This window comes from Listeria aquatica FSL S10-1188, from assembly GCF_000525795.1.
In the GTDB taxonomy this organism is placed as follows: domain Bacteria; phylum Bacillota; class Bacilli; order Lactobacillales; family Listeriaceae; genus Listeria; species Listeria aquatica.
The window spans coordinates 115,344-230,686 of sequence record NZ_AOCG01000012.1 but is presented as its reverse complement, the minus strand read 5'-3'; the positions used below and the strand labels follow the sequence as shown (position 1 = coordinate 230,686).

The window sequence follows — 115,343 nt, the reverse complement described above, 5'->3', positions numbered from 1 at the left end:
TTCTTTACATTCATGATTAATTTCCTCCAGTCGAAGAGGACGTATCCGTTTCACCAGTATCATTCGAAGTGGATGAAGTTTCAGCCGTACGTTGTAAAATGATAATATGATTCATATCGTACATATCAGCGCCAGTTTTGATGTAAGCAGTTTGTGAAAGCCCCATTTTGTCTGTTTCAACTTTTTCGATAGTACCGACAAATATACCTGCAGGGAATTTCCCACCTAAACCAGAAGTAACAATTTTTTGTCCTTTTGAAAATTTCATATCATAAGGAAGTTGTTTTAATTCCAGCAAATTGGTATCACCGTCGTAACCATTAATAATTCCATAAGCATTTTTGCTTCCTTGAACCATAGCAGAAACTCGGTTTCTTGTATCATTGGAAGTTAAGAGCTCAACAGTTGATGACTTGGCTCCAGTACTTGTAATGCGGCCAATTAAACCTCCAGCCGTAATCACTGCCATATCAGGTTTTACACCATCACGTGATCCTTTATCGATTTCAACTTGTTCATTCCAATTAGATGGATTCCTAGAAATGACCATGGCATTGATTGGATCATAATCACGAATGCTGTCTTTGATATTTAGTGAATCTTTTAGATCTTTATTCTCTTTTTTTAGGTCAGCAACTTCACTTTCAAGTTGCGCTACCCCGTCTAAGCGTTTTTTTTAATTTTGCATTTTCCGTATACGTATTTTTGAGGTCTTTAGCTCCATCTACCAGACTAGACACGTAGGTTACTGGTTTTGAAACAATATTTTCACCAAACCCTACAACGTCTTTTACAAATTGCTCTGGCCACGATGCATTTTCTCTGTCACGAAGTGAAAATCCGACTAGCGCAACAAGAACAATGATTGAAATGAGCAAGACAATCAAACGTTTATTTAGGAAAAACTGTGGCATGCGAACACCTCATCTCGTTCATCCTCTTTTTTCGATTAGCAGCTAACGATCTCCAGTTTGTCTCAACTAAACGAGTGCCCATTTTAGTTCATTTTTTTTCTTTTTATAAAGATCCATGTTTTCAAGCGACTTACCAGTACCAATAGCCACACAATCAAGCGGTTCATCAGCAATGATTACAGGCATCTTTGTTTCTTCAGAAATGACAGAGTCCAAATTTCTAAGAAGTGCTCCGCCGCCAGTAAGTACAATTCCTTTGTCCATGATATCAGCAGATAATTCAGGAGGTGTATTTTCTAATGTGCTCTTTACAGCATCTATAATAGCAGCAATAGTATCTGAAAGTGCAGCACTAACCTCTTGAGGTGTAACTTCGATCGTTTTTGGTAGTCCCGTTACAAGGTCACGTCCGCGAATCCCAAATGGTGTAAGATCAAGATTAGCTGGATCAGCTGATCCAATTTCCATTTTGATCATTTCAGCAGTACGATCTCCAACAAGAAGATTATATTTTTTGCGGATATAGTTAATGATTGCATCATCCATATCATCACCAGCTGTACGAACCGAACGGCTAGTTACGATGCCTCCTAAAGAAATAACCGCAACTTCTGTTGTTCCGCCACCGATATCAACAACCATACTTCCAGTTGGATCCCATACTGGAAGACCAGCACCAATTGCCGCCGCAAATGGCTCTTCAATCGTGTAAGCTTCTTTTGCTCCTGCTTGGCGAGTTGCATCTGTGACAGCACGTTTTTCTACTCCCGTAATTCCAGAGGGAACACAGATCATAACACGAGGTTTACTCGCTCCAAGCCCTTTGCTCGCTTTTTGAATATAGTATTTCATCATTGCAGCTGTTGTATCATAGTCAGCAATTACCCCATCTTTCATGGGACGAATGGCAATGATATTTCCAGGGGTACGACCAATCATGTTTTTTGCTTCGCTACCGACCGCAACGATTTCTTGGGTATCTTTTTTCATAGCAACGACAGAAGGTTCGCGCAATACAATGCTCTTCCCTTTCATGTATACAAGCGTATTTGCCGTTCCAAGATCAATGCCAATATCTTTGTTACCAAATCCAAACATCTGTATTCTCCTTTTCATTAAATTAACATTATATGAGTAAATTTGAGCTGACACGATTCTTTGCTCTCGTAAATTGCAAGCTAATCAAGGTTTGTGTCGCATTTTCTCTATACACATATACAACCATTACATTATAACATAACTGTTTAAATTAAGGCATTATTTTTAATGAAAAGAAACAAATTTAATGATTTCTTTAGAAATAGCGCTGTTCCTTTAAACTCAGATACTTATCTTTAGCAATAATAATATGATCAAGCAGTTCAATACCAACAATTTCACCTGACTCTTGTATTCTTTTAGTCGCTGAAATATCTTCTTTTGACGGTGTCGGGTCACCAGATGGATGATTGTGAAAACAAAGAACAGATGCGGCAGAAACTTTTAGTGCTGTTCGAAAAATTTCACGAGGATGGACAACACTCATGTTTAAACTCCCAATAAAAAGTGTTTCCCGATGGAGTAAATGATTTTTGGTGTTTAAAAACAAACAATGAAAATGTTCTTGATGTAAAAAACGTAATTCTGGCATCACAAGAAGTGCTGCTTGTTCAGGAGTTCGAATTGTGAGACGTTCTTTTCCTTGCTGCTCTTTATGAACTCGTCTCCCAAGTTCAATAGCTGCAGCAAGCTTGCAAGCTTTTGCTGGTCCAATTCCTTTTATTTTTTGAAACTCGGTTACACTAGCTTGCTGAATTTCTGAAGTCCCACGAAAACGCATTATAAAACGTTTAGCTAATAACTGTACCGATTCTGTTTTTGTCCCTGTTTCCAGTAAAACTGCGACAAGTTCATCAAGTGACAAGCAATTTACTCCCTCTAGGGCAAGTTTTTCACGTGGTTGATTTAATTTTGAATTCAACGGCAACTTTAAACGCCTCCTAGTGTGAAATTAGATAGAATAAAAATCCAGTAAAAAGAAATGGAACGAACGGAATCTTTGTCTTCCAAGGAATTTTCCTAAAAAGAACTGTCAGTCCAAAAAAAAGATTTGCACAAGCCAGCGCAAGAAAGAAAATCCAGTAGCTTTCTTTAAAACCAAGAGCCGTTCCTAAAGTGATTAGTAATTTGGTATCTCCCATTCCAAACCCCTTTCGGAAAATAAAATAGAGAATGCCATAAAAACAGAAACTTATTAAGAATTGCCATAAAATATCACTAAACGGAACACTTTCCTTAAATTGGATTAGTAGAATAATCCCTAAGAAAACGAGCACTGCGGAGTCAGGAATATGTAAATAAGCGAGATCGGTTAATAAAAAGAAGAAAAGAAAAACAAAACAAGTGAGTGGAAGTATTGGATGGGAAGCGCTTTTTTTCAGATAAACAAGGAATGTAAAAAGAATGGGGAAAGTGAGTTCAGTAATAAAATAGGAATAAGAAAGTCTTTTGCTACAACACCAAGTTTTACCACGCAAAGCTATAAATGAAAGTAGCGGAATCATTTCAAAAAATGAAAGACGCCGTTTGCAAAAGTCACACTGGGAGAAGCGAAACATAAAAGGTTGCTTAAGAGGCAAATGAGTAGCTGCAACTTGAATGAATGAAGCCAAAATCGCAGAAAAAATAAAGATGTTTAAATAAAACATAGGTGGAACCGCTCCTCTTTAGATGAATATGGCTTATTATAGCAAGGCATTTTTTTATTGTCATTTTCTAAAAAAAGCATTTTAAGGATGTTATTTTCACTGAAAATAGAGCTTTCTCCTTAAAAAAATCAATGTTTATAAAGGTAATATGGCTCGAAAATGCGATTATAAAAAACAAGCACCTTAAACGGTACTTGTTTTTTCAAGAAGATATTTTCTTACTTCTGATATAAAATATAACGATCCCGTAATAAATAATGGAGTTTCTTGTAACTCAGGTGAAATCTGTTCAAGGAACACTTTCCAATCCAAGACGGGGGCTAGATTGTGCTTTTCAGCCACTTTAAGAACATCTTTTTTTGCCATGGCACGAGGAAAATCAAATGTTGTAAGGTAAAACTCAACATTATCCACATTTGTTTGTATTTCTTGAATCATCTCATCGTAATTTTTATCAAGTAAAGCACTAAAAAGCAGAACAATTTTTTTCTGAGTTCGTTTGTTGAAGCGTTTGAATCAGTGCACGAATTCCTTCAGGATTATGTGCACCATCAAGAATAATCGCTGGGTTTTGGGCTATTTTTTCGAGTCTGCCAGGCCAAAAAGCATCAGCTAGTCCCCCTCGTAATCCTTCTTCTGATAAATGAATCCACTTTTCCGCTTCAAGCAAACGGAGTGAACAAATTGCGACAGAAGCATTTTGGATTTGATGATCACCAGCAAGGCCTATCTGTAAGGCTTTAAGTTCACCAAAATCATCTCGATAGTTCAAAAGCTTGTCCTCTACCTTATCTGCTACAAAATCTTTTTTGTACAAATAAAAAGGTGCGTTTCGAGAAATAGCTAGTTCTTCTAATGTTTCGATGACAGAATCTTGTAGTACACCTGCAACGACTGGAATAGAAGGCTTAATGATGCCACCTTTTTCAAAGGCAATCTCTTCGATCGTGTCGCCGAGGAATTCCATATGATCGAGTCCGATTGTTGTGATGATGGAAAGAATCGGTGTTAAAACATTTGTCGAATCGAGTCGGCCACCAAGCCCCACTTCGATAATCCCAAAATCAATTTTTTCAAACTCTGCAAAATACAAAAACATCATGGCTGTAATAATTTCAAACTCAGAGGGTGGTCCGTATTCCCCAACTGCGATTTCTTCTGTAATAGGAGCAATTCGATTTGCAAGATGAATAAGATCGGCATCACTAATAGGAAGTGAATTGATGGCTATTCGTTCATTAAATGTCTCAATATAGGGAGATGTAAAAGTCCCCACACGATATCCTTCTTTTTGTAGGACCGAAGAAATAAAAGTTAAGGTAGACCCTTTTCCATTCGTTCCAGCAATATGGATAAACCGGTTCTTTTTCTCTGGATGATCTAACTTTTCAAGTAGTAGTTCCATTCGTGTGAGCCCCGGTTTGATACCTAAGCGTAGCGTTCCGTGAATCCAGTTTAAGGCTTCTTCGTAAGTGTTAAAATGCAAAACTTTGGCTCTCCCTTCTATGAAAGCGCGAAATAGTCCGGGCAAAATTGAGGAGCTATTTCGCGCTTAAAGTTAAGCGTTTTTGAGTGCTCTGATTCTTTCTTCGACAGACGCTTTTTTCTCAAGATAATCTTTTTCCTTTGCTCGTTCTTCTTGAACAACTTTTTCAGGGGCTTTAGAGACAAAACGTTCATTAGATAGTTTTCCCTGAACTCGTGCCACCTCTTTATTCCACTTATCAAGTTCTTTTGTTAAGCGCTCAATTTCCTCAGAGATATCAATTAGACCTTCAAGTGGTAAGAAAATTTCAGCCCCAGTAATAACAGCTGTCATTGTCGTATTTGAAGGTTCAATGTCAAACGAAATTTCGAGGGATTCTGGATTGCAGAAACGTTCAATATATGAAAGATTTTCTTCGATAATTCGTTTGTAGGCCTCATCTTTTGGTTTGATTTGAATGGCAACAGGCTTACTGAGCGGTGTATTCACCTCGGAACGAATATTTCGAACGGCCCGAATAATTTCGACAAGCGTCTTCATCGCAAGTGCAGCTTCACCTTGCATTTGTTCTTCTCGAACAACTGGCCACTTCGCAACGGTAATGGATTTGCCTTCATGCGGCAAATTTTGCCAGATTTCTTCTGTTACAAACGGCATGAAAGGGTGCAGTAAGCGCATGGTTTGATCAAGAACATAAGCAAGAACTGACCGTGTGGTTTGTTTGCTTTGTTCATCTTCCCCATATAGTGAGATTTTGGCAATTTCAATATACCAGTCACAAAATTCGTCCCAAATGAAATTATAAAGTGTTCTTCCTACTTCGCCAAATTCATATTTCTCAGAGAGCGCCGTTACTGTTTGAATGGTTTCATTCAGACGAGTCAAAATCCATTTATCACTAACTTCTGTTACGTGCGATAAATCAATTTCTTCATATTTCAGACCGTCCATATTAATCAAAGCAAACCGCGAAGCATTCCAAATCTTATTAATAAAATTCCAAGTTGCCTCTACCTTTTCAAAACTGAATTTCAAATCTTGCCCAGGTGCTGTACCCGTAGAAAGCGTGTAACGGAGCGAATCCGCGCCATATTTATCAATCACTTCAATCGGATCTACACCATTTCCAAGTGATTTCGACATTTTCCGTCCCTCAGCATCACGCACAAGTCCGTGAATCAAAGTATCTTTAAATGGACGTTCTCCCGTGAATTCAACGGATTGAAAAATCATTCGAGAAACCCAGAAATAAATAATGTCATAACCTGTTACAAGAGCACTGTTTGGGAAATAACGTTTAAAATCTGGGGCATCTTCATCTGGCCAGCCCATTGTTGAAAACGGCCAAAGTGCCGAACTGAACCAAGTATCAAGGACATCTTCATCTTGTGTCCACTCAGCTTCGTTTTCAGGTGGTGTTTCAGAAACATAAACTTCACCAGTTTCATTGTGATACCAAGCAGGGATTCTGTGTCCCCACCACAACTGCCGAGATACACACCAATCATGAATATTTTCCATCCACGTCGCGTAGGTTTTTTCAAAACGACTAGGCACAAAATTTACTTTTGTCTCCTCTGATGTTTGAATATCAAGAGCAGCTTTTGCCAAAGGTTGCATTTTGACGAACCATTGTAAAGATAAATAAGGCTCTACGACTGCATCTGTTCTCTCTGAATGTCCCACTGAATGAAGATGAGGTTCTTGTTTTATAAAGAGCCCTAACTCCTTAAAGTCTTCTATGATAGCTTTTCTTGCTTCAAATCGGTCCATCCCTTGATATTTCCCAGCATTTTCGTTCATAGTTGCATCTTCATTCATGACGATAATGCGTGGTAAATCATGTCTGTTACCAACTTCAAAATCATTTGGATCGTGTGCTGGTGTAATCTTAACCGCCCCAGAACCAAATTCGCGATCAACATAATCATCTGCCACAATTGGAATTTCTCGGTCCATGATTGGAAGAAGAATCGTTTTTCCAATCAAATGTTGATACCTTTCATCTTTTGGATGCACGGCAACTGCTGTATCACCAGGGATTGTTTCAGGGCGAGTTGTCGCAATTTCAAGGAAACCACTCCCATCGGCAAGTGGATACTTCAGATGGTAAAAATGCCCTTCAATTTCCTTATGGATGACTTCAATATCCGAAAGTGCTGTTTTGGCAACTGGATCCCAGTTGATGATGTATTCGCCGCGGTATATCAAGCCTTTTTCATAAAGTGAAACAAACACTTTTTTTACAGCATCCGATAAACCTTCATCTAATGTAAAGCGTTCACGTGAGTAATCAAGTCCAAGCCCAAGCTTTTCCCACTGTTCTCGGATGAATCCTGCATACTCTTCTTTCCATTCCCAAGCCTTTTCAAGGAATTTAGCACGCCCTAATTCATGACGTGAAACGCCTTGTTCTTTTAGTTTAGCTTCTACTTTCGCTTGGGTTGCAATCCCAGCATGATCCATTCCAGGCAAATAAAGTGTATCGAAGCCTTGCATTCGTTTGATTCTTGTTATAATGTCTTGAAGTGTTGTATCCCAAGCATGTCCAAGGTGGAGCTTTCCGGTTACGTTTGGAGGGGGAATGACAACGCTGTAAGCTTGTTTCGAATCATCACGAGAAGCTTTGAAGAAATCATTTTCTACCCACCAGCGATATCTCCCACTTTCAACATTACTCGGTTCATATTTTGTTGGCATTTCTGTGTTATCAAATTCCTTCATTCTATTTCCTCCCATCAAATTTTGCCTTTAAAAGTAAACAAAAAAACTCTTTCCATCCGAAAAGGACGAAAAGAGTTTAGATTCGCGGTACCACCTTTTTACCGAAAAAATTCGGCACTCATTCTAGTAACGATGCGATTTAGCACCGGTTTTTCCTACTTTAAGGTTCAGAAAAACAGCTCCAAGGCTACCTTCTATGAATTTTCTTTGAAAGTTTGCAGCAACCACTTTCTCTCTAGGAAAGAAAAATTCATATACTCTTCCTCTTCTTCGCTTTTTAGTATTATTATGCTCTTAGTCTATCAAAATTAAGCTCACTCGTCAATTAAGGAATCAGCTTTTCAAGCGTTTAAAAGTAGTTTCAAATGCCTCAAGCGTACGGTCAATTTCTTTTTCTCCGTGCATGGTTGAAATAAAGATTCCTTCGAACTGTGAAGGTGGAAGAAAAATTCCTTGGTCAAGCATTTCCTTGTAATAGCGGCTAAAGAAATCAAGGTCACTACTTTTGGCTGTTTCAAAATTAATCACTTTTTGATCCGTGAAGAAAAATCCAAACATGGAGCCAGCTTGATTAATTGCTATTGGCACTTCATATCTTGCCGCAATTTCTTTGAGGTTTTCTTCCATTCGTTTAATAAGCGCACGGAATTTACCGTAATCATGTGGTGTCAATTGTTTGATTGTTTCATAACCAGCTGTCATTGCAAGAGGGTTTCCAGAAAGCGTACCAGCTTGATATACGGTTCCAGCTGGTGCGACGTGTTCCATAATTTCTTTTTTACCACCATAAGCTCCAACTGGGAGTCCACCACCAATAACTTTTCCTAGACAAGTTAAATCAGGAGTTACGACATAATATCCTTGGGCGGAGTAGAAGTCGACACGAAACCCGGTCATCACTTCATCAAAAATGAGCAAGCTACCAAATTTAGTTGTGAGCTTTCTCAGCCCTTCTAAAAATCCAGCGATTGGCGGAACAACTCCCATGTTTCCTGCAACGGGCTCGACAATCACACAAGCAATTTCTTCTCCAAAATGTTCAAAAGCAAGCTTGGCACTTTCTAAGTCGTTATAAGGAACCGTGATTGTATCTTTCGCTAAATCCGGCGGCACACCTGGGGAATCCGGTAAGCCTAGTGTGGCAACTCCGGATCCTGCTTTAATCAAAAGAGAATCTCCGTGACCGTGATAGCTTCCTTCGAATTTCAAGATTTTATTGCGTTTCGTGTAACCGCGTGCAAGTCGAATGGCGCTCATAGTTGCTTCAGTTCCCGAGGAAACCATCCGTACAATTTCAATAGAAGGCACACGTTCAATAACAAGTTTAGCTAGCTCATTTTCAATTTCCGTTGGTGTTCCAAAACTCGTTCCTTTTCGAACCGCTTGAGTCAGTTTTTCAACTACTAGCGGGTTGGCATGTCCAAGAATAAGTGGTCCCCAAGATAAAACATAGTCGATATAACGGTTTCCATCAATATCTTTAATATAGGCTCCATTTCCTTCTTCCATAAAAACGGGATCAGCCGCAACGGATTTAAAAGCTCGAACCGGACTATTTACCCCACCTGGCATTAATTTTAAGGCCTCATCGAATGCCTTTTTAGATGCTGAATGTTTCATGGTTTTCCTCCTGATTTTTTATTTTTGCAGATACTTCGCGACGTCTTTTGCAAAGTAAGTAATAATCAGTGATGCTCCTGCTCGCTTCATACTAAGAAGCATTTCCATCACAATTTTTTCTTCATCAATCCAACCATTGTGCGCAGCCGCTTTTACCATAGCATATTCACCGCTCACATTGTATGCAACAACGGGTAAATGCGTGGTGTTCCGAATATCGCGAACGATGTCTAAGTAAGAAAGCGCAGGTTTTACAATGAGAAAATCTGCTCCTTCTGCTTCATCGCTACTTGCTTCACGAAAAGCATCTTCACGATTTGCTGGGTCCATTTGGTAAGTTTTCCGGTCGCCAAATTGAGGCGCCCCGTCTGCGGCATCTCGAAATGGACCATAAAAAGCGGAGGCATACTTAACTGCATAGGACATGATCGGAATATGAATATAACCTGCTTCATCTAAACCTTCACGAATAGCTGTTACGAAACCGTCCATCATATTGCTTGGTGCGATGATATCAGCCCCGGCCTCTACTTGGCTAACCGCCGTTTTTTTTGAGCACTTCAAGCGATTCATCATTCAAAATTTCTTCTCCTCGGACAAGACCGCAATGTCCATGGTCGGTAAATTCACATAAACAAGTGTCTGCTACGACAAGAATCTCAGGGAAAGCCTTCTTGATAATTCGCGTGGCATTTTGTACTACTCCATGATCGTGAAAGGCTCCCGTTCCAACACTATCTTTTTCTTTTGGGATACCAAACAAGATTACAGCTTGGATACCCGCTTCTTTTACTTCTTGCATTTCTTCTTCTAATAGAGCTAGCGGGAACTGGTAAACCCCTGGCATGGAAGGAACTTCCGTTTTCGTTTCACCAAATTCTTTCACAAAAATAGGATAAATAAAATCACGCATCGACAGTTCATTTTCTCTTACTAAATCACGCATTGCACGGGATGAGCGCAAACGGCGATGGCGATCAAAGTTTTTTGTCATCATTCTTCGACTCCTTTATTATTAAATCTATTAAATTTTCCATTTGATATTTTTCAGGCTGAAAAGTCACTTCATAGCCATCTTTTTCAATTGCTTGAGTCGTTACTTCGCCAATGGAACCAATGAAAAAAGGTTTATGAAATGCTAGATCATCTAAAATTTGTTTAAAGTTCCTCCAAGCAGAAGGACTAGCAAAGACAGCGATAAAATGAGGATAGCTTGCTAATGCACTTTTTAAGTTAGTCAAAGCTTCACTAGGTAAAACTGTATCATAAAGTGGAAGCCTGAAACAAGAGATCCCGAGATTAGTTAAAAATTGGAGTATTCTTGGCTTGGCAATTTTGCTTTGCGGGAGTAAAACAGCATTCGTCCCTGCTGCATTTTTTTGACTCCATTCCTTTAGAAATACTTCTGTTTCATAAAGACTTGGTTCAAAATCAACCGAAATGCCCCAATTTTCAAGGGCTTCAGAAGTTTTTTCTCCGATAGAAGCAACTTTTATATTTGTAGGTAGTTGTCGCACTTTTTGCAAAAAAAAATCGAACAGAATTTTGGCTTGTAAAAAAAATCCAATCCACCTGAAGCGCTTTTTCTGTCCACTCAAAAGTGAGTGGTTTTACTTCAATCATTGGAATCGAAATTGCTTTCATTCCTGCCGCTTGTAAGCGCAAAAGACTTGCTTGATTTTTACTTTTTTTCACGCGTCAAGAAAACAGCATCAGTCATGGCGTAGCTCCTGAATAATTTGCTTGGCCCCCTGATCCAGAAGTTCACGAGCAGCTTCTTGTCCAATTAATTCTGGCTCTGTTCCTGTTTTTTCGACAGAAAGTCGTTTACTTCCATCTGCATCTGCAACGAACCCTCTGAAAAAAAGCGAATCTGCAGCACCTTTTTCTGCAAAACCAGCAATCGGGATTTCACAGCCGCCATTTAAAGTTTCTAAAAATTTTCGTTCGCATTGGACAGTAAATGCAGTGTCAGCATCGTGAATAGAAGCAAGCATCTCTAAAAGCGCAGTATCAGTTTTGCGGCACTCAATCGCGAGAGCTCCTTGTCCGACAGCAGGAAGTGCGATTTCCGCAGAAAGGCGTTCGATTTTTTAAATGGGGTTCATCTAGCCAACCCATTCGACTTAATCCTGCTTCCGCCAAAATGATAGCGTCAAACTGCTCATCTTCTAACTTACGTAAGCGTGTATCGATATTTCCACGAATTGAACGAATTTCCAAATCAGGTCGAATTCGTTTTAATTCCACGCTACGTCGCAAACTACTTGTGCCAATGAGAGCGCCTTTAGGTAAATCTGCAAGTTGATTTACTTCACGAAAAACAAGGACATCAAACGGAGATTCACGTTTTGGAATCGCGCCGATTACAAGTCCCTCATATAACTTGCTCGGAACGTCTTTCATACTATGTACAGCAAAGTCGATCGTGGAGTCAACTAGCTGATCTTCCACTTCGGAAACAAATAACCCCTTTCCACCGACTTTACTTAAAGTCACATCTAAAATTTTATCCCCTTTTGTTACAATTTCTTGAATCTTAAAATCTACCTCAGGATAATGTTTTTTTAATTCACGAATAACCCACTTCGTTTGCGTAAGTGCGAGTTTGCTTCGTCTCGAACCGACGATAAATTCCCGTTTCATTTGCCCACCTCATTTTTTTTGACTTTGCAGTTGTTCAGTTTCAGCTTTTCCAGATAAACCAAAGATAGCTTTAAAAATCGCAATTTGAGAATCTGCATCTACTCTTTCAGGCATTTCCTTTATTTCAGCGATTGGTTGCTTAAGCATTTGATTAATAATGCTCTTCATATGTTTTCCAATCACCGTATATTCACGCTCTGTAAGTCCGGGTAGCTTGTGCTCTAAACTCTGCATAGTTTTTTCTTGAATCAAAAGCGCCTCCTCACGCAACTCGCGAATAAGTGGCACGACCCCCAAACGTTTTTCCCACTCAAAAAAACGCTCTGCCTCCATATCGATCTCAGCTTCAAGCCGAGCCACAATTTTTTGCCGCTCTTCCGTATTAGCAGAAATCACCCCTTCAAGATCATCTAAATCATACAAAAAGACTTTCGCGAAATCGGCCGCTTTGGGATCGACATTTCTAGGAAGTGAAATATCAATAACAAGAATCGGCGAGTCACGTGTCTCACTAATTTGTCGCATATCCGCTTCGCTCAGTAAATAATCCTCTGCCGAAGTCGAGACAAGGACAATATCTGCATTTTGAAGAGCCATTTCAAGCCCATCTAGGCTCACTGCTCGTGCATTTTCAAACTTTTGTGCAAGGTTCTTAGCATGTGATTCTGTCCGGTTAACAAGCACGATCTCAGAAACGCCACTGCCTGCTAAATTTTCTAAAGCTAGCTCGCTCATTTTTCCTGCTCCAATTAAAAGAACTGATTTCTCACTTAAATCTGGGTAAATTCTTTTGGCAATTTCGACGGCCGCATAGCTAACAGAAACCGCATTTTCATTAATCTTTGTTCGGTGATGCATTTCTTTTGCAAAATGTATCGCTTCACGAAACAATTGATTCAAAATCGTCCCAGTGGTTTCAGTTTTTTGTGCCTGTAAAAATGCTTGCTTAACTTGTCCGAGAATTTGTGTTTCCCCTAGCACTAAAGAATCCAGTCCTGCAGTTACTGCGTATAAGTGTTTGACAGCTTCTTTTTCTTCGTGGAAAAATAAATAAGAAGCGACCTCCTCAAGTTCCATCCCAAACCATTCCGCAAGAAAACGTTTCATATAATATTTTCCGGTATGTATTTGATCAACAACCGCCGTGATTTCTGTGCGATTACATGTTGAAAGGATCACATTTTCTAAGATACTTTTTTCATTTTGTAAAGCGGTAAGCGCTTTGTCAATTTCTGTTTCAGCAAAACTGAACTGTTCTCGTACCTCTATTGGTGCCGTTTTATGGTTCAGTCCAACAGAAAGGATATACATGTATACGTCCCCCTAATTTATATTAATTCCATTTTAGCATTTTTTATTCCGTTAATTCAATCACACAGTTTGTGAAATTTGTAAGGAATCCTACAGAAAAAGAGCTGACAAGTCAGCTCTTTTTTAGCATTTTGCTTCAATGAATGACCATGCTTCTTCTTTACCCATTCCAGTCTCTGCTGAAAACAAAACAAAGTCATCTTCTCCGTCAAAATCAAGGGTTTCTTTTACCACTTTTGCGTTTTTTTGCCATTTACTTCTTGGAATTTTATCTGCTTTTGTTGCCACAACAATAACTGGGATTTGATAATACTTCAAAAACTCGTACATCATCACATCATCATTCGTTGGCTTATGACGCAAATCGACAATTTGAATAACAGCTCGAAGTGGTTCACGCGAAGTAATATAGGTTTCGATCATTTCGCCCCATTTTTCACGCTCTTTTTTGGAGACTTTCGCAAATCCGTATCCAGGAACATCCACAAAAAACAAGGATTCTTCGATTTTATAAAAATTAAGCGTTTGCGTTTTACCTGGTTTTTGCGAAATTCGTGCCATACTTTTTCTACCAATCATTCGGTTGATAAATGAAGATTTTCCAACATTGGATCGCCCAGCGAGTGCAAATTCAGGAAGGTCACCTTCCGGATATTGCTCCTGCCAAACTGCACTGATCACGAGTTCGACGTTGTGTACTTGCATAACTTAGCCCATCCTTTTCCTAATCTCGTTTTAGTATAACGGAAAAACGCTTTTCCGACAACAATTTGCAGGAAAAGCGTTCACCATTAAAACTTATCGACTTCTTCTTTCACCATCTTAATAAATTGATCAAGTGGCATATTTTCCGAATCTTTCGAGCCGTAACGACGAATATTCACTTCGCCACTTCGAGCTTCTTCGTCCCCTAAAACAAGCGCATAAGGAATTTTTTGAGTTTGAGCTTCACGAATCTTATACCCCAACTTCTCATTTCGTTCATCCACTTCTACGCGGAATTTCGCCCGTTGCAATTTTTCTTGTACTTCTTTCGCATAGTCAAGATGAGCATCCGCATTTACAGGAATGATTTCCATTTGAACAGGTGCAAGCCAAGTTGGGAAAGCGCCTTTGTACTCTTCAATCAAATAAGCTACAAAGCGTTCCATTGTTGAAACGACCCCACGGTGGATCACAACAGGACGATGTTTTTCACCATCTTCGCCGATATAAGTGAGATCGAAACGTTCAGGAAGAAGGAAATCAAGTTGAACAGTCGAAAGTGTTTCTTCTTTTCCAATCGCAGTTTTAACCTGAACATCTAGTTTTGGACCATAAAAAGCAGCTTCTCCTTCCGCTTCAAAATAATCCATCCCCATTTCATCCATCGCATTTTTCAGCATTGATTGAGCTTTTTCCCACATAGCATCATCATCAAAATATTTTTCAGTATTTTCCGGATCACGATAGCTAAGACGGAAACTGTAATCTGTAATATTAAAGTCGTTATAAACTTCAAGAATGAGTTCGAGTACACGCTTGAATTCATCTTTAATTTGATCTGGACGAACGAATACGTGCGCATCGTTTAGTGTCATCCCACGTACCCGTTGCAAACCAGAAAGCGCTCCGCTCATTTCATAACGGTGCATCAAGCCAAGTTCTGCAATCCGAATAGGTAATTCTCGGTAACTATGGATGTCATTTTTATAAATCATCATGTGATGCGGACAGTTCATAGGACGAAGTACAAGTTCTTCGTTATCCATTTTCATAGTTGGGAACATATCATCTTGATAATGATCCCAGTGCCCACTTGTTTTATAAAGTTCTACGTTCGCCATAACAGGAGTATAGACATGGTTATAACCCAAGCTTTCTTCCTTATCCACGATGTAGCGCTCAATCACCCGCCGAATTGTTGCTCCTTTTGGCAACCAAAGTGGCAATCCTTGTCCAACTTCTGCCGAATTGGCAAAGAGATCTAACTCCTTACCAAGTTTTCTGTGGTCACGTTCACGCGCTTCTTCTTGCATTTTAAGGAATTCATCCAGATCCTCTTTAGAGAAAAAGGCTGTTCCGTAAATCCGTTGAAGCATCTTATTATTGCTATCGCCACGCCAGTAAGCTCCAGCGACACTTAACAATTTAAAGACTTTAATTTTCCCAGTAGATGGAACATGAATCCCACGACAAAGATCGAAAAACTCACCTTGTGAATAAATAGTAACCGTTTCGTCTTGTGGAATAGCTTCAATGAGTTCGAGCTTGTATGGGTCGCCGACTTCTTTAAATCGCTTAATCGCTTCTTCACGCGAAACCACTTCACGAGAAATAGGCAAGTTTTCCTTCACAATTTTTTGCATTTCCTTTTCAATTTGCGGAAAGGACTCTTCACTAATGGCGCTGTCTAAATCAATATCATAGTAAAAGCCAGTATCAATAGCTGGGCCAACACCAAAATTCGCATCCGGGTAAAGTCGTTTAACAGCTTGAGCAAGTAAATGCGCAGAGCTGTGACGCAAAATACCCAGTGCATCAGGATGATCAGGAGTCACAATTTCAATTGAACCATCTTCTTCAATCGGTGTGACTAGATCCACCAACTGTCCATTAATTTTTCCTGCTAAAGCTTTTTTCTTTAAACTTGGGCTGATAGATTCTGCAATATCAGCTGTTGATACACCATTTTCAAACTCTTTTACTGAACCGTCTGGAAATGAAATTTTCATCACGATCTGCTCCTTTACTTTTTTATTTTAGTTCTGATAAGAAAAACAACTTTTCCCCGAGAAAATAAAAAAAACTCGCCCCTTAAAACAAGGGACGAGTTATGCTCGTGGTTCCACCCAAGATTTCAAACAAACACAAAATTTGTTCTCTCTTGTCGCTGTTAACGAAAGCGAATCGTCTATCATTACTCACTAAAAGCTTTCCAGATAGAAGTTCAAAGGCGGTCCAATCTCAATTTTCGGTTTGGAGGTTCGCAGCTACCCCTCCTTCTCTGCAACGTTCCATTAAGATGGTTGTCCTTATCATCACTGTTAATTTATTAACTAGCTCTAGTATACGCACAAAAAGAAAATTTGACAAGCTTTTTTTTATTTACTTATTTACGTCGATTCTTTCCTTCAAGTTGTACTTCTTTAGAAAGAAAACGAATACGCTCCATAATCCGCCTAGCTTTTAACTGCTCTTCCATCCCATTTTGAGTGAATGTTAAGTGCGATTCCAGCTGTTTCATATTGTAGTTCGATGAGAAAAAGGTAGGCAATTCTTCTTGCATCCGAAACTGTAAAATAGCTCCCAAAACTTCATCTCGCGTCCAAGCAGTCATGGCCTCTGCACCAATATCGTCGAGCATCAAAACTTCAGTTTCTTTAGCAAACTCGATTTTTTCACTAACCGTATTATCCGAGATGGACTGTTTGATTTCACGCATGAATTCTGGCAAGTAAACGAGCGTAGTAGTTACACCACGCAGTGCCAGTTCACGAGCAAGTGCTCCAAGCAAATAAGATTTTCCAGTGCCAAAATTCCCGTGAATATATAAGCCTTTTACCCGTTCAGACGAATCTTTCGAATAATGTTCGAGAAAATCAAAAGCTTCAACAAGTGCGCGCTGTCGCTCTTCCTCATCCGTATAAAAATGATCAAGTGAAGCTTCCAATATTTGTTTAGGCATGTAGAGTGAGCGAATGCGGCGTTCCACACTTTTTCGCTTATCCGCTTCAATTTTTTCAGGGGTCGGATAGTACGTCACCGTGATAAACTCACCATTTATCACAAGCTTTGGCGCATAACCAGGCATGAGCGTTTCTTTCTTTGCGCGAAACTGTTCATCTTGTGTCATGAATTCATATAAGCTTGATAAGTTCTGATTGATCAACTGCTCAGTCACATCGTCTTTATGCTCATTTAAAAACGCCCGGATAGGTTCGTACTGAAGCACCTTTTCCTTTAGCGTATTATATTCTTTTTCAAAATCTCGACCGCTAAAAAGCTGTCCAAGCGTTCGTTCAATTTTATCCACCTTCGTTCACCTACCTTTTTAGTTGTTTTTTTTATTCGTTTCACTTGGTCCTCAAGCGCTTCTTTTTCTCGATTCGATAACTCACTTCTAGCTGGCTCAGTCTCTTCTTTATCAAACCAATCTGGCAATACTTCCGTTCGTTTTTTACTGGAAAACTGCGACGCCCGGTTGTACCTTCTTTTTTCTTCAGGTTCCTCTTGCAGTCGTTTGTATTTTTCATGTTCAGCTAGCGCCAGCTCCATCGCTTCTTTCGCCGTCTTTACATTTTTTCGTTTCCAGTGTGCCGCAATCGTCATCATATAATTTCGCGAAATTTTACCATCTAATCGTAGCAAAACGTATTCAATCAATACATTCATTACCGGTTTTGGTAAGTTTTGCTTCGTCATCACTTCTTCGATTACACGTAAGTCTGTTTCAGCAGGTTCAGCACCATCTGCAATATCGATCAAAAGTTGGAAAGGTGTGACACTTTCTAAATAAACTTGAAGCGCCTCTTCATCATTCACTTCTGATTTTGACTGTGCCTCTTTCGCCACCACTTCTTCTTTTGATCTAGTTACGAGTTTAGGTAAGTCATGATGTTTTAGTTGATAACTTTCCCGAATGATTTTTCGAAGTTGTTCAAGTTGAATAGTTCCACGTGCATCAAGCGCTCGATATAAGAAAGAAGGCATTTCTTTTTCGTCCACTTGATAAATCGCATGCATCTTCAAAATCGTATCCATAACAGATTCCGTAATTTGATCACGACTCAGCATATTTGGAGAAAGCAATTGATAAAAGTAACTCCAATCAAATTCTTTTGAGTCGAGTTTAATTTTGCTTGGTGTTTTCTCTTCCATAAATTCAGTTTCAGAAGGAATTTCAGGTGTTTCTTTACCGAAACGAAACGGTTCAAATACATCTTGAAAGTTTCTCGTTACTTCGCTGTACTCAGTCCGATCGAACTTCTGATCAATAAACAATTGTTGCAATTCTTGATAGCGCTTATGCCCCACTTGACTAAATAAATAGATATTTAATAGCCCATCTTCAAAAAATTGTCTCGGAGTGAGAGGCGCTAAAAGTTCATAAACAAAAGTTTGATCATCCAATTCTACTTTTTTGTAGGAACGAACAAGACCAAGTCCTTCAAGCTTAAGACGTGCTTCAAAAAAAAGCTTGAAGGGAAATCCCAAGCGTCGTAAGCAACTGAGAATGAGGCTTTGCTTTGCTCCAAAGCTTATTTTCTTCCACTTCTTCAAGAAGGGAAAAATAAAGGGACAAAGCATGAGCTCCCATGAGTGGTTGATACAGCTTAAGTAGTACTTTGCGGTTAAATTCTGTTATAATGCCATCTGCTTTCACCTTGTACCCATCGACAGGTCGTAATTCCATCCAAAATTCAGTCAAGTGCTTCTCACCCTTTATTATTTTTGTCCATTAACTCCTTCAGTTCATCGACAAAAAACATTAATATCTTTAAATTGACGATAAACGGAGGCAAAGCGCACATAAGCAACCTCATCTAACTTAGCAAGTTTATCCATCACTTTTTCACCAATTAAATCGGAATCAATTTCACTTTCACCTAACGCACGAAGTTCGCGCTCCACCTCAGAAACAATATCTTCCAATTGTTCAATACTTACAGGGCGCTTCTCACAAGCACGGATCAAGCCGCGACGAACTTTTTCTCGTGCAAATTCCTCGCGTGCGCCATCTTTTTTCACAACAATCAGCGGACTTTCTTCCACCTTTTCAAAAGTCGTAAACCGAAAGCCACATTTTTCGCACTCGCGTCGTCTTCTAATCGAGTTCCCATCATCTGCCGGGCGTGAATCCACAACTCGAGTTCCATTATATTTACAAGAAGGACATTTCAAATTTCATTCACTCCCATCATTTCGCTCTATTATACCATGCCTTTTAAGCTGGTGTAAAAGTTCATTCACCTGCTCGCTCGTTTCTTTTAATGTACCGCTGTTATCAATGACAAAGTCTGCAAGCTTAGCCTTATCGCTAATCGGCATTTGGGTGGCAATTCTTGCAAGTGCCTCTTCCCTTGAAAGCTCATTTCGCGCCATTAACCGCGTAAGCTCTACCTCTTCTGTTGTCATGACAACAAGCACTTGATCAACAAGATCCGTTAATTGACTTTCATAAAGTAGCGGAATATCTAAAACAACAAATGTTTCGCCACTTTTAAACAAGCGATCACGCTCTTGAAGCATCTCTTTTCGTACAAGTGGATGAACAATTTTGTTCAGTTGCTCCCGTTTTTTGCTATCATGAAAAATGATTTCACCTAGCTTCGCCCGATTTAACGCCCCCTTCGAAAGCACCTCATCTCCAAAAGTAGAAACAATTTTTTCAAGCCCAACCGTGCCTTTTTCCACCACTTTTCTCGCCACTAGATCAGCGTCAATGACGGGGATCTTTTCATCTTGCAACATCTTACTAACCGTTGATTTTCCAGTAGCAATACTCCCAGTAAGTCCCAGTGTGAATCCCATTTTCCCACCTCTATTTTTGACAATGCGGACAAAAATGTGTGCCCCGCCCGTTCAACTTAATTTTTTCGATCAAAGTTCCACAAGTAGGACACGGCTCACCTTCATGCCCGTACACTACTAATTTTTCTTGAAAACGCCCGAGCTCCCCTTGCGAGTTCACATAAGTTCGAATTGTGGAACCACCAAGTGTAACAGCTTCCTCCATAATCGCCATTGTCGCTTCATAAATCCGGCTTACTTCAAGCTTAGAAAGCGAATTCGCCGCTCGAGTGGGTAAAACCTTTGCCCGGTAGCAAATCTCGTCTGCGTAAATATTTCCGATGCCAGCAACTAACTTTTGGTCAAGTAAAATTGTTTTAATGGCGCGCGACGATTTCTTTAAGCGAGAACGAAAAGGGGCGAGCTCAAAACTTCCAGGAAAAGGTTCCGGTCCAAGTTTTAAAATAGATTTTGTATCGGCTTCCCCGTGCTTTTGAATCCATTCCATCGTCCCAAATTTACGAACATCTAAAAATCTCAGTTCAGTGTGATCCGTAAAATGAAAACGAATATGTGTATGCTTTGTCACCTCATCAGTATCCTCATTCAAACGGAATTTCCCTTCCATTCGCAAATGGGCAAGCAACGAGCAGTTCGTTAAATCAAAAATCAAAAACTTCCCGCGCCGTCGTACAGCTTCGAACTCCTCACCAACGAGAGCCAATTTAAATTCATCTGGATCTCCATTCACGATCATTTTAGGAACATGAACCGTCACACGATCAATTTTCTTTCCGATCACAAGTTCATTTAACGTTTTTCGTACATTTTCGACTTCTGGTAATTCTGGCATGTTTCATTAACTCCTTTTATTTCGCATCATACCACGTGTCACCAAATGCAGCGTCCGCTTTAAGCGGTACATCAAGTGTTACCGCATTTTCCATAACATCTGGCACAACTTTTTCTAGTATCTGAATCTCGTCTTCTGGAGCCTCAAAAATCAATTCATCGTGCACTTGAAGCAATAGACGAGCTTGCAATTTTTCTTTTTCCAACCGATCACTCATCAAAATCATCGCTTTTTTAATAATATCAGCCGCACTTCCTTGAATCGGTGTATTCATTGCAGTACGTTCCGCAAAACTACGAACATTGAAGTTACGACTTGTAATCTCTGGAATATAGCGTCTCCGGTGCAAGATCGTTTCCACATATCCAGTTTCTTTAGCTTGACGTACAATTTCATGCATGTACTCTTGCACGGCAGGATAGCTTTCAAAATAGCGATCGATAAATGCCTTTGCTTCTTTACGAGTAATCCCGAGGTTTTGTGACAATCCGTAATCACTGATTCCATAAACAATTCCAAAGTTAACCGCTTTAGCTTGACGTCGCATCAGAGAGTCCACTTGGTCCTCATCCACATGAAAAACATCCATAGCCGTTTTAGTATGAATATCATAATCATGCTTAAAAGCATAAATTAAATTTTCATCTTTTGAGATGTGCGCTAGAACTCGAAGCTCCACTTGCGAATAGTCTGCTGAGAAAATTTTCCATTCAGGTTCGCTAGGAACAAAAGCTTGTCGGATTTTCCGACCTTCTTCAAGTCGGATCGGAATGTTTTGCAAGTTCGGATCGACAGAACTTAAACGACCCGTTTGGGCAAGTGTCTGATTGAAGCGAGTGTGTACTTTATGTGTCTTTTTATCCGTAACTTTAAGCAATCCTTCAATATATGTGGATTGAAGCTTACCGAGCTGACGATAAATTAAAATTTCTTCAATAATCGGGTGTTGTCCAGACAAAGCCTCAAGAACATCCGCTGCTGTCGAGTAACCAGTTTTTGTTTTTTTTGATAACTGGAAGTCCTAATTTTTCAAACAAAACAACTCCAAGTTGTTTCGGCGAATTGATGTTAAATTCATATCCAGCCAAGCTATGAATGGACTTTTCAAGCGTATCAATTCGTTCAGCAAGTTCTGCTTTCATTTCTAACAAACGGTCCGTATCCACGCGCACACCAAAAATTTCCATTTTAGCAAGAACAAATGAAAGTGGCAATTCAAGACTTGTCATAAGTTCCATCTGTTCATTTTCTTCTAAATCTTGTGTGAGTGGCTTTTCGAGTTGAAAAATGGCAACAGCTTTATGTGCTAAATGATCTGCGACCGTTGTTTCCTCAGGAACCTTGTATTTAGCTCCTTTCCCGTAAACAGCTTCATCCGTTTGAACATTGCTAAAATCATGCTGCCTCGCCACACTCGCGAAGTCATCAATGGTTTCAGAAGGATTCAATAAATAAGAAGCCAACATAGCATCAAATGTAATCCCTTTTATTTCCAATTCCAGTCGGTGGAGTGCTACAGTTATTTTTTTTCGCATCGTAAACGAACTTCTTCTCGTCCTTAGAAAGAGCCCACTTTTTAAAAGCCGAACTTTTCTTGGCCGTTTCAGCAGTGAAGAAAAAAAGTTCCTGCTTTTGAGTGTAAACTAAACCCAACAAATGGTGCTGTGTGGTAATTTTCATTTTCAAGTTCCACGTAGAGCGCAGCAGGCGAAGCAAAATGTGCATCTGTTAGAGCCGTTACAACCTCAAAATCGACATCCTGAACACTAGCGGCTACTTCATCAGTCGCTTCACCCTCGATATTTTTTTAAAATTGATTTAAAATCCATTTCTTTTAAAAAGGGAACGACTTTTTCTGTTTGAAAACCAGAATAATTGGTATCCGAGAGCTTGACTTCGACAGGTGAATCCGTATTGATAGTTGCTAGCTCTTTACTCAAAAGTGCCAAATCTTTATTATCCATCACTTTTTCTTGCAATTTCTTACCAGATATTTCACCTGCATGTTCCAGTACGCTTTCGACAGTTCCGCCGTATTGGTGAAGCAATTTTAACGCGGTTTTTTCACCAACACCGGGAATTCCAGGAATATTATCCGAAGAATCTCCCATTAATCCTTTCATGTCGATAATTTGCTCTGGAGAGAGATCATACTTTTCACGTAAAGTCTCAGGTGTGTTTTTTTTCCATATCCGTGATCCCTTTTCTAGTAATATAAACGGTTGTTTGTTCACTAGCCAACTGCGTTAAATCCCGATCGCCAGTAATAATAATCGTTTCAAGCTTATCTTGTTCTGCTTTTTTAGCAAGTGTTCCAATAATATCATCCGCTTCGTAATCTTTGAGTTCATAATGAGGAATATCATAGGCATCAAGCAGTTCTCTAATAAAAGGAAACTGCTCGCTTAGTTCACTTGGTGTTTTTTGTCTGCCACCTTTATAACCTTTGAAAGTTTGGTGACGAAATGTTGTTTTTCCTGCATCAAAAGCCACAAGCACATGATCGGGCTTCTCATTTTCTAGTACATTATTTAACATCATTGCAAAACCATACACTGCATTCGTGTAAATCCCTTTTTCATTTGTTAAAAGTGGAAGTGCATAAAATGCGCGATTTGCAATACTGTTTCCATCGATTAAAATTAATTTACCCACAGGAAAAATCCTCCTCGTTTTCAAGTTTTCACTTGCATTTATTTTACCATAATTTGGCCTGCGATTAATAGTTTGAGCGTCTAAACCAAAAAAGAGCGCGACGGTTTGTCGTGCTCTTTTTTAAAAACGAACAAAAATACAAACTTTTTATATTACATCCCAGAAAAAACGAACTTTCTTATAAGTTGCTGATTAATTCATTCGCGAATTCCGAGCATTTGAGTTCTGTTGCATTATCCATTAAACGAGCGAAATCATAAGTGACGGTCTTGGCTTGAATTGTCTTTTCCATCGATTGTGTGATTAGATCCGCGGCTTCATTCCAACCTAAATGCTCTAAAAGTAACGTCCCGGAAAGAATAACGGAGGATGGATTAACCTTATCGAGCCCTGCATATTTCGGTGCAGTTCCATGTGTCGCTTCAAAAATTGCATGTCCAGTTTGGTAATTTATGTTGGCACCTGGCGCAATTCCAATTCCGCCAACTTGTGCCGCTAGGGCATCAGAAATATAATCCCCATTTAAGTTCATTGTCGCAACAACATCAAATTCAGCCGGTCGAGTTAAAATTTGTTGCAAAAAGATATCCGCAATAGAATCTTTGATAAGAATTTTCCCAGCATCTAAAGCTTCTTGTTGTTTTTAAATCTGCTACTTCTGTTCCTTCTGCTTCTTTAATCCGGTCATATTCGTTCCATGTAAACACCTGATCTTTGAATTCCCGTTCGCAAAGCTCATAGCCCCATTGTTTAAAGGCACCTTCCGTAAACTTCATGATGTTTCCTTTATGAACTAAGGTAACGGACTTGCGGTTTTCTTTCAGCGCATAAAGAACTGCCGAGCGAACAAGTCGCTCTGTTCCTTTTTTTGAGATAGGCTTAACACCAATTCCTGATGTTTCAGGAAAACGGATATTTTTAACATTAAATTCAGATTCAAGAAATTGAATTAGTTTTTGTACTTCCACGCTACCTTCTTTAAATTCAATCCCTGCATAAATATCTTCTGTATTTTCTCGAAAAATAACCATATCAGTATCTTCAGGTCGTTTAACAGGAGACGGGACACCTGTAAAATAGCGCACAGGACGCAAACAAACATACAGGTCTAGTTCTTGTCTAAGCGCGACATTGAGCGAACGAATCCCCCCGCCAATTGGTGTTGTAAGCGGCCCTTTAATAGCAATTAAATAGTCAGAAATCACATCAAGCGTTTCTTGCGGAAGCCATTCACCAGTTTGTTTAAAAGCTTTTTCGCCGGCTAAAACTTCTTTCCATTCGATTTTTCGTGATCCTCCGTATGCTTTGTCAACAGCAGAATCTAGCACTCGCTTAGCAGCTCGCCAAATATCAGGACCAGTTCCATCTCCTTCAATAAATGGAATGATGGGCTCATCGGGTGTATGAAGCACCCCGTTATTCACTTGAATTTTTTCAGCCATACGTTAGAAATTCCTCCTTATATCCGTTCTTCAATAGGTAAAAACTTACGATCTTCAGGACCTACATAAATCGCTCGAGGGCGAATTAAGCGGTTATCACGATACTGTTCAAAAATATGCGCGAGCCATCCAGAAACACGGCTTACAGAAAAAAACGAGTGTAAACAAATCAACATCAATGCCAAGCGCATGGTAAACGGATGCAGAATAAAAATCAACATTTGGTCGCAGATGTTTAAGCTCCCAAACAGACTCTTCTATTTGGCAAGAAAGCGTATACCACTTCGCTTCTTCTGTTTCCTTTGTCAAAAGGTGTGACATAGCTTTTAAATGTTTGGCACGTGGATCTCCATTTTGATAAACACGGTGGCCAAAGCCCATAATTTTTTGTTTTTGGTCAATTTTATATTGTATGTAGTCTTTTACGTTGCTTGAAGCACGATCTATTTCTTCGAGCATATCAAAAACACGTTCGTTAGCTCCGCCATGTAGCGGTCCCTTTAAGGCGCCAATTGCTGCGGTTACTCCTGAATACACATCGGAAAGAGTTGCCACGCAAACACGAGCTGTAAAGGTAGAAGCGTTAAATTCATGATCAGCATGCAAGACAAGTGCTTTGTTCATCGCCTCAACGGAAAGAGGATCAGCTTCTTCGCCAGTCAACATGTACAAAAAGTTAGCAGCCACGCCGAGATCATCACGGGGTGGAATAGGATCTAGTCCACGGCGAATTCTTGAAAAAGCAGCTACGATTGTCGGCATTTTAGCTTGTAGACGTAACCCTTTTTTGTAAATAGATTCTCCGTCATCTAGCTCGGATTCGGTATCAAATACACCAAGCATTGAAACAGTTGTCCGCAGTACACTCATCGGATGTAGTTTCTGATGATGTTGCATTCTAAGACTAGTGATGATTGTTTCCGATACAGCCATATGTTCTTTAATTTCAAGCTGAAAATTTGCTAATTCATCCTTGTTTGGCAGTCTAAGATGCCAAAGTAAATAAATAACTTCTTCAAAGCTGACATTATTTTTAACTAAATCATCAATACCATATCCGACATACTTTAAAGTATCGTCAACAATGGAGCTGATAGAAGTCTCTGCTACATATACATTTTCAAGTCCCTTAGAAAGTGTCATCTAAATCCTCCTTCATAAACGTTATTTCCCTTCTTACTTGGTGGTGAAAAACGTGATCGTTTGCATCGCAATATAAGCAATACCAGAAGCAATTACAGGACCTGCAGCAATTCCTCGGAAAAGTGCTACTGCAAGAATGGTCCCGAATACAAGTGAAACTGTGATTTGAGGGTCTTGCGACATATAGCCGACCCCTTTTCTTGATAATATCGAAACTAGAATCCCTGCACTTAAACCTACCCAACCTGAGAGGGATTTAAACGAATCAAATAAATCTTTAAAGCCGATTTGGCCCGTTGCAATTGGAATCAAAATAGCGATTGTAATGATTGTAACTCCCCAGTTAATGCCTTTTGATTGAATCACTTCTATAATTTTTGTGTTCCCAGCAAAAAGTTTGAGAACAATCACAACTGCAACAGCAATGATCAATGAATTATTCTTAGCCACGATTCCAAGCGCTAAAAAAAAGTAGTAAAAATAAACATGCTTTCTGTAAACATAATGAACACCTTTCGCTACCTTAAGGAATTTCCATAAGATAAAAAATATTATAGCATAAAATTTCTATTTAGCATAAAATAAACCTATTACGTTTCTGAAACTTTATAAGTAAAACGAATACTAAGATTGGAGAAACAAGCGAGCTAGCTAAGCCCGCTTGTCACATATCGAAATAATAGTGGTCTGACTGCTTATTTTGTTTGGCAAACCATTTTGTGAGTTTGGGTTTAATAAGTCGCCTAACAAACGGAATAAACAGAAGTAATCCGATTAAAGTGGTTAAAACTCCCGGTATTGTAAAGAATAGTGCGGAAAAGAAAAAACAAATGGTATCGAGCAAGTACGGCGCAACCGTTCGCCCGTCCAAAATATTTCTTAAAAGTGTTCCGCCCACTTTTTTTAAACATATAAACGCCCATTGCAGTAGAAAAAATTTGAATCAGAAGAAGTGGCCAAAATCCGATCCACTGGAATAACCACACATAAATGATTAATTCAACGAGCCCATAAATTGCCCAGTAAGCAAACATATTTTTCAAAATATCAACTCCTGTTTGTCTTCTATCCCTTTATTATAACGCATTTACAGAGAATAAAAAAACATAACGAAAAAAAAGACCCATTAAGTACGAATCCCGCACTTAATGGGTCTAGCCTTTAGTTTAATGAGTAGCCGTTTTTCCGTTATAAACAGCACCTTGACGAGAATCAACTGTGATGATTTCACCATGGTTGATAAGAGTTGTAGCGTCTTTTGCACCTACAACAACTGGAATACCTAAGTTAATTCCAACAACCGCTGCATGGCTTGTTAAGCCACCTTCTTCAACAACAACTGCGGCACTTTTTTTCGAATGCAGGCATGATTTCTTTATCCGTTGTTTTAACAACAAGAATGCCACCTTGTTCTGCTTTTTCAAGTGCTTCTTTATTTGTCTTTGCAACAATCGCTTTTCCACTTACAGATTCACGACCGACGCCTTGACCTTTGACTACTTTTTCACCAATTAGTTGGATTTTCATCAAATTCGTTGTTCCACTTTCGGTAACTGGAACTCCAGCAGTGATGATAATTAAATCTCCTTGTTGAGCAAGTCCAGAATCAAGTGATTCTTTTACTGCTAGATCAAACATATCATCTGTATTTTGAACAGGATCTGCTAAACGAGCATAAACACCCCAAGAAAGAGCAAGCGAACGACAAACATGTTCGTTGAAAGTAACCGCAAGGATATGCGATTTCGGACGATATTTAGAGATCATACGCGCAGTGTGACCACTTTGAGTAGCGGCAACGATTGTTTGAACGTCTAAATTACGAGCAGTATGACCAACCGCTTGGCCAATTGCTTCCGTCATATCAGTATTTTGATGCATTTTAAGCGCAAACTTATCTTGCGTAATCAAGGCTTCTTCTGTGCGAAGAGCAATTTTCGCCATCATTTGAACGGCTTCAACTGGATAATCCCCAGCTGCAGTTTCACCAGAAAGCATAATTGCATCTGTTCCATCGAAAATAGCATTCGCAACGTCAGATGCTTCAGCACGAGTTGGACGCGGATTGCGTTGCATCGAATCAAGCATTTGTGTTGCTGTTACAACTGGTTTTCCTAACTTGTTACATTTTCTGATAAGTTCTTTTTGAACAATCGGAACTTCCTCAGCTGGAATTTCCACACCAAGGTCACCACGAGCAACCATCAATCCTTGAGAAACCTGAAGAATTTCGTCAATATTATCGACACCTTCTTGGTTTTCAATTTTAGGAATGATTTGAACATGTGTAGCATCATGGTCTTCCAAGATTTTTGTGATTTCAAGAACATCAGACGCACGACGTACGAATGAAGCTGCAATGAAATCGATTCCTTGTTCTAAACCAAAACGAATATCGTTTGCATCTTTTTCAGTGATTCCAGGAAGATTAATAGAAACGTTTGGCACGTTTACGCCTTTTTTGTTTTTCAAAACACCAGGGTTAAGAACTTTTGTTACGAGTTCACGGTTGGCATTATCTTTTTCAGTAACTTCAAGTCCGATAAGACCATCGTCAAGCAAGATACTTGAACCAACTTCTACATCATCAAAAAGTTCTGCGTAAGTAACTGAGAACTTTTCTTTTGTTCCTTCAACAGGTGTCATTGCAATGCGAACGATATCACCTTCAGCAAACTCTACTTTTCCGCCTGCCATATCGTTTGTGCGAATTTCTGGACCTTTTGTATCGAGCAAAAGAGCTACTGGAGTCCCAGTAATTTTTGCTGCTTCGCGAATATTTTTGATTCGCGCACCATGTTCTTCATAATCACCATGGGAAAAATTAAGTCGAGCTACGTTCATACCCGATTCAATTAGTTTTACTAGCGTATCAACGGATTCACTAGCAGGTCCAATGGTACAAATAATTTTCGTTTTTTTTCATCTTCACTACTCCTCCTAGAACTACCTATTCATATACACATTATAAACACATCTATTACATTTTACCAGTAACAGCTTTATGAAACAAGTTGTTTGTGAAAAAACAATCAAACTTATTCTTTTCTAAATAAGAATGATTCTTGTTTTCAAAAATTATTTTCAAAATTACACTTGAAAAAGGTCACTAAACTGCTTTAGTGACCCTCCCTCTTAAATTGAAAGAATAGATGCTAGTTTAAACATCTCATCATTCAACTGATGTTTTTCTTTTAAAATTTCTGTAATATCGTTTTCAACGATTTTATTTTCACGAATTCCAACAGCTAAACCGCCACGGTTTTCAAGCAAAAGGTCCACCGCACGAGCACCAAGTCGGCTTGCAAGCACACGGTCAAATGCCGTTGGACTTCCGCCACGCTGAACATGCCCTAAAACAGTAACGCGCGCATGGTAATCCCCGTATTGTGCAAGACGTTCAGCAAACTCATTTCCAGACATAACTCCTTCAGCAACAACAATGATGCTGTGCTTTTTACCACGTTCACGTCCCTTATTAAGACGCCCTACGATATCATCCATGTTAAATTCAACTTCTGGAACGATAATAGCTTCAGCGCCGCCAGCAAGCCCCGACCAAAGTGCGATATCTCCCGCATCACGTCCCATTACTTCAATGATAAATGTACGTTCATGACTTGTTGCCGTGTCACGAATTTTATCAAGTGCGTCTAAAACTGTATTTAGCGCTGTATCGAAACCTATTGTGAAGTCTGTTCCTGAAATATCATTATCGATTGTTCCCGGAATTCCAATTGTTGGGAAACCACGTTTAGTAAGAGCCTCAGCACCGTGATAAGAACCGTCTCCACCAATAACCACAAGTCCATCAATTTGATGCTTCTTAAGTTGTTCAATCCCTTTTAGTTGTCCTTCTTCCGTTGCAAATTCAGGGTAACGTGCAGAATATAGGAATGTACCCCCGCGTTGAACCAAGTCCCCGACTGAACCAAGTTCGAGTTTGTGGATATCTCCGTTTACAAGTCCAAGAAAGCCGTAATTAATTCCATAAACTTCTAAACCTTCATAAATAGCTTTACGCACAACAGCTCGGGCTGCTGCGTTCATACCAGGTGCGTCGCCACCACTCGTCAATATCGCAATACGTTTCATTTTTACTACCACCTCAGACTATGATTATTTTTCCATCACACGGTACTATTCTACCCTAATTCACTCGAAATGAAAAGTCTCAGGAGCGCATTTTTCAAAGCTTTTCTAAGGATAAATCCTCCATTTTTTAAATTGGTACTTTTAAAAAAAGCTTTTATAATGCAAGAAACGAGGAGTTTGGTCTATACAAATTTATTTTGTGAAAAAAGTTCTTAATAAAGAATTGATGTAAAAAAATATACAGAAGAAGCGTATTGACCCTGTCAATACGCTTCTCTTTAGGCTTCATAAACCCCGATTTTTTTAAATTTATTATACCGCTGTTCAACAAGTTGCTCTTCTGTGAATGCCATAAGTGTGTGCAACGACTTCGAAAGCGTTTGATCAATTAGTTCAGCTTGCTTTTTCAAATCATTGTGCGCCCCGCCTCTGATTTCCGGGATAATCCCATCAATAATTTCAAGTTCATAGAGATCATTTGCGGCAATACGCATTGATTCGGCTGCTTTTTGAGCGAGACTTGCATCTTTCCACAAAATCGCTGCCGCTCCTTCAGGTGTAATAACAGAGAAAACAGCATTTTCAAGCATAAAAATTTGATTACCCGCTCCAAGTGCAAGTGCCCCACCACTTCCACCTTCACCAATTACAATCGAAATGATAGGTACTTTCATATCGCTCATTTCATATAAATTCCTAGCAATTGCTTCACTTTGACCTCGTTCTTCAGCAGCACGTCCCGGATAGGCTCCTTTTGTATCAATCAAACAAATAATTGGCCGTCTAAACTTATCAGCTTGTTTCATCAAGCGCAAAGCTTTTCGAAAACCTTCTGGATGAGGCATGCCAAAATTGCGGTGTAAATTATCTTTTGTATCTTTCCCGCGCTGATGCCCGATAACTGTTACAGGAATCCCTTTGTATTTAGCAATGCCACCAACAATAGCAGCATCATCCCCAAAATAACGATCGCCATGGAGTTCCATAAAGTCTTCAAATAGAAGCGGAATATAATCGAGCGTTGTGGGCCTTTCTGGATGTCGTGCCACTTGAAACTTATCCCAAGCTGTCATATTCCCATAAATTTCCACTTCTAATTTTTCAAGTCGTTGTTCAAGCTTTTCGATTTCTTTTGAGAGATCGACTTCCGACTTGGCATTATATTCTTTCAGATCCGCAATTTTCGTTCGAAGTTCTAAAACTGGTTTTTCAAAATCCATTTCATTCGCCAACGGAAGTTCCCTCCTCATCTTCTTCAGGTTCTCTGTGGTGAAATGATAACACAAAGCGCAACTTTTCTTTCAGTTCTAAGCGCGAAATAACCGCATCAAGCTGGCCGTGTTTTAATAAAAATTCTGAGGTCTGAAAATCTTTTGGTAACTCTTCGCGAACTGTTTGCTCAATAACACGTCGGCCAGCAAAGCCAATTAAAGCCCCTGGTTCAGCAAAATTAAAATCACCAAGAGAAGCAAAGCTAGCCGAAACGCCACCAGTCGTTGGATGGGTCATCACAGTAATCGCAAGACCTCCGTGATTACTGAAGCGTTTAAAGGCAGCAGAAGTTTTCGCCATTTGCATAAGGGAAAGCATTCCTTCCTGCATTCTCGCCCCTCCAGAAGCTGTGAAAATAACAAAAGGAAGATTTAACTCAGCTGCTTTTTCAACTGCACGGAGAATTTTTTCACCAACAACACTTCCCATGCTTGCCATCCGAAAACGCGAATCCATGATAGCAATGACAAGTTTTTCCCCTTCAATAGCTGCGGTTCCAGTTAGAATAGCATCCTTTAGACCTGTTTTTTCTTGATCTTTTTCCACTCGCTCCATATAGTCTTCAAAGCCTAGTGGATTAGCAGGTTTAAGCCAAGCATCCAGTTCGCTAAAAGAACCTTCATCTACTAAGTAGCTAAGCCGCTTTTGGGCACCAATCGGATGATGAAAACCACAATGGCTACACACCATCAAATTTTTCTCAAGTTCCTTTGTATACATGATCTTTTTGCATTTTGGGCATTTTGTCATAATCCCTTCTGGAACATCATGTTTGGTCCCTTCTGCTGGGATCGCTGCATATTTTTTCTTCTTTGGTTTAGTAAATAAATCGCCTAACAAAGATGAAACCTCCCTACTACGCTTTCTAAATCAGATTTATGGCGGTAATAAAATGAATAAAATAAATTAAAAGTCCTTCTTTCACACCATAAAAGCCAAAAAACGAATTGCGGCAATAGTCAGCTGAAAACAGCTATTCATCACCGCAAGTCTCTTGTCCATTCTAAACTATACCATACTTTTACTTCTTTTAGGAAATGAAAAAAATTTACTTAAAGACAACATTTTCCGTCCCAAGCAAGCTAACAAGCTTTTCTTCTAGTTCTGTAGAGAAAGAAATTGAGAAAAAATCTGAGAGTTCTACTGTTTTTTTTTGTTGTTGCATAATGTAGGACTACTCTTGAATTTCCTTTGAATTCTTTCAAAATCATTTTCAATTGCCGAACTTGTTCATCACTTTCCACCTTTATAAATAAACGCTTAGGAATTTCAATTTTATCGAGCTGTTCTGCTTGATTGATAATCGCCTGCTTTTCTCCATTTCGTTCTTCAATTTTCACTTGTAAGGCTAATAGTTCCCCTTCTTGCAAAATCAAATTAAAGTTTCGATACGCCTCAGGGAACGCTACTGCTGAAAGTTCACCGCTATCATCAGAGACCGTTAAAAAGCTCATGTTCTCTCCTTTTTTCGTACGAATAACTTTTGTAGAAAGCACATAAACACCCAGCAAAGCAAACTGCTTACTTGAAACACTTGCGAGTGGCGTAACACCTAATTTTTTTTAGTTTTTCTTGGTAGCGAGTCACAGGATGAGCTGATACATACTGCCCAGTATACTCTTTTTCAAGTGCAAGTTTTTCTTTTTCTGGAAACTCTTCCGCTTCTTTATAACGCGGTTTCATCGTTTGAAAAAAGTCATCATCTGCTGTAAATAAGTTCATTCCCCGCTCATCGTTTCCAAGCAAACTAGAAAATTGTAAAACAGCTTGAATGGAGCCGATTAAAGTGGCACGAGTTTTTCCAAATTCATCGAAACAACCCGCGTAAATCAATGCTTCTAAAATGGCAGGTGTCAATGTTTTTTGTGGAATTCGCTCACAAAAATCAAAAAAGTCTTTAAAAGGAGCTTTTTTCCGCTCTTCAATGAGTGCTAAAACAAATTTATTTGGCACCTTGCGAATGACGCGGAAACTATAGCGGATTTGAGATGCACCTTCAACTTGAAAATAATAATGGCTTTGATTAATGCTTGGCGGAAGCATATTGATACCATATTTTTTTGCTTCCGTGACATATTGACTGATTTTCGCGTCATTTCCAAACACAGAACTTAGTAAAGCCGCCATAAACTCGGCGGGAAAATGTGCTTTTAAAAAAGCTAATTGAAAAGCAATTTTCGAATAAGCAGCCGCATGACTTCGGTTGAATCCGTAGTTAGCGAAGCGAACGATTAAATCATAAACCTCATTCGCACTTGTTTCTTGATATCCTTTTTTTAGGGCGCCTGAAACGAATTTCTCTCGTTGTTCGTTTAACACATCAGCCTTCTTTTTACTCACGGCTCGTCTTAAAAGATCCGCTTCACCGAGAGAAAATCCAGCCATGGTGCTCGCTACTTGCATAATTTGTTCTTGGTAAACAATGACACCATAAGTGACTTCTAAAATAGGTTTCAAATCTCTGTGTGGATAAACGATTTGTTCCTTGCCATGTTTTCTTGCAATGAATGTGTCAATTTGTTCCATTGGGCCCGGACGATAGAGTGCATCTACGGCAACAATATCTTCAAAAGAAGTTGGCACAAGATTTCGAAGGACTCGCCTAATTCCATCAGATTCAAATTGGAAAACGCCTGTTGTGTCCCCGCGTTTAAAAAGTTGTAAGGTCTTCTCATCATTAAGCGGAATATCCTGTAACGTCAAGTTTAAGTTACGATGGTAATTGACAGACCGAAGAACACGGTCAAGAAGACTTAAATTTCGCAACCCAAGAAAGTCCATTTTTAACAAGCCGATTTCTTCTAAATCTCCCATCGCATATTGAGTAAGCAAGGCTTCTTGGCTACCTTGTTGAAGCGGAACTTGATCAACAAGGGCTTCATCACTAATCACAATTCCGGCGGCATGTGTCGAGATATGCCGTGGCAATCCTTCAATCGAACAAGCCACTTCCCAAATCATCTCATTTTCTTTTGAAAAATGAATATGTTTTTCTAATCGCGGATTTTCCTTTAAAGCTTTTTCAAGCGTGATGCCAAGGGAATTCGGAATCAACTTGGCCCACTCTGCAAGCTGAACAGAGTTTAAACCAAATGTTCGCGCAGTGTCTCGTATCGCTGCTTTTGCTGCGAGCGTTCCAAAAGTTCCGATTTGCGCAACATGCTGTTCGCCATATTTTTTAACCACATAAGCAATGACTTCATCTCGCTTGTTATCAGGAAAATCTAAATCGATATCCGGCATGGTGACGCGTTCAGGATTCAAAAACCGTTCAAAAAGTAAATTATACTGGATAGGATCCACATCGGTAATTTTAAGCACATAAGAAACAAGAGAGCCAGCAGCTGAACCCCGACCAGGTCCCGTTAAGATATCGTGTTCCCGCGCATACTTCATCACATCCCAAACGATCAAAAAGTAGTCCGCAAACCCCATATCATTAATAATCCGCAACTCATAACTTAAGCGTTCCTCATAGTCAGACTGCCCGTCAAGCCCTCGCTCTTTTAGTCCCTGAACAGCGACTTTTGCTAGAGCATCGGTTGCTCTTTCACCCGCCTGAAGAGGAAAGCGTGGCAAAAGATGCTGATTCATTTTGATTTCCACTTGACAGCGTGCAGCAATTTTTCCAGACTCAAATAAAGCTTTTCGTTCAAAATCTGTGGTGTAGAGAGCTTCCATTTCTGCTTCGCTTGCAAAATAAGCAGAGCCTACAAGTTCAAGAGATTCCCAGTCTACTGTCGTATTATCTCGTATTGCCGCAAGAACTTCTTTTGCTTGTACGTCACGTGGCAAAATATAACGAACATCCTTTGTGACAGTGATTGGCAAGTTACGTGTTTCGGCGAAATTTTGAATCAGTTTTGCAAGTGTAGAATGTTCTTTTTGTAAGGTTAAGTAAAAGTACTCGGCACCCACTAACTCGGTATAATAACGAGCGACTTCATCTGCAAATTCTTCTTTTCCCTCTAATAAGAGCTGTTCAATTTCCCCGTTTTTCCCTGGAGAAAGAATAATAAGCCCTTCTTTATAAGAATTTAACCATTTGAGTGGTAAAACTTCTTTTTCATTCCGTGTTTTTATAGCGCTGGAAATTTTTAACAAGTTTTGATAGCCAGAAGTCGTTTCGGCAAGCAAAATGACTTCGTAGTCATTTCCCGAATGGATAACACCTTCAACGGCCACAGTCATTCCAATAACCGGCTTTATGCCAGCATTTTTGCACTCTTTATAAAATTCAACCACGCCATAAAGCGAGTTTTATTAGTCATAGAAAGAGCAGAATAATGGTATTCGTCTGCTCTTTTAACAAGTTCTTTTATTCGTGCCGTGCTCGATAGTAAATCAAATGCACTGGCCACTTGCAAATGAATAAATCCCATTATTCACACTCCTTTCTAGACATTCATCATGGACACTTCTTATTATAGCGGGAAAAAGCAGAAAAAGAAAGTATGTTCGTATAAAAAAGACCTTTCCGTTAAAGGTCTTTTTTATCATTTTCGCATAGCTGAATTAATTTATCGCGCATTTCTTGAACTTCTTGTTGCGTATAAACGGTTGCTCCAGAAGCAAGCGGATGCCCGCCGCCGCGATATTTTTTTGCAAGTTCATTAATGACCGGTCCCTTCGAACGAAGTCTAACTCGAATATCATCCTCTTCTTCGATGAACATTAGCCAAGCTTTAAGTCCTTTTGCATTTTCAACCGAACTCACAAGATTGGAAGCTTGTTTCGCAGTACAACCAAATTTATTTAAAATTTCTTTTGAAATGTAAATGGTCGCTGCTCCATTTTCTTCTAGTTCAAAATGCTCGAAAATATAGCCGGAAAGCCGCATCGTATTTAGTGGCACCTCATAAAGTTTCTGATAAAGTTCTGACCTATCAAACGAAAACTCAACCAGCTTTGCCGCCATCCGGAAGGTTTCTTCCGTCGTGCTCGGGTATAAAAATCTGCCTGTATCGCCAACAATGCCCCCATAAAGCAAACGTGCCGCAGTTTCATTCAAAACGAGTTCATCAGAAAATTCTTCGTAAAAAGCTGTTATCATTTCACTGCAAGAAGAAGCTTTCGTATTTACCCAAATTAAATCTCCATATGCATCATCATTCGGGTGGTGATCAATCTTAATGAGCCTATCGCCAAGAGAGTAGCGTTCATCATCAATTCGTTCGGTGTTTGCAGTATCACAAACAATGACAAGCGCGCCTTGATAGACATCATCTGAAAGAGAATCCAGTTGCCCTAAAAATGCAAGTGACGGCTCCGCTTCCCCGACTGAATAAACTTTTTTTCCCAGGAAAGCTGGCCCTGATGATAGCCGCAAGCCCCATCTGCGAACCATAAGCATCTGGATCCGGTCGAATATGACGATGAAGTATTACCGTCTCGTAGGCTTGAATGGCCTTTAAAATTTCTTTTTTCATTTTCTTTTTGCCCCAATCTTCTCGTTAACGTTCCATCATTTGACAAGCAACAATCGCTTTTCCAATTAAGATGCCCTCTAAGTAAAGCTCTACGTCCAGTTTTCCAGCTTTTCTTCCCATCTCAAGTACACGTGGCCTTACCTGTAAAACCGTATCCATTTGGACAGGCTTCAAAAAGTAAAGCGTTACATTTTCAATGGCCACATTTCGTTTTTTCATTGAAAACAGTTTTTGCTGGACAACATCACAAATAAGTTGCGTAAAAACGCCGTATGACAACGTTCCAATAGAATTTGTCATTTGAGGAGTTACTTTAAATTCGTAACTAACCTCACCTGAATCCTCATTTCTCTCATCCAGCTGCTTCGCAATTGTATCATCAATCGTTTCGCCAACTTGAGGTTGTTTCTGAATCATTTGCATCGATTTTAAGATATCTTGGCGACTAACGATTCCAATTAATGTCAGATCTTCTTTAACAACGGGAATCACTTCGATGCTTTCCCAAACCATCATATGAGCGACAGAGGCGACACTCATTTTCGGACCTACTGTAAGCGGATTCCTTGTCATAGCTCGTTCAATAGAAACAGATGGATTTTTATCAATAATGTCTTTACTAGTGATCATTCCCACTAGACGAAAAGCCTTATTAATAACAGGAAAACGACTGTGGCCAGTTTTTTCTTGCAACGTGTGCCAGTCTTCTACTTTTTCCGTTGTTTCCATATAAGCTGTTTCATCAAAAGGCGTTAAGATATCTTCTACCATCACGACTTCTTTTTTTTATTAATTGGTCGTAAATCGCTCGGTTAATCATTGTAGCAACTGTAAAAGTATCATAAGAAGTAGAAATAATAGGTAATTCTTTTTCATCTGCCAGTCGTTTAACGTGGTCACTTGTGTCAAATCCACCAGTAATCAAGACAGCTGCACCACGTTTTAAGGCAAGTTCATGCGCCCTGTCACGATTACCGACGATCAAAAGGTTCCCAGCATCTGTATAGCGTTCCATCGCTTCTATCGTCATCGCCCCGATAACGAATTTATTGAGTGATTTATATAAGCCTTCACGGCCACCAAGTACTTGCCCATCAATCATATTGACGATTTCCGCAAAAGTGAGTTTTTCGATACTATCTTTTTGTTTTCGTTCGATTCGCAGCGTTCCAACACGTTTAATGGTAGAAACAAAACCAAGCACTTCAGCGTCTTTAATCGCTCGATAAGCCGTTCCCTCGCTCACAGAAAGGTTTTTTGCAATTTTACGCACGGAGATTTTTTCGCCAACAGCTAAGTTTTCGATGTATTTTAAAATTTGTTCATGTTTAGTTGCCAATTGACTCACCTATTTCTTTTATTTTAAACTTCTAAACTCTCGCCTATTTCAAGTTTTATCCCTTCAATCCCAGCTGATAGTGAGGAAACAAACTTTTCGGGATCCTGAGCGATAAGCGGAAAGGTGTTGTAATGCATTGGAACAACTTTCTTCGCTTTTAAAAAGTCTGCGGCAATTTTTGCATCTTCAGGCCCCATTGTAAAATTATCGCCGATTGGAAGAAAAGCAAGTTCAAGAGGTTGAAGCTCTCCGATTAGTTTCATGTCTGAAAAAAGTCCAGTATCTCCTGCATGATAAATGTTTTTTCCTTCGATCGTAAAGACAAACCCATTGGGCATTCCAAAACTAACGACTTGTCCATTTACAACAGTTGATGAACCATGGAATGCAGGGGTGAGTTTTACAGAACCAAAATCAAAAGGCCGTTTTCCGCCAATATGCATAGAAGCGATATTAGAAATTCCTTGTAACCTAAAAAAATCTTCAAGATCAGCATTACAAATGATTTGTGCACCTGACTCTTTAGCAATTTGGACCGTATCTCCCACATGGTCATCATGACCGTGCGTCACTGCAATATAATCCGGCGTTTCGCTTTCAACAGAGAGATCACACTTTTCATTTCCCGAGATAAAAGGATCAACTAGAATCGTTTTTTCACCAGTTTGAATTTTAATACAAGATTGACCGTGAAATGACAATTTCATTTAAAAAACTTCCTTTCTTTTTTTATACTGTTTTAATACATTGATAAAAAATATTGATTTATTGGGAAACAAACTGTACTACTTTAATTCTATCTGTATTAGTACTGAAAAGCAACTGTTTCGAAAAAACAAAACAATATCAGGAATCTTCGAATCATGATATGATGAAGATGAAAATCAGATTGAAAGAAGGAAAAATAGTCATGGTAAAAAAATTAAATGAATTAAGAGAATGGATGGATATGCAAGGTGCTGAAGTTGCATTTTTGACCGATCCTGAGAACATTGCCTATTTAACCGGCTATCATAGTGACCCACATGAACGAGTACTTGGACTTGCCCTATTTAGTGAACATGATCCTTTTTTATTCACTCCTGCTCTTGAAGTTGAAGATGCAAGAGGAAGTTCGTTCAATTATGATGTTTACGGCTATCAAGATACTGAAAATCCTTTTGAAATCATCGCTCGTGAAATTAAAAATCGTGTAGCAAGTCCGACACGCATCGCGATTGAAAAATCTCATATGAGTGTGGATCGCTTTGAACAATTTTCAGGGCATTTTAAGGCGACCAGTTATCTTTCAATTGAAAATAAGTTGCAAATGTTACGTCTAATTAAAACTCCCGAAGAGCTTAGCATTTTGAAGGAAGCGGCTCTTCTAGCAGATGAAGCAGTAAAAATTGGTATAGCAGAAATTGCTGAGGGTAAAACAGAGACGGAAATCGTTGCAAAAATCGAGTATGAAATGAAGAAAAAAGGTATTAGTAAGATGAGTTTTGAAACCATGGTTCTAACTGGAGCAAATGGTGCGCTTCCTCATGGGACTCCTGGTGCAACTAAAGTCAAAAAGGGTGACCTTGTTCTCTTTGACCTTGGTGTAGTTCATAAGGGTTATTCATCTGATACAACTAGAACGGTTGCTTTTGGAGAAATTTCAGATGAGCAAAAACGAATTTATGAAACAGTACTTGAAGCACAACTCGCTGCAATTGATCAAGTCAAAGCTGGCGTTCCTGCAAAAGAGATTGATTTAGCAGCTCGTAATGTGATTCGAAAAGCTGGATATGGCGACTATTTCCCACACCGTTTAGGTCACGGATTAGGCGCGAGTGTGCATGAATTTCCTTCCATTACAGAAACAAATGAAATGCCACTTGCAGAAAATATGGTATTCACTATTGAACCAGGAATTTATGTACCAGGAATCGCTGGGGTAAGGATTGAAGATGATATTGTTGTTACAAGTGAAGGTTATGAAATTTTAACCGAGTTTACAAAAGATTTATTATCTGTCTAAACAAAAAAGAGTTCCTATTAATAGGAACCCTTTTTTTTAATTTTTTTATTTCGTTGGCGCATTCATAAGTGCGCTCAGTTCATGATATTCATAACCTAAGTCTTTTGCAACAGCTTGATAAGTTACATTTCCCTCAAACGTATTGACCCCTTTATAAAGATGGAAATCGTTCGTTACAGCTTTGATTAATCCTTCATTTGCCAATTTTAGCCCGTAGCGAAGTGTTGCATTGGTTAACGCCATCGTAGACGTACGTGGAACAGCACCTGGCATGTTCGCAACTGCATAATGTACAACGCCGAATTTTTCATAAGTCGGATTATCATGCGTTGTGACATGATCTGACGTTTCAAAAATGCCTCCTTGATCAATTGCAATATCAACAAGAACAGCACCTGGTTTCATTTGTTGTACCATATGTTCTTTAACAAGCTTTGGTGCTCGAGCGCCAGGAATCAAAACAGCTCCAATTACTAAGTCAGATTCTCTGACACACTTTTCAATATTGAAATCGTTACTCATCAAAGTTGTGACATCGGTACCAAAAATGTCATCAAGTTCGCGCAAACGGTGTAAGTTTAAATCTAAAATAGTTACTTTAGCGCCAAGTCCGATAGCAATTTTTGCAGCATTTGTCCCCGCAACACCGCCGCCGATAATGGTTACATTGCTTCGTTCAACTCCCGGTACGCCACTTAGAAGAACCCCCATTCCTCCGTTTATCTTCTGTAAAAACTGTGCTCCAATTTGTGTAGCCATGCGCCCAGCTACTTCACTCATTGGTGTTAGTAGCGGAAGCGAATGATCATCTAATTCAACTGTTTCATAAGCCACTGTATTGACTTTATTTTTGACTAGCGCTTCCGTCAATTCAGGTTCATTTGCCAAATGCAAATAAGTGAAAAGAAGTAATCCTTCACGGAAATACTGATATTCAGAAGCAATCGGTTCTTTTACTTTCACAACCATTTCAGCCGCCCAAGTTTCTTTTGCTGTTTCAACGATTTGTGCCCCTGCTTCTTTGTAATCTGCATCATGGAAATTCGAGCCTTCACCCGCTCCCTTTTCAACCATAACTGTATGTCCCGCATTCACATATGAAAGAACACTAGCTGGAGTCATTGCCACGCGATTTTCATTGTTTTTAATTTCTTTTGGTACACCGATAATCATGAAAAACCTCTCCTTTTGTGGGTACTAAGGCCCTTAGTTAACCGCTTACATTCGTATATTAACACAAAATACCTAAATTGCACAAACATATAGGATCGTTTACTCCAACTTTTTTGAATGGAATATTTTTAGTTTCCCAAAAAGCCTTAATTCCAATATTTTTTTAAATTTTTCCAGTTTTTAATGGTTGTTTCTACGAAAAAGGGGTAAAATATAAGTATTCAATAGATTTTTTGGGAGGGATTTTTATGTTACAACAGTATAAACGTATTCTTGTAGCTGTTGACGGATCAAAAGAAGCTGAACAGGCCTTTAAAAAAGCCATTCAAGTTGCTAAAAGAAATGATGGTGCGCTTGGTTTAGTCCATGTCATTGATACACGAGCTTTTTCTTCTGTTGCCAACTATGATACAAGCATGGCAGACAAAGCAACGGAATATGCAGATGAACTTTTAAATGGCTACAAAGAAGATGCAATGAAAGATGGCGTTTCTAAAGTTGAAACTTATATTGAATACGGTTCTCCGAAAACTGCGATCACAAAAGAAGCAGCTAGTGCCTTCCAAGCAGATTTAATCATGTGTGGCGCAACTGGTTTAAATGCGGTTGAACGTTTACTTATCGGAAGTGTTTCGGAATATGTCATCCGCCACTCCCCTTGTGATGTATTAGTTGTTCGGAATGAAGAACCAGAATACAACTAAACTTCATACTTACAACTTAAAATAAAAACGAAGCCTAGTGCTTCGTTTTTTTATTTATCCAATTCTTCAATTTTATGATAGCCTCGTTCGTCGAAAGGTTGCAATTTTTCTAGCCACTTTTTCTTCAACTGCTTCAGCTCAAATTTCATATCTGTAACATCTGTATTAGGCTTTTCAAATAATACGTGGTACTTAAAATGCTCTTTTCCAAAAATATTCCACTCTTCTTGGAGCATTTTGTTGGGATGACGGTTGGAATCTAAAGACATCACATAATACGACCAGCGATTTTTAAGATTCGGAACCGTATCAATAAAGATTTTTCCATTTTGGTCATTTTCTAACTGAATAACTCCATAATAAGTTTTCATTTCTTTATATTGCTGCTGTAATTCTTTTTTTTCTTTTCGCATCCATACTTTTTCTCCTTTAACTCAAGGGGCAAGAAAATTAAGATTCCTCTAACCAATATTGTTTTCCATCTGGCGTTCTGCCAATAAATCCATAATCAAATAAATAGCGGCGCAAAGTAACCGGATCAAAATAAATAACCTTTAATAATTGCGTGATTTCTTTCTCCGTGTAAATTTTATTCGGAGTAAGCTCCTCTTTAATACGATTTAAGAGAATAATAATTTTCTTTTGCTTTTTAGGCCAACGTTTAAGAACTACTCCCTCACTGAAATCAAAATAGGACTTTAACGTTTGGGCAGATTCTTCCTCCGTTATTGTAAAGCGATCATCTAAATTCCTTGCTTTACTTGGAATGGGGAAAAATGAGGTCTCTTCCCCAGTTCCAAACGTATTCTCATATTGTGCAAGATAGAGCTTCGCTTGCTTGGCTTTTTCTCGGAAAGTAAATTTCTGGTGTCGAACTGTTGAAGCAGAAAGTTCTAATTCAAGTGCTATTTGAGCATCTTTTTCTCCGCTACTAAATGCTTTTAGTAACGTTTTTTTGCTTTTCTGTCAACGTATTATATTTACTTGGCTCTTCTCTAAGAATGGTCGCATTACCACCGTGAGCCTTCAAAATATGTTCCGTTATCGCTTGACTAGCCTCATAGAGTTTCCCAGAGAAAGAATAAACCTGACCTTCTTCAAATTTTTTCTCACAATAATTGCAGAGAAATTGGTTTTTTTTGTTGATAAAATCCTTGTTTCACTTCTTGATAGGTTCGTTTATTTAGATCCACATTCTCACCTCGATCCCAAAATAAGTTTATCATATTAATAAACAAAAGTAAAATTCATTTATGTAAAAAACAAATAAAAAAACCTTCCATAAGGAAGGTTTTTAAGTATTATGCTCGTTCTTTTTTAATTTTCTCAACATCGCGAGCAATCATTAATTCTTCGTTAGTTGGGATGACAATCACTTTAACTGGAGAGTGCGGATAATTCAAGAATGCTTCTTCCCCATGAACTTGGTTTAAAGCAGGATCCCAATATACGCCCATAAATTCAAGACCATGTAAGACTTTTTCACGAATGAAAGAACTATTTTCACCAATTCCCGCAGTGAAAATGACTGCATCAACACCGTTCATACGCGCTGCATAAGAACCAATATATTTATGGATACGATCCACAAAGACCTCAAGCGCTAAATCTGCACGTTCATTGCCCTTAGACGCTGCTTCTTCTAAATCACGCAGATCACTTGAAATTCCAGAAACTCCAAGCATACCAGATTCTTTATTTAAGACATCAAGTACTTGTTCAGCAGTCTTTCCTGTTTTTTCCATAATAAATGGAATCAAAGCTGGGTCAATATTTCCTGAACGAGTTCCCATTGAAACACCAGCAAGTGGTGTAAAGCCCATCGAAGTGTCTGTTGATTTCCCGTTTTGAATAGCTGCAATACTTGCTCCATTTCCTAAGTGACAAGTAATTAAACGAAGTTCTTCGACCGGACGACCAAGTAGTTCCGCAGCTCTTTCAGAAACATATTTATGACTCGTACCGTGGAAACCATATTTTCGAATACCATAATCTTCATAGTAGCTGTATGGCAAACTATACAAATAGCTCGATGGTGGCATTGTTTGGTGGAAAGCCGTGTCAAAAACAGCAACTGAAACAATGTTAGGTAAAATTTTCTTGAAAGCTTTAATTCCAGTGGCATTCGCTGGATTATGCAGAGGGGCTAGCTCAGAAAGAGCTTCAATATCTTTAATCACTTGATCGTCAATATAAACAGACTCAGGGAATTTTTCACCACCATGTACAACACGATGGCCAACGCCTGTAATTTCATCATACGATTGGATGATATTGTGTGAGATCAACTTATCTAGTAACATGTTTACAGCTACTTCATGATCAGGGATATCCGTTGTTTCTGTGATTTTTTCCCCATCCACAGTAATCGAGAAGATTGAATCTTTAAGACCAATTCGTTCGACGATTCCTTTTGTAATAACTTCCTCACTTGGCATATCATAAAGTTGAAACTTCAGAGAAGAACTCCCTGCATTAATTGCAATTGTTTTTTCCATTGTTTTTTTCAATTCCCTTCTTGTTTGTTCTCTTGAAACCATTTTTCAATTTGTGCCAAAATTGGCGCTGTCGATCGCGGATCTGAGAGTGAGGTTAAATTAGCTAGCAACACTTCTTTCGGTGCACGTACTCCTTCTCCAGCTTTTTGCAAAATCAAGATGCTTTTTCTTGCATTTTCAGTTTGAAATAGACTTTCTGGTAATTTGATGATTCCTTCTAAGAAACCATGTTTTTTTATAAATCGGTCCAACTTAGCAAAGTCATCTGTTGCAAACATATTTTCTGGAACTATGAAAAATAAATAGCCCCCTGGTCTAGTATAACGTAAGCCTTGCTCGATAAACAAAAAGTGTGCGAAGGAATGCCCGCTTTCCTGTCTCAGTTCAAATGCTTCTGCACGTTCATCGTTCGGATAATAGCCGACCGGCAAATCGCTTACAACGGCATCAACTGGATCAACCAGCAAATTAGCAAGACCATCTTGGTGAAGAAGTGTCATATCTACTTTTTCGAGATCTGAACCAACAAAAGCAAGAGAAATTAGCAAGTCATCAACTTCTATGCCAGTTGCTTTAATTTCAGCACCGCCACGCAGTTTAAGTTGATTGATGACCGTTGTTAGTAAGTTTCCCGTGCCAACAGCAGGATCTAGTAATGCGATTTGTTTCTGTCCTTCTAATGCTTTTTCCACCAAATAAGCCAAAATGAAGCCGATTGAATCAGGCGTCATTTGGTGATTCATTTGAATGCCATGCTTCATACCTTTTAAGAGCGCCAGCTGAAACCCCTTTCGAATTTCTTCAGAAGAATAATCTTCCAAGTTGAGTGAATGGTACTTTTCAGCTAAATTCGCTACTTGCTCTTCTGTTAGCTCATCTTGTTGTAGTACTTCATTTTGAAAAAGGTTTTCACTTGTTTCGTAAACAGCTTCTAAATAACTCATTTCAAGAGCATTTTGTAAAATGATCGCTGTTTCATCAAGAACTTGAAAAACTTTTGTGGTTGTTTCGTTAGCCAAAGCGAACACCTCGAATTTTCATCATTTAACACCAAAATTATTATAACGTATTTCCACATACCTTGAAAGCTTTTTCTTAAAAAAGCACCTCTTTTATAGTACAGTTTTTCTAAAAAAATAATACAGAAAAAAGCTTCCCGTTAAAAACGAGAAGCTTTTTTCTATAATTAAGCCTTTTTAGCAGCTTCAATTGCTTTTTCGTAGTCAGGATGATTTGTCCCTTCACTTACGTATTCAGCGTAAACGATTTCACCCGCTGCATTCACAACAAAGACAGAGCGTGCAAGCAACCTCAATTCTTCCATGACAACACCATAAGCTTTCCCAAACGAAAGATCTTTGTGATCAGAAAGTGTAATAACGTGGTCAAGACCAGAAGCAGCACACCAATTTTTTTGCGCAAAAGGTAGATCAACCGAAATAGTCAAAACAACTGTATTGGGTAGTCCCCCGGCTTCTTCATTAAATCGTCTAGTTTGCGCGGAACAAACACTTGTATCAATCGAAGGAACGACACTTAAAATACGGATCTTTCCATCATAATCATGCAGAGAAACTGGCTCAAGATCATTATTCAAAACCGTAAAATCCGGTGCTTGATTTCCCATTTTTTGTTCTGTTCCAAGAAGCGTCATTTTTTCACCTTTAAAAGTAACATTAGCCATGCCATTCTCCTCCTCCAAAAAATCTTTTCCTTCTCCATTGTAGAAAAAAACCGCACTGAAAGCGAACATTCTGCCTCAATGATTTGAAAGGTAAATTTGTAAAAAGCATGTTAAAATTAAAGAAAGGCTTTCAATAAAGGAGGAGCTCCAAATGTCCAAACAAATTTTTCATTTTTCATATCGTAAAACGGAAGAACTTCATCAAATCGCTAGAGACCTCAAAAAAATTAGCGGTTGATTACGGGTATCAACTTACGGAAGATTATACCAAAGCTACAGTAATCATTAGCATTGGTGGAGATGGTGCATTTTTAAAATCCGTTCGAGAAACACATTTTCGTCAAGACTGTTTATACGCTGGGATTGCCTTGACTGAGCAACTTGGACAATATTGTGATTTTCACATTCATCAGCTAGAAGAAATTATGAAAGCGGCATCTGAAGAACGCTGGCTCGTTAGGCGTTATCCAACAATTTATGGTACAGTGAACAATACCAAGGCTTTTTATGTGCTGAATGAATTTAATATTCGTTCTTCTATCATTCGAACCCTTACAATGGATATTTTCATCAATGAGCGACATTTCGAAACTTTCAGGGGTGATGGCATGGTGATCGCCACTCCAACAGGGAGCACAGCCTATAATAAATCAGTAAACGGAGCAATCATCGATCCTTTGCTTCCATCCATGCAGGTCAGTGAACTAGCTTCCTTAAACAATAATCGGTTTCGAACGCTTGGCTCTTCTTTTGTTTTAAGTCCAAAACGAAAGCTCCATATTAAAATTGGATCGGATGAAAATAATGAATTCCCGCTCATCGGAATGGACAGTGAAGCGTTAAGTATCCAGCATGTGCACGACATTCATCTCGAAGTAGGCGATCGCTTCATCAATATTATTAAACTACCTGATAATTCCTTCTGGGATAAAGTAAAACGAAATTTCCTTTAAATGAAAAACTCGAAGTCATAATCAAATGACTTCGAGTTTTTTACAAGCAAAAATTCAAGATATTATTTTTTTTGGATTTTAAAAATGATCCATTTACTGAACACATAATTCAAAACAAGGACAATCACATTGACCCAGATTTTCGACCAAGTTTCATTGATGTGCATCATGCTGATGAAGACTACCATCATGAGCATATCGATCAAATAAGTCAAGAATCTGAACCCGAAAAATGAACTCGCCTCTCTTAATTTATCTTTCCAAGTGGGAGTATAACTTTCAAACACATATTTTTTATTAGTTAGATAGGCAAACAGCACCGATAAAATCCATGCAATCGTATTTGCAACTCGGTAGTCCCAGTTTAAAAAGGACGCAAAAAACCAAGAAACTTACAATATTGATCAGAGTTGTGATTCCGCCCATAACAAGGTACATTAAAATACTGTGTAAATTTTCTGTGTACCAAGGAAATGTGTTAATTAACCACTGCTTTAATTTTTCCATTTTCGTCTCTCTTTCTGGATTAAAATAAGTCTTTGAACTCATCCTTTATTGTTTGTTCTTGAGTTACATCTACAGAAAACGTTTCAACTTTTTGTAAGGCTTTCTCAATCAAACTTGAAAAATCGATAAAACTTTCATAGTATTTGACCTTGTCGAGTTTAGGCTTAGTTTTTGGAGATGCAGGTGTGAAAATCGTGCAACAATCTTCAAAAGGTTGGATAGAAAGTTCAAAAGTATCGATGGATTTCGCAATATCGATGATTTCATTTTTATCCATTGTCACAACAGGACGAATAATAGGCGTCGTTGTGACATCATTGATCGCGATCATGCTTTCAAGTGTTTGACTAGCAACCTGTCCAAGACTCTCCCCGTTTACAATAGCAAGTCCGTTTCTTTTCTTGCGAAGTTCCTCAGTAATTTGAAGCATAAGCCGTCTTGTTACTGTCATGACATATCCTTCTGGAATTTGTTTTTTTATCATCTCTTGAATTTCAGTAAATGGTACTACATGCATCTGTATTTGACCACTATATTTAGCGATTTTTCGTGTCAGATCAATCGCTTTTTGTTTAGCTTGTTCACTCGTGTAAGGCGGACTATGAAAATGGACGGCTTCCACCTCAACGCCTCGCTTCATTGCTAAATAACCAGCTACTGGACTATCAATTCCTCCAGATAGCATGAGCATAGCCTTTCCTGACGAACTAACAGGCAGCCCCCCAGCGCCTTGAATGATCTGTGAAGAAAGAAAAACGCCGTCTGCACGCACTTCAACATTCAGTTTGATATCTGGCTGTTTTACATTGACGGCAAGATCAGGGATTCGTCGTAAAACGGCTGCTCCAATTTCTTGATTCAATTCATTTGAATCAAGCGGAAAATCTCGATACCCACGCCTTGCAGCCACTTTGAAAGTACCACCAGGCTGATGAGTGTCATTCACAAGTTGAAAAGCAGCTTCTTTCACTTCTTCAACGTCTAGCGCTGTTTTGATAACCGGACTAAAAGATTGAATGCCAAAAATAGATTTTAACCGGTCTAAAACGGGTTGAACAGGAGCCCCGTTCAAAAACAACTGCATCCGGTCACGCTCTCCGTAAACAGTTATATCTGGCATATCCTTAACAACACGTCTTACATTAGCTGCAAGCCGTGCTACAAATTGTTTGCGATTTTTTCCTTTTGTTGATAATTCACCATAGCGAATTAAAATGCGTTCAAATTCCAATTATTTCACCACTTCGTTTATTTTTTCTAGTACTTCTCGAAAAGCTACGATAAACTGCTCTGCTTCAGCATCAGTGTTTTCATAGCCCAAACTAATCCGGATTGCACCTGTTGCCTCTTCATCAGAAACGCCCATAGCTTTTAAAGTGCTACTTGCCAATTTCGCTTTTGATGAACAGGCGCTTGTTGTGGAAACAAAAATTCCCTTTTGCTCAAGAGCATGGACGAGCACTTCCCCTCTGTGTCCCCTAGCAGAGAGACAAAGAATATGGGGAGCCATGCAAGCTTTCTTAGAGTGCACATGAATTCCCTCAATTTGGCTTAGTTCTTGCAATAAATAGTCTCGAATGGCAAGCACATCTTTAAGTTTATTTTCTTTTTCAGTGAGCACAAGACGAAGTGCTTTTGCAAAAGCAACCGCTCCTGCAGTATTTTCAGTCCCGCTACGAATTCCTCCTTCTTGCCCACCACCTAACATTTCAGAATGAAGCTCGATCCCTTTTTTCTTATAAAGCAGTCCCGTGCCACATAATCCGTGTAACTTGTGCGACGAAACCGACAATAAATCGATGCCATTTAAATCAAGCTCACACATTCCCATTCCTTGAATATTATCCACATGAAAAAAAAGCTTGGTGCTTGCTTAATCGGTTACTAATTTCTTGGATAGGCTGAATGCTCCCTACTTCATTATTAACATGCATCACCGAAACAAGAATCGTATCTTCACGTAAAGCATGTTCAAAATCACTCACCCGAATGACCCCCTGTTCATCAACAGGAAGATAGGTAACAGTAAAGCCTTCTTTTTCCAGTTCCCCCATAACCTCTTTAACAGAAGGATGTTCCACCTGAGTTGTAATTAAATGTCTTCCCCGGTTTTTATAACGATGGGCTATTCCTTTGAGTGCCAAATTATTACTTTCCGTTCCACCTGACGTAAAAATAAGTTCATCACTGTGTACACCTAGCAACTGAGCTATTTGTTTTCGCGCTTCTTCATGGAGTTCTCGAACCTTTTGACCAAAAGCGTGTAGCGAAGAAGGATTCGCAAAATAGCGGCTTGCTACTTTTGTATAGGTTTCTAAAACAACAGAATAAGGTTTTGTTGTCGCACTATTATCTAAATAAATCATGTTTCAAAGCCGCCTCCTAAAACTTACCTTTCCTATTTTAACATAAGCTGTCAAGCACGCAAAAGAAGGACGCAGGTTTTTGATTAACCTGCGCCATTCTTATTCATGCTCACTTGTTTGCTCAAATGCCTTTTCGATCTTTTTAAATGCACTAGGTTCTACCTTTTCAAGTGCAGTAACTGCAATTTCTAATGCTTTTTTATAGTTATAATCTCCATAAAAGTGTCGTTCAGCTTTATTTAAGCTTTCTGCAAGCTCAGGGTAGTCCATCCGGTAGCGGTTCGAGTACTGAACCACCGCCTCAAGAAATTTAGCATTCTCTAAAATATCCTCTGCTTTTTCTTGTAAATGTGCCAAATCCTCTTTAGCGATTTGCCGATTTTTCGCGACAGACTTAATATTCAGAGGTCGTTCGACAAGAGACTGTTCCATATTTTCTACCGAGTTTAAGAAATGCTCTTGTAATGAAGCAAACTCTTCAGGAATCCCAGGTAGACGCGCACGTGATAAATTCCGCTCGATTTGATTACAAATGCGTTTCATTTCGTCCGCATCTTCTCGTGCTTCTAGCTCGTCTTTACGAAGTGAACGCAAATCTTCCCCAATCGCATCTTGTTTTTCAGCAATTTCAGCAAGTTCTGCTTCAATTTCACGAAGGGTGTCTTGCATAGCTGAATATGCAATAGCCGCTTCTTTTTGTAAAGCACTAACACGGGCGAAGTTTTCCTTTTGTTCTGCGAGAGAGGCTTGTGTTTTTTAAATAAGCCGCAAGTTCTTCTTCAGAAATATGATAAGTCCCTTTAACTTCCGCAATTTGCTCAGAAAGTTTTTTCCGAAACTTGTTCTTGCTTTTCGAGTTTTTCAGCAATTTTTTCTTTATTTTCAAGAATAAATGACCGAGCGTGCACTTCACCTTCTAACGTATCATAGAGCAAATCTGTTTCGACTTTTACTTCATGAATCAAAGACTCAGCAGCATCAATTTCGCGTTGAGAAAGCTTTTCTTTAATCTTATCTATTTGTTTTTTCAGTCGTTCCATTTCTTTTTGAATGCCAAGTTGTTCTAAGTAGTAGCCCTCTGCAAGCATTTCTGCGTAACCAGCTTCAAGTTTTACAAGTTCACTTGGCACCGTATTTTCAGCTTCATGCAGAAGTTTTGGCGTCCGTTCCATTTCTTCATCTAGTGAAGTGATTTTTATTTTCGTTGCTAGAATCACTTCACGTGCTTCAAGGTGATCTCCTTGATCTGTTAGTGTATCATACTGATTGATTTCTGCCTGAATTTCATCAAGTTCCTTTTCAAAGGCATTTTGAGCCTTTCCAAGTTTGAACCCATGTGTCAAGATGAAGCGTCGTAGTTCGGCAAGTTTTTCTTTAGTTGCACGGCTTTCAAGCGCATTTTTTTTCTTCACTGGCTAAAAGCTCTCGCAGCCCATTCAAGATTTGATTAATTTGATTTTCAATCGTGACAAGCATTTGTTCTAAATCATTCTCATCTTGAGTAGCTGAACCAAATCGGTAGTGATTGATGTTCATTTCTGCGTTTAAAAGCACTTCTTCTACATCTGGAAATAATTTGGTCGAGATTTCGTCCCAAGAACTGCGCCATGACTCGAACAATTTTTCCGTTTGTCCAGTCAACTTTAATTTTTTTACTTTCGAAAGTTCATCGATCACCGGAAGATCACGCAAGTGCTCACACTTTGCTTCTAGTTCCCCAATCCTCGTCGAATGTTTCTTTTTCAGCCAATATCCGGTACCAAAAAGGGCGATGATCACCACGATAAAACCGATTAAAATATAATAAAACATTCAAAATCCTCCCATCTGCTTATTACCGATCCAACTAGTGTCTTTTTCTTTAATAAAAATAGATAAAGCCCTCTTTTATATTTTATCGGTACATGTACACAATACACATGGTCTATTTTACCACGATTTATAGAATTTTACTTCTCTTGTCTCATAAAAATGAAAAAAAGTTTTTGAACTGTTAGTCAGACTCAGAATATGCTATAATTTGAGCACTTATTTTTATACGAAAGTGGTGTTGTAAAAGTGATTGAAATTCCAAAATTTCAAGGGACAAAAGAAGAAATTTATACTCTTTGCTTAAAGCAAGCAAAAGCTTTGATTAGCGGAGAAAAAAAACCTTATCGCCAATTTAAGCAATCTCTCGGCACTTTTAAATCAAGCGCTTGATCAAATTAATTGGGTAGGCTTTTATCTATTTGAACAAGAACAGGATGAACTTGTTCTCGGTCCCTTTCAAGGGCTACCCGCTTGCATACGCATTCCGCTTGGTAAAGGTGTTTGCGGGAATGCTGCAAAAGATCAAAAAACTTACATCGTTCAAGATGTTAATGCTTTTCCAGGACATATAGCTTGTGACGCACAAAGTCGTTCTGAAATTGTCGTCCCCCTTGTTTTAGAAGGAAAGCTTATCGGAGTTCTTGATATCGATAGCCCAAACATCAGCCGGTTTGATGAAACAGACAAGTTATATTTGGAACAAATTTGCGAAGCTCTTCTTACTGAAATTCATTGACAAATCAAGCAATTTTATACTATACTAGACTTTGTGTAAAACGCAGCTTGTATGAATGCTGGAGAAAGATCGTTGTTCACCCCCGACTCTTGTCGTGGAATATTGTGTAACCCTGCGGCTGCTAAGGTGAAGATATTTAAAGGTGAACTGCCCTCTCTCTACGTCGTGCTCGTTTGTTTTTATGCTAAAAACAAATTAAAGGAGGAGTCACTTAATGGCTCGTTATACTGGTCCAAGCTGGAAAGTTTCCCGTCGTCTTGGGATTTCACTTTCTGGAACAGGTAAAGAAATTGAGCGTCGTCCGTACGCTCCAGGACAACATGGTCCTAATCAACGTAAAAAAAATGTCTGAATATGGTTTGCAACAAGCTGAAAAGCAAAAATTGCGTCATATGTACGGACTAACTGAACGTCAATTTAAAAACACGTTCAACAGAGCAGGAAAACTTCAAGGTAAACAAGGTGAAAACTTCATGATTCTCCTTGAACAACGTCTTGATAATGTCGTTTACCGTATGGGACTTGCTCGCACTCGTCGTGCTGCTCGTCAACTTGTAAACCATGGTCACATCTTAGTAGATGGAAAACGCGTTGATATTCCTTCTTACCAACTTTCTGTTGGCCAAGTAGTTTCTGTTCGCGAAAAATCTTCTAAAAATTCGTCTATCGCTGAAAGTCTTGAAGTATCAAGCTTTGTGCCTGAATACGTGACATTCGACGCTGACAAACTTGAAGGTTCTTTAAACCGCCTTCCTGAACGTGCAGAACTTGCTGCTGAAATTAATGAAGCCTTTATCGTTGAATTTTATTCTCGTTAATTCTTCATATCGTTTCAAAAAAGACTTTGCTTTTCATAGCAAAGTCTTTTTCGTTTTTAAATGACAAATTTGTAAGTTGACACCACTGATTTGTCACCTCTAACACGGGATTTTATCTGTAAAACCCTTTATACTATAATTATCTTATAAATGAAAGAAGGCAAAACAATGAAGAAAATGATTACCGTAATAATCATTGTAGCCATCATCATCCTAGGACTCGCATTTGCACTTGGCTATTATTTTACAAATTATAATCGTATCGGGACTGAGGATTACTATGTTGCCATTGAAAAAAAAAGGTAAACCGGTAACTGAAAAAGCTTCGGATGGTGAAACTTTTACCGATTATGAATATTCATTAACAGGCTATGATGAGAACGGTAAAACCAAACAGCTCAAGTTTACTGCTCAAAAAAACTTGCGCATTGGAGCTTATCTCCACATCTACTATAAAAAAGATAAGGGCGTGACTTCTTATGAAGAAGTTACAAAAAAAGAACTTCCTAAAAAGGCAGCAAGTCAATTAAATTAATGCATTAAAAAAACAAGGAAACTGAGTCGAAATCAGTTTCCTTGTTTTTTTAATAACGAACTAAAAAGTATTTCTTTTTCCCACGGCGAACAATCGTAAAACGGTTTTCAATGCGATCACTTTCTGTAATAATCTTATCTAGATCTTGAACTCGTTCTCCGTTCAAGTAAATCGCCCCGTTTGAAACATCCTCACGTGCTTGACGCTTCGAAGGTTCGATTCCAAGCTCAACTAAGAAATCAACTAGATTTTTTTCTTCCTTTTGTGCGTCAAAACTTGGCACATCTTTAAATCCTTGTTCAATTTCATCTGCTGTTAAATCGCGGATATCCCCACTAAAAAGCGCTTTTGAAATTTTGATAGCTGTATCGAGCGCTTCTTCGCTGTGAATAAATTTCGTCATTTCAGCTGCTAGTGTTTTTTGAGCTGCACGAAGATGTGGCTCTTGTTCAACTTGTTTAGCAAGATCAGCAATTTCTGATTCTGTTAAAAAAGTAAAGTATTTCAAGTATTTTACGACATCACGATCATCCGTATTTACCCAAAATTGATAAAATTCATAAGGCGTTGTTTTTTCTGGGTTAAGCCAAATGGCGCCACCTTCCGTTTTCCCAAATTTTGTTCCATCAGCCTTTGTAAGAAGTGGGATTGTAAGACCAAAAGCTTTCGCATCTTCTCCTTGCTTTTTACGAATCAAATCAAGTCCAGCTGTAATATTTCCCCACTGATCAGACCCACCAATTTGCAAGCGACAATCATGAAACTCATATAAATGATTATAATCCATTGCTTGAAGAATTTGGTAAGCAAATTCAGTAAAAGATATCCCGGCTTCCAGTCGGCTTTGTACAATATCTTTAGCAAGCATCGTATTTACATTAAAACTTTTCCCATAATCTCGTAAAAAATCAAGAATGGACAAATCTTTCGTCCAATCATAGTTATTCACCATCGTAGCAGCTGAGTTTCCTTCAAAATCGAAAATTTGCCCAAGCTGTGCTCTTAGTCCTTCAACATTTTTATTGATTTGTTCAAGCGACTGAAGCTTCCTCTCCTCTTTTTTTCCACTTGGATCCCCAATCGTCCCCGTTGCTCCTCCGACTAAAATAATCGGACGATGCCCTGCATCTTGAAAACGCCGTAAAATCATGAATGGAATTAAATGACCAATGTGCATCGAGTCTCCTGTTGGATCAATTCCGCAGTAAAGCGCAATAGATTCTTTTTCCGTAAGTTCACGTAACCCACTTTCATCTGTTTGCTGATAAATGGCTCCACGCCATTCTAATTCATCAATAATATTCATCAAATTCCCCTCTTTCTCGTTTTTTTTGAAATAAAAAAAGCCCTCCGCTCTTTTTTATAAGAGCGAAGGGACGTGTTTAAACGTGGTACCACCCAACTTTTCACTTCATTCCATAACGGCTTTAACCGTTCACGCCATTTCCTGCGTGACTTGACTCCAGGATGTAATTCGCACCGTTTATATTTACCGATTTGCAGCAACCACCGGCTCTCTCAAAAAGGGATAAACAGTCTACTTCGTCCGTTCCTCGTCATTTACATTATTAAGCTATCATCTATTTATAGCATAGACTTTTTCTTTTCGTCAAGCTACAATTTATTTCGTCGTACCACGAAGTTTCTCACTATGCGGAAGAACAACGGTTTTTTCTTCAACTTCTTCACTTGTCATCAACTTCGTCAAAAGACGCATTGCTACAGCTCCAATGTCATAAAGCGGCTGTACAATAGTGGAAAGTTGTGGACGACTCATAAGTGTTAATTTGGTATTATTGCTTGTCATGATTTCTAATTCATCTGGAACTTTAACACCTGCATCTAGTGCTGTATTTAAAATACCAATTGCGAGTTCATCATCTGTAACAATCACAGCATTTGGGCGCTTTTCTAATTGATTGAGTTGCTCAAAAGCGCGAACTCCAGAATTGTAATCATAATCTGCCTCAATGACATAATTCTCATTGTAACTAATACCAGCTTTTTTAAGCGCTTCTTGATAGCCTTTTAACTTTAATTCGCGATTTACAGGCTCTTCAAGTGAACCTGTTACAAAAGCAATTTGTTTATGTCCATTTTGAATAAACAATTCTACTGCTGCTTTCGTTGCTTCTAAATAATCAATATTCACTGAAGCTAAGTTCTGTTTCATATCAATTGCCCCAGCGAGTACAACAGGAACAGGAGAACGATTAAATTCTTCTTGTAGTTGCCCTGTAATTTTCTCGCCCATGTAAATAATACCATCTACTTGTTTACCTAACAGGGTATTCAACACTTGTAACTCTTTGTCTTCATTTTCATCTGAACTACTCAAAATAATATTATATTTATACATGGTTGCAATATCTTCAATTCCCCGAGCAAGCTCAGCATAGAATACATTGGAAATATCCGGAATGATTACTCCTACAGTTGTGGTCCGCTTGCTTGCAAGGCCTCTTGCTACCGCATTCGGACGATATCCTAGTTGGTTAATAACATCCAACACCTTTTTACGTGTAACAGGCTTCACATTTGGATTTCCATTTACCACTCGAGATACTGTTGCCATTGAAACGTTTGCTTCACGTGCTACATCATAAATTGTTACATTCATCTCTACTCACACTCCATACTATTGGTATTTAAACGATAAGCTCCTTACTTCGTGTAACCGTCATCATTCAACCTTTCTTCCTATGATACGATACTTTGAGCTGTTATGCAATTGAAATCGCTTCTGTTTTTCATTAATTTTCATACCAAATACGCATGAGACTCCTATTTAAAAAGTCCTTTTTAATATGAAATCGCTTTCTTTTTTTATTTAAAAAGAAGTTGCCTAAAACAGACAACTTCTTAAGGCTTATTTCGTTTTGACTGGAAGAAGATTAGAAGCTAGAATCTCTTCCCAGAACAAATCAAACTCTGGTAAGTTCATTTGTTGAGCTGCATCTGATAAAGCAACGGCAGGATCAGGGTGAACTTCAGCCATAACCCCATCTGCCCCAATTGCTAAGGCTGCTTTCGCACATGGAAGTAGTAGATCTTTACGTCCCGTTGAATGTGTAACATCGACCATAACCGGAAGATGCGTTTCTTTTTTTAAGATGGGTACAGCAGAAATATCAAGTGTATTTCGAGTGGCCTTTTCATACGTACGAATACCACGCTCACAAAGAATAATTTCGCCATTGCCTTGAGACATGATATATTCAGCAGCCCCAATGAATTCTTCAATAGTTGCTGATAAACCTCGTTTGAGTAAGATCGGTTTGTTAACACGCCCCGCTTCTTTGAGCAGCTCAAAGTTTTGCATGTTTCGCGCACCAATTTGAATTACATCCACATAATCAAGCGCTGTTTCAATATCTTTAGGCGTTACAATTTCACTAATGACGCCAAGACCATATTCATCTGAAATTTGTTTTAAAATTTTCAGTCCCTCTAATCCAAGTCCCTGGAAATCATATGGACTAGTTCGTGGCTTAAATGCGCCGCCTCGAATAAGTTTCAGTCCTTTTGCTCGAATAGAATTTGCAACAGCTGCTACTTGTTCATAAGACTCAACAGAACAAGGTCCAAATACAAAAGCCGGTTCTCCTTTTCCAATTTCAAGTCCGTTTACAGAGACTACCGTATCCTCTTGTTTATTTTTCCGAGAAACGAGGAGTGCTTTCGAATGATCATCCTCCTGAAGCTCAAGACCTGCTTTAAAAATTTCTTTAAATAAATGTTCAATTGTCGAATCTTCAAATGGTCCATTGTTTGCTTCCACAATTTGATTAAGCATCTCGCGTTCGCGGACTGGATCAAATCGAAGTGAGCCTTGCACACCCTTTAATTTTCCGATTTCTTGAACAAGATTAGCTCGTTTGTTGATCACAGAAAGTAATTCTAAATTTAATTGATCGACTTGATCACGTAATGTATCCAAATTGTTATTCACCATTTTCTTCCGCCCTTCTTTTCACATCAATAATTATCCTTCATTATAGATGATATCAATAGATTTGTCACCATATCTTTTTAACTTAAACGCTTTTAAGTATTAAAGTAAAGCTGTTAATTAATATCGTAACATTCTATAGCAAGAGATGCAAGCACAAAAAAAACGCGGCAAGCCCGAAAGCCTACCACGTCCACACTTGAAATCATTATTTTTGAATAATCTTTTCAGATTCTTTTTTACCCTCTTTTACTGTTTGTTTAACTTCTTTTTTAGCTTTATCAGAAGCATCACTTACAGCATCAGAAGCATCTTTTACATCTTCTTTTACATTGTCCACTGCTTTTTCAACAGCTTCTTGATCTTCTTCTTTATTTTTCGAGACAACTTCTTTTACACTTTTACCTTGTTTTGAAATGCTACCCGCAAGTTGTTGAGATTTATCTTTCACAACACCAACAAAATCATTTGCAGAATCTTTTAATTGTCCGGATTTATCCTTTGCAACATTCCCAATTTCAATGCCTTTTTCATAAGCAATATCTTTCCATTCAGAACCTTTTTCTTTTAACACATCAACTTGATCGTTTAAGTCACCACGAAGTTCTTTTCCAGATTTTGGTGCTAGTAAAAGTGCTGTAACGGACCCGATAATTCCGCCAATTAAGCCACCAATTAAAAAAATCTTTTACATCTAATCCATCTTTTCCAGACATGTTTCATTCCTCCTGTTTCAAAAAATTAATTAACGCTTCAATTCCTACTCAGCTTCTTTTGCTTTTTGTTTTCGCTGCTTTACTAGCTTTAAATTTATCTTTTAAAGCTAAAATAGAATTGCTTACAGAAATAGCCTGCGCAACTTTTCTTTCATTGGCCGAAACTTTGTTCGTTGCAAGTGTTGCAAGTTCACGAACAGATTGGCTGAGACCAAGTAGTGATGTTCCAACATCTCCAATAGCATCGAAAACTGGATCTACCTTGGCTACTTTACCATTTACGTCATCTAACAAGCTATTCGTTTTATCAAGAAGCTGTTGAGCCTCTCCGGAAATCCCTTGCAATTCATTGGTCATTTTTTCAACTGTTTTGGCCACTTCATTCATTGTCTGTGATGCAGATTTTAAAGTTTTACTTAAGTAAATGGCGATGACTAATAGAGCAATTGCCGCGATAAGTGCAGCAACGTATAAGATAACAATCATTTACTCCCACCTCCGTATTCTTGATTCTTTACCCCATCGAGCAATATGTAAAACGTATTAAACATACAGAAGGGTATGCTTACTAACAACATTGTAGCAATTTTACAGGTAAAAATAAAATGAAATGAATTTTTATACGTTGAAATTTCTTTGCTTTATATATTTTTTTAGTGAAATAACTTATGTTGAACTAAAAACCAAGTAAATTATTCTTTTTAGACAAATTTAATTAGTATTTCCTAATTTGAACGAATAAAAAAACCACCCTTTATTAAAAAATAAAGAGTGGTTCTAAATTTTCATTTTAAAAAGCTGCTTTTTCATTCACTTCAGGATAGTCTTCCCGGTTATCAAGAATTTTTTCATAGGCTGCTTGGAATTTTTGAACATCTCCTGCTCCCATGAATAAAATCACAGCATTATCATATTGCAATAATTCTTCTGTATGCTGTTCTTGAATGACATGGTTTCCCTTAGTTTTTCGAGCTAAATCAAAGATAGTTAAATTTCCAGCCTTTTCGCGAGCAGAGCCGAAAATATCACAAAGATAAACTTCATCAGCCAAATTCAAACTATCTGCGAAGCCTTGTAAAAACGCTTGGGTTCTTGTAAAAGTATGGGGTTGAAAAACAGCGACAACTTTTTTATCTGGGTATTTTTGACGAGCAGCATTGATCGTTGCCCGAATTTCAGAAGGATGGTGCGCATAATCATCAACCAACGTTTGGTGAGCTTTTTCTGTAATGCTGAAGCGACGTTTAACACCTTTAAAGGTTTTAAGTTCTTTTTTCACTTCTTCCATGTCTAAACCTTCTTGATCGCAAAGGGCAATAACACTAAGGGCATTCATCACATTATGATCCCCATAAGAAGGAATTTCAAAGGTACCAAGCGCTTTATCACGATGATTTGCATCGAACGTGGTTCCTGTAGTTTTCTTGACAACATTTGTTGCTCGGTATTCATTTTTTTCACCAAAGCCATAGTAAATCACTGGAATTGAAAGTACTTCTTCTAGTCTCTTCAGCTGCACATCGTCACCTAAAGCAATAATAGCTTTTTTCACTTGTTTTCCAAGCGATTCAAAAGCACTGAAAACATCGTCTACACTTTTAAAATAATCAGGATGATCCCAGTCAATGTTTGTCATGATAGCATAAGTAGGTTTGTACGCCAGAAAATGTCGTTGATATTCACAAGCTTCAAGCGCAAAATACTCTGCATTTTTATTTCCTTTCCCCGTTCCATCCCCAATCAAATAAGAAGTCGGTCGTATAGATTCTAAAACATGAGAAAGAAGTCCAGTTGTAGATGTCTTCCCATGTGATCCTGTAATAGCGATACTTGTGTAGTCACCAATCAACTGGCCTAAAAATTTATGATAACGAATTACAGGTAAATCAAGTTCAAAAGCTTTGGCAATTTCTTCATGCGTGTCTGGAAAAGCATTTCCTGCAATGATCGTCAAACCTTCGTGAATGTTATCTGCATCAAACGGTAATATTTCGATTTCTTTTTCTTCTAATGCCTTTTGTGTGAAGAAGTATTTTTCAACATCGCTACCTTGAACAGTAAAGCCTTTATCATATAAAATTTGTGCTAAAGCGCTCATGCCAGCGCCTTTGATTCCAACAAAATGATAAACAGTCATTGTTTTTAAGCCCCCATTTTTTCCTTTGTAGTAGAGGGTGTCTAAGTTTTTTTAGACATCATCTTACTTTTCATATCATATTCAATTATCCAATTTAAGTTTTCAAGTCAAATAACCAATCTTATTATAGCACTTTACCCCGAAATAGAAAATAATTGTTTCAAATCACGGAAAAAGACATAAGAATATGACAAAGAAAACGTTTTACAAGCGAGAATCAAATTATAAAGAGTGACATAAGTACTAAATCCCCGAATCATTTCCCCGAAGCTTTTCTAGCTGGTCGCGTGTAATAATAACATCTCGTGGTTTAGAACCATTCGTTGCTGAAACAATTTTTTGTCGTTCCAAACTTTCCATTAATCGAGCTGCTCGATTATAGCCAATTCTAAAATGTCTTTGCAGTAAAGAAGTTGATGCCGCGTTTTGTTCCATCACAAAGTCACAGGCAGCTGAAAAAAGTTCATCTTCATCTTCTCGAAGCACTTCTTTTGCGAGATCTTCTTCTTGGAACATATAATGCGGTTCCCCTTGCTTTCTAACAAAGCGAACAACTGCATCAATTTCTTCATCACTCACAAATGTTCCTTGCAAGCGGACAGGTTTACTTACGCCACTTGGGAGAAAGAGCATATCCCCTCTTCCAAGCAGTTTTTCAGCACCCGAACTGTCCAGTATTGTTCGCGAATCAATCGAACTGGATACTGAGAAAGAAATTCGCGTTGGAATGTTTGCCTTAATTAATCCCGTAATAACATCCACTGAAGGACGTTGTGTCGCTACAATCATATGAATCCCACAAGCTCTTGCTTTTTGAGCGATTCGGCTAATGGATTCTTCCACATCATTTGGTGCTACCATCATTAAATCTGCTAATTCATCAATCACAATTAAAATATAAGGTAATTTTTCGCCGGAATGTCCTGGCCGACTAGCGAGTTCATTGTATTTTTCAATGTTCCTTACGCTTGTATGAGAAAAGAGCTCATAACGGCGCTCCATTTCCGTAACAGCCCATTTTAAAGCTGCTGTTGCCGCTTTGGCGTCTGTAATAACGGGACTTACCAAGTGCGGAATTTTATTGTAAGGGGCTAACTCGACCATTTTCGGATCGATTAGTAAAAGCTTCAATTCATCTGGCCGAGCTTTATAAAGCAAGCTGACTAGTAAGGAGTTGATGCAAACACTTTTCCCAGAACCTGTCGCACCAGCAATCAACCCGTGAGGCATTTTTTGTAAGTCCGTTGCAATAGCTTCACCGGAAATATCTAGGCCAAGTGCAGCGGTTAGCGGTGAAGGATTGTCTTGAAAAATTGATTTTTTCATGATTTCAGAAAGCATAACTGGTCTGCTTACTGGATTTGGAATTTCAATACCAACCGTGCTCTTTCCAGGAATCGGTGCCTCTATCCGAATATCTTTTGCAGCTAAGTTCAACTTGATATCATCACTTAGATTCGTGATTTTGCTAACCTTAACGCCTTTTTCCGGTTGCACTTCAAAGCGAGTAACAGCGGGTCCTTGTGTTCTTCCGACAACATGTGCAGCTACATTGAAATTCTGCAAAGTTTCATTTAAAAGCACTTCTTCTTGATCCAACCACTCTTTATCGTGACTTGAAATCACCGGTGGATTTAATAAATCAAGCGGTGGAAAGTGATAAGATCCCATGTTTCTCTCTTCACTCAGCCTTTCTTCATCAGATGCTCGAACCTGTCTAGTTTGCTCCTCAGAACCTGAGTTTTTTGCGTCTTTCTGGTGATCTTGATTGACCATCAAAACATTAAACGGAATGTGCGACTTTTTAACTTCTTTTTTTTGATTCCGTTTTCTCTTCTGGAACAATAGAATCTTCAGTTCTTTTTTCAGTATTCGACCACACTTCAGGGAAAGAATCAGTTTCTTCCTTTGCTTCAACAGCTTCTTTTAATAGCTCATCTTGACTTTCTGAATTGGAGTTTATCCACTCTGCACTCTCCTGTACAACTACTTCTGAACTGCCCAACTCTTCTTCTGCTATACTTTGACTTTCGTTTGCTTGAGGAGTTTCTATCATGGTAGAAGCTGAATCATCCAACTCCTGCACTTGAAATTTAGGCGCAGTCACTGTTTTTTAAATTCTTCTGCTCCATTACGGGAGCCTGAGCTTCTTCTGTTATTAGGTGAATCTGTTTAACTTCCGCTTCATTTTGAACAGAATTTTCATCAAGATTAAACTCAAAGCGACTTGGCCGTCTTTGAAATGCAAAAACTGGTGATGGAACTTCTGTAGGCGTAAAAGGCGCTTTTTTAATTTCTGGTTGCTTGGCTTCAGCAACTTCTTTTTTCGCCTTTACTTTCACTTCTTTTGAACCCATTGCAACAGATTTCTTCGGTTCGGTACGTTCATCTCCATCTGGAATCAGCGGAAAGCGAAACTGCCCTTTTGGATACTCGTAAGCCATTTTCGTTTCTACCGTTTTCCGTGCAACAGTTCGTTTAGTTGCTTGAGAAGTCTTCGTCAGCTTATTGTCTTTTTTTTGCAGGAATTGTCTGGTTTTGTCTCACTAATTTGGGTACATCCTGTTGCACCTCTTTAGTTTTTGCTTTTACTTCTGTTTTGCGTTCTTCTTCCATTTCCATGTCCCCGAAGAAGAAATTCTTTAGCCATCCCATCATTTATCACACCCAAAATCAAATTCTTCTGTTTGATTCTATCAAAGAAAATTCAATTAAGCTATTATCATCCCTTTCAAAACTTAAAATCGCTAATTTGAAAGCAGCTAAAGCATTGCTATTCATAACTTCTGAAAGGTGATAATTTAAAGTTATATCCGCTTTTAGCGAACAAAAAAGTACAATCTGAACATATATTGTATACACAAAAAAAACTAAAAAAAAGAAGCACCTTGAGAGATGCTTCCAACAGTCTATTAAAAAGATACCGAGAATGTAGATCCAATTTCAGCGTTATCATCCAGGATTAAAATCCCCTTTTCTTGAGGAGCATCTGGAATAGCTAATTCCCGAGCCGCACAAAGCATCCCGAAAGAATCTACACCTCGCAAATTCGAAGGCTTAATTAAAAGCCCACTGGGCATGACCGCACCCACTTTTGCTACAACCACTTTTTGGCCTTGGGCGACATTTGGTGCCCCACACACAATTTGAAGTCGTTCCTTATCCCCTACATAAACTTGGCAAATGCTTAACTTATCAGCATTGGGATGCTTTTTTAGTTCATCCACGTAACCAACAACAAATTTAGGGGTCAAATCCACATCAAGCGGATCATCAAACCCAGCATCTAAAATAACATGATTCAATTTTTCAACAAAAGCTTCTGTAAGTTCTACTTTTCCATTTGAATTTAGCGAAAAATATTGGGATGCACGAAAAATGTTGAATCCGCTAAGTTCCTTTGTTTCCTCATCAAAGATTTTCACAACATCACCTTTTGTTTCATAAGTGCGTTGTTCCCTTGCGATTTCTTGAATGGAAACAATTAGCGTATCGCCGATTCCCTTTTCATTATAAAATACATTTACTATCAAGACTTTCTACTCCTTCGGTCTGTTTTTTGCCATAATAAAGATCGGTTCTAGTTTACCATCATTATACACAAATGGCAAAGTAGTAATCGGAACAACCCCTTCAGCGAAAAATTGCATCGCCATGTGCGCCATTACATCAAAACCTGTTTCGTTTCGGATATCCGCTACGATCAAAACATCAGCATGAGGAATGGCAACAACCATCTCTCCTGTCAGCTTCTCGCGCATTTCTGATAAAAAACGAGCATTTAAAATTCGACTTGCATCATACCCATCATTTATCCGAACAAAATAAAAATCATTCTCCGAAACGCGATCTCGGCGGTAAGAAACAGGCAGGTTCTCAAGGTGTTCAAACGCCTTCTCGATAAGCTTGCTCGCAGAAACTCCAGAATCTTGAAGCATTTTTTCGGTAATAAAATGATAAGCTTTTTCCTCGTCGATAACGAAGTAAATGCTCGTTTCAGCAGTGTGTTCGCGAACTAAAAATTTCTCGCCTGATTTACTTTCTTTCGGGAATGAACGCGAACGAATAACTGGGTAAACTTTATCAAGTGAATCTGATAGGTTCGGTTTCGAAAGTGAAGCGTGCAAGCCTTCATTAACATAATAAAGAACTTTTCGGATCGCTTCCTCTCCCTCCTCTTCAAATCGCGCAATGACTTGCGGCAAGGAGAGCGTAATCGTTTTACCCGCTTCTCGTACGCTGAGGCGGTCTTTTTCGTGATCAAAAGAAAATGTGCGACCTCTTTTTTCAAGTCGCTCTTCAAGTTTCGTTTTCATCACAAGTGAAGTCATTTTCAAAACGATTCCTCCTTACAGCGCAGCTAAAAAATCATTAATTTCTTCTTTTGTTTTACGATCTTTGCTCACAAACCGGCCGATTTCTTCGCCTTCTTCATATGCCAAAAAGCTTGGGATCCCAAAAATAGCAAGCTCTGCACACAAATCAATAAAGGCATCCCGATCAACGTGAACAAATTTAAAATCATCATTTTCTTGTTCAATTTCTGGCATAATCGGTTCAATAAAACGGCAATCTCCACACCAATCTGCACTAAACATAAAAACTACTTTCGAACTATTTTTTAAAGTATTAAATTCTTCCATTGATTTCAACTCTTCCACAATAAACGCTCCTTCACTATTCTTCTTATTAAATCCTATCTAAGAAATCCTCTTTCGTCCAGAAATCCGCTTGAAGTTAAAGTTTTTGTACCGCTTTCATTTTTAGTTTATGATGAAGAAAAAGGAGTGAAGCAAACATGCGTTATCATATTTATCTTGCCGGCGAGATCCATTCCAATTGGCGTGCTGATCTCATGCAGCAAATAAGCGAAGAAGTAAAAATAGAATTTCACTTTTCTGGTCCACAAGAAAATCACGAAAAATCAGACGCAATCGGCGAAACGATTCTTGGAACACAACCGGATTTATTATATCGAGATATCCAGTCTTCGAAAATCAACAATTTACGGACACAACTATTTTTTAAAGAAAGCTGATTTGGTTATTGCTTATTTTGGTGAAAAATTCAAGCAATGGAATACAGCCTCTGACGCTTCACTTGCGCTCGCTGAAAACAAGCCCGTCATCCTGATTCGTCCTAAAAATTTACACCATCCCTTAAAAGAACTTTCAGAACGAGCAAACGTAACTGTCAGTACTATTCCTGAAGCCGTCCAAGTCTTAAAGTATATTTTCGATTAAAAATGAGATCTTCCGGTTGGAAGATCTCATTTTCCTGTTTTTTTGGAATTTAAATACGCGCCCAGACAAACAAGAATCCCTGCTATGAGGGCGGTTAATATCCACCCAAATTCAAGTTTCATTATTCCTGTAACCGTGAACAAAAAAGCAAGGACAGCAGCGAAAACAAGCAAAATCCCCACTTTACCATCTGTTCGTTTAAGCATTTTTTATAATCGACTCGAAGGTGGATTGATCAAGCGTCCGGACAAGGGTTGTGATCATTTCTTTAGCAGCACTATAATCATCCACATGCAATATCGAATTCGACGTATGAATATAACGAGATGGAACGCCAATTACAGCGCTTGGAATACCGCTTAACGATGTATGCACTTTACCAGCATCTGTACCTCCAGGGGAAACGAAATATTGATAAGGAATTTTATGCGTTTCTGCTGTATCAAGCAAAAATTCACGTAAGCCACGATGCATCACCATGGTGCGATCGTAAATTCGCATTAAAAAGCCTTCGCCCAGTTGACCGAATTCTGTTTTATCTCCTGTTGTGTCATTTGCTGGGCTCGCATCAAGTGCAAAGAAAATATCTGGCTGAATCATATGGCACTTACGCCAGCTCCTCGAAGCCCCACTTCTTCCTGTACATTCGCTCCACTGAAGAGCGTGTTAGGTAAGTCTTCACCTTGTACTGCTTTTAATAATTCAATAGCAAGCCCGACTCCATAACGATTATCCCAAGCTTTCGCCATGATTTTTTTAGGATTCGCAAGTGGTGTGAATTCTGAAACAGGAACAACGAATTGCCCTGGACGGATGCCAATTTTTTCTGCGTCTTCCTTCGAATCTGCCCCAATGTCAATTAAGAGTTGTTTAGGATCCGTCGGCTTGGAGCGCTCTTTTTCAGTCATCAAATGCGGGGGAACGGAAGCAATCACACCGATCACTGGACCGTGGTCCGTCATTATCTCAACACGGCTCGCCTGCAAGACTTGCGGGTTCCAGCCTCCTAGTGTTTGAAAACGCAGTAAGCCTTTTTCTGTAATTGAAGTCACCATAAAACCAACTTCATCCATATGTCCTGCAACAAGGATGCGTGGTCCATTTTCCGCTCCTTTACGAACACCGAAAATACCACCTAAACGATCTTGAACAACTTCATCGGAAATGGGTTCGATTTCCTGACGGATAAAATCGCAAATTCGAAATTCATCGCCAGAAGCCCCTTGTAACTCCGTTAATTTTTTTAAAAGTGCTAAGGTATCTTTATCCAACATGATCCACCCTTTCTTTATCCTTTTTTAGTATAGCAAACTTTTTTAAAGCAATTCACGTTTTGGAAGCGTAACCTTTGATTGCTTTTAATGCTGAAAAAGTATAGTATAGAACTACGCAAGTAAAAGCTTGCTGTTGACTTTACATAAGAAAAGCTAGGGAGGAAAGATTATGAACTGGAAAGCTTTCGTAGCAGGTGCTTTTGCTGGAGCCGCTGCAGGACATTTTGTGTATCATTACGTGCTTGATGATCGTGAAATTTCTGGAGATGCTATTTTAGAAAATGTAAAAAATGCCTTTAAAAAAGAAGGACCAATTGAAGGTTCTTGGATTCAACTAAAAAAAACAACACTACAAAAAATATGCCATTGATACTTTTGTTTATCACGGTGGTATCACAGCAATTCGCGAAGGCGAAAAAAAAACAATTTGAATTTATCGCAGATGCGAAAACGGGAACAATCATTGATATTTACCTCACGTGACTGGAAAGTGAGAAACTTAAAAGCAGAAATCTAGGCTAAGACCATTTTGAATGGCTCTTCCAAGATTTCTGCTTTTTTCTTTTTAGATAAGCGACTCACTTAAGAAACGCATCTACCTTTTCGTGAGCTAATTTTAAATTCCCTTCTGGAACAAGTTCTATTAATTGCTCTTTAAATAGTTCTTTTTCCGCCCCTTGAAGCGCCTTTTGAACGGCTTTAAGCTGAACCATGATATCAGATCCATTGCGCCCTTCTTGGAGCATTTCCTTTACTTTACGGATGTGCCCTTCAATCCTCGCAAACCGGTTCGCAATTGCTTGTTGTTTTTTCTCTTCCATATATATAATACCCCCATATAGTATATTGATCAGCATCCCCCTATAAGGGTTACAAAATCATGTTATAGCAAGTGTTTTCGAAAGTCAAATATCTAAAATTAAAAATACCCAAAGAAAAAAGCCCTTTTTTTGGGCTTTTTAAATGAGAAGACTATCCACACATTCGCCGAGCGCATTAAGTTTGATTGCTCGATATTTGGCATCATGATAAAACAAAAACCATGTGTTTCCATCCATCCATTTTCGAAATAAGGCTTGCTTTTGAAAAATACTATCCATTGGATAATCGTCAAAAGCAGTCACCCATAATACATTTTGATGGGCATGAGTCGGGAAGATATCCGCCATATGGATGGCTTTTTCTCCCATGGAGGAAAGTTCAATAATGGCATGTCCAGCACTGTGACCCCCTGTTCGAATCATTTTAATTCCCGAAATAGGTTCAACTTCTTCTTTGTAAGTCACAACCTGGCTAGCAATGGATTCCCAGTTTTCTTTCCAGTAGGTAGCTTTTGAGCGAATATTGGGGGCACGCATTTCATCCCACTCAGTTTGTTCCACGAAAATTTGTGCATTTGGGAAAACGGAATAGTATTCTCCTGACTCTCGCTTCCCAGTGAGCCCGAGCACATGATCGTAGTGTAGATGTGTCATGAGCACCATATCGATATCTTGCTCAGTAAGATTTTTTGCCCTTAGGTCAGAGAGAACGTTGGATTCTTCAGCCACGCCAAAATTACGCCACTGTTTTTCTGTTAGTCGGTTATTGCCAATCCCTGCGTCTATCAAAATATTTTTCCCTTGAAACTGAACAAAAATAGGATCAGTTCGTGTTGGAACTTGATTTTTTTTCGTTTACTGGATATTTTCTCGACCACAATACTTTAGGCACAACGCCAAACATTGTTCCACCATCAAGATGTAATTCTCCACCTCTTAGCCAGTCAATTTTCATTTCACCTACTTGCATATTAGAACCTCCTAGTTAACATAATATTATTATAGAAAAGAAGCTGCAAAATTACAGCTTCTCGCTTTCTCTATTAAACTGTGCTTCCAAACGATAAATTGGAAATCCTTTTTGTGAAAATTTTTCTTCATATTCTGTTTGAATATTTCCTTCAAAATCACTGTTGTGTAAATCTAGTGAGACATATGTAAGCCGTAAACCATATTCGGAAAATGCTTGCAGCGAATATTCAAACAACCCCCTATTATCTGTTTTAAAATGAATGTCTCCTGCTTCTTCTAAAATATTTTTATAGATATCTAGAAATTTGGGATTAGTCAACCGTCTCTTTGTATGACGTTTTTTTGGCCATGGATCTGAAAAATTCAAATAAATTCGCGCGACTTCTCCTTGTACAAAGTAATCTTCTAGCCGGGCCCCGTCGACTGAGAGTAGCAATACATTTGAAAGGTCTTGCTCTAAGACTTTATCAAGAGCAGAGATAAGCACGCTCTCTACTACTTCAATTCCAATGTAGTTGATTTCCGGATGAGCCTGAGCCATACCAGAAACAAAGCGCCCTTTCCCAGAACCGATTTCAATGTGAATGGGATGATCATTCCCAAATAGTTTTTGCCAACTCCCTCTATGTAGAGCAGGTTCCAAAATGCAAACTTCCGGATGATTTTGTAGTTTTTCTTTCGCCCATGGTTTATGTTTTACACGCATCTATACTTTTACACCTCATTATCTTTTACAATCAAATCTAATAATTCATTCGCTTTATGTTGCTCAGCTTGACTGAGCTTTCCTTCTCCTAAACGATGTAAGGTTTGGAAAAGCGCATACCATTTTAATTTACGGTGCCAATTTTTTGAATAGGTGCCTCCGTATATTTCAAGCCAGCTCGGCCATTTTTCTTTCGGAACATATTGATAAAGTAGCATCGAGACATCCATCGCTGGGTCCCCAAGCATCGCTCCATCCCAGTCTACAAGGAAAAGTTCCCCGTCACTCGAAATCATCCAATTATTGTGATTAATATCTCCATGGCAAACGACGCGTTCTCCGTCTTCCACTTGTTCTAAATTACGCTTTAAATAGTCCAGTGCTTCTTGTTCTACCTGAGTTTGATCAGGGAAAACTTGTTGGTGCTTACGAAACATTTCAAGAGGAGAAAAACTAGCTTCTTCCATTTTGAGTAACATTTGCTTCAGTTTATCAGAATGATGGATTTTGGAAAGAAGTCGGGCTACCTTGTTATCCCCCATTTCTGCTGTCGAAAGGACACGTGCATTGATCCATTTTTGAGCTGTGATAACATCTCCATTTTCAACACGACGAGTCCATTTTAATTTAGGAACGATATCAAGTGCAGATAAGGCAGCTAAAAAAGGCGAAGAATTCCGTTTCAAAAAGAATTTTTCGTCTTTATGTTGAGCGATAAAAGCTTGTCCCGTATCCCCGCCGGCAGAAATTATCTCATATTCAGTTCCAAAGAAAATATCTTCCATCATTCAACACACCTTTTTGTGAAATCTTTCATCCACTTTATTTCTTTATAGTGTCGCTAAAAAGATTTTACTTCGCAAACAGCTCGAAGTCAAGCAGTCATACGTTCGGGGATGTGAAAAACGGTAAAAAATCAAATTAAAATCGCGCTTTCATGCCTTTTTATGTTTACGAAAAAGACGTACCTTTTTTTCAAGATACGTCTTTCCCTTTGCTTATTTTACTTCTTTTTTTTACAATGGGTTCCATTCCGTTCGAATTTTTACGAAGGAATAGAGTCAAAATACACGCCACAACACTAGAAATCGCTGCGACCATAAAGGCTATTTCAATTCCGTGTACAAGAACATGGTTAGCGATCTGTTCTTTCGTTTTGCCTACCACATCACTAGCGGTTAGTGTTTTAGCAAAGGACGCTGAACTTTTTGACATTACGGTGATTAAAGCAGCTGTTCCAATTGATCCAGCAACTTGTCGCATGGTATTAAACATTGCCGATCCATGTGAAGCGAGTGAAAGTGGTAATGAATTTAAAGCAGCTGTTTGTAAAGGCATCATGACCATTGCCATACCACTCGCGCGGATAGTTTGAACGATCATAATATACATCAGTGTAGTTGATTCATTCATATTGGTAAACATGAAGGTCGTGACAGCCATGATAATAAGACCAAGAAGGGAAAGATACTTCGCGCCAAATTTATCAAATAGTACACCTGTTACAGGCGATAAAACAGCTGTCATCAGTGCACCAGGAAGCAGGACAAGTCCAGAATCAAGCGGAGAAAATCCGCGTACGTTTTGCAAATAAATTGGTAAGAGTAACATGCCCCCGAAAAGTCCCATCACAACAAAAAAGCTAATAATCGTAGTCAAAGTAAAAGTCGTGTTTTTAAAAACTTTAAAATTGAGTAAAGGTGTTTCTTTTTTACCTTCATAAAAGACAAAGAACGTAAGAGTAACCATACCTAGTAAAATAAAGCCAAGTACATTCATTGTTAGCCAGTCGTGATCCCCAGCGTTACTAAAGCCAAGTAGCAAACTACCAAACCCGATTGTCGAGAAAATAACACCCCAGAAATCAAGTTTTGGAAATGTCCGTTTTCCTACATCGCTAAGAAGAAAAGCTGCAACAATGACATCTAAAATGGCAAAAGGCACGATTAAAAGAAATAAATCACGCCAATCGAATTGTTGGACAATCCAACCGGAAAGCGTTGGACCGATAGCAGGCGCAAAGTTCATCGCAAGGCCAATAAGCCCCATTGCCCGGCCCCTTCGTTCAAGCGGAAATAAGTTTAGAACCACAACTGTAAGTAATGGCATGACAACTCCTGCTCCAATAGCTTGAATCATTCTTCCAGCAATCAACATTGGGTAGTTTATTGCCAGTCCGCCTACAATAGTCCCAATTGCGAATGTAATCATCGCAAAAAGATATAACTGTCGAGTCGTAAATCTTTCAATTAAAAAAGCCGTAGTCGGGATCATAACGCCGTTTACAAGCATAAATCCTGTAGAAAGCCACTGTCCTTGACTTGCTGTAATATTGAAATCTTTCATGATGCTCGGCAAAGCAACGTTCATCAATGTTTGATTAAGGATGGTAACAAATGCCCCCATCAACATCACGATTAAAATTCCATTACGTTTAACCCCTGCCGCATGTGCTTTCATATTCATTCTTTGATCCCTCTCTCTAAAATTTCTATGATTCGTTTATGAGTCTCTAACATGGATAAAAGGGATTCTTCCCCAACATCAAGAAGTGGTTCAAGTCGGTCAAAAAAGAGCGCATACGTTTCTGCAGTCTTTTGTTCTCCAAGTTTTGTTAATTCAAGATTTAATGTGCGTCTGTTGTCTTCAACACGATTTCGCATTAAAAAGCCCGCCCTAACAAGACGGTCAACAATTCCAGAAGCAGTACTTTTCGAGACTTTCATTCGTTCCGCTAGTTCGCCAAGTGTCAGATGTGGTTCACGCTTTAATGTACTTAATGCTATTAACTGAGCGGTTGTAATCTCTTTTTTATCAGACTCCTCAGACAAGATCTGATGTGTCTTTTTGGAAACTTCTCGAAAAGACAAGACAATTTCTCGAATCAACTTATCATCCATGTTCTTTCCTCCTTCAAACTGTTCGTTTGCGAATCGTTCGCATACGAACAATCAGCATATTATATTATACACTTCTCGTAATTATTGTCAACACTTTCTGAATGGATAATTTTTTGAAAGCCGCTCATTTTTGCGCAAAAAAAAAGAGAAGGTTTCCCTCCTCTCTTCTATATTAGATTAGCGAACCGTTACAAATTCGCCACAAGATGCTACAATTTCAGCTTCAAATAATTCATGTGCTTTTTTCGTAACTGGTCCTCTGCTTCCATTTCCAATTACTGAATCATCAACTTGTGTAATTGGCGTAACTTCAAGTGTTGTACTTGAAATAAAGACTTCATCTGCAGCTTTTAATTCTTCAAGAGAAAAATCTCTCTCTTCAACTGGGACACCGCCTTTTTTCGCTGCATCAATGATGACTTGGCGAGTAATGCCATTTAAAATTAAATTGTCTGCAGCATGTGTCAACAAAACGCCATCTTTAACTATAAAAACGTTTGAAGCAGAGCACTCCGTCACGGTGCCACCTCGATGTAAAATAGCTTCTAGTGCACCAGCTCGGTGTGCTTTATTTTTGGCTAAAATATTTCCAAGTAGGCTGATACTCTTGATGTCGCAACGTAACCAGCGGATATCTTCATCAGTTATCGCTCGCCCACCTTCTACAAAGAGTGCTTCATTCCGTGGAACTTCACGAGCAGAAGCTGTTAAGATGCCCTCAAGTGGAAAATCGTCAGGAATGATATGATTTCTCGGAATTTGGATGCCGCGAGTTACTTGCAGGTAAACGTTTCCAGTATGGATATTGTTTTCTTTTGCAAGTTTTTGTAACAAGTTTCTTAAGACATCCTTTGCGTAAGGAATGACAAGGTCGATCTTGGCTGCGCTTTCGTACAAGCGATTAATATGTTCATCAAATGTAAAAAACTGATCGTTGTAAAGACGAACAACTTCATAGACTCCATCTCCAAACTGATAGCCACGGTCTTCCATGTCAATAGCAACACTTTCTCGCTCTACGATTTTATCATTGACTAGTACTTTCATCTTCGTCACTCCTTCAATTTAATAAAAGACTGCTACAGGTTACAGAAAAGCACCTGTAGCAGTAAAATTTTTCTTATTATACCTCTTATTTTGCCAATTTGTAAAGAGCTTCAGCATAGATAGCAGTCGCTTTTAGCAAATCATCAAAATAACTAAATTCATCTTTTTGGTGCATCGTATCTTCACGACCTGGGAACAAAGCGCCAAAAGCAACGCCTGTTTCAAGGTGACGTGCATAGGTTCCACCACCAATTGCAAGTAGAGTTGCTTCTTCCCCTGTTTGTTCTGTATAAACTTGTTGCAAGGTTTGAATTAATGGGTGATCTTCTGGAACAAATAATGGTTTAGAATCATCATAATGTGTGTACTCTCCATTGTATTCTAAAACAACAGTTTCCATTTTATTTTTGAGCTTGTCCATATCAGCAGTTACTGGATAACGGAAATTTAGTCCAAATGTTCCACCTTCTACTTGATCGTAACGCAAAATACCGACATTCATCGTCAGTTCGCCACTTTCTTTGTCTTCGTAGTTGATTCCAAGTTTTGTTGCACGCGAATCGTTGAAAAGATAATCTCTTCCAAAAGTTACAAAGTCTCTCGCTGTTCCAGTTAACTCAAATTTCCCAAGGAAGGCAACAAGAAGAAGTCCCGCATTTACACCATTATTAGGTTCCATTGCATGCGCAGATTTTCCGACAATCGAAAGTGTGATATTCTTCTCAGTGACACTAAAATCACCTGTCACATCATGACTTTTAAGGAAGTTTTCAAATTCTTGTTTCAAGCCATCATTATCTTGAACTTCACTAAGGACAGCTTTTGCATGATCGGGCACCATATTATACCGCGCACCTGATTCGAGTGACTCAAGTTTAAAGGCTTCATACCCATCATTTTCGCTTTTCTTGAAGGAAACATCTAGTTCAGAAATTCCTTTTTCAGCATGAATAATTGGAAACTCAGCATCTGGCACAAATGCCATTGTTGGTTGCTCTTCCGTTTCAAAATAGCGTTCCACACAGCTCATGCCACTTTCTTCATCAGAACCAACAATCACACGAATCCGTTTTGAAAGCGGAAGTCCAAGCTCTTTCACGATTTTAAGTGCATAATAACCAGCGATTGTTGGACCTTTATCATCTGCAACTCCACGAGCAAAAAGTTTTCCGTCTTTTAAAACAGGATCAAAAGGATCATTTGACCAACCATCCCCAACAGGAACAACATCCACGTGTCCAAGCACACCGACAAGCTCTTTTCCTTCGCCGTATTCGATGTGCCCCGCAACATTTCCTACTTCCTTCGTCGTGAACCCATCTTTTTCACCTAGCTCGATCATATAGTCCAATGCTCTTTTAACATCAGGACCAAAAGGAGCGTCAGGTGTTTTTGCGTCGTCGTCACGAACACTTGGGATACGAAGCAAACCTTCTAAATCCTTTAGAAAATCCTCTCTTCGTTTTTCAATTTCTTCTTGCCAGTTGATTTCGCTCATATCGTTCATTCCTTCCATCATTAACTTCTGCCCTTCCATTGTACCCCCTTTTCCCGAGAGAGAAAAGCAGAAACTGTTTAATTTGACTTAAATTATTTCATAAATTCAATAATTGAATCGAAATTCCAATGGATCATTTGCTTACTATACGCAATATCTAAATCGTTTAAACCATTTTCAGAAAGCGAGAGCCACTTATATGATTGATGTTCTCTAGATAGATGTATCTCTTTTATTTTCTCAGTTTTTACCAAATAGAAAACACCTGAAATTTGATAATCAGGAAAAATTACGTTCCACGTATCATACAATAGAACTGGTGTTGCACCTAGCCCTGTTTCTTCAAACACTTCGCGTATAAGACACTCCCTTTGCGTTTCACCGTATTCCATTTTTCCGCCGGGAAGATCATAAACCTCTTGTTCCATTCCCGTTTTTTTTTAAACCAAGAAAGGAATTCCCTTGGATAATAACAGCTTTTACCGCCGGAATGACAGGTTTCATTTTACAATTCCCTCCTTCTTTCGATAAAATGAAGTTGGATCATTAAATGTATTGTAACGCCCATATTTTAGAAAATCCAATTTTTATGAAGGAGCGTGAATTCCAATGAAAAAAATCACCCCAAAATCCATTAGTGGTTTTATTACAAAGCGAGACGATGAGGGCTACAAAAATTTATACGGAAAAGTGTTAATCATAGCCGGAAACGAGATGTATGGCGGTGCTGGAATTCTTGCTGCACAAGGTTCCGTTTATAGTGGTGCCGGACTTACAACACTCGCAAGCCATCCGGTAAATCGTTCCGCCCTACACGCGAGACTTCCTGAATGTATGTTTTTAGATTGGACGAATCATGATGAGTTAGTTCGCTTGCTACCTACTTTCGATACTGTTTTGGTCGGTCCTGGACTCGGTCTTGACGGCGAAGCTACCGTCTAATGGAGATCGTTTTAAGTGGCGTTAAAAAGGAGCAAAACCTCATTATTGATGGCGACGGGATTACACTTTATGCTCAAGAAGATTTACCGAAGCCTCGTGCCGCTTTGTTTTTCACTCCACATGCTGGCGAATGGAAACGTCTTGTTAACTGTACACCAGATGCAGAAAATAATCTCGAATGTGCAGAACTTCTCCAAGCTGTAGTCATTTTAAAAGGACACCGGACAAAGGTTTATGCGGAAGACGAAATCTGGTTAAATATGTATGGATCAGCTGCCATGGCAACCGGCGGCATGGGGGATACGCTCGCAGGAATTATTGCAGGTCTAATGAAGCAGGCTTCTACCCCACTTGGAGGCGTTTTATCTGGTGTTTTTTTTCACAGTTATATTGGCGATACTTTAGCAAAAAAACGTTTTATTGTTTTACCGAGTGATATTGCCAAGGAACTCCCTTACTATTTGAAGATCTTTAGTGAAATGTCTGACACCCCTTATCCTTAATAAGGAGGAAATCAACATGGTAAAACTGAATATTATCGGGCCACCTGGTTCTGGAAAATCAACGCTTGCACGAAAACTTGGAAAAACCGTTAGTCTCTCACCCATTCATCTTGATACCCTTTATTTTAAGCCTGGCTGGGTGGAAATCTCTAAGCAGGAATTATGCGAAAAGGTTCAGCTGTTGATCACACAACACAAAGAGTGGATTATGGAAGGTAACTATATGGAGACTTGGTCAAAACGTTTCCAAGAAGCTAATTTGACAGTGTTCTTGGATTTACCTAGACGAATTTATTTTTACCGTGTACTAAAACGAAATCTATTAAGTCTCGGAAAAGTTCGTCCTGATTCTGCACAAGGCTGCCCGGAACGGATTGATTTTTCTTTCTACAAGTATGTTCTAGATTATCCGAAAAAACGCAAAGCAATCCTCAGAAAATTAGCCGAAGTTCCAGAAGGGAAACTCATTGTCTTAAAAAGCACTCAGGAAATTGAGTGGTTTTTAATGGCGTATAGCAAGCAAAAAGTTTGAAGCTAGATTACGCAAAAAGCTTTCGTGCCTTGGCACGAAAGCTTTTTTTATTTGATTCCCAGTTTTTCACGGACACGTGTTCCTCTTGGTCCAAACAATTTGTCGGAAAGATGTAGTTTAAAGGCAAGTAGCGCATAAGTAACGGCCCCGACTCCTCCACATAAAAGAATTAGGAAAAACGCTGTGATTTTGTGGTCCGGACTTAAAATATGTGCAAGTGGGAAATAGAAAATACCCACAACAAGTGACATAATCAAGGTTAAAAAAGAAAATAAGGTCACACGCCTTGCAATAAGTGCAAAAAGAAAAAATGTGCATAGCGTTTAATAATCATAATCATAAAGATACATGAAACCGCATACCCAAGCCCAGTGGCTAGAACAGAACCTTTGGCTTCAAACAACATAACAAGCGGCATTTGTAAAACGGACTTTGTGAGTAAACCTAACAATAGACCTAGCACAGTGAATCGTTGCTCATCAATTCCTTGTAAAACGGCAGCTGTTACACTGAAAAGTGAAAAAAGAATCGCAAATGGTGCGGAAAACTGTAAAAGTGCTGTTCCAGCATCGCTTGCTTGGAAAAAGACAGTAAAAAGTGGACGAGCTAGTAAAGTAATCCCAATACATGCCGGAATCGTTAGAAACAACAAGATTTGAAATACATCATTTAACTGACGTTTCACTTGTTCATGCTCTTTTCTAACATAAGCGGCTGTAACAAGCGGAACTAGTGCCATTGAAAAAGCAATCGCAAGCGTTCCTGGAATCAAAATAAGCTTCTGGATATCAAAGTTAATAATCGCAACATAGCTATTGACTTTATGAGCGGAAAGCCCTATATACTGCAGGACACGCCCAAGTGTAAATTGGTCAATCAGCTGATAGAGCGAAGTTGCAGAACCGACAATAATAAAAGGAATAGCTGACAAAATAATTTGCTTGTAAAGCGTTGGAATGGATACTCGAAGCTCTCCTCTGTCTTCTAGAAGCATTTGATCGAGTCCCTTTTTTTCGTTTGGTGAAATACCACATCAAAATAGCTAAACTTGCAAGGGCTCCAACGAATGCAGAAAATGTAGCTAAACTAATAGCTGTCACAACCGAGCCTTTGACAATATACATAACAACAAATGTGCTACCAAGTAAAAAAGCAATCCGAACGATTTGCTCGACAACTTGCGAAACAGCCGAGGGGCCCATTGAATTGTATCCTTGGAAAAAACCACGCAATAAGCTCATTACAGGAATAATAAGAAGTGCGAAGCTCACAGCACGAATCACTCGGATACCATCTTCAAGACTATACCCTCCCTCTAATTGTTGCAGACTAGCAAGGAAAGGTGCAAGAGAATACATCGCGATAAAACAAATGATACCAGAAAGAATCATTAAGTAAACGCCTGTTTTAAATAATCGTCGTCCGATTTTATACTCTTCCATCGCATTATATTTGGCAATATATTTAGCAATGGCAAGTGGAATTCCTGCTGTTGCTACACTCAAAAAAAAGTTGATATGGCACATAGCCAAAGTTATATAGTAATGCCGGTTTATCTCCGCCAATAATAGCATAAAACGGGATAACGTACAAAATCCCGAGCACCTTAGAAATCAGTGTCCCGAGAGTTAAGATAAATGTTCCGCGAAGTAATTTCGAACCCATCCTTAAACTTCCTTTACTTTAATTTAAAATAATCTCTTGTCTACTTTACCATTTAATGATTTAAAAAAAAAAGAAGGAACTAAAAAAAGAACAGGAAAAAGCTGCTCTTTTTAGTGGCGTTCAACTTTTTTTTATCGAATAAGCAGAAGCAATTCCTAAAATAATAAGCATAAGTGGCACAAGCACACCTTGCAGAGAAAAGCCACCATTTACAATGCCTAAAATGACGGAAAAAATCATGTAAGCAATATATAGAAATTGAACGATTATGCTTGTTGTGACACCCTTTCGAAGTCGTCTGTAAACAACGAAAAATAAAACAGCAAATAATAGAAAACAAATGATATTGATAGATGTATTGATGAGTGCTTCTCGAATAATGGTTTGCGAGACTTTCACAGCCGATAAGGTCAAAAGTACTGACACAAAACCGATGATGGCAAGTAGTGCCTGAAGAAGTGAAAGTAAGGCGATAATCAGTGAAATCGTTTTGGCTTGTTTTAAATACATTTCCTGCACATTTTTCCTCTCCTTTATTACTAGAAACTTTACCATAGCTACCCTTTCTCGGTCAATCCTAACTTGGAAAACCAAAAAGGATAAAAGACCTAACGAAGGCCTCTCTTTTAGTTCTATCGACTTAAATTCTGTTTATTTGTGAATGTTTTCACGTGAAACTATTTACAAACTTTTTTTGGTAAGTTATACTATGTTTGTAATTAAGATAATACATCAAAAGAAATGAGGCAAAGTCGACTGCCACAATTTTTTTTGAGCAACAGGGACAACAAATGTCTAACCAGGACAAAAATAGTCCCTAAGATTAGGAGGAAAAGAAAATGGCGATTAAAGAAGAAACAAGTCGTGAAATTCTAGAAGTTCAAAAAATGATTGATAAGCTTGCAACTAATGGACAAAATGCTCTCAAAGAATTCGAAAGCTTTACTCAAGAACAAATTGACCATATTGTTCACGCCATGGCACTTGCCGGACTTGATCAGCATATGTCGCTTGCGAAGATGGCGGTTGAAGAAACTGGTCGTGGTTTATATGAAGATAAATGTATTAAAAATATTTTTGCAACTGAATATATTTGGAATAATATCAAAAATGATAAAACAGTTGGGATTATTAATGAAGATAAACAAAATGGAGTTATTGAAATCGCTGAGCCTGTGGGAGTTATCGCTGGCGTCACACCTGTAACGAATCCGACTTCTACCACTCTATTTAAAGCCATTATTGCGATTAAAACCAGAAATCCTATCATCTTTGCTTTCCATCCAAGTGCACAAAACTGTTCGGCTGAAGCTGCACGAGTTGTTTATGAAGCTGCTGTAAAAGCTGGCGCACCCAAACACTGTGTGCAGTGGATTGAAAAGCCTGCAATTGAAGCGACAAAACAATTGATGAATCACGATCAAGTTGCTCTTGTGCTTGCAACTGGTGGTGCTGGCATGGTGAAATCTGCTTATTCAACAGGAAAACCCGCACTCGGCGTTGGTCCTGGTAACGTTCCTGCTTACATTGATAAAACGGCTAAAATCAAACGTGCCGTAAACGATATTATTTTATCCAAATCTTTTGACCAGGGTATGATTTGTGCATCTGAACAAGCTGTCATTGTTGATAAAGAAATCGTGAAAGCGGTCAAAGAAGAGTTTCTTGCTAATGATTGTTATTTTGTAAAAGGAACTGAATTTAAAAAATTAGAAAGTTATGTCATTCATCCTGAAACGGGTTCGCTTAATCCAAATGTAGTTGGAAAATCCCCTGCTTGGATTGCTGAGCAAGCTGGATTTAAAGTTCCAGAAACTACTAAAATTTTAATTGCAGAAATTAAAGGGGTCGGAAAAAATTACCCTCTTTCTCATGAAAAACTTAGTCCAGTTCTTGCTTTTATTGAAGCAAAAGGGCAAAAAGAAGCATTTGACCGTGCTGAAGAAATGCTTGAATTTGGTGGTTTAGGACACTCTGCCGTTATTCATTCAACAGATAAAGAAGCTCAAAAAGCATTTGGTCTGCGTATGAAGCTTGCCGTATCATTGTGAACGCACCTTCTGCACAAGGCGGGATTGGTGATATCTATAATGGATTTATTCCATCACTAACCCTAGGATGTGGGTCTTATGGAAAAAATTCCGTTTCTCAAAATGTTAGTGCCACTAACCTTCTAAATGTTAAACGAATCGCAGATCGGAGAAATAATATGCAATGGTTCAAGCTTCCACCTAAAATTTTCTTTGAAAAATATTCCACTCAATATTTACAAAAAATGGAAGATGTAAATCGAGTTTTCATTGTAACGGACCCTGGAATGGTTGAATTTAAATATGTGGATGTCGTAATCGATCACTTAAATCGTCGCCAAAACGAAGTAGCCTGCCAAGTCTTCGCTGATGTTGAGCCTGATCCTTCCGATGTAACTGTCTATAAAGGTGCTGAAATGATGAAAGACTTCAAACCAGATTGTATCATCGCGCTTGGTGGCGGTTCTGCGATGGATGCTGCAAAAGGAATGTGGCTTTTCTATGAACATCCGGAAGCTTCATTCTTTGGACTTAAGCAAAAATTCTTGGATATTCGCAAACGGACTTTCAAATATCCAAAATTAGGTGAAAAAGCTAAATTTGTTGCTATTCCAACAACCAGTGGTACGGGGTCTGAAGTAACGCCGTTCGCAGTCATCACTGATAAAGAAAACAACATTAAATATCCGCTTGCAGACTATGAATTAACACCGGATGTAGCCATTGTCGATAGTCAATATGTAACCACTGTTCCAGCACACATCACTGCTGATACTGGAATGGATGTACTAACACATGCAATTGAGTCTTATGTTTCAGTCATGGCGAGCGACTATACAAGAGGTCTTTCTATCCGCGCTATTGAACTTGTTTTTGAAAATCTACGTGACTCTGTGCTTACTGGCGATGAAGATGCACGCGAAAAAATGCACAACGCTTCTGCCCTTGCAGGAATGGCATTTGCCAATGCTTTCTTAGGGATCAATCATAGTTTAGCTCACAAGATTGGGCCTGAATTCCACATTCCGCATGGTCGTGCCAATGCAATTTTAATGCCACATGTTATCCGGTATAATGCTGAAAAGCCAAGAAAACATGCTCTATTCCCTAAATATGAAAGCTTTAAAGCAGATGAAGATTATGCACGAATTGCAAGAATCATCGGGCTAAAAGCAAATACAACTAAAGAAGGTGTGGAGTCCCTTATAGATGCAGTTATCAAGCTAGGAAAAGATGTTGGTATTGATATGAGTCTTAAAGGACAAAACGTGGCGAAAAAAGACTTTGACACGGTCGTTGACACACTTGCTGATCGGGCATTTATGGATCAATGTACAACTGCCAATCCAAAACAACCACTTGTAAGCGAACTAAAAGATATCTATATCAAAGCTTACCAAGGTGTTTAAGTTGTAAAGTAAGAGAGCTCTCCCCTCTTTCGTTTGAAGGAGGGGTTTTTCTCATACTCAAGTAGTAGATAAAATCAACCTCAGGCTTAATGCCTGATTCTTTGATGTTAGTTATAATAAAATAGATTGATTAATAATTGTCTGAAGGAGTGAGAAAATGACGGAAACAGTATTACAACTAGACAATGTCTCAAAAAAAATTGGGCAAAAAGAAATTGTACATAACATTAGCTTTGACGTTCGAAAAGGGGAAGTTTTTGGTTTACTCGGCCCAAATGGTGCTGGAAAAACAACCATTATTCGTTCCATTGTTCGATTAATCAAAAAAACAAGTGGCGAGGTGCACATCAGTGGTGTCAATGTCGATGAAAATTTTAAAGATGCCATAAAAAATGTCGGAGCGATTATCGAAAATCCAGAATTTTATATGTATATGTCTGGTTTTAACAACTTAAAGCAATTTGCGCGAATGAGTCGCAAAGATATCCCACAAGAGCGTTTCGTGGAAATAGTGGAACAAGTCAAGCTCAGTCATGCTATTCACAATAAGGTAAAAACTTATTCACTAGGAATGCGGCAACGGCTTGGACTTGCCCAAGCACTTATTCATGAGCCAGATTTATTAATTCTTGACGAACCAACAAATGGTCTCGATCCACAAGGAATGCGCGAATTTCGTGAACTAATTCGGTCACTTGCACAAAATGGGACTTCTGTTTTGATTTCGAGTCATTTATTAAGTGAGATTCAGCAAATTACAGATCGCTTTGCTATTATCAATCATGGCAAGCTCACACACATTGAAAGCATGCATGAACTTGAAAAAGAAGCAAAAGTAACGATTCAGCTAGAAGTTTCGGATCCCGAGGCTGCTAAGTTAGTATTAGAATCTCTTGATATTGAAATAAAGGCACAAGTAGAGCAGCAGTTGACGCTAGAACTTGCTAGTGATTTCGTTCCTGAAATTGCCCGCTCACTGGTAAAAGCTAATATTGATATTTTGGAGCTTGCAAAAGTCCATGTTTCACTTGAAGATCGCTTCTTAGCATTGACGAACGGGGGAGAAACTAAATGAACTTAATAAAAAATGAATGGCAGAAATTATTGCTTCGTAAATCCAGTTGGATCATGCAACTTGTTCTCGTTCTCATGGTTTTCTTAATGGCACTGCTACTATTCTTTGTCAATAAAACGATCAATACCTCTGAGGGTTCAGGAGAAGCTCCTCGTGGCGTTACTCAGCATTTTGATGCTTCTGGTCAGCCCATTTCTGAAGATCAATATAATAGTATCGCTAAAAACGATAGTGAAAAAGCAAAGCAAATTCAAACAAAAGTACTTTCGCCAAAAGATTCTGTAGCCGCTTTGAAAATGCAAAAGAAAGCAGTCACTGATAAACAAACTAAGGAAGAGCTTCAGCGGCAAATTGATTACTATCAAGTTTATGCCGATAAAGGAAAAACACCTCTTGAATCCGCTGGAGGACCAGATGGTGCCCAATTTTTCGGAAGTTTAGCTCAAGAAGCTAGTATTGCAACAATTTTAGTTGTTATCATAGCGAGTACCATTGTCGCCTCTGAGTTTTCTGGTGGAACAATCAAATTGCTTCTAACTCGACCTTATTCTCGTTCACAAGTTCTTGCATCGAAACTGATCATTTGTATTATTTATGCAGTAATTTCAAGTATTGTACTATTCGTGTCCTCCTTGCTCTTTTCACTTATGCTTGGTAGCGAGTCATACAGCTTACCGCTCGCTCCAGCGACCGGTTCACTTAACGCATATGAAATGGCTCTAAAACTAACTGGAACAAATTTTGTCTTAATGCTCACTTTCTTGAGTATTGCTTTTCTATTCTCTTCCGTTGTTCGTTCACAAGCACTCGCCGTCGGGGTTGGGATTGGAGCTTTATTTTCAGGAAATATCATCGCTACCTTTCTTCCGCTTGCCATTGCTAAATATGACTGGTTGAAATGGCTAATCTTTAACCTCTTCCAACTGAACTCAATGGCTCTTGGAAATGAAGTTGCTGGCGGTCTTGCAATGTGGCAAGTGATACTTACATTATTTGCTTATATCATTGTTATTCTTGGATTTACCTTTTATATCTTTAAAAAGCGAGATGTCGCTTTAAGTTAATTAAAAAACGAGAGGAGACCATTCGCAGGTTTCCTCTTTTTTAGACTTGATTTAAACTATGCAGCGGGCAGGAAAGAACGTGATCGTCTAGCACTCCAACAGCCTGCAGATACGAATAAATAATAACGGGTCCAACAAATTTAAAGCCTCGTTTTTTCATATCGCGACTTACTCGCTCAGATAGTTCATCTTGTGCTGGCATATCTGCTTCGCTTTCAAACTGGTGAATCACCCGTTTGTGACTTGTAAAGTGCCAAATATAGGAAGACAATGACCCGAACTCCGCTTGAACTTTAAGCGCTGCCTGGGCATTCGTTTTAACAGCTTGGATTTTTAAACGATTGCGAATTATTCCTTCATCGTGACGTAGTTCTTCCAATTCTTCTTCCGAAAGGTTCGCACACTTTTCGATGTCAAAATGAGCAAACGCTCTTTTGTACGCTTCCCGTTTATTTAAAATAGTTCGCCATGAAAGCCCAGCTTGTGCCCCCTCTAAATTCAACATTTCAAATAAATAGCGATCGTCATAACTTGGAACACACCATTCTTCATCATGATATTGTTGTTCACGTTCACTGCTTTTTGCCCAGTTACAGCCTGTTTCTTCTTCCACTCCTACCGCTCCCTTTCACTAATGAATTAAAATATAATATGTACTCATAAAAGCCGCCACAAAAAAAACCACACAAGCAAAAAAAGCAGACGTCCACTGCGTCGCTCCGTAATGCCAATTGTCAAACTTATAGCAATAAAAAGTAATAGTAAAAAACGATTTAAATGTAAATTCACACTAAAGAAAAGACAAACGCTTGCAAGAAACACACCAAAAGCTACGACTACAATAATCTGCCAAGTACTTTTTTTTCATTTCAATTCTCGCTTTCGTTAACATATCATTTATTATAGAACATTCGTTCTCTTTTTACAAGTCAAAAAGAAGGCAGTCGTTACCCGTAAACTGCCTTCTTTTTTAAATCAACTTAATTTTTCACGCAAGACCATCGGTAAAATTCCACCATTGCGATAGTAATCAATTTCTACTTCAGAATCAAACCGTACGATCGCATCAAAAGTTTTAAACGAACCGTCTTCTGAAACTGCTGTCACCTTGACTAGGCTTTTTGGCTCAACTGATTCTCCCACTTCGACAGAGATTGTTTCACGTCCAGTCAGACCAAGTGTTTCTGCACTCTCGCCTGCCATAAATTGTAGAGGCAAAACACCCATCATGACAAGGTTCGACCTGTGGATCCGTTCATAGCTTTTGGCAATCACAGTCTTAATGCCAAGCAAGTTTGTTCCTTTTGCTGCCCAGTCACGTGAAGAGCCCATTCCATAATCATCGCCTGCTAAGATGACAAGCCCCGTACCAGTTTCTGCATATTTTTGAGCCGCATCGTAAATGGACATGACTTCTTCTGTTGGGAAATAAGTTGTATAGCCGCCTTCTGTTCCCTCAGCAATTTGATTTTTAATTCGAATATTAGCAAAGGTCCCGCGCATCATGACATCGTGATGTCCCCGTCTTGAGCCATAGGAATTGAAATCGCGAATCGCGACGCCCCGTTCACGCAAGAATTTTCCTGCCGGCGTATCCTTTCCAATCGCTCCCGCTGGTGAGATGTGGTCTGTTGTCACAGAATCGCCAAACTTTCCAATGACCCGAAGACCTGAAAGTGGTTCAACAAGACCAGGCTCTTTTGATAGATATTCAAAAAATGGCGGGTTAGCAATATACGTCGATGCCTCGTCCCAACTATAAAGTGGTTCGTCTGTTGTTTCGATTGCATTCCATGTTGAGTTATCATCAAATACATGGGCATACTGTTCACGGAAAAGTTCTGGTGTGACAGTTTCTTTCACAAGCGCCTTCACTTCAGCAGATGACGGCCAAATGTCTTTCAAATAATATTCTTTTCCGTCGTTTCCTCGCCCAATTGCCTCATTTTCCAAGTCAATATCCGTTGTTCCTGCCAGTGCATAAGCCACGACAAGAGGAGGAGAAGCGAGAAAATTCGCTTTTACTAACGCGTGGATTCGTCCTTCGAAATTCCGATTCCCACTTAAAACAGCTGAAACAAGCAAGTCATTATCTAAAATCGCTTGTTCGATTTCTTCTTTTAAAGGCCCAGAGTTCCCAATGCAAGTCGTACAGCCATAACCTACTAAATCAAAGCCAAGTTTTTCTAAATAAGGTAGAAGCGCTGCTTTTTCTAAATATCCCGTCACAACCTTTGAACCTGGCGCTAAAGAAGTTTTTACATATTTAGGTACTTCAAGTCCTAACTCTACTGCACGCTTCGCAACAAGCCCTGCTGAAAGCATGACGTATGGATTAGATGTATTCGTACAACTTGTGATTGCGGCTATCGCAACAGCTCCTGTCCGCATGATTGATTCGTCACCATTACCGTAAACCACTTTCACTTGTTTATCAAATTCACTAGGTTCAAGACCAAAGCCTCGATTTCCAGCTGGTTTCGTAATCGAATCTTCAAAGGTTTGTTTCATTTTTGAAAGCGGAATTAAATCTTGTGGACGTTTCGGTCCAGATAAATTCGCCTCAATTTCAGCAAGATTAATCTCAACGATTTCAGTGTATTCAGGGTCTTCGGAAGTAAAAAACAAGTGATTGGTCTTGAGATATTCTTCTACAAGCTTGATTTGCGCTTCACTTCTACCCGTCAGTCGTAAATAATCAAGCGAATCCTGATCAACAGGGAAAAAGCCGCAAGTTGCTCCGTATTCAGGTGCCATATTCGCAACGGTTGCACGATCAGCTAGCGGCAATGAAGAGACGCCTGGACCAAAGAATTCAACAAACTTACCCACTACTTTTTTCTCCCGTAAAACTTGGGTCACTTTTAGCGCAAAATCAGTTGCTGTTGCACCGTTTGGAAGCTCTCCAGTTAAACGCACACCAATCACTTCAGGAATAGCAAAATAAGATGGTTGACCAAGCATGCCCGCTTCTGCTTCAATACCACCAACGCCCCATCCTAAGACGCCAAGCCCGTTGATCATCGTTGTATGACTATCCGTTCCAACCAAACTATCGGGATATGCTGTAATCTCACCCTCGGTTTCTTTTTTCAGCACAACGCTTGCAAGATATTCCAAATTGACTTGGTGGACAATCCCCGTCGCTGGAGGAACTGCGCGATAATTGTCAAATGCCTTTTGTGCCCAATTTAAAAACTGATACCGTTCCATATTGCGTTTAAACTCAAGTTCCATATTGATCTTTAAAGCTTCAGGATTAGCATAACTATCGACTTGAACAGAGTGATCGACTACGAGATCCACTGGAATTTCTGGATTGATTTTTTCGGGATCACCGCCCATATCGTGCATCGCTTTTCGAAGTGACGCCAAATCAACTACCGCTGGAACTCCAGTGAAATCCTGCAAAATAACACGTGCCGGTTTAAAAGGAACGTCTCCGTGATTTTCTTGCGGATTTTTTGACCAGTTTGCAAGGTTTTCAACATGCTGATCCGTTAACACTCGCCCATCATTTTGACGTAAAACAGATTCCAGTAACACTCGAATGGAATACGGCAATCGGTTAATTTTCACATTTGGATTTTCTTCAAGTACTTTCAAATCATAATAATAAATCGTTTCTCCATCCAACTCAAAGGATGTTTTGGCTTTTTCTTTCCAGTTCGTCATCTTCGTCTCCTCCTTAATCGAAGCGCTCTCTTTTTCATTGTACTGGAATCCAATCGATAAGTAAACTAGGATAAACCTTTTTCTTTTTAATAACTTTTTCTTATAAAAAAGTGCTTTTTCTTTCAAAAAAACCGACAGTTTTCTGTCGGTTTTTCACTAGGTATCCATTTATCTGGCCAAAATCAAAATTTTACCAGCTTCAAGTCCTTGTACAAAATCTGCTATCTGTTGTTCAGTCAAATCAAAGTCCTCTAAGAGCCTTGTAACAGATTTATCATCCGTTCTTGAGAACCATTTTGCAAAAGGCCCCGCTGCATAAAGAGAGCCCCCATCTGGCCGGTACACTTGCGGGATCACAAGTCCGCCACTTAATGACTGTAAAATCCCTGAAATAGCACCAAACGCTTCTTCATTCACTGGTCGTTCAATGTCCGTATCCGTATCTTCTGCTACTTCACGGCTAACCTTTTTTTTGTTTAGCTAACACTGATAGATCTTCTTTGGAATAGCCATCTTTTATTAACTGTTCAATTTTCGTCTTTGCTTCTGCTTCTGTCTCTGTTTCAAACACTTCCCATTTTTTCATCAGAGTCCCTCCTCGTTCATATCTAAAATCGCCTTAATTTCATCGGTCGAAAGTTGATGTAGAAATTGCTCACCTGGTTTAATCAACTGATCGACTAATGCTTGTTTTGTTTTCTGTAAGTCATAAATTTTTTCTTCAATTGTCCCTTTCGTAATCAAACGAATCACTTGAACCACTCGTTTTTGGCCGATGCGATGAGCTCGGCTAGCTGCCTGCTCCTCAATTGCTGGATTCCACCAAAGGTCAAATAAAATGACAGTATCTGCGCCGGTTAAATTAAGACCCGTTCCACCAGCTTTTAATGAGATTAAAAATAAATCTTTTTCGCCTTCATTAAAAGCATCAGCCATCTCAACTCTTGACTTACTAGAAGTTTTCCCATCCAGATAAAAGAAATCTAGCCCATCTTTTTGAAGCTCCTTCCCAATCAACTTCAACATAGAAGTGAACTGAGAAAAAATTAAAATACGCTGACCATTTTCATTCGCAGCACGGACTGTATCCATCAACTGATTCAACTTACTAGATTCCCCGATATAGTTTGCATCAAACATTCGGGGATCACAGCAGATCTGCCGTAAGCGAGTGAGTCCAGCTAGGAGCTTGATCCGTTCTGCCCCACTTGTAAGCGATGAACGAGCTAGATCTTCTTGAATTCGTTCTAAATATGCAAGATACAAGCTTTTCTGCTCAGTCGTTAACTCTGAATACAGATTCGTTTCGATTTTTTCCGGAAGTTCTTTCACAACCTCTTGTTTTAAGCGGCGAAGCAAGAACGGACGTATCAGTTCAGCTACTCGTTCATGTTTTAAATCCTTAAATTTGCGAAGCGGCGGGAAAAAACCAGGCATAATCGTTTGAAATACCGCCCAAAGTTCATCTGTCGAATTTTCAAGCGGCGTTCCACTAAGTGCAAAATGTGTCCGTGCTTGGATGGAGCGAACTGCTTGCGAAGCCTTTGTAGCGTAATTCTTAATGTTTTGTGACTCATCCAAAATAACCGTATGAAACTGTTTGGTTTGAAAAAAAATCTTGATCTTGCCGCAAAGTGGGATAAGAAATTAAATAAACTTGATTCCTTTCAATTTGCTCAATTTGTTTTTCACGCTTTTCTTTGTTTCCTTGGATAATCGTAACTGGAACTTGTGGGGCAAAATTGCGGAACTCATTCAGCCAATTGTATAGAAGTGAAGCAGGCGTCACGATGAGAATCGGAGCAAGCTGTTCTTTTTCTTCTAGCTCAGAAAGCAAATACGTAATCGTTTGGATCGTTTTTCCAAGTCCCATATCGTCCGCTAAAATGCCTCCAAGGCCATATTTTGAAAGAGACTTCATCCAGTTAAATCCCGTCACTTGATAATCACGTAAAGAAGCCTTCAATCCTTTTGGTAAATCAAAGTGAGTTTCTTTTTCATGTTGAATGGTTTCTAACAACTCATTGTAGTTTCGACTAAATTGACTATGCAACTTTTGATCCTTAGAAAAGGTCTCATAAAGCTGAATTCCTCGATATACAGGAACTTGAACCGTTGATTTTAACGCATTCTTTCGCAAATCTAGGAATTCAATCATGCGAGCCATTTCTCGGTAAGCTTTGTCTTCAAGCGAGAGGAAACGACCGTTCTTCAAGCGATGAAAGGCTTTTTTCTCTTTTAACGAAACCAGCACATCTTGAATTTCATCCTCTGGGATTCCTTCAAAATCAAATGAAATGGAAAGCAAGCCGCTATCTTTCGTTAAATCAAAGGAAGTAACTGCTTCGACTTGTTTTTGAATCATTTCTTCCAGTTCCTCCGCCATATGAACTGTAACCAATTTTTTAAGTTTAGGAATCACTCGGTAATAAAATTGATAAAGTTTCTCGTCATCTGCTTGAAGTACCATCCGATCAGCGGAAAACAAAATCGGAGAATTCTCGATTAAATGCATGATATAGTTTTCTTTCTCAATATCACGCAAAATCACTTGGCGACCTCGCGCTTCAAGCTCTTCAGTTTGAAAAGGATCAAAACTCTGACTCCCGTACCTGTAAATGAGCTGCAGCTGGTGCTTATCCGCTTCAAATGGTGTAATGTAAAGCTCTGCAATAAGCTCCTCTTGCTCAATTCTTGTTTCAATTTCTTCATCCATCTCTACACGTCCACTTTTTTGCAAGACAGGAAGGACATAGGAAACCATTTCCCCTAGTTTTTTTTTCAGGAAACTGAATGATATCGCTTTTAGCAATTTGCTGAAACTCTTTCAGTGGCGCAAGCGCTTCCCAATTTTTTTTCGCTTAAAAAATGTACCGTCCCATCTAGAAAAACAGCTCGGTATAAGTCCAGAAAAATTGCTTGTTGTAACGACTCAAACTCAATTTGGTATTCGCCTTCTGCGACTTCTATGAAACGATAACTAAAATCCAAGTTTTCTTCAGTTACTAAAAACTCAGGATACTGTATCGTGACATCATTTTTTTCCGTTACAATTTGGAATAAGCTTGACCGCTCGCTAATTTGTTCAAGAAGTAGCTTCGCTTCATTTGGTGGGATCAAAAGGCGTTTGTCTTCCCTGTAGTTTCGAGCAAAAGAATCCAGTTCGGTATCATAGAGCTTCGAAGCTTCATAGATTCGCGTAAGTTGTTTCAAAACCGACCAGTCACCAGAATCAAATTCATAATCATTTGGGTCATAAGTAAATCGACTTGTAAATTCTAAAATGCGTCCTTCTTTAATAGCTTCAAGAAAGCTCCCGATTTGTTTCACTACATAAACCCGTTCTGGACCAACTTTTAATTCTAAAGCTAGTCGGTTCATCTGATTTTCTGGAAAAACTTTGATGATAAATTGAATGTTCAAAAGTTCGCGACTCGTCGCAACTTCTCCTTCAAAACGTTGTTCAGAATTTGTTTTAAAAAGCGAAAGCAGTGTTTCCGATTCTTGCTCCAGAATTCGAGCTCTCAGGCTTTGTTTTTTTTATTTCATGCTTGAACTCTTCATCCTTCAAAAAAGCAGCATAAATGTGTTTACAGACCCGTTCTCCGTATTTATGGGCGGAACAGGTACAGTCAAATAAATGTTCTCCATACTTTTCGACTCGCTCACCGTCTTCAAAAAAAATAGTTGTCCTGTTCTTTTACTATTGCCGTTTCGCGGAGCATTTGTTTAGCTACTTGTTTAATTTGATAGGGAATCATCTCATCTTGAATATTGACGCTTTGACTCAAAACTTCACTTCCCTCTCTAAATTTCTTTTAATACTCCATTCTACCATAAAACAAGCATTTTAGCAGATGAATCGCCTTCTTTATTCGATTCCGAAAAATTGGGTTTTGCTGCCATCATTTGTTGCTGTCACTTCAAGTCGAGCAGGTATTCGCTCCTTTAACTCAGGCACGTGCGAAATAATACCGACTAGTCGTCCATTTTCTTGCGTTTCAATTAAACATTCAATCGCCATTTCAAGAGATTCCGGATCGAGCGTGCCAAACCCTTCATCGATAAACATTGTATCAAGAGAAACACCGCCTGCCATTTCTTGAACAACCTCTGCAAGCGCAAGGGCAAGAGCGAGTGATGTTTTAAAACTTTCTCCACCAGAAAGCGTTTTAACATGTCTTGATGCGCCCGTATATGCGTCAAACACTTCCAGCTCCAAACCACTTTGCGTATTCCCTTTTGCCCGTTCAAGTTTTCGTTTTAATTCAAAGCGCCCACTTGTCATCTTTAGAAGACGTGCATTGGCGTGATAAATAATCGTATCAAGAAATGTTGCGAGCACGTAGCGTTCAAATGTAAGACGCAATTCATTTTTTCCGTGAGTCGTGTCAGCTAGCAAACCTACATCCGCATAATCAGCCGCAAGTTGTTCTAGCTTGCTCTTAGTTTCCATAAAAGCTTGTTTTTGTTCAGAAATAAAGCGTTTATTTTCTCGAGTTTCAGCTGCTGTTTGTTCTTTTTCTAACCGCTCTTGTTTTACAACTTCAAATCCTTGCTGTATCCGTTCAAGATCTGGCTTTTCGACTTCTTTTAATTTACGTTCAAGCTGAAGGATCCGCTCTTTCACGACGAGGCGTTCATCTTCGTAGGTTTTAACCTCTTTTTCGATTGTTTCTTGCTCATTTTCAGAAAGTAAAGCTTCTTCAAAACTTGCAAAATCAGTGAACTCACGCTTTGAAAGTTCTCTCTTAAAGCGTTTTGCTTCTTGTGCTTGTTCTTCCTTTAATTGTTCCTCATAAGCATGCTGGTTTTTAAGCCCTGTTTCCGCTGAAACCACCTGCTCGTTTTGCTTGCTTAATTCTTCTTGAACTCTCTTTTCGCTTTCCAAATGGCGATCTAGTGCTTGTTTAATTTTGTTTTTCATCGCAAAAAAGGTTTCTTCATTTCGTAAATTTTCTGGAATTGCTTGTTCTAAAAGACCGATTTCTGTTTCTGTCACATAACGTTTTCGCTCTTTATTTTCCTTTTCCATTTGAAGACTTGAAAGTTCTTCGCTCAGTCGTTCTTTTTGCTGCGTTTTCTTGGCGTTTTCTTCTATTAACTGCGTTTTTTCTTCAAGCGCCACATCCATTTCCTGCTTTGCTTGCTTTTGCTCTGTAAGAAATGTTTGCAGTTCTTCTGCTCTTTTTTGCCAGCTTTCTAATTCGTGAAGATCTAACGGTTCACCTTGCTCCATCTGCCACTCCAGCTGACGATTTTGTTCCTCTAGATACTGGCGTTGTTCTTGAAATGTTTCAAGTTTTGCTTGCTCTTTTTCAAGCGCATTTGCTTCTTCATTTGCCTCATGAAAAGTAGCCGGATGGGGATGATCATGGGCGCCACATACGGGACAAGCTTCGCCATCAACTAGTTTCAATGCTAAAACGGCCGCTTGTTCTTTTCGAACAATTTCAAGCTTCTGCTGTACAATACGCGCTTGCTCTTTTTCTTGTTGTTGTTTTCTTTCTAATTCAGCAAGGATTTTTTTGTTGCTGTTTTTGCCAAGATTGAATGGCTCTGGCTTGTTGTTCTTTTTCTTTTAATTCAGCAAGGATCTTTTCTGCCCGATTTTGTTCAACCAGCAATTCATATCTTTTGCCTTCAATAGCTGCTCTTGTGTCAATTTGTCTTGTTAAACGTTCAGTTTCTTGACTTAGCTGCCGAAAAACTTCTTCTTTCTCAAGAAAAAGACGTTCTGCTTTTTCAAAATCTTGCTGTGCCAGCTGGTATTCCTGCTTTTTCGTTTCAAGCTGTTTTAGTTTCGGCTCTAATTCCTCAAATTGAAATAAATTATGACGCCACTTTTCCACACGCTCGCTTTCTTTTTGAAGCTCCTCTTGTTCTTCTAAAAGTTGTGCTTGTTCAAATTTAAATTGCTTTACCTGGCTTTCAAGTTCTACTTTTTTTTTGATTTTCTTGCTTTAATTTTTCATCAAAGCGAAGAAGTTGTTCGCGCATTTGACGAAGCGGTTCAGCTTTTCTTGCCTGTTTCAACTTTGTTGCATAAATCTCCATTTCAGCTTGCTTTTCATTGAGGCGTTTTTCATTTTCTTTCGCCGAATCAAGCTCCGAAAAATCTACTAATGTCTTTTCAGCAAGTGTAACTTGTTGGGCAGCTTCTAGTGCTTTTTGCTGAGCGACTTGTAACGCCTGATCTGCCTCTAGATAAATTTCGGCAGATGCTTTCTCTTTTTCCTCAAGCTCTGCTAAATTTTCAGCAAGCGTCTTAGAAGTGTCGTTCAGTTCTACTCGTTCTAAAATTTTAGCGAGCTCAGCTTCTGCATGTCCCGCTTTTTCTTCGAGCTCCTTTTTGCTTTTCAATCAGTCTTTCCTCTACCCGCTTATAATAAATCGTATGTGCAAGGCGTTGTAAAATCTGTTCTTTTTTCTTACTATCTGAGACTAGTAATTCACGAAATTCACCTTGCGGAATCATTAAAATTTGCCTAAATTGATCAACATTCAGTTGGATAATCTCTTTTAGTTGCTGTTCTACTTCTTGAACAGAGCTCGCTAATAATTTTTCTTCTCCTCGCCTGATTTCATAGAGTTCCGCTTTATGCGGAATCGTTCGCATCCCTTCTCCTCGTGCTTTTGGGACTTCTTGCTTTGGACTGCGTTTAATCCAGTAAATTTTATCATGTATTTTAAACGTAAGTTCAACCGTAGTAAGTTCAGAAGCAGTTGCAAAATCGCTTCGAAGTGTGGCACTATCTCGGTCAGCTAAATTGGCAGTCCCGAATAAAGCAAAACTGATTGCATCAAAAATAGTGGATTTCCCTGCTCCTGTCTTCCCGGAGATAACAAAGATTCGTTCATTACCAAGCTTTGTGAAATCGATTTCTTCTCGTTCTTTATAGGCTAAAAAAGCCGTCATGGAAAGCTTAAGTGGGCGCATCAGTTTTCCTCCTTTCGGACTTCGTTGAAAATAGCTGTCATCAAATCAACTTGCTTCTTCGTCAAACTTTCTCCCCGGACGTGCTCAAAAAACTGATCAAATAATTCAATGTCGTCTTTTTTCATTAATTCTTCAAATCGATCTTCATTTTGCGTCGTAATCTCGAGCTTTTTCCGTTCAAGATGTAAAATATTAGGATAAAATGGACGAAGTTTTCCGATGGGGTCTATTAAGGCCCCTTTATCTTCTAGACGAATGGCTAAGTAATCTTCTGGATGATCTAAGAGGTTAGTTGTCAAATCCTGCAATGTTCCGCTTTCCATTCGCATATCTTTTTGAGGAATTAAAGGTACTTCTCGAACTTCTGTAAGCTTATTCCCCGAAAAGGAGACGATGCGTACACTTTTTTGATCTTGGCTTTCTGAAAACGAATATTTTAACGGAGAGCCACTGTAGTATATTGTAGGATGTGAAATGGCATGTGGATGATGTAAATGACCGAGTGCCACATAGTCGAAACCGTCAAAGGCGGTTGTTGAGACTCGGTCAACATTGCCAACTGAAAGCTGCCGCTCAGAATCAGATGGAATTCCCCCTGCAACAAAGGCATGTCCCACAAGAATTTGTGCTTTCGAAGAGTCCCAAACTGAACGAATTTGTTTCGTAATGGCTTGCATCGCATCTTCATAACTGCGAATTTCATCATCTTGCATAAGTTCACGTACAAGTGCGGGCTCATGATAAGGGACGAGCCAAATTTCTGCTTCAGCTAGCGAAATCGGTTCAATCGTTTTCATCAATTTTCCTGCCATAAAAAGCTGTGTATTTTTATACCATGCGGAGCCGAAATTTAGCCGTTCCGCACTATCATGGTTGCCGCTAATCGCATAAATGGGCAATTTAAGTTCCACGTTCCAGTGAAACAGGGTATCATTTAACAAGCTGACAGCGCTTGTTGGAGGAACGGAACGATCATAAAGATCCCCTGCAATAATAATTCCATCCACTTCTTCATGTTTAATAATTTTTGTGATTTCATTTAAAATATAACGCTGATCTTCAAGCATGGAAACCCCCGAAACGATTTTTCCTAAATGAAGATCTGCTGTATGTAAAAGTTTCATAATAACCTCTTTTTCTTTTTTTATTTCTCTTTTTATGAGGTGCAAAATCCTTCTTTTTTGGTATACTAGTAATTGAATTAGGTTTTTTAGGGAGTTGAAGCTGTTGTTTTACCGATTTGCAAAAAGTGCCGTTCATTTCATTTTAGCCATCATTGGTGGACGATTTCAAGTACAAAATAAAGAAAAAATCATCGAAGGGCCTTATGTTGTTGTTTCCACGCATACTTCTTGGATTGAAATAATCTATCTCGGGTTTGCCCTTTATCCAACGCCCATTCATTATATGGCGAAACAAGAACTTTTCAAAGGGAAAATGTTGAACTGGCTAATGACTCATTTAAATGCTTTTCCTGTTAACCGCAGTAATCCTGGGCCAAGCGCGATCAAGGCACCTATTCGATTGCTTAGACAAGGGAAAGTTGTTGGGATTTTCCCAAGTGGAACACGTAAGCAAACTAATCTTCATTTAAAGCGAGGCGCCGTTACGATTGCTTATAAAGGAAATGTCCCACTGCTTCCGGCGGTTTACGATGGACCCAAAAACTTTAAAGAAATCATTAAACGAAAACGGGTTATTATTCGTTTCGGCGATGCGATTCAAGTTCATGATACGGAACAAGAACAAAAACTCGTTTTGGAACAAAAATCAGATGAACTTATGAAAACTTTCGAAGCCTTGCAAGCTGAAATTGAGGCAACGAAAAATAAATAAAAGCATGTGGGCAAAAAAGCCCGCATGCTTTTATTTTGGAGTTACATCGTATCGGTTAAGATATCAGAACCCTCAAGTTTATTGTCTTCTAAGATCGTTTTGATTTCTTTTGACGCCTTTTCAAGTGCCTTATCTGCTTTTGCAGTGTCAGGCTTATCAGCTTTTAAAGCTTCCGCTTCTTTCCCATAAGCACTGCTTAAATCCTTCAGAGCGACCTCAAATTTCTTAGTTGATTTGCCTAAATCAGGAACTTTTTTCTTTTTTTTAGCATATCTGATACATTTTGAGCCGAGACAGAAGCTTTTTTCGCAAGTTCCGAAAGTTCTTGTTCACTTGGTTTTGGATCAGCAGTTTGCGCCTGTGTATAAGCACTGAAATCCGCATTTTTATCCGATATTTTCGAAACAAGATCCATGTAATAATCAAGTACTTTTTCTTTACTTGAAGAGGATGTCTTGTTGTCATCTTTTTTATCACTACTTTCCTTACCACCTGATGAACATGCGGCAAGTGAAAGTACTAAAACAAACATTAACAAACTAATAGCAATTTTTTTTCAAACCTTTCTCCTCCTAAAATCCTTTTTATGTAGCTAAAACACTACATTTTTTTATAATGATTTGGCTTTAGCCTTTTACAAATTATCCTTGAGCCTTTTCTCAGACATTTCCGCTGATTTTGCAAGACCACGCGCAACTGCTTTATACTGAAAGTACATCGCAACACGCCAAGGAACGATCATTGCAAAAGCCATAATCCAAAACATACCTGCTAGTTCGCCGACTTCTACGCTCCCGCTGATCCAGTATTTCAAAACAATTCGAATCAAAAGCAGAGCCATAAGCAAGATCGGAAAAGATTTCGTTCGTTTGATGTACACTTCTTCATTTCGTACTTCAAACCGAGTCGTCCAAATTAAGATGAGTGAAAACACAAGTCCCATCCCTATGGCTTCAAGAATATCTAGTCCCGTTACCCAAAAATATGGAATGACGAACATAAGTGCACCCGTTGACATCATGATAGGCGGTAAAATAATTCCTTTAATAGATGCTGGGCGTTTCGATGCTTTCATTCGGATAACAATGATCATCGTTCCGAATAAAAGTGTAATTAAAATGGATACGAAAAGTGACATACTTTAATTCCTCCTAAGCGCTCATTCGTTCACCATTATAGCGCTTCTTTCAGAAAAAAGCCAAGTTTTATTTAACTGCTCTTTCGTCCAAATCCATACCACTATTTTGTAAAAGATACATGGAGTGATAGATGCCCCTCTCTTTCAAGAGCTCAGCATGTGTCCCGCGCTCAACAATTTCTCCTTTTCTTAATACGAGAATAAGATCCGCATCTTTAATCGTCGAAAGTCGATGCGCAATCGCGATTGTAGTTCGGCCTTCCCGCATTCGTCTAAGTCCCGTTTGAATCATGCTTTCTGTTTCTGTATCGATATTTGCGGTTGCTTCGTCCAATACGAGAATCTGGGGATCTGTCACAATCGTCCGGGCAAATGAAATTAATTGTCTCTGACCACTTGAAAAGGAAGCCCCTCTTTCAATCACTTTATGGTCATAACCACTTTTTAATGACTGAATAAATCGATCAGCTTGAACAAACTTCGCCGCTTCCTCCACTTCTTTATCTGTAATGGCTTGGTTATATAAACGAATATTATCGCGAATATTTCCGTAGAACATAAAGCTATCCTGTAATACAAGACCTGTTTTTTTTTCGTAATTCTGTAATCGGATAGTTTTTAATCGAGCGGCCATCAATTAAGATATCACCTTGTTCAAATTCATAAAAACGCATCATTAAATTGATAATGGAACTTTTCCCGCTTCCTGTATGCCCAACCAGTGCAACAGTCTGTCCAGGTTGTGCCGTAAAAGAGATATTTTGGAGCACATTATTCTCACCATCATAAGCAAAGGAAACGTCTTTAAATTCAATTTGCGCTTTACCCACTTTTGCACTCTTTTCAGGATATTGCGTAGGAACTTCCTCTTTTTCATCCATAATTTTAAACACGCGAGAGGCAGCTGTGATTGCTTCTTGATACATAGCAAGTCGTTCCATGACATTAAAAATGGCTTCAAGAAAACGATCAAAATAGTTAATAAAAGCATAGATTGTCCCAATTGCCACTGGACCGATTAAAGCCTCCATCCCGAAGTAACTAAGAATAATGACTACAGCAATTGCATAAAGAAAATCAATTGCGGGTCCTAGTAAAAGAGCATTAAATTTAATGTTTTTTATTCCAACGTCATAGTAATCTTTATTAATCACTTCAAACTCATCCGTTAGACGTTTCTCTTGATTGAACTCTTGAACAATCGACATGCCAGAAATGGATTCGCTAATGTTTGCATTCAGTTGACTGAGTTTTTCACGCTTAGCTCGGTAAAACTTGGAACTGTATTTCCTGTAGATAACCACAATTCCAGCAATAATTGGAAATAAAATCAAGCTGTAAAGAGCGAGCCTAACATTTAATGAAAACATTGCCACATACATTCCAATCAACATAAACAGACTTTGAATAGCGGTTGAAAGAACATTGATGAACATATCTTTAATGGCTTCTGTGTCATTCGTTACTCGCGAAACAATTCCTCCAGCTGGCGTTTGGTCAAAGTAGCGCATACCGAGTGCATGTAATTTTGAGAAGATATCTACTCGAATGCGCTCCACAATCTGTAGTGCAATTTTTTGGAAAAAGAAAAGTTGAAAATACCAAACAACAAATTTTCCAATTTCAAGTCCAATGTAAAGAGAAGCAAGAATCACGATCGCTTTTGTTTCAAAACTAAGCGGTGTTAAGTGCTGATCCAAAAACGCTCGAACGAGAAGTGGAGAAATGACTTCAGCTGCAGTTACGAGTAAGACAAGAAAGCCTGTCAAAATGAGAAGTGGAATGTGGTATTTCGTGTAGCCCATCAAGCGTTTTAATACCATTCGATGTTCTTTTCCAGTCATCGTTTCAAGCTCTTCACTTATAAGATTAGTCGCCATTTTCTTCACTCCTCTCCTCAAGTTTTTGCTCACGATACATCGCTGCATACCACCCGTCTGCCGCAATTAGTTCAGCATGGGTTCCCTGTGAAATGATTTTCCCATCATCCATCACAAGAATTAAGTTTGCATGCTCGACAGAACTCAAACGGTGGGCGCTGATGATCGTGGTTTTATTTTGTCGCGTCTCTTTTAAGTTGGAAAGAATTTTTTCCTCTGTTTTTGCATCGACTGCCGAAAGAGCGTCATCTAAAATTAAAAGTTCAGGATTCAGCAATAAAGCACGTGCAATCGCGAGCCGCTGCTTCTGTCCACCTGAAAGCGAAACGCCACGTTCCCCGACAATCGTATCATAGCCTTCTTTAAAGCCTTCAATATCCTCATGAACAGATACCGTCCTAGCTACGGTTTCAACTTCTTCTCGCGTCGCATCTGGTCTACCAAAACGAATGTTATTTAAAACCGAAGTTGAGAATAAAAACTGATCTTGTGGGACATAACCGATTGCTTGGTGTAGCACTTTTAGTTGATATTCTTGAAATCTTTTTTCGCCAAAATAGATCTCTCCATCAAACTGATCATACTCTCGGAGAAGCAGCTTCAACAATGTCGTTTTCCCAGCTCCAGTTCGTCCAACAATTCCAAGGGTCTCGCCCTCGCGAAGAGTAAAAATTACGTCCGAAAGCGTCTCCTCCGCTTCTCCTGGATAGTTAAAGCTTTTAATAGTTGCTCGAATATCGCCTTGAGGTAACTCTCTACAAGCACCCGGAAGATCAACAATATCTGCTTTTTCGTCAAATAAACTCGTGATCCGGTCATAAGAAGCACTCCCGCGCTGGATGATATTGTACAAGAAACCGAAAGCGAGCATTGGCCAAACTAGTAAGAATAAATAGTTCACAAACGCGACCACTTGGCCGACGGTCAAAGTTCCATCCAGAACAAACTTGGAACCAAAACCAATGGAGAGTACAAAAGAAAGAGTGACAATAATTGAAATGACAGGGTCAAACATGGCGTCCACTTTAGCGACGGAAACATTCTTTGAAACAACGTCTTTCGCTTGTTTCGAAAAATCAGCAATATCTTCTTCTTCTTGCCCAAAGGTTCTCGTTACTTTAATTCCAGAGATACTTTCTTGCGTTTTATCGTTCAATCTCGAAAAAGCAGCTTGTGCATCGTGAAAGCGATTATGTAGTTTTTTCCCAAGAATAGAAGTGCTAAGAACCATGAGCGGCATTGGTAAAAGCGCAATCAAAGTTAACTTCCAATCGATACTAATCGCCATCATTAAGATAACTGTTCCACCAGTCAGACAAGAATCTGCCAGTGTCAATACACCTGAACCTGCCACTTGTTGAACGGCTGTAATATCGTTTGTAGCCCGTGCCATAAGGTCCCCTGTTCGGTAGCGCTGAAAGAAAAAGGAAGACATTTTTGTTAAATGTTCAAACAACCTATAACGCAAAGTTCGTTGTAATAAGTTGTCTGATCCAAAAATCATCAACCGCCAAACATAACGACCTAAATAAGTCAAAATGGCAACGACTACAAGAAGAATCATCCACTGGATTAAACTTAACCTCGTGAGGGAATGATTCGTGATCGCATCGACCACTTTCCCGATTACAAAAGGGGTATAAGTTGCAACAATGCAATGATAAATAAAATACTTATCCCAAAAATATATTGCTTTTTTTGCTCTTTAAAAAACCATGCTAATTGTTTAAAAATTTTCAAATGGCGAGCTCCTCTCCTTATTTTAGACAATAAAAAATAATGGACATTCAATTTTGTCCATTACCACTTAAAAATATTTGTCCCCATTTTTCTGCGCAAAAAACAGTTAAGAAAAGAAACTAACTTTTCCTAAAATCCTCCAAAGGCCCAGTATAGGAATGAAAAACAAATAATTTACTTTTAAGTAATAACGGTTTTGTTGATTGTGGTTGAGTGAGCGGTAGTTGATTGTTTTGCATAACATATACCTCCTTTGTTTCATGTGATGATATTATTGTACAGGGCTTTCACAAAAAATGCAAACGATTTCTTGAATTTTTTTTAAAATTAATGTTTTTCTTTCTTTTGAAAATAACGCCTCAGTCCTTATTATACATAGAAAAAAAGTGCCTCCCTTTCTTAGGAGACACTTTTTTTTACTTGCCTTATTTTTTGGGCTCATCTTCATCCATTTTCAAAATCGCCATAAAGGCTTCTTGTGGAACTTCAACAGAACCAATTTGCTTCATCCGTTTTTTACCTTCTTTTTGCTTTTCAAGCAGTTTTCGCTTCCGTGAAACGTCCCCGCCATAACACTTTGCAAGTACGTTTTTTCGCAGTGCCTTGATCGTTGAACGAGCGACAATTTTGGTTCCAATAGCCGCTTGAATGGGTACTTCAAATTGTTGCCTTGGAATAAGTTCGCGTAGTTTCTCAACAATCGCTTTACCACGTTCATAAGCAAAGTCACGATGCACAATGAAGCTAAGCGCATCCACTTTTTCAGCATTTAATAAAATATCCATTTTAACGAGTTTCGATTGCTTGTATCCAAGTAGCTCGTAATCAAAGGAGGCGTAACCTTTAGTGCTTGATTTCAATTGATCAAAAAAGTCATAGACGATTTCCGAAAGCGGAATTTCATACAAAACACTCACACGAATATCATCCAAGTATTCCATCGTAACAAAGTTCCCACGTTTATTCTGCGCGAGCGTCATAACCGCACCCACATACTCATTTGGAACCATAATTGTAGCTTTCACATAAGGTTCTTCAATAGACTCGATCACACCTGGTTCCGGCATCTCAGATGGGTTATCCACTACTATTTCGCTGCCATCCGTTAACTGCACATGATAAATAACACTTGGCGCTGTCGTGATCAAGTCAATATTAAACTCGCGTTCAATCCGCTCTTGAATAATTTCCATGTGCAAGAGTCCAAGAAATCCACATCGAAAACCAAAGCCAAGAGCTTGCGAGGTTTCTGCTTCAAATTGTAAAGCAGAATCATTTAACTCTAGTTTTTCAAGCGCGTCTCGTAAATCATTGTATTTAGCAGAATCAATCGGATATAGCCCGCAATACACCATTGGATTTAGTTTCCGGTAACCAGGTAACGCTTCTTCTGCTGGGTTATTTGCGAGTGTAATCGTATCCCCAACACGCGTATCCCCAACATTTTTTATTGATGCGGTCAAATAGCCGACATCTCCCACCATAAGCTCATCTTGCGGAGTTGCTTTTGGTTTAAAAACACCCACTTCTGTAACTTCAAATTCTTTTCCGTTTGACATCATTCGAATACGATCCCCGGCTTTCACAGTGCCGTCAACAATTCTAATATTCGCGATAACGCCTCGATAAGCGTCATAAACCGAGTCAAAAATAAGTGCTTTTAATGGTTTATCAAGATCTCCTTGTGGAGCTGGCACTTTTTCAACGATTTGTTCGAGAATTTCTTCAATGCCAATCCCAGCTTTAGCAGAAGCGAGTACTGCATCACTTGCATCCAGTCCAATGACATCTTCAATTTCTGCACGAACCCGTTCAGGATCGGCTGCTGGCAAATCAATTTTATTAATAACTGGAAGAATTTCCAAATCATTATCAAGTGCTAAATAGACGTTTGCAAGCGTCTGTGCTTCGATTCCTTGAGCCGCATCTACAACAAGAATGGCTCCTTCACAAGCAGCTAGACTCCGTGAAACTTCATACGTAAAATCGACGTGCCCGGGTGTATCGATCAAGTGAAAAATATAAGTTTCACCATCTTTAGCTGTATAAGCAAGTTGAACAGCATTCAATTTGATCGTTATGCCTCGTTCGCGTTCTAAATCCATCGAATCTAATAATTGATCTTTCATTTCACGATGGCTTAACGCATGTGTTTGTTCTAAAATCCGATCCGCTAAGGTTGATTTCCCGTGATCAATATGGGCGATGATCGAAAAATTTCTAATTTTATTTGTCCGTTTTAACATTTCATTTTTATCCATTTTCACAGCTCCTGCTCCTCAGCTCATTCAAATTAGTTAGAATGGCAAGCTAAAATTGATTATATCAATAGATGAGCGATTATTCAATGGCTCATTTGTAAAACTGGCGGAAATTCTAAGAAATTTAGCTTGTCTTATTGCAAATTCATTCATATTTAGGTATAATAGCATTTGTTCTGAAGTATTTTAAAGGGTATGTTTGAAATAAGTACTACCTCGATTAGTTTGGACGGAGGTGAATGGAATGCCAAATATTAAATCTGCTATCAAACGTGTTAAAACAATTGAAACTCGCAACAACCGCAACGTTGCTCAACGTTCTGCGATGCGTACAGCTATCAAAAAAGTAGAGGAAGCTGCAGCAAACAATGCTGACAATAAAGAAGAATTATTCGTAGCTGCTTCTAAAAAAATCGATACTGCTGTATCCAAAGGCTTGATTCATAAAAATAAAGCAGCTCGCGATAAATCTCGCTTAGCAGCTAAAATCAAGTAAGCAATGAAAACATCACGGTTGTGGTGTTTTTTGTTTGTCAAAAAGGGCCTGATCAGGCCCTTTTTGCTTTTCTAAAGTCTTCTAATTCAAATAAAAACCATTCCAGTTTTTGTGTCTTCTCTCCAAAACCCGTTTTTAATTCAAAGTCACTAGCCGCTAGCTTTAAAAGAGCAAAGTCGAGCTCTTCCTTACTAAACCCACGCGCTTGTTTCGCCGCCATTTTTGCTCGAAATGGATGTACTTTTAGGATACCAGCCGCTTGTTGTGCGCTCACTCCTTTTTTCTCAAGAAGTTGTAGTTGATTCATCAAACGAAACTGGCTAGCAACAAGTGCCACAATTTTAATAGGCTCTTCTTTTTGTTTGAGCAGATCATAATAGATTCGAAGCGCTCCAGCCGTATCCCGTGCGATAAGTTTATCCAGCAATAAAAATATATTTTGTTCAAGCGAACGAACGACAAGCTTTTCTACATCAAGAAGCGTAATTTTTTTTTGACTCAAACTCATAAAGCATTAATTTATCGAGTTCATTCATCGCGGTAGTGAGATTTCCACTCGTTAGCTCCATCAATCGTTTATCAGCTGCTTGTTCAAGAGTGAAGCCATTTTCCTTCGCTTTTGTTTCAATCCATTTTAAAAATTCAGCTTCACTTGGTCGTTTAGCTTCGATCACAACAGCTTGTTTTTTTTAGTAACTTGGTTAACTTCTTTCTCTCATCTAACTTTTCAACATGCGCAACAAAGCAAAGAATCGAGTAATCTGCAGGCTGTGCCAAATACTGTTCAAGTCTTGATGTTTGATGTTCGATTTTATTTTTGGTTTTTTCACTTGTTAAAAAAGTAGGGTTGCTTGCGATTACAAGTCTTTTATCGCCAAAAAAAGGAAGGGTTTCTGCTTCTTCCATCACCGTTTCAATGGGGGTTTCTTCCAAGTCAAAATTAGCATAATTAAATTCTTGTTCATCCTCTTTTAAAACGGCATTTACTAGTCTTTCTTTTGTTTGGTTAATAACATAATCCTCAACACCAATAATGAGATAGACTTGCGCTAATTTCTTTTGTTCAATGGCTTTCCACTCTTTTATCAATTTTATCCACCTCTTTCACTAATCGTAATCGAACTAATCTTCGTTTTCAAGCATTTATTGCAACTTCGTTTTAAATCCTTTAAAAAAGCGATAAACAATCATCCCATTTTGATCTGTTCTCAAAATCTGGATGTTATTTTTTTGTAAGGTTTCTAGAGTTTCTTCATTTGGATGACCAAATCGATTTTTCACGCCACAAGAAATGAGAGCAAATTGTGGCTTTACTTTTTCAATAAACATTGGTGTCGAGGAGGTTTTGCTCCCGTGATGCCCTACTTTAAGAATGTCTGCTTTTATTTCTTCTGTCTTTAGCAGTTCTTGCTCAATTTCTTTTTCAGCATCTCCTGTGAAAAGCCAGACTAATCCGCCTAATTTAGCTTTTAACACAAGTGAATTATTATTTGTATTTGCCACTTCTCTATATGGTGACAAAACTTGGAAAAGATATTCTTTCCCTATTTGATCTCCTTTTTTTAGTTCTGTTATAGGAATACCTTTTAACTCTTGGAGCGCTTCCTTAAGAATTTTTTTTCTTTGCCGCATTTTTTGCGATATAGATTCTTTTTATCTTAATTTCAGTCGCAAGATCTTTTAGCGCCCCCATGTGATCGGCATGAGCATGTGTTATAAAAACTTTATCTAACTTTTTGATTCCTCTTGACTTAAGAACTGGGGACAAGAGATCTTTTCCAATTGAAAATGAATGCTTTCGCCTTTGCCATTTTTCTTTTGGAAAATCTATTTGTCCTCCTGTATCAATTAAATATGTGCCTTGATTTTGAGGAAGTTGGATTAAAATACTGTCTCCTTGACCAACATCTATGAGGCGCACTTCGCCAGAAAATGGAAAATTACTGAGTTTGGCACACAGAAAAAAATAATATGGTAAGGCAAAAAGTCCGTTTAAAATATCGTTTTTCCCAATATAGAAAAATAAGTAATGTAACTAAAACAAGAAGTAAAGTGAATACCTCACTTGGTTTCCCTGCTGTAAACATAGTTCCATCAAAAATTTGAAAGACTTTAGTAGTTTGTTCCATTACAGCTACCGAAAAATCAAGCAAACCATTTAAAAAAGTAGCTAAGATAGGAACTTTTGAGAAGAGAAAACAAACAAAAATAAATGGAACCAGAAAACTAGAAAAAAATGGAACATAGAGGATGTTGAGGAAAATGCCGATCAAAGAGAATTCAAAAAAAATGAAATAACAAGATAAGTGCAGAGGCAAGTGTAGAAATAACAGAAATAATAAGTCCTTTTCCAAAATGACTACGTGCTCTACTAATAAGTGGTGAGCCTAACAAAATGGCAAAAGACACTGCATATGACAATTGAAAACCTGCATTAAATAAAACATAAGGATTGATAACAAAGCTTGCAACAAAGACAAGTGAAATTGCACAGATAGGAGAAATTGGATGTTTTAGTTTTTTTCCAAGTAAGACAAGCAAAGTCATTCCGCATGCTCGAATGACTGGAGCTCCTAAACCGGCAATCATAGCATAACAAGGTAAAATAAAAAATAAAATCGTTTGACTGGTTTCTTTTGTAACGCCAAACCGAATAAGTTAAAAAATAACAAAATCCAATAAACAAATTGACATGAAGTCCAGAAATCGCTAAAAGATGAACGACACCGAGTTTCTGATACTCTCCATAAAGTTCCTGATCAAAACTTGACTTATCTCCAATGATCAAAGCTGCTACATATGGTGCCGCTTGTTTACTGAAATGTTTCTGCGTGTATTCTAGTAAATCTAAGCGGAAGTTTTCTAGTTTCGAAGAGAAGGATTGCTTAGCTCCGACAAGTACTAACCGATCAGCTTGAAAAACAGTATGGATTTTTTGGCGCTTAAGGTAGTTAGCATAATCAAATTGATCGAAGTTCCGTGCCTCTCCCGGTTTTTCTAATTGTCCTGTAGCCTGAATAAGTGAACCGTAACGAACTTTCTTAAGCTGTTCTTTTTCTTTTTCACTTTTTATTCGGTAACGTAATACACTTTTCTCTTGATTTACATCCACGATAGCTGAAAAAAGATCTCCATCAATTTGCAGAGACTGAATAACACGAACAGTCGCTGATTTCGTTGTCAGTTCATGTTTTGAGAAGTTAAATGTATCTATCAAAAAATAATAACCCGATGCAAATATTAAAACACAAAAGAAAACAAGCGCTTGTTTTCTTTGCTTACAACTAAGTAGATAACCGCTAAATAGCAAACCTGCAATAAGAAAAAGAGGAGTCCAGTAAAAGCCTAGAACACCAAAGATGACGGCAACAACGCTAGAAATGGCAAAGTGTTCAATAATCTATTTCCTCCCCTTTATGTTTTTTACAATTTGCCTTCAATGGATTGAAGTAAGCTTTGTGCTTTATCTTCCGGCAAACCTTCTTCATTGATCGCTTCTGTTATGCTCGTTAACATTTGTTGTTTGGAAAGCAGACCATCATTTAAGATTTCATGATCAAAAGGCACTTTTTTGACAATAACGCCAGCTTGTTCGAACAATTCAATGGCATATGGATTATTTTTATAGTCCTTGGCATAATAAACTGCTTTGATTCCTGCTTGAATAATTGATTTACAACAAGCTACACACGGAAAATGAGTGACGTAAAGCTCTGCTTGATCGGTAGAAGCTCCGAATTTCGCACATTGTAATAGTGCATTCATCTCTGCATGGATCGTCCGAATACAATGTCCCTCAACAATTAGGCAACCCTTTTCTGTGCAGTGATCTCCTCCAGCAATTGACCCATTGTAGCCACTTGCAATCATTCGTTTGTCCCGAACAATAGTTGCTCCAACCATTAAACGTGTACATGTGCTTCGTGTTGAAATTAAATGACTTTGTGCCATGAAAAATTGATCCCATTCAATTCGTTTCATCTTTTCGACTCCTTTCGTCTCTTATAAATAGTATAATTCGCTAGTGAACAAGCGTCAATCAAATCTAAATCTCTAAATAAGCTTTTAATTTTTCAAGCGTTTTTTCGCCTATCCCAGAAATTTGAGTCAAATCTTCAATTTTTGTAAACAAACCTTCTTTTTCGCGATATTCAATAATCGCAGTTGCTTTCGCTTTCCCAATACCCGGAACTTGCTCCAAATCTTGCGCGGTTGCTTGATTGATATTGACTTTTTCTGATTCTGCTTTTTCGGTAGTGCTAGTAGTGGTTCCTGCTAATGCTGAAGACCCCTTCTCACCTTTTTTAACCACTTCTACTATCATTTCATCTTTTAACTTTTGAGCTAAATTGACTGAGCTTGGGTCAGCTTCACTTAACAAGCCACCAGCTCGATCAATCGCATCTTTCACACGACCATCTTTCGGAATTTGATAGACCCCAGGATTACGTACGGCTCCTTTTACATCCACAAACACAACAGAGTTCTTTTCTTCCTTTTTTGCTGGCTCGTTTTGTGTTTTTGTTTCTTTTTGCTCGGTTATTTGTTGCGATTTGACCTCTACTTCTTCTCCATTTGCATGATAAAAGAAAAAGAAACCCAGTATGAGAACACAGATCAAACCACCTGCCCCGATTAAACACCATTTTGGATTTTTTTGATAGAAATCTTTTAGCATGTAAAGTGCCTCCTTTTGCTTCTCTATTCGACACAAGCTCTTTTATTCCTCCTGCAACTGTCAAAAAAGAAAAAAAGCCAAAAAATTATTTCTTGGCTTTAAAAAAGAGGCGTTCTGTTTTTTCATTTGGACTTTCATCGCTAAAATCTCCAAAAACTTGGATATCACAAAAATTTGCTTCTAATAAAAATTTTTTATACGTTGAAATGGGAAAGGTGCGTTCTTTATGTAACTCATCTTTTCGGATGTAACAGTCTTTTTCATCTTCTTGAATGAAAAAGCTCAGCTCATGTTCAACAGAATGCAGATGCTCACCGGGAAAGGAATTCCAGATGGTTGAAATGTAAGGATCTCCCTCTCCGTAACTATAATTTGCAAAGACTTGATCCACTTTGTAAATAGAATGAACATCGAAAAGAAAAGTGCCATCTTTTTTTAAATGCTTATACACATTTTGGAAGGAAGCGCGAACTGCTTCTTCCGTTTCTAGATAGTTGAGCGAATCGCAAAAGCAGGTTACAGCATCAAATTCTTGCTTTAAATCAAAATGAGTCATGTCAGCTTGGACAACTGGAATTTCAAGGTCAATTTGAGCAAATTTTTCTCTTGATACTCTGACCATTTCAGGAGCTAAGTCTAAACCCGAAACTTGAAGTCCAGCGAGTGCCATGCGCAAAGAAAACTCCCCCGTTCCAGAAGCAAGGTCTAATAAAGAATGTGTTTCTTCCGGCAAATGGCTTAAAGCAAATTCCGCCCAAGCATCATAGAGCTCCCCGTCCATTAGTTCATCATAAACGACTGGAAAAAATTCATAACTCATTTTTCTCTCCCTTTCTATTCAAAAAAGCAGCAAGATCAACCTCGCTGCTTTCCTGCTTTTTTAATAGGAAAAAGCCTCCGACACATTTTCTAGTGGCGCATCTCCCCATAGTTTTTCCAAATTATAATAAGAGCGTTCGTCACGGTGAAATACGTGAACAATGACATCACCCAGATCAATTAATACCCATTTAGCGGCATCGAAACCTTCTAAACGTTTTACTTCAATCTCGTTTTCTTGAGCCTTGTCTTTAATTTCTCGTGCAATCGCCTGTACTTGTTTATCCGAATTACCGTGACAAATCACAAAATAATCCGCAATGCTTGAAAGTCCCTGCATGTTTAAGGCAAGAATATCCTCCGCACGTTTATCATCTGCTGCGCGTGCAACAAGCATCAATACTTCATGACTATTCAAATCGTTCAACATCTCCTTCTTGTTTTAAAAATGCAAAAGTATTATAACTATCAAATGTATCTGGAAAAATCGGTTGCTCTTTATCCGAAAGATACGCGATTGTGCGGCGAAGCGCAAACAACATACCCGCATCAAGCGACTTTTTTGAAAGCGTTCGTGCTTCTTCCACCCCAGGAAAATCGCGGCCTGGCTCTGTGTAGTCGGCTAAGAATATAATTTTATCAAGTTTGTTCATTTTCGTACTCCCAGTTGTATGAACTCGGATAGCTTCCAAAATCTCAGAATCCGTTACGCCGAATTCTTCTCTAGCTAGATATGCGCCAATTGGTGCATGCCAAAGTGCACGACTATATTTCAAAAGTCTAGGATCCATGTTTTCTTCGCGAATTAGTTTCTCAGCTTGATCATCTGGATAGTATTTCGCATAATCATGTAACAAAGCCGCAATGCTCGCTTTTTCTGTTGATTCCTCGTAAATTTCTGCATATAGGAGTGCTGTTTTTTCTACCCCTAATGTATGTTGAAATCGCTTTTCTGGCATTGCTTGCTTAATTTTCTCTAACATTTGCTCACGATTCATAAAAATGATGCTCCTTTATATAATCCGCTACTTTTTCAGGAACGTAATAATCAATCGGGCTTTTCTTCTGGCACTTTTCACGAATCAGTGAAGAAGAAATATCCATTTCTGGAACCGTTACATCCAAAACTGGATACTCGGAGTTCAAGGAATACGTAGGTCGATTGACACCAACAAACGTTACCAGTTCAAGTAGTTCTTCAATTCTATACCACTTAGGCAGATATTCAACCATATCACCGCCAATGATAAAATAAAAGCTTTGTTCTGGGCTTTCCTGAGTTATTTCAAGCATAGTGTCGAACGTGTAGCTTTTCCCCTCACGGGAGAGTTCCCGAGTATCCACTTCAAAATGTGGATTGGACGCTGTTGCGAGTTTAAGCATGCGAACTCGTTCATCGGCTTCTACAAACCCGCTTTCCTTTTTATGAGGCGGAATTTTATTGGGTAAAAAAATGATTTTTTCTAAGCCAAGTTGCGCATAGACTTCGTTTGCAATGATCAAATGGACAATATGTGGCGGATCAAAAGTACCTCCAAGTATTCCAATTTTTCCCGTCATTTTTATCACCTCAGCTGATTAAGGCAGCTCAATTTGTTTGTTTTTATGAGATTCTTTATACAAAATGATCGTTCGACCGATTAATTGTACAAGTTCACTTCCAGTTCGTTCACTAAGCATTTCTGCAACTTCTTCTTTTGGAACTTCACAATTTTGCAACACAGAAACTTTCAACAATTCGCGCGCTAAAAGAGCATCGCTAATTTGACTGACCATATTAGGATTAACGCCGCCTTTTCCAACTTGGAAAATCGGCTGCAATCCATGGGCTTCTTTGCGTAAAAAGCGCTTTTGCGGTCCAGTTAGCATTTCTCTTCCTCCTCAAATGAATCGAGTACGGCTTGCCGCATGACAGCTCGATCCGGATTTTCTTCTGCCCAAAGTTTAAACGCAAGCGCCCCTTGATTAACGAACATTGCAAGGCCGTTTTGCGTTATTGCACCTCTTTTTTTTAGCTTCTTGTAAAAAGGCTGTTTCAAACGGATTATAAATAATATCTGCTACTAGTGTACCTGGAGCTAGTAAATCAAGCTGCAGCGGCAAATCTGCTTTTTCAGGATTTAGGCCTACAGATGTTGTCTGAATGATAATCGTAAACTTGGAAAGCTGTTTCGCTGCTTCTTTGAGCGAGATCGCTCTATCCTGACTCCCTGGTTCTAGCATCTGCTCTGCTTTTGCAACTGTTCGGTTCGTAACACTCACTTCACAATTATGGGCTTGTTTAAGCGCAAGGTAAATGCCTTTACTTGCTCCTCCAGCTCCAACAATTAACACATGATCTGACTCTTTTACCGGTCTTTTTTCAGCGAGTCCTTCCAAAAAGCCTTGTCCGTCTGTATTAAAACCGGTCCATTTATTTCCGTACCGAACGACTGTATTTACGGCTCCACATTTTAATGCAAAGTCATCGATTTCATCAAGGTAAGGAATAATCCGTTCTTTGAAAGGAATCGTGACATTAAAACCGTCTATATCAGAACGAAGCCATTCTTTTATTTCTTGATCAAAAGCTTCTTCACTAAGTTTTTTACGCGTATAAATAGCATCGAGCTGTAAATGTTGAATAGCGGCTTGCTGCATAATCGGTGAAAGTGAATGAGCGATCGGGTTTCCAATAACAGCGAAATGTTTCATTTGGTTCACCTCAAATGAGCGGTTCGCGGACCGAGACAGAAACGCCTTCTGGCACCCAAGCTGTCACTTTCACGCCGCCTTCAGGAATAGTTACCCATCCAAGCCCAGAAAACACGATATCCGTCTTTTCGCGAATAGTGAATGGATGTGGAACAAGTTCAGGAAGTTCCGCTGCTTCTTCTCCCGTCGGTGGTGCCAAAACATCACCTTTTTGCGTTTCGTATAAATGGTCAGCATTCGCAAGTTTTGTGCGGTGTGGTTCTAAGTCGTTCGACATATAAACGATAAACGAGCTTCTTCGGCCAGATGTGAAATCCAGTCGTGCGAGAGCACCAAAAAACAAGGTTTGCTCTTCATTAAGTTGATAAGCAATCGGCTTGATTTCTTTTTTGGGTGTGATTTTCTTAAGTGTTTTTGTTCCAATGAAATGCGCCATTTGGTGATGATTGATGATCCCTGGCGTATCCACCAGTACATTTCCACCATCAAGTGGGATTTCAATTTTATCAAGAGTGGTTCCAGGAAACTGAGACGTTGTGACCACATCTTTTTCTCCAGAAGCTCGCTTGATGATTTGATTGATGAGTGTTGATTTTCCGACATTCGTACAGCCTACAATATAAACATCGCTGCCATTTCGCAAGTTTTCAATTCGGTCAAGAAGCGTTTCAAAACCAGTTCCCTTTTGTGCACTGACAAGCGTTACATCTTTAGCGAGAAGCCCAAGCTCCTTCGCACGCCGTCTCATCCAGCGCGTTAATTTATCGCGTTTAAGCGATTTGGGTAACAGATCTTCTTTATTGCCGACAAGAAGAACTGGGTTATTTCCGACAAAGCGGTGTAGCCCAGGAAGCCAGCTCCCATCAAAATCAAAAATATCAACCACATAGACAATCAGTGCCTTTTTCGTTCCGAGTTCATTTAAAATCTTTAAAAAATCATCGTCCGTTAGCGGCACATCTTGAATTTCATTATAGTGCTTCAAACGAAAACAGCGCTGACAAATCACGTTTTCTTTTGTAAGGGATGATCGAGGTGCGTAACCAGGTTTTGATTTATCTTCAGACTGAATAATGGCACCGCAACCAATACATCTAAGTGTTTCTGTCAAAGCGAATCCTCCCATTCCATTTTTTTGTTTTTTTTGAAAGTCGTTTTAAAATAATCCGCTCCATGAAGCGGTTAAATTTCGTTGCAAGTCCGTCTGTTTCTTTTACTGGGCGCACAAAAATCGTGTAAAGATTCTGCCTGTTCCCGCCAAAAATATCGGTCATGATTTGGTCACCAATCATAATGGTTTCTTCGGGGGTTGAATCCAGTTCTTTTAGTGCTTTTTTAAAATTCTTTCCGAGCGGCTTCCGTGCTTTCGCAAGAAATGGAATTCGAGTCGATTTGGCCACTCGCTCCACACGATCTACGGAATTATTTGAAAGGATCATCACTTTAATTCCTGAAGCTTCAAGAAGTGTAAACCAGTTAATAATTTCATGAGTCGCATCCATTTCATCCCACGCAAGAAGCGTATTATCAAGATCCGTTAAGATCGTTGTTTTCCCCATTTTTTTTTAAATGTTCCGCTCTAATCCCAAATGGTGAATCGAGCATTTTATCTGGTGAAAATTGCTTTAACAAACCCCGCACCTCATTTTCCTTTTCTGCTCCTCTTTTCTTACGGAGAGGAGATAACCTACAAATTTTATCATGTTTTGATTTATTTTACAAAAAAACCTGAGATACTGCTATAATAAAGAAGTAAAATCGGAATGTGACTACACATTTTTGTATATCAAAGGAGGAGAAATGGATGACAAAACCCTATTCAGAAGTTTGGGATCTAGATTCAATCTATCAAGGTGGCAGTGCATCAGAAGAGTTGCATGAAACCTTGCAAGCACTGAAAGACGACTTAGATCTTTTTATTAAAAATGTGGAAGAATGGGCAGTTCCAGAAAGCAAAAATGATGCTGCTGAATTTCTTCTCTTAATTAATCAAAATGCGGATCTCTCAAAGGGATTCATGAATGCAAGCTCTTACTTGGAATGTTTGCAAGCTGCTGATATTCACGACGAACGTGCTGCAACTCTTGCGGCTCGGGTTTATGGCTACGCTGCTTTACTCCAAACAGCTCAAGATGATTGGCACGACAAATTCATTCAAATCGAAGATCGGGTTTGGAAAGAAATTTTACAGGAAAATGGATTTCGTCAAATCGCTTTTGTATTAAACGAAGCCCGTGAAAACCGTGGTAAAAAAGGCAGTAAACAGCAAGAAGCGCTTATTAACGCGCTTTCCGTTGATGGGTATCAAGGCTGGTCTGATCACTACGACACGATCATCGGAACGGTTCGTGTAAAAGTAACAATAGACGGAAAAGAGCAAGATTTATCAGCTGGACAAGCGCTCAATATGCTGAATCACCCAAAACGAGACGTACGAGAAGCCGTTTTTAAAGCCTATTCGGAAAGCTTCCAAAAAGAAAGCCGGCTATTTGCTGATACACTCAATCACTTAGCAGGATTTCGCTTACAAACTTATGAAACACGCGGCTGGAAAAACGTGCTAAGCGAACCGCTTGCGATCAATCGTATGAAGGAAGAAACACTTGATGCGATGTGGAATGTAATTCGCGACAGCAAAGCTACTTTTGTAAGCTTTTTAAATCGCAAAGCCAAATTACTCGGTCTTTCAAAATTAAGCTTTTACGACGTTGAAGCCCCACTCGTTTTTTCAGGAGAACCTAAAAAATATTCTTATCAAGAAGGCGCAGATTTTATTTTGACGCAATTTAATAAGTTTAGCC

General features: G+C 38.9%; 75 protein-coding genes, 40 pseudogenes and 3 other annotated features (2 of these 118 cut by a window edge). Of the genes and pseudogenes, 18 read left to right on the top strand and 97 right to left on the bottom strand.

The window, feature by feature from the left end; translation table 11 throughout:
• The 32 genes and pseudogenes from mreD to MAQA_RS09980 form a co-directional block, all read right to left on the bottom strand.
• A protein-coding gene (gene mreD, locus MAQA_RS10150) for a rod shape-determining protein MreD (protein ID WP_036073590.1) crosses the window boundary here: on the bottom strand, positions 1–14 show its start. Its footprint begins 514 nt before the window's first position; 14 of the gene's 528 nt are visible here — the first part of the coding sequence; it begins with the start codon at positions 12–14; its stop codon lies beyond the left edge, outside the window.
• A 2-nt stretch (positions 15–16) separates the two neighbouring features.
• A pseudogene (mreC, locus tag MAQA_RS10145) lies at positions 17–914 on the bottom strand (rod shape-determining protein MreC).
• Between the two features lie 66 nt (positions 915–980).
• Positions 981–2,012 (bottom strand): rod shape-determining protein, encoded by a 1,032-nt coding sequence (locus tag MAQA_RS10140; protein WP_036073588.1) that lies wholly within the window; start codon positions 2,010–2,012, stop codon positions 981–983.
• A 196-nt stretch (positions 2,013–2,208) separates the two neighbouring features.
• Entirely contained in the window at positions 2,209–2,880 is a 672-nt protein-coding gene (gene radC, locus MAQA_RS10135) for a RadC family protein (RefSeq protein WP_036073585.1), read from the bottom strand.
• Positions 2,881–2,893: 13 nt separating this feature from the next.
• Positions 2,894–3,601 carry a prepilin peptidase gene (locus MAQA_RS16655; protein WP_036073582.1) on the bottom strand — a complete coding sequence of 236 codons (708 nt, stop codon included), beginning with the start codon at positions 3,599–3,601 and terminating at the stop codon, positions 2,894–2,896.
• 183 nt (positions 3,602–3,784) lie between these two features.
• Positions 3,785–5,087: pseudogene (locus MAQA_RS10125) on the bottom strand (bifunctional folylpolyglutamate synthase/dihydrofolate synthase).
• 72 nt (positions 5,088–5,159) lie between these two features.
• Positions 5,160–7,811: a valine--tRNA ligase gene (locus MAQA_RS10120; protein WP_036073580.1), complete on the bottom strand. Its 2,652-nt coding sequence runs from the start codon at positions 7,809–7,811 to the stop codon at positions 5,160–5,162.
• 58 nt (positions 7,812–7,869) lie between these two features.
• Positions 7,870–8,091, bottom strand: a binding site (T-box leader).
• Between the two features lie 53 nt (positions 8,092–8,144).
• Positions 8,145–9,431 (bottom strand): glutamate-1-semialdehyde 2,1-aminomutase, encoded by a 1,287-nt coding sequence (hemL, locus tag MAQA_RS10115; protein WP_036073577.1) that lies wholly within the window; start codon positions 9,429–9,431, stop codon positions 8,145–8,147.
• Positions 9,432–9,449: 18 nt separating this feature from the next.
• A pseudogene (hemB, locus tag MAQA_RS10110) lies at positions 9,450–10,425 on the bottom strand (porphobilinogen synthase).
• Positions 10,409–11,054 (bottom strand): annotated as a pseudogene (locus tag MAQA_RS10105) (uroporphyrinogen-III synthase). The pseudogenes hemB and MAQA_RS10105 overlap by 17 nt, the downstream one beginning before the upstream one ends.
• An 89-nt stretch (positions 11,055–11,143) precedes the next feature.
• Positions 11,144–12,077 (bottom strand): annotated as a pseudogene (gene hemC, locus MAQA_RS10100) (hydroxymethylbilane synthase).
• A 9-nt stretch (positions 12,078–12,086) separates the two neighbouring features.
• A complete protein-coding gene (hemA, locus tag MAQA_RS10095; protein ID WP_036073575.1) occupies positions 12,087–13,388 on the bottom strand; it encodes a glutamyl-tRNA reductase in 1,302 nt (433 codons plus the stop codon).
• A 123-nt stretch (positions 13,389–13,511) separates the two neighbouring features.
• Positions 13,512–14,093 carry a ribosome biogenesis GTP-binding protein YihA/YsxC gene (gene yihA / locus MAQA_RS10090; protein ID WP_036073573.1) on the bottom strand — a complete coding sequence of 194 codons (582 nt, stop codon included), beginning with the start codon at positions 14,091–14,093 and terminating at the stop codon, positions 13,512–13,514.
• Positions 14,094–14,179: 86 nt separating this feature from the next.
• The gene (gene thrS, locus MAQA_RS10085; RefSeq protein WP_036073571.1) at positions 14,180–16,102 is read right to left on the bottom strand and encodes a threonine--tRNA ligase; all 1,923 of its coding nucleotides are present in this window, start codon (positions 16,100–16,102) and stop codon (positions 14,180–14,182) included.
• An 87-nt stretch (positions 16,103–16,189) separates the two neighbouring features.
• Positions 16,190–16,418 (bottom strand) — a binding site (T-box leader).
• A gap of 61 nt (positions 16,419–16,479) precedes the next feature.
• Entirely contained in the window at positions 16,480–17,403 is a 924-nt protein-coding gene (dnaI, locus tag MAQA_RS10080; protein ID WP_036073568.1) for a primosomal protein DnaI, read from the bottom strand.
• A 14-nt stretch (positions 17,404–17,417) separates the two neighbouring features.
• Positions 17,418–18,798: pseudogene (locus MAQA_RS10075) on the bottom strand (replication initiation and membrane attachment family protein); the annotation flags it as partial.
• Between the two features lie 7 nt (positions 18,799–18,805).
• Positions 18,806–19,271 (bottom strand): annotated as a pseudogene (gene nrdR, locus MAQA_RS10070) (transcriptional regulator NrdR).
• Positions 19,272–19,274: 3 nt separating this feature from the next.
• A complete protein-coding gene (gene coaE / locus MAQA_RS10065; RefSeq protein WP_036073566.1) occupies positions 19,275–19,901 on the bottom strand; it encodes a dephospho-CoA kinase in 627 nt (208 codons plus the stop codon).
• A gap of 10 nt (positions 19,902–19,911) precedes the next feature.
• Positions 19,912–20,733, bottom strand: coding sequence for a DNA-formamidopyrimidine glycosylase (mutM, locus tag MAQA_RS10060; protein ID WP_036073564.1), 822 nt, complete (start codon positions 20,731–20,733; stop codon positions 19,912–19,914).
• 16 nt (positions 20,734–20,749) lie between these two features.
• Positions 20,750–23,388: pseudogene (gene polA / locus MAQA_RS14220) on the bottom strand (DNA polymerase I).
• 178 nt (positions 23,389–23,566) lie between these two features.
• A pseudogene (icd, locus tag MAQA_RS10040) lies at positions 23,567–24,830 on the bottom strand (NADP-dependent isocitrate dehydrogenase).
• A gap of 17 nt (positions 24,831–24,847) precedes the next feature.
• Positions 24,848–25,973, bottom strand: a pseudogene (gene citZ / locus MAQA_RS10035) (citrate synthase).
• A gap of 33 nt (positions 25,974–26,006) precedes the next feature.
• Positions 26,007–26,476, bottom strand: a pseudogene (locus tag MAQA_RS10030) (DUF441 domain-containing protein).
• A gap of 161 nt (positions 26,477–26,637) precedes the next feature.
• Positions 26,638–27,016 (bottom strand): annotated as a pseudogene (locus tag MAQA_RS16445) (FxsA family protein).
• A gap of 123 nt (positions 27,017–27,139) precedes the next feature.
• Positions 27,140–28,883, bottom strand: a pseudogene (gene pyk, locus MAQA_RS10020) (pyruvate kinase).
• A 225-nt stretch (positions 28,884–29,108) separates the two neighbouring features.
• The gene (gene pfkA / locus MAQA_RS10015) at positions 29,109–30,068 is read right to left on the bottom strand and encodes a 6-phosphofructokinase (RefSeq protein WP_036073557.1); all 960 of its coding nucleotides are present in this window, start codon (positions 30,066–30,068) and stop codon (positions 29,109–29,111) included.
• Positions 30,069–30,346: 278 nt separating this feature from the next.
• Positions 30,347–31,300: an acetyl-CoA carboxylase carboxyltransferase subunit alpha gene (locus MAQA_RS10010; RefSeq protein ID WP_036073556.1), complete on the bottom strand. Its 954-nt coding sequence runs from the start codon at positions 31,298–31,300 to the stop codon at positions 30,347–30,349.
• Positions 31,290–32,180, bottom strand: a complete 891-nt coding sequence (gene accD / locus MAQA_RS10005; protein WP_036073554.1) for an acetyl-CoA carboxylase, carboxyltransferase subunit beta — start codon at positions 32,178–32,180, stop codon at positions 31,290–31,292. The genes MAQA_RS10010 and accD overlap by 11 nt, the downstream gene beginning before the upstream one ends.
• Before the next feature lie 208 nt (positions 32,181–32,388).
• Positions 32,389–35,722: pseudogene (gene dnaE, locus MAQA_RS09995) on the bottom strand (DNA polymerase III subunit alpha).
• A gap of 98 nt (positions 35,723–35,820) precedes the next feature.
• Positions 35,821–36,769, bottom strand: a pseudogene (locus tag MAQA_RS09990) (DHH family phosphoesterase).
• Between the two features lie 24 nt (positions 36,770–36,793).
• Positions 36,794–38,108: pseudogene (ytoI, locus tag MAQA_RS09985) on the bottom strand (CBS-HotDog domain-containing transcription factor YtoI).
• A 23-nt stretch (positions 38,109–38,131) separates the two neighbouring features.
• Positions 38,132–38,815: a metal-dependent hydrolase gene (locus MAQA_RS09980; protein ID WP_036073549.1), complete on the bottom strand. Its 684-nt coding sequence runs from the start codon at positions 38,813–38,815 to the stop codon at positions 38,132–38,134.
• Between the two features lie 203 nt (positions 38,816–39,018).
• Between MAQA_RS09980 and MAQA_RS09975 the strand changes: the two genes are divergently transcribed.
• The gene (locus MAQA_RS09975; protein WP_036073547.1) at positions 39,019–40,113 is read left to right on the top strand and encodes a M24 family metallopeptidase; all 1,095 of its coding nucleotides are present in this window, start codon (positions 39,019–39,021) and stop codon (positions 40,111–40,113) included.
• A 45-nt stretch (positions 40,114–40,158) separates the two neighbouring features.
• Here the strand turns inward: MAQA_RS09975 and ald are convergent, their stop codons facing one another.
• Positions 40,159–41,286 carry an alanine dehydrogenase gene (ald, locus tag MAQA_RS09970; protein ID WP_036073545.1) on the bottom strand — a complete coding sequence of 376 codons (1,128 nt, stop codon included), beginning with the start codon at positions 41,284–41,286 and terminating at the stop codon, positions 40,159–40,161.
• 248 nt (positions 41,287–41,534) lie between these two features.
• Between ald and MAQA_RS09965 the strand changes: the two genes are divergently transcribed.
• Positions 41,535–41,990 (top strand): universal stress protein, encoded by a 456-nt coding sequence (locus MAQA_RS09965; RefSeq protein ID WP_036073543.1) that lies wholly within the window; start codon positions 41,535–41,537, stop codon positions 41,988–41,990.
• 50 nt (positions 41,991–42,040) lie between these two features.
• On the opposite strand, the gene MAQA_RS09960 is transcribed toward MAQA_RS09965, so the two are convergent.
• The 5 genes from MAQA_RS09960 to tpx form a co-directional block, all read right to left on the bottom strand.
• The gene (locus MAQA_RS09960; RefSeq protein WP_036073539.1) at positions 42,041–42,403 is read right to left on the bottom strand and encodes a GIY-YIG nuclease family protein; all 363 of its coding nucleotides are present in this window, start codon (positions 42,401–42,403) and stop codon (positions 42,041–42,043) included.
• A gap of 37 nt (positions 42,404–42,440) precedes the next feature.
• The gene (locus tag MAQA_RS16650) at positions 42,441–42,719 is read right to left on the bottom strand and encodes a DUF2087 domain-containing protein (protein WP_420911945.1); all 279 of its coding nucleotides are present in this window, start codon (positions 42,717–42,719) and stop codon (positions 42,441–42,443) included.
• Positions 42,720–43,291: 572 nt separating this feature from the next.
• Positions 43,292–44,488 carry an acetate kinase gene (locus tag MAQA_RS09955; RefSeq protein ID WP_036073754.1) on the bottom strand — a complete coding sequence of 399 codons (1,197 nt, stop codon included), beginning with the start codon at positions 44,486–44,488 and terminating at the stop codon, positions 43,292–43,294.
• An 8-nt stretch (positions 44,489–44,496) separates the two neighbouring features.
• Entirely contained in the window at positions 44,497–45,507 is a 1,011-nt protein-coding gene (locus tag MAQA_RS09950) for a class I SAM-dependent methyltransferase (protein ID WP_036073536.1), read from the bottom strand.
• A 167-nt stretch (positions 45,508–45,674) separates the two neighbouring features.
• Positions 45,675–46,172 (bottom strand): thiol peroxidase, encoded by a 498-nt coding sequence (gene tpx / locus MAQA_RS09945; protein ID WP_036073752.1) that lies wholly within the window; start codon positions 46,170–46,172, stop codon positions 45,675–45,677.
• A gap of 170 nt (positions 46,173–46,342) precedes the next feature.
• Here tpx and MAQA_RS09940 point away from each other — a divergent pair, with 170 nt between their 5' ends.
• Positions 46,343–47,125, top strand: a complete 783-nt coding sequence (locus MAQA_RS09940) for an NAD kinase (protein WP_036073534.1) — start codon at positions 46,343–46,345, stop codon at positions 47,123–47,125.
• 62 nt (positions 47,126–47,187) lie between these two features.
• Here the strand turns inward: MAQA_RS09940 and MAQA_RS09935 are convergent.
• The 4 genes and pseudogenes from MAQA_RS09935 to MAQA_RS16440 form a co-directional block, all read right to left on the bottom strand.
• Positions 47,188–47,632 (bottom strand): annotated as a pseudogene (locus tag MAQA_RS09935) (GtrA family protein).
• 19 nt (positions 47,633–47,651) lie between these two features.
• Positions 47,652–48,863, bottom strand: a complete 1,212-nt coding sequence (gene thiI / locus MAQA_RS09930; RefSeq protein ID WP_036073532.1) for a tRNA uracil 4-sulfurtransferase ThiI — start codon at positions 48,861–48,863, stop codon at positions 47,652–47,654.
• Positions 48,864–49,998 (bottom strand): annotated as a pseudogene (locus MAQA_RS09925) (cysteine desulfurase family protein).
• A 99-nt stretch (positions 49,999–50,097) separates the two neighbouring features.
• Positions 50,098–51,810, bottom strand: a pseudogene (locus MAQA_RS16440) (septation ring formation regulator EzrA).
• A gap of 246 nt (positions 51,811–52,056) precedes the next feature.
• Here MAQA_RS16440 and MAQA_RS09915 point away from each other — a divergent pair.
• From MAQA_RS09915 to MAQA_RS09905, 5 genes and pseudogenes are all read left to right on the top strand, one after another.
• A pseudogene (locus MAQA_RS09915) lies at positions 52,057–52,546 on the top strand (GAF domain-containing protein).
• A gap of 214 nt (positions 52,547–52,760) precedes the next feature.
• On the top strand, positions 52,761–52,898 hold the full coding sequence (locus MAQA_RS15725) for a hypothetical protein (RefSeq protein ID WP_241463192.1): 138 nt from the start codon (positions 52,761–52,763) through the stop codon (positions 52,896–52,898).
• The gene (gene rpsD / locus MAQA_RS09910) at positions 52,867–53,364 is read left to right on the top strand and encodes a 30S ribosomal protein S4 (RefSeq protein WP_052008564.1); all 498 of its coding nucleotides are present in this window, start codon (positions 52,867–52,869) and stop codon (positions 53,362–53,364) included. Before MAQA_RS15725 ends, rpsD begins: the two co-directional genes overlap by 32 nt.
• Positions 53,365–53,532: 168 nt before the next feature.
• Complete coding sequence (locus MAQA_RS15720; protein WP_241463191.1) at positions 53,533–53,670, top strand: hypothetical protein; 138 nt, start codon at positions 53,533–53,535, stop codon at positions 53,668–53,670.
• Positions 53,654–53,899, top strand: a complete 246-nt coding sequence (locus tag MAQA_RS09905) for a YxeA family protein (protein ID WP_241463190.1) — start codon at positions 53,654–53,656, stop codon at positions 53,897–53,899. Before MAQA_RS15720 ends, MAQA_RS09905 begins: the two co-directional genes overlap by 17 nt.
• A 49-nt stretch (positions 53,900–53,948) precedes the next feature.
• Here the strand turns inward: MAQA_RS09905 and tyrS are convergent, their stop codons facing one another.
• From tyrS to MAQA_RS09850, 12 genes and pseudogenes are all read right to left on the bottom strand, one after another.
• Positions 53,949–55,205 carry a tyrosine--tRNA ligase gene (gene tyrS / locus MAQA_RS09900; RefSeq protein ID WP_036073529.1) on the bottom strand — a complete coding sequence of 419 codons (1,257 nt, stop codon included), beginning with the start codon at positions 55,203–55,205 and terminating at the stop codon, positions 53,949–53,951.
• A 63-nt stretch (positions 55,206–55,268) separates the two neighbouring features.
• Positions 55,269–55,462: a binding site (T-box leader), on the bottom strand.
• A gap of 58 nt (positions 55,463–55,520) precedes the next feature.
• Positions 55,521–56,519: a catabolite control protein A gene (ccpA, locus tag MAQA_RS09895; RefSeq protein ID WP_036073526.1), complete on the bottom strand. Its 999-nt coding sequence runs from the start codon at positions 56,517–56,519 to the stop codon at positions 55,521–55,523.
• 249 nt (positions 56,520–56,768) lie between these two features.
• Complete coding sequence (locus MAQA_RS09890; RefSeq protein WP_036073523.1) at positions 56,769–57,854, bottom strand: bifunctional 3-deoxy-7-phosphoheptulonate synthase/chorismate mutase; 1,086 nt, start codon at positions 57,852–57,854, stop codon at positions 56,769–56,771.
• A gap of 205 nt (positions 57,855–58,059) precedes the next feature.
• Positions 58,060–58,567: pseudogene (locus MAQA_RS09885) on the bottom strand (YtxH domain-containing protein).
• A gap of 48 nt (positions 58,568–58,615) precedes the next feature.
• A complete protein-coding gene (locus MAQA_RS09880; RefSeq protein WP_036073521.1) occupies positions 58,616–59,053 on the bottom strand; it encodes a DUF948 domain-containing protein in 438 nt (145 codons plus the stop codon).
• Between the two features lie 304 nt (positions 59,054–59,357).
• Positions 59,358–60,704, bottom strand: coding sequence for a UDP-N-acetylmuramate--L-alanine ligase (gene murC, locus MAQA_RS09875; RefSeq protein ID WP_036073519.1), 1,347 nt, complete (start codon positions 60,702–60,704; stop codon positions 59,358–59,360).
• A gap of 243 nt (positions 60,705–60,947) precedes the next feature.
• Positions 60,948–62,528, bottom strand: a pseudogene (locus tag MAQA_RS09870) (DNA translocase FtsK); the annotation flags it as partial.
• Positions 62,509–62,781 (bottom strand): hypothetical protein, encoded by a 273-nt coding sequence (locus tag MAQA_RS14210; RefSeq protein ID WP_149023351.1) that lies wholly within the window; start codon positions 62,779–62,781, stop codon positions 62,509–62,511. The pseudogene MAQA_RS09870 and the gene MAQA_RS14210, both read right to left, overlap by 20 nt.
• A gap of 16 nt (positions 62,782–62,797) precedes the next feature.
• Entirely contained in the window at positions 62,798–63,148 is a 351-nt protein-coding gene (locus MAQA_RS09865) for a hypothetical protein (RefSeq protein ID WP_036073518.1), read from the bottom strand.
• A 468-nt stretch (positions 63,149–63,616) separates the two neighbouring features.
• On the bottom strand, positions 63,617–64,237 hold the full coding sequence (gene ytpR / locus MAQA_RS09860) for a YtpR family tRNA-binding protein (protein ID WP_036073515.1): 621 nt from the start codon (positions 64,235–64,237) through the stop codon (positions 63,617–63,619).
• A 6-nt stretch (positions 64,238–64,243) separates the two neighbouring features.
• Positions 64,244–65,035, bottom strand: a complete 792-nt coding sequence (locus MAQA_RS09855; RefSeq protein ID WP_036073747.1) for a DUF1444 domain-containing protein — start codon at positions 65,033–65,035, stop codon at positions 64,244–64,246.
• A gap of 18 nt (positions 65,036–65,053) precedes the next feature.
• Positions 65,054–65,347 carry a thioredoxin family protein gene (locus MAQA_RS09850; protein WP_420911944.1) on the bottom strand — a complete coding sequence of 98 codons (294 nt, stop codon included), beginning with the start codon at positions 65,345–65,347 and terminating at the stop codon, positions 65,054–65,056.
• Between the two features lie 155 nt (positions 65,348–65,502).
• Between MAQA_RS09850 and MAQA_RS09845 the strand changes: the two are divergent.
• Positions 65,503–65,947: pseudogene (locus MAQA_RS09845) on the top strand (YtoQ family protein).
• 26 nt (positions 65,948–65,973) lie between these two features.
• Here MAQA_RS09845 and MAQA_RS09840 read toward each other — a convergent pair.
• Both MAQA_RS09840 and MAQA_RS09835 read right to left on the bottom strand, forming a co-directional pair.
• Positions 65,974–66,153: a hypothetical protein gene (locus MAQA_RS09840; protein ID WP_036073509.1), complete on the bottom strand. Its 180-nt coding sequence runs from the start codon at positions 66,151–66,153 to the stop codon at positions 65,974–65,976.
• Positions 66,146–67,218, bottom strand: a pseudogene (locus tag MAQA_RS09835) (M42 family metallopeptidase). Before MAQA_RS09835 ends, MAQA_RS09840 begins: the two are co-directional and overlap by 8 nt.
• 172 nt (positions 67,219–67,390) lie before the next feature.
• Between MAQA_RS09835 and MAQA_RS09830 the strand changes: the two are divergent.
• Positions 67,391–67,704, top strand: a pseudogene (locus MAQA_RS09830) (PepSY domain-containing protein).
• A gap of 95 nt (positions 67,705–67,799) precedes the next feature.
• Here the strand turns inward: MAQA_RS09830 and MAQA_RS09825 are convergent.
• The 9 genes and pseudogenes from MAQA_RS09825 to MAQA_RS09785 all read right to left on the bottom strand — a co-directional run bounded on the left by MAQA_RS09825 (position 67,800) and on the right by MAQA_RS09785 (position 75,593).
• Complete coding sequence (locus MAQA_RS09825) at positions 67,800–68,042, bottom strand: metal-sensitive transcriptional regulator (RefSeq protein ID WP_036073507.1); 243 nt, start codon at positions 68,040–68,042, stop codon at positions 67,800–67,802.
• A 138-nt stretch (positions 68,043–68,180) separates the two neighbouring features.
• A pseudogene (locus MAQA_RS09820) lies at positions 68,181–69,012 on the bottom strand (YtnP family quorum-quenching lactonase).
• 51 nt (positions 69,013–69,063) lie between these two features.
• Entirely contained in the window at positions 69,064–69,720 is a 657-nt protein-coding gene (gene trmB / locus MAQA_RS09815; RefSeq protein WP_036073506.1) for a tRNA (guanosine(46)-N7)-methyltransferase TrmB, read from the bottom strand.
• Between the two features lie 8 nt (positions 69,721–69,728).
• Positions 69,729–70,505 carry a phosphotransferase family protein gene (locus MAQA_RS09810; RefSeq protein ID WP_036073505.1) on the bottom strand — a complete coding sequence of 259 codons (777 nt, stop codon included), beginning with the start codon at positions 70,503–70,505 and terminating at the stop codon, positions 69,729–69,731.
• A gap of 190 nt (positions 70,506–70,695) precedes the next feature.
• Complete coding sequence (gene mdrM / locus MAQA_RS09805) at positions 70,696–72,186, bottom strand: multidrug efflux MFS transporter MdrM (protein ID WP_036073504.1); 1,491 nt, start codon at positions 72,184–72,186, stop codon at positions 70,696–70,698.
• Positions 72,183–72,620 (bottom strand): MarR family winged helix-turn-helix transcriptional regulator, encoded by a 438-nt coding sequence (locus MAQA_RS09800; RefSeq protein ID WP_036073502.1) that lies wholly within the window; start codon positions 72,618–72,620, stop codon positions 72,183–72,185. The genes mdrM and MAQA_RS09800 overlap by 4 nt, the downstream gene beginning before the upstream one ends.
• Before the next feature lie 177 nt (positions 72,621–72,797).
• Positions 72,798–73,667, bottom strand: a complete 870-nt coding sequence (gene dat, locus MAQA_RS09795) for a D-amino-acid transaminase (RefSeq protein ID WP_036073500.1) — start codon at positions 73,665–73,667, stop codon at positions 72,798–72,800.
• An 85-nt stretch (positions 73,668–73,752) separates the two neighbouring features.
• Positions 73,753–75,165 carry a dipeptidase PepV gene (gene pepV / locus MAQA_RS09790; protein ID WP_036073744.1) on the bottom strand — a complete coding sequence of 471 codons (1,413 nt, stop codon included), beginning with the start codon at positions 75,163–75,165 and terminating at the stop codon, positions 73,753–73,755.
• A 92-nt stretch (positions 75,166–75,257) separates the two neighbouring features.
• A complete protein-coding gene (locus MAQA_RS09785; RefSeq protein WP_241463188.1) occupies positions 75,258–75,593 on the bottom strand; it encodes an NUDIX domain-containing protein in 336 nt (111 codons plus the stop codon).
• Positions 75,594–75,774: 181 nt separating this feature from the next.
• Between MAQA_RS09785 and MAQA_RS16435 the strand changes: the two are divergent.
• Both MAQA_RS16435 and MAQA_RS09775 read left to right on the top strand, forming a co-directional pair.
• Positions 75,775–76,610: pseudogene (locus tag MAQA_RS16435) on the top strand (NAD(P)H-hydrate dehydratase).
• 16 nt (positions 76,611–76,626) lie between these two features.
• A complete protein-coding gene (locus MAQA_RS09775; protein ID WP_036073498.1) occupies positions 76,627–77,142 on the top strand; it encodes a P-loop NTPase family protein in 516 nt (171 codons plus the stop codon).
• Positions 77,143–77,189: 47 nt separating this feature from the next.
• Here the strand turns inward: MAQA_RS09775 and MAQA_RS09770 are convergent.
• Positions 77,190–78,807: pseudogene (locus MAQA_RS09770) on the bottom strand (putative polysaccharide biosynthesis protein).
• Between the two features lie 120 nt (positions 78,808–78,927).
• Positions 78,928–79,317 carry a hypothetical protein gene (locus MAQA_RS09765; RefSeq protein WP_241463204.1) on the bottom strand — a complete coding sequence of 130 codons (390 nt, stop codon included), beginning with the start codon at positions 79,315–79,317 and terminating at the stop codon, positions 78,928–78,930.
• Between the two features lie 329 nt (positions 79,318–79,646).
• Here MAQA_RS09765 and adhE point away from each other — a divergent pair.
• From adhE to MAQA_RS09750, 3 genes and pseudogenes are all read left to right on the top strand, one after another.
• Positions 79,647–82,246: pseudogene (gene adhE / locus MAQA_RS15715) on the top strand (bifunctional acetaldehyde-CoA/alcohol dehydrogenase).
• Positions 82,247–82,403: 157 nt separating this feature from the next.
• The gene (locus MAQA_RS09755; RefSeq protein WP_036073494.1) at positions 82,404–83,321 is read left to right on the top strand and encodes an ABC transporter ATP-binding protein; all 918 of its coding nucleotides are present in this window, start codon (positions 82,404–82,406) and stop codon (positions 83,319–83,321) included.
• Positions 83,318–84,385 (top strand): ABC transporter permease subunit, encoded by a 1,068-nt coding sequence (locus MAQA_RS09750; RefSeq protein WP_036073492.1) that lies wholly within the window; start codon positions 83,318–83,320, stop codon positions 84,383–84,385. Before MAQA_RS09755 ends, MAQA_RS09750 begins: the two co-directional genes overlap by 4 nt.
• A gap of 40 nt (positions 84,386–84,425) precedes the next feature.
• Here the strand turns inward: MAQA_RS09750 and MAQA_RS09745 are convergent, their stop codons facing one another.
• The 9 genes and pseudogenes from MAQA_RS09745 to MAQA_RS09710 form a co-directional block, all read right to left on the bottom strand.
• Positions 84,426–84,998 (bottom strand): DNA-3-methyladenine glycosylase I, encoded by a 573-nt coding sequence (locus tag MAQA_RS09745; RefSeq protein ID WP_036073490.1) that lies wholly within the window; start codon positions 84,996–84,998, stop codon positions 84,426–84,428.
• A gap of 362 nt (positions 84,999–85,360) precedes the next feature.
• The gene (gene acnA, locus MAQA_RS09740; RefSeq protein WP_036073487.1) at positions 85,361–88,060 is read right to left on the bottom strand and encodes an aconitate hydratase AcnA; all 2,700 of its coding nucleotides are present in this window, start codon (positions 88,058–88,060) and stop codon (positions 85,361–85,363) included.
• A 168-nt stretch (positions 88,061–88,228) separates the two neighbouring features.
• A pseudogene (locus MAQA_RS16430) lies at positions 88,229–88,646 on the bottom strand (general stress protein).
• Positions 88,646–91,851: pseudogene (locus tag MAQA_RS16645) on the bottom strand (DEAD/DEAH box helicase). The pseudogenes MAQA_RS16430 and MAQA_RS16645 overlap by 1 nt, the downstream one beginning before the upstream one ends.
• An 80-nt stretch (positions 91,852–91,931) precedes the next feature.
• A pseudogene (locus MAQA_RS16640) lies at positions 91,932–92,486 on the bottom strand (SbcC/MukB-like Walker B domain-containing protein); the annotation flags it as partial.
• 1,087 nt (positions 92,487–93,573) lie between these two features.
• Positions 93,574–93,912 (bottom strand): hypothetical protein, encoded by a 339-nt coding sequence (locus MAQA_RS13805; RefSeq protein WP_052008562.1) that lies wholly within the window; start codon positions 93,910–93,912, stop codon positions 93,574–93,576.
• A gap of 79 nt (positions 93,913–93,991) precedes the next feature.
• Complete coding sequence (locus MAQA_RS16635) at positions 93,992–94,423, bottom strand: hypothetical protein (RefSeq protein WP_036073486.1); 432 nt, start codon at positions 94,421–94,423, stop codon at positions 93,992–93,994.
• A complete protein-coding gene (locus tag MAQA_RS14475; RefSeq protein WP_036073483.1) occupies positions 94,374–95,000 on the bottom strand; it encodes an AAA family ATPase in 627 nt (208 codons plus the stop codon). The genes MAQA_RS16635 and MAQA_RS14475 overlap by 50 nt, the downstream gene beginning before the upstream one ends.
• A complete protein-coding gene (locus MAQA_RS09710; protein ID WP_036073481.1) occupies positions 95,000–96,124 on the bottom strand; it encodes an exonuclease SbcCD subunit D in 1,125 nt (374 codons plus the stop codon). Before MAQA_RS09710 ends, MAQA_RS14475 begins: the two co-directional genes overlap by 1 nt.
• A 103-nt stretch (positions 96,125–96,227) precedes the next feature.
• Here MAQA_RS09710 and MAQA_RS09705 point away from each other — a divergent pair, with 103 nt between their 5' ends.
• Positions 96,228–96,836 (top strand): lysophospholipid acyltransferase family protein, encoded by a 609-nt coding sequence (locus MAQA_RS09705; RefSeq protein WP_036073479.1) that lies wholly within the window; start codon positions 96,228–96,230, stop codon positions 96,834–96,836.
• 41 nt (positions 96,837–96,877) lie between these two features.
• Here the strand turns inward: MAQA_RS09705 and MAQA_RS09700 are convergent.
• From MAQA_RS09700 to lepA, 5 genes and pseudogenes are all read right to left on the bottom strand, one after another.
• Positions 96,878–97,368 (bottom strand): annotated as a pseudogene (locus MAQA_RS09700) (hypothetical protein).
• 102 nt (positions 97,369–97,470) lie between these two features.
• On the bottom strand, positions 97,471–97,974 hold the full coding sequence (locus MAQA_RS09695; RefSeq protein ID WP_036073477.1) for a CcdC family protein: 504 nt from the start codon (positions 97,972–97,974) through the stop codon (positions 97,471–97,473).
• A 67-nt stretch (positions 97,975–98,041) separates the two neighbouring features.
• A pseudogene (locus MAQA_RS09690) lies at positions 98,042–99,854 on the bottom strand (ABC transporter ATP-binding protein).
• Positions 99,844–101,594: pseudogene (locus MAQA_RS09685) on the bottom strand (ABC transporter transmembrane domain-containing protein). The pseudogenes MAQA_RS09690 and MAQA_RS09685 overlap by 11 nt, the downstream one beginning before the upstream one ends.
• Before the next feature lie 425 nt (positions 101,595–102,019).
• On the bottom strand, positions 102,020–103,855 hold the full coding sequence (gene lepA / locus MAQA_RS09680) for a translation elongation factor 4 (RefSeq protein ID WP_036073475.1): 1,836 nt from the start codon (positions 103,853–103,855) through the stop codon (positions 102,020–102,022).
• A gap of 244 nt (positions 103,856–104,099) precedes the next feature.
• Here lepA and rpsT point away from each other — a divergent pair, with 244 nt between their 5' ends.
• Entirely contained in the window at positions 104,100–104,351 is a 252-nt protein-coding gene (gene rpsT, locus MAQA_RS09675) for a 30S ribosomal protein S20 (RefSeq protein WP_036073473.1), read from the top strand.
• Positions 104,352–104,403: 52 nt separating this feature from the next.
• Here rpsT and holA read toward each other — a convergent pair.
• The 16 genes and pseudogenes from holA to MAQA_RS09615 all read right to left on the bottom strand — a co-directional run bounded on the left by holA (position 104,404) and on the right by MAQA_RS09615 (position 114,174).
• Positions 104,404–105,440: pseudogene (gene holA, locus MAQA_RS09670) on the bottom strand (DNA polymerase III subunit delta).
• Between the two features lie 54 nt (positions 105,441–105,494).
• On the bottom strand, positions 105,495–105,983 hold the full coding sequence (locus MAQA_RS13800; protein WP_052008561.1) for a ComEC/Rec2 family competence protein: 489 nt from the start codon (positions 105,981–105,983) through the stop codon (positions 105,495–105,497).
• Positions 105,958–106,272, bottom strand: coding sequence for an MBL fold metallo-hydrolase (locus tag MAQA_RS16630; protein ID WP_052008560.1), 315 nt, complete (start codon positions 106,270–106,272; stop codon positions 105,958–105,960). Before MAQA_RS16630 ends, MAQA_RS13800 begins: the two co-directional genes overlap by 26 nt.
• A 19-nt stretch (positions 106,273–106,291) precedes the next feature.
• On the bottom strand, positions 106,292–106,669 hold the full coding sequence (locus tag MAQA_RS16625) for a ComEC/Rec2 family competence protein (protein WP_420911943.1): 378 nt from the start codon (positions 106,667–106,669) through the stop codon (positions 106,292–106,294).
• Positions 106,632–107,139: pseudogene (locus tag MAQA_RS16770) on the bottom strand (ComEC/Rec2 family competence protein). Before MAQA_RS16770 ends, MAQA_RS16625 begins: the two are co-directional and overlap by 38 nt.
• 141 nt (positions 107,140–107,280) lie before the next feature.
• A pseudogene (locus tag MAQA_RS16765) lies at positions 107,281–107,712 on the bottom strand (ComEC/Rec2 family competence protein); the annotation flags it as partial.
• Positions 107,713–107,774: 62 nt separating this feature from the next.
• Positions 107,775–108,332, bottom strand: coding sequence for a ComE operon protein 2 (locus MAQA_RS09660; protein WP_036073472.1), 558 nt, complete (start codon positions 108,330–108,332; stop codon positions 107,775–107,777).
• 64 nt (positions 108,333–108,396) lie between these two features.
• A complete protein-coding gene (locus MAQA_RS09655) occupies positions 108,397–109,029 on the bottom strand; it encodes a ComEA family DNA-binding protein (protein ID WP_036073469.1) in 633 nt (210 codons plus the stop codon).
• Between the two features lie 85 nt (positions 109,030–109,114).
• Entirely contained in the window at positions 109,115–109,849 is a 735-nt protein-coding gene (locus MAQA_RS09650; RefSeq protein WP_036073464.1) for a class I SAM-dependent DNA methyltransferase, read from the bottom strand.
• A gap of 60 nt (positions 109,850–109,909) precedes the next feature.
• On the bottom strand, positions 109,910–110,266 hold the full coding sequence (rsfS, locus tag MAQA_RS09645; protein ID WP_036073463.1) for a ribosome silencing factor: 357 nt from the start codon (positions 110,264–110,266) through the stop codon (positions 109,910–109,912).
• A complete protein-coding gene (yqeK, locus tag MAQA_RS09640; protein ID WP_036073461.1) occupies positions 110,259–110,846 on the bottom strand; it encodes a bis(5'-nucleosyl)-tetraphosphatase (symmetrical) YqeK in 588 nt (195 codons plus the stop codon). Before yqeK ends, rsfS begins: the two co-directional genes overlap by 8 nt.
• Positions 110,836–111,408 (bottom strand): nicotinate-nucleotide adenylyltransferase, encoded by a 573-nt coding sequence (locus tag MAQA_RS09635; RefSeq protein WP_036073459.1) that lies wholly within the window; start codon positions 111,406–111,408, stop codon positions 110,836–110,838. The genes yqeK and MAQA_RS09635 overlap by 11 nt, the downstream gene beginning before the upstream one ends.
• Before the next feature lie 18 nt (positions 111,409–111,426).
• Positions 111,427–111,717, bottom strand: a complete 291-nt coding sequence (yhbY, locus tag MAQA_RS09630) for a ribosome assembly RNA-binding protein YhbY (protein ID WP_036073456.1) — start codon at positions 111,715–111,717, stop codon at positions 111,427–111,429.
• A pseudogene (gene aroE, locus MAQA_RS09625) lies at positions 111,711–112,542 on the bottom strand (shikimate dehydrogenase). The gene yhbY and the pseudogene aroE overlap by 7 nt, the downstream one beginning before the upstream one ends.
• Before the next feature lie 10 nt (positions 112,543–112,552).
• The gene (gene yqeH, locus MAQA_RS09620) at positions 112,553–113,653 is read right to left on the bottom strand and encodes a ribosome biogenesis GTPase YqeH (protein ID WP_036073453.1); all 1,101 of its coding nucleotides are present in this window, start codon (positions 113,651–113,653) and stop codon (positions 112,553–112,555) included.
• Positions 113,650–114,174, bottom strand: a pseudogene (locus MAQA_RS09615) (YqeG family HAD IIIA-type phosphatase). The gene yqeH and the pseudogene MAQA_RS09615 overlap by 4 nt, the downstream one beginning before the upstream one ends.
• A gap of 172 nt (positions 114,175–114,346) precedes the next feature.
• Here MAQA_RS09615 and MAQA_RS09610 point away from each other — a divergent pair.
• Positions 114,347–115,343, top strand: partial view of a M3 family oligoendopeptidase gene (locus tag MAQA_RS09610; protein ID WP_036073450.1) — the 5' portion only. It continues 806 nt past the right edge of the window; only the first 997 of its 1,803 coding nucleotides appear in the window; the start codon lies at positions 114,347–114,349; the stop codon falls past the right edge of the window.

Bases quoted from the DNA above. Each gene is read 5' to 3' on its own strand.
- MAQA_RS10140 (WP_036073588.1), bottom strand. From the start codon at position 2,012: ATGTTTGGATTTGGTAACAAAGATATTGGCATTGATCTTGGAACGGCA.
- MAQA_RS16655 (WP_036073582.1), bottom strand. From the start codon at position 3,601: ATGTTTTATTTAAACATCTTTATTTTTTCTGCGATTTTGGCTTCATTC.
- MAQA_RS10120 (WP_036073580.1), bottom strand. From the start codon at position 7,811: ATGAAGGAATTTGATAACACAGAAATGCCAACAAAATATGAACCGAGT.
- hemL (WP_036073577.1), bottom strand. From the start codon at position 9,431: ATGAAACATTCAGCATCTAAAAAGGCATTCGATGAGGCCTTAAAATTA.
- hemA (WP_036073575.1), bottom strand. From the start codon at position 13,388: ATGTATATCCTTTCTGTTGGACTGAACCATAAAACGGCACCAATAGAG.
- yihA (WP_036073573.1), bottom strand. From the start codon at position 14,093: ATGCAAGTACACAACGTCGAACTCGTGATCAGTGCAGTTTGGCAGGAG.
- thrS (WP_036073571.1), bottom strand. From the start codon at position 16,102: ATGAAAATTTCATTTCCAGACGGTTCAGTAAAAGAGTTTGAAAATGGT.
- coaE (WP_036073566.1), bottom strand. From the start codon at position 19,901: ATGGGATTCACACTGGGACTTACTGGGAGTATTGCTACTGGAAAATCA.
- mutM (WP_036073564.1), bottom strand. From the start codon at position 20,733: ATGCCAGAATTACCAGAAGTCGAAAATGTACGAAAAACGTTAAATGAA.
- pfkA (WP_036073557.1), bottom strand. From the start codon at position 30,068: ATGAAACGTATTGCGATATTGACGAGTGGTGGCGACGCACCTGGTATG.
- MAQA_RS09980 (WP_036073549.1), bottom strand. From the start codon at position 38,815: ATGAAATTGTCATTTCACGGTCAATCTTGTATTAAAATTCAAACTGGT.
- MAQA_RS09975 (WP_036073547.1), top strand. From the start codon at position 39,019: ATGGTAAAAAAATTAAATGAATTAAGAGAATGGATGGATATGCAAGGT.
- ald (WP_036073545.1), bottom strand. From the start codon at position 41,286: ATGATTATCGGTGTACCAAAAGAAATTAAAAACAATGAAAATCGCGTG.
- MAQA_RS09965 (WP_036073543.1), top strand. From the start codon at position 41,535: ATGTTACAACAGTATAAACGTATTCTTGTAGCTGTTGACGGATCAAAA.
- MAQA_RS09960 (WP_036073539.1), bottom strand. From the start codon at position 42,403: ATGCGAAAAGAAAAAAAAGAATTACAGCAGCAATATAAAGAAATGAAA.
- MAQA_RS09955 (WP_036073754.1), bottom strand. From the start codon at position 44,488: ATGGAAAAAACAATTGCAATTAATGCAGGGAGTTCTTCTCTGAAGTTT.
- tpx (WP_036073752.1), bottom strand. From the start codon at position 46,172: ATGGCTAATGTTACTTTTAAAGGTGAAAAAATGACGCTTCTTGGAACA.
- MAQA_RS15725 (WP_241463192.1), top strand. From the start codon at position 52,761: ATGGCTCGTTATACTGGTCCAAGCTGGAAAGTTTCCCGTCGTCTTGGG.
- rpsD (WP_052008564.1), top strand. From the start codon at position 52,867: ATGGTCCTAATCAACGTAAAAAAAATGTCTGAATATGGTTTGCAACAA.
- MAQA_RS15720 (WP_241463191.1), top strand. From the start codon at position 53,533: ATGAAGAAAATGATTACCGTAATAATCATTGTAGCCATCATCATCCTA.
- tyrS (WP_036073529.1), bottom strand. From the start codon at position 55,205: ATGAATATTATTGATGAATTAGAATGGCGTGGAGCCATTTATCAGCAA.
- ccpA (WP_036073526.1), bottom strand. From the start codon at position 56,519: ATGAATGTAACAATTTATGATGTAGCACGTGAAGCAAACGTTTCAATG.
- MAQA_RS09890 (WP_036073523.1), bottom strand. From the start codon at position 57,854: ATGGTGAATAACAATTTGGATACATTACGTGATCAAGTCGATCAATTA.
- MAQA_RS09880 (WP_036073521.1), bottom strand. From the start codon at position 59,053: ATGATTGTTATCTTATACGTTGCTGCACTTATCGCGGCAATTGCTCTA.
- murC (WP_036073519.1), bottom strand. From the start codon at position 60,704: ATGACTGTTTATCATTTTGTTGGAATCAAAGGCGCTGGCATGAGCGCT.
- MAQA_RS09865 (WP_036073518.1), bottom strand. From the start codon at position 63,148: ATGGCTTACGAGTATCCAAAAGGGCAGTTTCGCTTTCCGCTGATTCCA.
- MAQA_RS09855 (WP_036073747.1), bottom strand. From the start codon at position 65,035: ATGACTTCACTTGTGATGAAAACGAAACTTGAAGAGCGACTTGAAAAA.
- MAQA_RS09850 (WP_420911944.1), bottom strand. From the start codon at position 65,347: ATGGAAGAATTTAATACTTTAAAAAATAGTTCGAAAGTAGTTTTTATG.
- MAQA_RS09840 (WP_036073509.1), bottom strand. From the start codon at position 66,153: ATGCTTAAACGAACAGATGGTAAAGTGGGGATTTTGCTTGTTTTCGCT.
- MAQA_RS09825 (WP_036073507.1), bottom strand. From the start codon at position 68,042: ATGGAAGAGAAAAAACAACAAGCAATTGCGAACCGGTTTGCGAGGATT.
- trmB (WP_036073506.1), bottom strand. From the start codon at position 69,720: ATGCGTGTAAAACATAAACCATGGGCGAAAGAAAAACTACAAAATCAT.
- MAQA_RS09810 (WP_036073505.1), bottom strand. From the start codon at position 70,505: ATGGAAGATATTTTCTTTGGAACTGAATATGAGATAATTTCTGCCGGC.
- mdrM (WP_036073504.1), bottom strand. From the start codon at position 72,186: ATGAATATGAAAGCACATGCGGCAGGGGTTAAACGTAATGGAATTTTA.
- MAQA_RS09800 (WP_036073502.1), bottom strand. From the start codon at position 72,620: ATGGATGATAAGTTGATTCGAGAAATTGTCTTGTCTTTTCGAGAAGTT.
- dat (WP_036073500.1), bottom strand. From the start codon at position 73,667: ATGAAAGTACTAGTCAATGATAAAATCGTAGAGCGAGAAAGTGTTGCT.
- pepV (WP_036073744.1), bottom strand. From the start codon at position 75,165: ATGAGCGAAATCAACTGGCAAGAAGAAATTGAAAAACGAAGAGAGGAT.
- MAQA_RS09785 (WP_241463188.1), bottom strand. From the start codon at position 75,593: ATGGAACAAGAGGTTTATGATCTTCCCGGCGGAAAAATGGAATACGGT.
- MAQA_RS09775 (WP_036073498.1), top strand. From the start codon at position 76,627: ATGGTAAAACTGAATATTATCGGGCCACCTGGTTCTGGAAAATCAACG.
- MAQA_RS09765 (WP_241463204.1), bottom strand. From the start codon at position 79,317: ATGTATTTAAAACAAGCCAAAACGATTTCACTGATTATCGCCTTACTT.
- MAQA_RS09755 (WP_036073494.1), top strand. From the start codon at position 82,404: ATGACGGAAACAGTATTACAACTAGACAATGTCTCAAAAAAAATTGGG.
- MAQA_RS09750 (WP_036073492.1), top strand. From the start codon at position 83,318: ATGAACTTAATAAAAAATGAATGGCAGAAATTATTGCTTCGTAAATCC.
- acnA (WP_036073487.1), bottom strand. From the start codon at position 88,060: ATGACGAACTGGAAAGAAAAAGCCAAAACATCCTTTGAGTTGGATGGA.
- MAQA_RS14475 (WP_036073483.1), bottom strand. From the start codon at position 95,000: ATGCGCCCACTTAAGCTTTCCATGACGGCTTTTTTAGCCTATAAAGAA.
- MAQA_RS09710 (WP_036073481.1), bottom strand. From the start codon at position 96,124: ATGAAACTTTTACATACAGCAGATCTTCATTTAGGAAAAATCGTTTCG.
- MAQA_RS09695 (WP_036073477.1), bottom strand. From the start codon at position 97,974: ATGTCACTTTTCGTATCCATTTTAATTACACTTTTATTCGGAACGATG.
- lepA (WP_036073475.1), bottom strand. From the start codon at position 103,855: ATGGATAAAAATGAAATGTTAAAACGGACAAATAAAATTAGAAATTTT.
- rpsT (WP_036073473.1), top strand. From the start codon at position 104,100: ATGCCAAATATTAAATCTGCTATCAAACGTGTTAAAACAATTGAAACT.
- MAQA_RS13800 (WP_052008561.1), bottom strand. From the start codon at position 105,983: ATGCGGCAAAGAAAAAAAATTCTTAAGGAAGCGCTCCAAGAGTTAAAA.
- MAQA_RS09660 (WP_036073472.1), bottom strand. From the start codon at position 108,332: ATGAAACGAATTGAATGGGATCAATTTTTCATGGCACAAAGTCATTTA.
- MAQA_RS09655 (WP_036073469.1), bottom strand. From the start codon at position 109,029: ATGCTAAAAGATTTCTATCAAAAAAATCCAAAATGGTGTTTAATCGGG.
- MAQA_RS09650 (WP_036073464.1), bottom strand. From the start codon at position 109,849: ATGAGTTATGAATTTTTTCCAGTCGTTTATGATGAACTAATGGACGGG.
- yqeK (WP_036073461.1), bottom strand. From the start codon at position 110,846: ATGAATCGTGAGCAAATGTTAGAGAAAATTAAGCAAGCAATGCCAGAA.
- MAQA_RS09635 (WP_036073459.1), bottom strand. From the start codon at position 111,408: ATGACGGGAAAAATTGGAATACTTGGAGGTACTTTTGATCCGCCACAT.
- yhbY (WP_036073456.1), bottom strand. From the start codon at position 111,717: ATGCTAACTGGACCGCAAAAGCGCTTTTTACGCAAAGAAGCCCATGGA.